Origin of the sequence: Solidesulfovibrio fructosivorans JJ] (assembly GCF_000179555.1) — a bacterium.
Classification (GTDB): domain Bacteria; phylum Desulfobacterota; class Desulfovibrionia; order Desulfovibrionales; family Desulfovibrionaceae; genus Solidesulfovibrio; species Solidesulfovibrio fructosivorans.
Genome location: NZ_AECZ01000018.1, coordinates 1 through 94541 on the forward strand (window position 1 = coordinate 1; position 94541 = coordinate 94541).

The window sequence follows — 94541 nt, forward strand, 5'->3', positions numbered from 1 at the left end:
GCGCCTCGATGCGGCCGAGGGCGGCCTTGAGGCCCCGCTCCTCGTCTTCCGTCACATCGACGAAGACCTCGGCGGCGTAACGCCGCACCAGCGGCACGAGGTTTTGCACCAGCGCCTCGCCGGCCGGGGTCAGAAAAATGCGCTGGCTGCGGCGGTCCCGGCTGTCGCGGCGGCGCACGAGCAGCTTTTTCGCCTCCAGGCGGTCCAGGATGCGGGTGATGGTGGTCTTGTCCTTGACCGAGCGTTCGCCCAGGCCGCACTGGGTCAGCCCCTGGGTCTCGAACAGGCGGTAGAGCACCACCCACTGCTCCGGGGTCACGTCGCAGCCGGCGGCCACAAACCGCCGCCGAAGCCCCATCTTGAGCCTGGCGGCGGCATGGCCGATGGCGTAGCCCACGGCGTTGTCCATATCGAAATAAAACGCGTCATCCATGGCGGCGGTCCATAAAGTTGTCGTGCGGACGATATTCATAGCAACCATTCCCGTCAAGAAAAAGGCGAACCCTTTCTTGCCCCGGCCGCACGGTTCTGACAGAGTGTGCCGTGGATTTTTTCCATGAAAGGAGCGGGCAAATGCATCCGTTGCAGCGCTTGACCCGGGCCATCGGCGACATGGCCCATTTCCGCGACCGGGTACGCCCGAGGCTCACCGCCCTCGAGATTTTCAAATACGTGGGCCCGGGGCTTCTCGTCACGGTCGGCTTCATCGACCCGGGCAACTGGGCCTCCAACGTGGCCGCCGGCTCGGACTTCGGCTACCATCTGCTGTGGATGGTGACGCTGTCCACCATCATGCTCATCGTGCTCCAGCACAACGCCGCCCATCTCGGCATCGCGACGGGACTGTGCCTGTCCGAGGCGGCGGTCAAGCACATGCCGCGCCCGGTCGCGTTCTCGGCCCTGGGCACGGCCGTGGCCGCCGCCGTGTCCACGGCCCTGGCCGAACTTTTGGGCGGGGCCATCGCGTTGCGCATGCTCTTCGGCCTGCCGCTGGCCCTCGGCACGCTGCTGACCCTCGTCGTCGTGCTGTGGATGCTTTTCTCCAAATCCTACCGCCACCTCGAACGCTACATCATCGGCTTCGTGTCGCTGATCGGGCTGTCGTTTATTTTCGAGTTGTCGCTCGTGCATCTCGACTGGGGCGCGGCGGTGACCGGCTGGCTGGCGCCCACCCTGCCGAACGGGTCCCTGCCCATCGTCATGAGCGTGCTCGGCGCGGTGGTCATGCCCCACAACCTCTTTTTGCACTCGGAAGTCATCCAGAGCCGGCAGTGGAACCTGGACAAGCCGGAAATGATCCGCCGCCAGCTCAAATACGAGTACCTGGACACGCTTTTTTCCATGCTGGTCGGGTTTTGCATCAACAGCGCCATGATCCTGCTCGCGGCGGCGGTGTTTTTCACCCATGGCACTTCGGTCGGCGAACTGGAGCAGGCCCAGTCCCTGCTCAAGCCGCTTCTAGGCCCGTCGGCCGGGATCATCTTCGCCATAAGCCTGCTGCTGGCCGGCGTGGCCTCGTCGGTGACGGCCGGCATGGCCGGTGGCAGCATCTTCGCCGGCATCTTCGGCGAGCCCTACGACATCCGCGACAGCCACTCGCGCCTGGGCGTGGTCATCACCCTGGTCGGCGCGGCCGTGGCCATCCTGTTCGTGGGCGACCCGTTAAAGGGGCTCATCTGGTCCCAGATCGCCCTGTCCATCCAGTTGCCCATCACCATCCTGCTGCAAATCGGCCTGACCTCGCGGCGTTCGGTCATGGGCGAATACGCCAACCGGCCCTTCACCAACGCCGTCCTGATCCTGGTGGCGGCGGTGGTCATCGCCCTCAACATCATGCTGCTCGTCGAGACCCTGGGCTGATCCCATCCCCCGCCATGAGGCGGCCCGCCAATACAAAACGCCGCCGTCCGGACACGTCTGGCGTATCCGGGCGGCGGCGCTTTCCCCTCGCAAAAAGCGACAGCCGTTACTTCTTGGCTTTCTTGGCCTTCTTGTGGCTCTTTTTGACCTTGACCGGGGCGGCCTTGTCCGGGCCGGGATAGTTGACGACCATGCCGCCGAGCTTCATGCACTCATTGACCGAGGCCGTCATCGCGGTCTGACCGCCCACGTTGCACTCCCACTTGGGAGCGGCGGCCTTCTTGTGGACCTTGCCCTTTTTGGCGAAAGCCGGAGCGGCGGACAGAGCCAGGGTAAGCGCGGCAGCCAAAACAATGATCTTTTTCATGGGGACCCTCCTCGAACGGATCTTTTTTCACGTAACTATAACGGCCCGTGTGGGAGTGCAAGCAAGGCGGCGCGCTTTGGCAAACACCATCCGCCGTTTCCGGAAAAAGCGGCCCCAAGAAGACGCACGGTACGCAAGCAGCATAAAGGCGCATCGCCTTTTACAGAAAAAATACCGCGAGAAATCCAAACAACCTTTGCGACAACCCCAAACAACAATCAGGCTTGACGCAAAATATCGCAGAGGACATACGGAGACAGATGCAATCTTCGCCGTTCACCCCGAAACTTCTACGCCCTTTTTCCGTTCCCGCCCAAAATACTGTGGCGGCGGATCGAAATAAAGGGCGGCATTGCCGCAATCGAAAGGATCATGGAAAAAAATCGCGGTTCGCGGGGCAAAAATGCCGCCGCCTCTGGTCCAATCGCGCGCTGGAGCCACGCCGGCCCCTTGCCCTTCGCCTAAAAATCCGTAAACGAAGCGGGCCGCGTCGGCGAAATGACTTTCAAGCCAGTGGTCCGTCGTGGACGCGCTCCGCCAAGCGCGCCCGCGGCGCCGTTGCCTGTCGGAATGTCGCCCGAACGTCACGGTCACGCCCCCGCAAAACACCGCATCTGTCGTTTTCGTGGCGGTGCGGCGCGGTTTTTTATAAGAAGTCGTAAAATTACGGCGGGGTCTGCCCGCCTCCATCCACCCCAACCAAGGAATGCGCCATGCCCGTCACCGTCGTCGATCATCCCCTGGTGCGCCACAAACTTGGGCTGCTGCGGGAAAACGGCATCAGCACCAAGGATTTCCGCGACTTGGCCGGAGAAATCGCCAGACTCCTCACCTACGAGGCCACCAAGTCCCTGCCCACCGAAAAAGTCACCATCAACGGCTGGGCCGGCCCGGTCGAGGTGGACCGCATCGCCGGCAAGAAAATCACCGTGGTGCCCGTGCTGCGGGCCGGCGTCGGCATGATGGACGGGGTGCTCGACATGATCCCCGGGGCCAAGGTCAGCGTGGTCGGCATGTACCGCAACGAGGACACCCTGGAGCCCGTGCGCTACTACGTCAAACTGGCCAAGAAGATCCACAAGCGCCGGGCCATGATCCTCGACCCCATGCTGGCCACCGGCGGCACGCTCATCGCCACCATCAACCTGCTCAAGGAAGCCGGCTGCCGCAGCATCCTGGGCCTGTTTCTGGTCTGCGCCCCGGAGGGCCTGGCCAAACTCGAACGCGAGCACCCGGACGTGGCCGTCTACACCGCCGCCATCGACGAGCGCCTAAACGAAAACGGCTACATCCTGCCCGGCCTCGGCGACGCCGGGGACAAGATCTTCGGCACCAAATAACGGTCCCGCACGCAACCAAAAGGAGAAGGCAATGGCCCCGATTCGGGTGGGTAGTGATTACAACTTGCGGGCCCGGGACATTCCCGTGGGCGCGCAGATGCTGTTCGTGGCCTTTGGCGCGCTGGTGCTGGTGCCGCTTTTGACCGGCCTCGACCCCAATGTGGCCCTTTTTTGCGCCGGCGTCGGCACGCTCATCTACCAGGTCCTGACCAAGGGCCGCATCCCCATCTTCCTGGGCTCCTCCTTCGCCTTCATCGCGCCCATCATGTTTTGCGTCAAAACCTACGGCGTGCCGGCGACGCTCGGGGCGCTCGCCGCCGTGGGCACGGTCTACGCCGTGGCGGCGGTGCTCATCCGCCTGCGCGGCGTGGGCATCCTGTCGCGCCTTCTGCCGACCATCGTCACCGGCCCGGTCATCATGGTCATCGGACTGATCCTGGCCCCGGTCGGCGTCAACATGGCCATGGGCAAAACCGGCGACGGCGCGGCCATGCTCGTGCCCGAGCCGACCGCCATGACCGTGTCCTTCTTCTCCCTGGCCGTCACCGTCCTCGTGGCCATCTACGGCCGGGGGCTGGCGCGGCTGGTACCGATTTTGTGCGGCATCGCCGCCGGCTACGCGCTGAGCCTCTTCCTCGGGCTGGTGGACTTCACCCCGGTCGTCAAAGCCCCCTGGTTCGCCCTGCCCCACTTCGTCAGCCCGGCCTTCAGCCTCGACGCCATGGTCATCATCGTTCCCGTGGCCATCGCCCCCATCATCGAACACTTCGGCGGCATCCTGGCCATCGGCCAGGTGACGGGCCGCAACTACCTGGAAAACCCGGGCGTGCACCGTTCGCTCATGGGCGACGGCGTGGCCACGGCCCTGGCCGGGTTTCTCGGCGGGCCGCCGCTGACCACCTACGCCGAGGTCACCGGGGCCGTGGCCCTGACCAAGATCTACAACCCGGCGCTTATGACCTGGGCCGCCCTGACCGCCATCTGCCTGGCCTTTGTCGGCAAGCTCGGCGCGCTGCTCCAGACCATCCCCACCCCGGTCATGGGCGGCATCATGCTGCTTTTGTTCGGCACCATCATGGTGGTCGGGCTCAACTCCCTGGTGCGCGAGGGCGCCGATCTGATGGAGCCCCGCAACATGGTCATCGTGGCGCTCATCATCGTGCTCGGCATGGGCAAGATGACCTTTTCGCTCGGCGGCATGCGCCTGGAAGGCATCGGCCTGGCCGGCGTCGCCGGCGTGCTGCTCAATTTCGCGCTGCCCCATCCCAAGCGCCGGGAGGCCCAAAGCCGGGACGAGGCCTGACCGGCCCTGGCACGGCGGATGCAATACATACGGGCAATCGGAGGTTACCCGTATGTTCATCGATAAGATTATCCTTGCCGCGACCGTGGTTGCCTGCTGTATGGCCCTTTCCTGGCTGGCCGACGCGTTCATGAATAACAAACACGCCGATTAACGGATTTATACGCTCCCTCCCCCCGCCGTGACCGGACGGACAGGACCCCCGTCCGGTCGCGGCCACCCGGCCCCGCCCCCCGTTCCTGTTGCCGCAATCCGCCGGCCGCCACCGCGCCGTGGCGGCGCGTGCGCCCCTTCCCCGGTTTCTTCCGATCCGCCCGGAGCCTCCCGCTTCGAAGGCAGGACTGGCCCCGGTATTGCAATTCTCTAGCGAAAAAGTTTCCCGCGGCCCGCCGCCGAAACGGCAACGCCCCGGGCAACGCCCAGGGCCGGCGGCGACAAGACGTCGCTCCAGCGTATAACCGACAAGCATCCAAAACGATTTTCTCCGGCCCGCAAGGCCCGGAAGCGGAAGGCGCAAAGAAGTGGGGCAAAAGCGGCAACGCTCGCGGCGGCGCAAGCGCGCATGACAGATTAAAAAAGTGAAACGCCGGGCCGGCCCGCCCGGCGAAAACGGCCGACAGCCCGGCATCGTCCCCAGGGAGTGAGCACATGTCGCAAGCGGAAGTATTTCCTCGAGAAAACCCGGACAGACGCTTTTTGCCGGACATCCCCTCCAAGAGCGCTTCCCGGCGAAACGCCGACGCCCGCTATTTCTCCGAGGGAAAGGTCGACGTCTACTCCAGCAACGGCAAATACCGCTACTGTTCGGGCCGTATCGTCAACCTGTCCAAAAGCGGCATGCTCATCGAGCCCGACCGCAAGCTGCGCGTGGGCGACAAGGTGGTGCTGCGCTTTTTCCTGGCCGCCGGCACCATGCCCGAAGGCTACGAATCGTTCGTCAGGCTGCCGGCCCGGGTGGTGCGACTCGACGCCTCCACGGGAAACGCCGCCTTCGCCTTCGAAAAAAGCATCACCGAGTACCTGCACCGCCGCCGCTGGCGCTACTTCGAAGCCGCCTCCCTGCTCGGCATCATGCTCACTCTGATCGGGGTGTGGTTCATCAAAAAGGAAAGTATCTTCTACTTCTGGTTCGACGTGCCGATTTTCCTCTACGGCCTGTGCGCGCTTTTCTATCTGCTCTCCAGGTTCTTCTTCGCCGCCTTGTACCGGCCCTATCCCGTGGACCCGCAGTTCACCCCCTCGGTCACCATCGTCGTGCCCTGCTTCAACGAGGAGGAGTGGATCGAAAAGACCGTGCGCGGCTGCCTCAACCAGCAGTATCCCGAGGAGCATTTGCAGCTGATCGTGGTCGACGACGGCAGCTCCGACAACACCCTGGCCGTGCTGAAAGAGGTCCGGGCCAAGATCTACGACGAGGTCGGCGAACGCTTCCTCATCCACGCCTTTCCCAAAAACCGGGGCAAGCGCCACGCCATGGCCGCCGGCGCGCGCATGGCCACCGGCGACGTGGTGGTCTTCGTCGACTCCGACAGCTTCCTGCAGCCCCTGTCCATCCTGAACGTGGTCCAGCCCCTCAAGGACCCCAAGGTCGGGGCCTCCACCGGCCGCTGCGAAGTGGAAAACAAGTGGACCAACCTGCTGACCAAGATGCAGGCCGTGCGCTACTTCGTGGGCTTTCGCATCTTCAAGGCCGCCGAGAGCATCTTCGACACCGTCACCTGCCTGTCCGGCCCCCTGGCCTGCTACCGCCGCGACGTGCTCATGCGGCACCTCGACGCCTGGGAGCACCAGACCTACCTCGGCCAACCAGCCACCTTCGGCGACGACCGCAGCCTCACCAATTTCGTGCTCACCGGCCATTACGCCGTCTACCAGCACTCGGCCGTGACCCACACCATCGTGCCCTCCACCTACGGCAAGTTCTACACCCAGCAGATGCGCTGGAAACGCTCCTGGCTGCGCGAGAGCCTCAAGGCCTGCCTGTTCATGTGGCGCAAGGAGCCGTTCATGGCCATCTCCTTCTACCTGGGCCTGCTGTTGCCGGTGCTGGCCCCGTTCGTGGTGCTGCGGGCCTTCGTGTTCATGCCGGCCGCCTACGGCATATGGCCGATCATGTACATCGCCGGGGTCTTCTTCATGAGCATGCTCATGTGCACCTCGTACCTTTTCCTCAAGCGCTCGAATCTGTGGCTTTACGGCGTGCCGTTCTGCTTTTTCTACCTCACGGTGCTCTTGTGGCAGATCCTGTGGGCGTTGCTCACCTTCTGGCAATCGAACTGGGGCACCCGGCCATCCAGCCATGACACCCATGAAGCGGGGCCGACAGCATGAAAAAATTCCTGCGCTACCTCTTCCAGTACGCCATTTTGGCCGTGGCCGGTTTTTTCGTCTATCAGACGGCGTTCAAACGGGAAGCCCCGCCGGCCTTCCACCGCGACCAATGGACCCAGCGCGAGGGCTTCATGGCCATCTCCTACGGGGGCTTGAGCCTCGATGAGGGGCCCGGAACGCTCACCAGCAAAAACCGGCTGCGCGAGCAGCTTTCCGCCCTGGCCGCCGCCGGCTACCGCACCATCACCACAAAGGACGTGAAGAATTTCTACGACGCCAATGGTCCGCTGCCCGACAAGGCCCTCTACCTGATGTTCGAGGGCGGCCGCAAAGACAGCGTCCTTTTCAGCCAGCCCATCCTGGTCCACACGGGATATAACGCCTCGCTCTACCTCTACGGCGACAGGCTCACGGGCTGGAGCCGCTTTTTCGTGCGCTCGGACGAACTGCGCAAGGTGGCGGCCAACCCCTTCTGGGACGTGGGCTCCATGGGATTCCATTCGAAGCTCATCAACGAAACGCCCAAGGGCGGCTACGCCTACTACCTGACAGCCCGCCTCGCGGCCGGGGACGGCAAACCCGAGGAGACGCCGGAAGGCTTCGACGCCCGGGTGGCCGCCGATTACAAGCGGGCCTACGCCTCCATCGCCGACGAGACGGGCAAGCCGCCGCTCGGCTATGTCTTCATGCCGGCCAACACCCTCGGCGTGAGCCTGCCGCCGGCCATCGCCAAGCCCAATGACGCGGGCCTCGCCCGTTTCTTTCCGGTCGCCTTCACCCGGGTGGGCGAATCGTACAATTCCCGGCAAGCCGATTCCCGCCGGTTGACCCGATTGCAGGTCGATCCGACCTGGAGCCCGGACCGCTTGCTGCTCGAGATCGAATCGCGCCTGCCCCAAAGCAGCTTTCTGGATTTTTCCAACTCGGTCCTGCACGGCCTGTGGCAGGTGGGCGCGGGCGCCATTACGGCGAACGGCCAGGCGCTGACGCTCGCCGCCCCCGCCGGCAAGGACGGCTTCGCCCTGCTGCGCGGCACCGAAGGGTTCGAAAACTTCCTGTGCCGGGTCAAGGTCGTTCCCGCCCGGGGCGGCGCGGCGCTCATCTACCTGCGCTACCGGGACAGCGGCTCCTACGTCCGCATCCAGGTCACCGCCGACCAGGTGATCGTGCGCGAAAAAAACGGCCATGCCTTAAACACCCTCGTCAACTACGTCCTGCCCGTGGACCAGACCGGCCCGGTGGCCCTCGACTGCTGCGTGAAAAACAACCGCCTGCTCATGCGCGTCGGCGGCAAGGAGATAAGCCCCTACCCCATCCCCCTGACCGCCGGCACCGAGCGGGGCAGCTTCGCTCTGGGCGCGCTGGGCGATACGGGCGGGCACAAGGCCGCCTTCAGCGATCTGCGCCTGACCGCTTTTCCGCCGCGCTGGCTTGCGGCCCCGGCCCTGGCCGACGCCTCCCTGGACAACCTGCGCACCCTGACCGCCATGGTGCTGCCGGCAAAGTCCCTGACCGACGACCCGGTGGCCAATGCCGCCGCCCTGGTGACCGTGGCCGCAAGCGGCGTGGTCCCGTTTCTGAACCTGTCCGAAACCGACCCGGCCAAGGTCGAAGCCATGGCCGACTCCGTGGCCTCGGCCCCGGCCTCGTTGATCATCGCCAAGCTGCTCGGCGGGTTCGTATTGTCCCTGGAGGATTTTCCGGATGACGCCGTGCTGGCGCGCCTGGAAAAGCGGCTGCGCAAAAAGGGCTTCGCCGTGGCTCTGCGCGTGACGCCCGCCTCCAAGAACCGCCTGCTCGCCGCCGAGAAGTTGCCGCGGCCGGACTGGCTGCTCTTCGACATGCCGCCGCTTTCCGACGCCGGGGACATGACCAGGCTCGCCAACCGCTTCGACAAATCGCGGATGCTGTTTCGAACCCCCGGTCCGGATCCGGAAGGGGCCATCTATTACGACGTGAAGGGATAAGGCCATGCGTATCCGGTTTCTCCTCCTCCTGACGCTGCTGCTCGCCGCCCCGACCCTGTCCCTGGCCGCCGACGCCTCGGTGGTGACGCTGCTGCAACAATCCCAGCAGGCCCAGGCCCGGGGACAACTCGACCAGGCCTTGGAACTCGTGGAAAAGGCCTTGTCCCAGGATCCGGCCTATCCGCCCCTGTGGACCCAGAAAGCTTCCTTGCAGATCGCCAAGAAAGACTACGCCGGCGCCGTCGACACCCTGGCCGTGGCCCGTAAGGTGGAACCGGACAACGTCGCCGCCAACACCCTGACGCTGACGGCGCTTTTGCGCCTGGACGAGCGCTCCGGGGGCAAGGACGGGGACCTGGTCCGCTATCTGGCCGGAGTCAGCGAAAAGATCAGCGGCGCGCTCATCCTCGACCTGCTGTCCAGGCCCGATGCCAAGGCCGACCTGACGCGGTTTCTCGCCGCCTGGAAACCGGCCGCGGACCAGGACAGGCTGGTGGCGCGCCTCGCCGCCGGCTATGCCGCCGGGGACGCGGCGGTGATGGACGAACTGGCCGAGGCCGACGACGCGGGGCCGCGAAAGGACGTCCTGGCCGCGCTCCAGTTTTACGCCGGGAAGCGGATGCTCGGGGAAAACAACCTCGCCCTGGCCCAAACCCTGCTCGAAAAGGCCCTGGCCGGCGGCTACGACCAGGTGGCCGTTACCGGCGAACTCGGCTGGGTGTTCCTCAACCGGGGTGAACCGGCCAAGGCCGCCGACCTGTGGGAAAAGGACTGGCGCAACGCCCCGGATGTGGGCCGATGGGCCAGCTGGATCGCCGACGCCCGGCTGGCGGCCAAGGAGTACAAGAAAGCCAGCGGATTCCTGGCCACAAGCCTGCAGTTCGACCCCAAAAATCCCGTGCTCCAGGGCCGCTACATCATGGCCCTGCGCGCCTCGGACCAGGATGACGCCGCCGCCGCCTTCGAGGATAAGCTGCGAAACGGGCCCGACCAAGACGGGCTCCATTTCGGCCTGGCCCTGACCGCCTGGAACAAGGGCGATTTTTCCGTCGCTTCTGGGCAGATGCGCCGGATCAAGAATCGCCGGCCCTTCCGCGGCCAGTTCATCGATCTGGCCGACGCCATGACCGCCACCATCGGCAAGACCGGCGCCCCGGAAAAGACCGTCAAGGAGGTCGAGGCCTTGACCGAAGGGCTCGACACCCGCGCCTCCATCCTGCGCGACGTGGGCTGGCGGCTGTGGGCCGCCAAACGTCCCGACGCGGCCCTCGGCATCTGGAAAGTGGCCCTGAAGGAAGGGCTGCCCGCCGACGATCCGCTCCTGGCCCGGGTGGTGCCGCTGCTGCTCGAGATCGGCAAGCAGGACGCCGCCATGGCGCTGCTTGGGACCTATGCGCCCGAGGTTTCGCCCCTGGGCCTGGCCTGGACGCTCGGCGCGGTCAACCGCTGGGATCTGGTCGGCAACGTGCTCAAGGACAAGAACTACGGTCCGTACGGCGAGTTGCTCGCGGCCCTCGCCGCCCTGCGCAACGGCCAGGGGGACCTGGCCCTGCAAAAGCTGCACGCCCTGGCCGTCCTGCCGGCGGACGGGCTCGGCCAGGCGACCGTGACCGGGTTCAATGCCGACGGCAAGCTCGTGCGCGTGGCGCTCTCCCCCCAGCTTGCCGGCAAACTCTATCTGCGCATCGGCCGCGCCCTGGTCGACGCCCAGCTTGGGGACGGCTTTTTCTTCCTGACGCCCCCGGCCTGGGCAAAAAACCTGCCGCCAAAGGCCATGGGCGCGATTCTGGCCGACGCCGGCAAGGTGCTGTGGGACGTGGGCCGCATCGAGGAGGCCGCCACCTTCCTGGAAGCCGCTCTGGCCGACGATCCGGACCGGAACGAGGCCCGGCTCTACCTGGCCCTGGCCCGCAAGCGCCAGGGCCGCTCCGACGACGCCGAGCGCCTCCTGGCCGAGGCCATCGCCAAGGCCTCGCCCTTCGACCGGGAATACGCCCTGGGCGAATTCGCCGCCCTCGACGGCAAGGAAAACGAGGCCCTGGCCCATTTCCGCAAGGCCCTGACCCTGGCTCCCAACGACGACCGCATGCGCCAGCGCGTCATCTCCCTGCTCGTCGCCGGGAACGATTTCACCACTGCCCGGGAGTATGCCGACTGGTACGAGGCCAGGCTGGCCAAGGACGACCGCGCCGTTTTCGGCACGGCGGCCGTGGTGCGCCTGGAGATGGGCGATCCGGCCGGGTCAGAATCGCTGTATCGCGATCTGCTCGCCCGCGAGCCGAATGCCTCGGACTATCTGGCCGGCCTCGGCCGGGCGCTGAACCGTCAGACGCGCTACCAGGAAACCGTGGACGCCCTGGGCAAGGCCTACGCCGCCAAGAAGTCCCCGGTGCTCGGGGCCATCGTGTGCGAGGCGCTCATGGGCCTTGGCCGCTACGAAGACGTGGTGACCGAAGCGGCCCGGGGCCTTGCCGCCCATCCCAAGGACCGGGAGCTTCTGCGCTATGCCGCCGAGGCCACGGAATTCACCCGGGACCTGCCGGCCTGCGAGGACTACGCCCGCCGCGGCCTGGCCATCGACCCGGATTCCCTGAACCTGCAAAACCTGCTCGGCCGGGCGCTGCTCGACCAGGAGAAATTCCCCGAGGCCAAGGAACAGTTCGAGGCCATGCTGGCCAAGAACCCCGACCACCTCTCGTCGCTTCGCGGTCTTCTCAGCGTCTACCAGCTCACCGGAAAGGAAGCCGAGGCCTACACGGTGGCCAAGAGGCTCCACGCCGCCGCGCCGGACGACGCCGCCGCCAGCATGAAGTTCGCCATCGCCGCCGCCGCCGACCACCGCTTTCGCCCGGCCTACCCCACGCTGGAAAAGCTGCGCGCGTTCGGCCCGGGCAGCGGCGTGTTGTGTCTCTATTACAGCGACGTGCGCGACGCCGACGTTCCGGGCAAGGTGCGCCTGTCCCAGATGGCCGCGCACCTGCGCGCCCTGGCCGACCGGAAGGGCCGGTTCCTGAGCCTTGCGGAGCTGGCCGAGCGTCCGACGGGACAGGCCGCCCGCGAACACAAGGACACGGACACCGCGCCCCAGATGCTCCTTCTCGTCGACCGCACCGACGCGGCCGTGCTGGACAAGATCGACATCCTGCTGGCCGAGGTCGGCGGCAAGGCCGTGCTCGTGATCGGCGGAGAATCCCTGGTGCCCGGCACGCCCTACCTGCCGGACGCGGCCGAGGTGGCCAGGCTCGTTGGCACCGGCCGCTGGTCCCTGGCCCTGACCGACCACAATCCGCCCTATGTCACCGGCCCCGGCGGCTACGCCGTTCCGCTTTGGAGCGTGGGCGGCGCGGCCAGGGGCGTGACGGACAAGGCGGCCATGGAAGCGCGGCTGACCGAACGCCTGCATGCCCTGGACCCCTCCGGCAGGCTCCTCGGGCAAACGCGGCCCGTCTTCTTCTACCCCGGAGGCAACGCCCCGGACGAACTGCTCGTGGCCGATGCCGCCGCCCGCGACGCCTACACGGCCGTGGTCGACCAGCACTTTCCCCGGGCCTTCAACCTCGCGCCCGAAGGCTTCTGGACGCCCATGGCCAATCCCCGGCTGACCGCCGCCAAGGCCGTCTCGCCGCGCCTCGATGTGGCCGGCCTCGAAGACTACCTCAACCAGGCCGACCCCATGCACCAGGTTTCCCTGGAGCTGGCCAAGGTCTATTCCTGGCAGGAACAGCTCGGCCAGGCCGACAACTATTTCCAGGAAGCCAAGGACCTCAAGGCCAAGCCCGAGGATCTGGCCTACAACCACGCCGTCAACGCCTACTACGAGCACGACGACCCCGTGGCCGTGCGGCTGGCCGAAAAGGCCGTGGATTTAAGCCCCGATTCCGAGCGCGCCGCGACCCAGCTCTTCCGGGCCGAACTGCGCACCCGGCCGAGGGCCGAAGCTTCCATGGACACCTGGTGGGACAGCGACAACCGCCGCTACTGGTGGTACGGCCTGACCGGCGAGGTCCACCCCCGCGACGACCTCATGGTGTACGTGCGCGCCGGCCGCATCGAATGGTCCATCGACAGCTACCAGCGCCACGGACAGATGATCAAAGCCGTCAGCAATACCCTCGACAACGGCTACCTCGATCCCCAGGACGCCTACAACGTCTTCAACTCGCGCCATACCCAGTACCTCAACGGCGAGGACCTCACCCTGGGCGCGCGCTGGTTCTTCCATCCCGAATACTGGATCGAGGCCCAGGGCCAGCTCACCCAGACCGACGACGACGGCCCCGGCACGCTCCCGGGCGGCCAGATCACCCTCCACGGCCCCATCGCGCCCAAAGGCGCCAAGCTCGACGGCATCTGGGAGCTGCAAGGCGCCCACGAACGCATCGACACCGTGGAAGCCATCTACGCCCAGATCATGGCCAACCGCCTAAGCTGCATCACCCATACCCGCATCCTCGACTTCTGGGACCTCTTCGTCAGCGGCCACGCCATCTCCCGCACCGACGGCAACAAGACCGGGTCAGTGGACGGCCGCCTGCTGCGCCGCCTGTTCGAATACCCGATGTTCTCCGTGGGCTACGCCTTCCAGTTCGCCAACAGCGACCGCAATCCCATCGAATACTGGGCGCCCCTCGATCTGGCCACCCATCTGGCCTACGCCAGCTTCGGCTACTCCCCCACCCGCTGGTACAACCTCAACGGCAGCTTGGGCTACGGCCCCTCGCGCGACCGCGACAACGACTGGCGCAACATCTGGCGCGTCAACGCCGGCATGGACATCACCATGAAAGAGCGGTTAAAGCTCTCACTCAAGTACTCCTACTTCAGCACCCCCACCTATAACCTCAATGAAGCATGGGCCAGCATAAGCTATATATTCTAAGGGGAACTTCCTCCGAAAACCGGAGAGCCCTCCTTGCATCGGCCTTTTTTGCCGCGTTGGCCCTGGCCTTTGTCCTCCTGGCCGGACCAATCCGGCCGGCCATGGGGCAGGCCGGGCCAACCGACAGGCTCACGGCCTGGATCGCCTACTGGGATCTGCCCCGGGGCATGGCCGAATGGCGGGCGCACCCCGGCCTTTTCGACACGGTGCGGGTGTTCGCCGCATCGTTTGACGACAAGGACCGGCCGTACCTGGCCCCGGAATGGGATGCCCTCTTTCACGGCGACGTGAGCCGCGCCTTCGGCCGCACCCCGGCCTTTTTGACCGTGGTCAACGACGTGGTCGCCGCGCCCTCGGGCAAAAACGCCAGGCTCAAGGACCCGGAGCTGGTCAAACGGCTGGTCTCCACCCCGGCCGCCCGCACGGCCCATATCGGCGCCCTGGTCGCCCTGGCCAAACGTTCCCGCTTTTCCGGCCTCGAAATCGATTACGAGAACATCGCCGCCGATGACTGGCCGGCCTTTCTGGACTTCGTCCGGGAGCTTTACCAGCGCACCAGCCGGGAAGGACTCGCCCTGTCCGTGCTGCTCCAGCCCCAGGCCCGCTACCTCGGCAAGCCGCTGCCCGTCGGCCCGCAATACCTGCTCATGGGCTACAACCTCTTCGGCTCCCATTCCGGCCCCGGTCCCAAGGCCACCCCGGCCTTCCTGGCCAACCAGGCAAGCGCGCTTCGCGCCATCGGGGCGCTTTCCGCCACGGGACTGGCGCTGTCCACCGGCGGCTTCGACTGGACCGAAGGCAAATCCGCCGTCCAACTCGACGAAACCGCCGCCGCGACCCTGGTGGCCCGCAAGAAAGTCCCCTCCACACGCTCCGCCCCCGACGGCTACCTCGTCAGCCAATACCGCGACGCCGAGGGCAAATCCCACGAAATCTGGCACGCCGACGCCCAAACCCTGTCCACCCTGTGGCAGGCCGCCCGCACCGCTGGATTTTCCCGACTGGCCATCTGGCGTCTCGGCGGCAACGCCCCGGGACTGTTCGACTGGCTGCAAAGCTTGAAGTGAAAAGAAGAGAAGAGAATGCGAGAGGGGAAACCCTTTGAAAAGGGTAGTAGCCCCTCTCGCGCTCTCCCCTTCCTAAACTTTTCAACAGGTTACGGGAGACAAAGCTTTTTTAAAAGGCTTTCTTCCGGCTTGTTTTTTGAAAAACAGCCCCTATAAATTAGTTTCAAGGATACCCAGAACCGGAGGATATACCCATGCGACCGCGCATTCCCGCCGCCCTTGGCGGCTTTTTCCTTATAGCGTCCATCCTGTTGGCCGCCTGCCCGCCCCAGGCCGCCGCCCAGGGCCTCACCAGCGCCACCAAGGGCGTGCCCCTGCCCGGCAAGGGCCCCCGAGCCTACCTCGCCATCGTCATCGACGACCTGCCCAACCTGGCCCTCTGGTCGAAACTCGCCAGCGACAGCGACGCCTACGGCATCAAAACCACCCTGGCCGTCAATACCGCCAAGGCCACGGCCGACGACTACGCCGTCATGGCCAAACACGTGGCCAACGGCCACGAGATCGCCGACCATACCCGCGACCACGTCCCCGTGGCCCCCGGCGACGTCATCCGGCTGCGCTACTACAACCCCGCAGCCAAATCCGCCTATGCCGCCGTCGACCCGGCCGCCGCCAAACTGCGCATCTTCGTCAACGACAAGCCCGAACCCGTGGCCGAATACGACCTGTCCGAAAACGGCCCCACCCCCAACCTCAAAAAGCTCGTCGAAGCCCTCAACAATACCCGCGGCGTCGCCGCCGAACTCGGCGACACCTACTACGCCAATATCCACGCCGCCTTCCTGTCCAAAACCGACAAGCTAGACATCTTCTTCAAAAACGGCCTGGTGCCGCTCTACGTCGATATCGCCCAAAACGCCCGCTACGAGATGGAAAACGGGAAAAAGGACATCGAAACCGGACTCCCCGGCTACGCCTGCACCTCCATGGTCTACCCCTTCCTGGTCACCGACGCCGTCTCCCGCAAGATCACCAGCGAACTGGGCATGAACATCGGCCGCGTCGGCCCGGCCGGCAACGTCGCCCTGGGCTCCCCCGACGGCTACAACCTCTACCGCGTCTTCGCCGAGAAACCCCGCGACCTCTTCGGCACGAACCCCGCCAGCCCCGAATTCAAAACGAAGCTCGAAGCCTTTCTCAAAAAGCTCGACGAAGTGGGCGGCATCGGCTGCCTCTACTCCCACGGCCCCGGCGAATTCACCAACGAACAATGGGAAACCCTGCTGCCCATGCTGGCCAAACACAAGGAAATCGCCTTCGTCACACTGCGCGACCTGGCCAAATACGTCACCACCACCGCGACCCTCAAGGACGGCCGGTACTACCTGGCCCAAGGCGGCAGCGGGAAGTAAGGCGAAGAAGGCGGGGGCTCCGCCCCCGCACCCCCGGCAGGGCGCTGCCCTGCACCCGCCGAGGGGCCACGGGCCCCCGGTCCCCCCTTCCGGTGTGCTTTGGCTGGGCGGAGGCTTTGCGGGTTGGCGAGAGGGCGAGAGTGGAGAAGATGGGGGCGGAATTTGTCGGGACGGTGCCGCCGCTTCGCGGCAGGCTCGTCCCAAGCAAATTCCGCCCCCACCACGCCGGTCGCCCCAAGGGGGCGACATTCAGAGAAAATGTCTTTTCTTGAAATGCGGCGCTTCGCCGCTGGCGCGGTTGTTGCCGCAATCGTGTCCGGCGTCGAGGCGCTTTTGCGCCTCGTGTCGCCGGGCCGATTGCGGCAACAAACACACGGCGTCCCATCCGCCAAAGACACCACTCCACCAGCCTTTCCCACACCCCACCAGTCCAATCCGGTAAAAGGGGGTCCGGGGGACATCAAGTCCCCCGGCGGGGCCAGGGGCAGAGCCCCTGTCCTGTCCTGTCCTGTCCAGCCCTGTCCCGCTCGCTCGCCCGCTCGCCCGCTACGGCCTGACGTAGACGCGAACCTGGTTGCGGCCGGAGGATTTGGCCAGATAAAGGGCTTTGTCGGCGGCGTCGACAAGGTGGGCCACGCCGCATCCGGGGCAATCCACGAGCAGTTCGGCCACGCCGATGCTGACGTTGATCTTGATGCCCGAGGCCAGGATCTGACCGTCGGGGTCCCGGATGACGAAGTTGTAGCGTTCGATTTTGCGTCGGATGATTTCGGCCAGTTCCTCGGCCTCCTCCTTGCCGATATTGAAAAGCGTCACGGCGAATTCCTCGCCGCCGTAGCGGGCGGGGAAGATATCGCGATCTTCAAGCTGTTTCATTTCCTCGGCAAAGCCTTTGAGAATGGATCCGACCACGACCAGGGCCTGGTCGCCGATGCGGTGGCCGTGCTGGTCGTTGAAGTTCTTGAAGTGGTCGATGTCGCACATGAAAAGGGCCAGCGGGCGTTGTTCGGCCTCGGCCCTGACCACGGCTTTTTCGATATGGGTGTCGAAGGCCCGGCGGTTATGGATGCCGGTGAGGGAATCGGTCAGGCTCATGGCCACCATTTTTTCGGCATCTTCCTCGATGAGGGTGGCCATTTCCTTGAATCCGCGACGGATGGTGCCGAGCATGCGTTCCACGTCGCCGCCGGATTCCACGGCTTCGATGGTGACTTTTTCGAGTTTTTGCACGCCGCCCTTATGCTTGAGCAGCGTGCCCTGGAATTCCTGGACCAGGGACGCGGTTTCCTGGAGCGTGCGGGTGAGGGCCAGATTCCAGGGGGCGCTCAGGATGCGTTCGTTGGCCTTGATGATCTCCTGGAATTTCGCCTCGGAAAAATCCCGGGCCTTGAGCACTTCCATGCCAAGGGCCTGCAACTGCTCCTTTTGTTCGTTGTCCAGGAAGTCGTAGTTCTTGATGCTGCGCATATAGAGGATGAGCCCCCGCCATTTGGAATCCCGGGGCACGCCGACCCGGTCGAGCATGGCGCAAACCGAGTCGGAACAAGCCTCGGGAGGGGGGACTCCCTTGAATTGACCGGGATCCTTGTTCATGGTGTGCGTTGCACCTCCGGCCGCCCTCGTGACTTCCAGGCGGCGCGATCCATCCTTTTGAACGGCTCTTCTATAGTACACACAAGCGTCGCCGTTCGGAAGGAAAATATTCGACAACCCTTGCCGGGTTGCCCCATCCCTGGCCCCATGGTAAACGCCAAGCGTCGCCATTTTAGCGTATCGGAGGCTCCATGGATTTGATCGCCACCAAACACGGCCCGGTCACGCTGGTGTCCGGACTGCCCAAAACTTTCGACTACACCGTGTGCCCGGATTTCCAGCGTTGTCTGGCCCCGCATATTGAGACGGCGCCCAGGACGCTGGTCATCGACCTTTCCGGCGTGGAGTTTCTGGACTCCAGCGCCATTGGCTCCCTTATCACGGTGCGCAACAGGCTGTTGCCCGAAGGCGGCAGCGTGGCGCTGTGCTCCATCGCCGACGGCGTGGCCAAGGTGCTGCGCATTACCGACCTCGGCAAGGTGTTCGCCATTTTCGACGACGCCGACGCCGCGTTGGCCGCCCTGAACGCCTGATCGCCGTTTTTCCCGTGAGGCCGATTCCCCGGGCGCGGCCGCGACGCTTTTCCGCCGTTTCGTCACGACGCCTGATGACAGGAGGCGGGACGCGGCGTATGATCCCGCAATGACCGTTCCTGCCGACCAGCTCACCCTGCGCTTCGTCCACTCCATGGGAGAGGCCGAGCAGCTTGAATGGGACGCGTTGGCCGCGCCCCTGGATACGCCGTTTTTCGAGTGGGCCTGGCTCAAGCTCCTGGAGGATTCCGGCAGCGCCTCGCCGGCCAAGGGCTGGTATCCCAACCATCTGCTCGCCCATACCTCGGGCAAGCTGGTGGGAGCCGTTCCGCTCTACCTCAAATGGCACTCCGACGGGGAATTCGTTTTCGACCAGCTCTGGGGCGAAGCGGCCAGCCGGCTCGGCTTGCCCTATTATCCGCGTCTGGTCGGGGCCAGCCCGTTCACCCCGGCCACGGGGCTCAGGTTCCTCATGGACCCGCAGTGCAACCAGACGCGGTTGTCGCGGCGGCTTTTCGAGAGCATCGAGCAGTTTTGCCTGGGCAACGCCGTAAAGGGCGCGGCGTTTCTCTTCACCGAGCCGGATTTCGCCGCCGCGTCCGAGGATTACGGCTTCACGGCCTGGCGGCACCAGGGCTATTTGTGGCGCAACCGTCAGTACGGCGGTTTCGACGACTTTCTGGCCACGCTCAACACCAACCGGCGCAAGGCGATCCGGCACGAGCGCCGGGCTCTGGCCGAGGCGGGCATCGAGGTGACGGTCGTCTCCGGCTCGGATATCCCGGACACGTTTTTCCCGATCATGCGCGAGCTCTACGACAAGACCAACGCCAAGTTCGGTCCCTGGGGCTGCCGCTACCTGACGCCGGAATTTTTCGAGGGACTGCCCGCCGCCTTCCGCCACCGTCTGGCCTTTGCCGCCGCCTTCAAGGCCGGCCGGCGCGATCCGGTGGCGCTGGCCCTGCTGGCGCACAAAAACGACCTGCTTTTCGGCCGCTACTGGGGCGCGTTCGAGGACATCCCCTTTCTCCATTTCGAGCTGTGCTACTACGCGCCCATCGCCTGGGGCATCGCCAACGGCATCACGCGCTACGACCCGGGCATGGGCGGCGCGCACAAGGCCCGGCGCGGCTTCGTCTCGGTCTCGAGCTACAGCAGCCACCGCTTCTTCGACCCGCGCATGGACATGATTTTCCGCACCCATATCGACCGGGTCAACCAGCTGGAAAAACACTACATCGACGAGCTCAACGAACTGTTGCCCACCAAGCGCTCCGGCTAGCGATAGCAGTGGTAAACAGGGGAAAAGCCTCCGGCGGCCAAAGGGCTCCCGCCCTTTGGAATCCCATGCGGAATGCGGCTTCTTCTCTTCATATCTCTCCCCAGCGTTACGCCCCGTCCCAACCATCTCCCCTTATAAAAGTTTTTGAGGGTGGGGGTCCGGGGGAGGGAGTTTTTTTTCAAAAAAACCCCTCCCCCGGAAGCTCTTCGCCCTTCCCCCCTTCTCCCCTGCCCCCTCTCAAAACCGCCTATCGAGCAGCTGGCGCAGGACGGCCTCGTCGTCGGTGGTGTCCAGACTCTCGAGTTCGCGCCGAAGGGCGGTGATGACCTGGCGCTCGGCCGCGATGTGGGACCTGAGCTTCTCGCGTCGTTCCCGTATGGCGGTGAAAAGCTCGGCCTTGCGGGCATTGGCCGATCCCAGGCGCTGGGCCACGACCTCGGCCAGACGCCGGAAGATGCGGATGAGAAAATCCTCGCGCTCCGGGCTTTCCAGAAAATCCACGTAGCCCATGTCCACGACCAGGCAGTCGGTCGGGGCATCGGCCAGGACCGTGGCCGTGCGTCCCTTGCCGAGCACGAAGCTCATTTCCCCGATGACCGTGCCGGGTTCGGCCAGAACGGCGACTTCCCGATTGTCGCGCAGCACGCGCGCGCGGCCTGAGAGAAGCAGGAAAAACGTCTTCTCGTAATTGCCCTGCTCCACCACGACCTCGCCCTGGCCAAACTTACGCCGCCGCACCGCGCCGCTCGTCACAAGCCGGGCAAGGTCATCCTCCGAAAAATCGCTCCACAACGGCGATGACCGCATCAGGGCGATCAGCCGCGCCGTATCGGCGTCCTCACGCTGCATCACGTTCCTCTCCGATGCCGGCCATGGCGCACGAATGCCTCCGCGTTGGTTCCGGCGGGCTTTCCGACGCTTCGCGGCCTGCCGGGCGAAGGATGATCGCATATCCGCCCTGGTCCTGAAAGTCCGCCCTGAGGAGGTGTTTTCACGACTCGCGCGGCCATCGCACACAAGCAAGGGCGGCCCTGCGGACCGCCCTTGCTTGCGTCCAGCCGAGGTCAATATCCCGCTGCCAATCCGTCGCCCCGAGGGTCGGTCGCGCCGTACAGCACGCCGGTTTTCCGGTCGATCAGGATCGCGCCGGCATGGCCCATGGTATCCGTGTAGGCATCCACGACCTTGACCGGATGGCCGCGCTGGCGCAGCTCTTCCGCGACCGTCTCGCCCACCCGGCTTTCCAGCTTGAGATCGTTGGAAGACGCGCCCCAGGTGCGGCCATGAAGCCAGCGCGGGGCGTTTATGGCATCCTGGGGCATCATGCCGAAATCCACGACCCGGGTCACGATGGCGGCCTGGGTTTGCGGCTGCCCTTCCCCGCCCATGGTGCCATAGACGAGGTAGGGCTTGCCGTCCTTGAGGAGCATGGCAGGGTTCAGCGTATGGAAGGTGCGCTTTCGCGGCTCGAGATGGTTGACGTGCTTGGGGTCCAGGGAGAAGAAACTGCCCCGGTTTTGCAGCAGCACCCCCGTATCGCCGGCCACGATGCCCGAACCGAAGTCGTGGTAGATGCTCTGGATCAGGGAAACGGCGTTGCCGTCCTTGTCGACCACGCCGAGCCAGACGGTGTCGCCCTTGGGATCGAGCGGCGTGACGTCCTTGGCCGCTTTTTTCAGGTCGATGCGCGCGGCCTGTTCCTTGCCGTGCTTAGCGGAAAGCAGGTAGTCCAGGGGAATGGGCGAGAAGTCCTGATCGGTCAGGTAGCGGTCGCGGTCGGCAAAGGCCTGCTTGGTCGCCTCCACGAGCAGATGGTAGTAGTCGGCCGAGCCTTCCCCGAGCTTTTGCACATCGAACTTGTTCATGATGTTGAGGATCTCAAGCGATGCCATGCCCTGGGTGTTCGGCGGGAAATTGCAGGCGACGAGGTCCCTGTACGGCACATGGATCGGCTTGACCCAATCCGCCGTATGTCTGGCGAAATCCTCACGAGTCAACACGCCGCCGTTGGCGTGCAGATAGGCCACGATCCGGTCCGCGATGGGCCCTTTGTAAAAGGCGTCCGCCCCGTCCCTGGCAATGGTTTCCAGCGTCGCCGCCAGCTGGGGGAGCTTCATGACTTCGCCCGTGGCGTAGGCCTTGCCTCCGGCTTTCAGGTACATGCGGGCGAAATTGTCAAAACGCTGGAAGTCCCGGAATTCCTGGTCCTTGGGATCGACGTTGATCGCCTCCCAGCGGGCCAGGCTGGGGCTCACGGGAAAGCCGTCCCGGGCGTAGCCGATGGCGGACTCGAGCAGGCGCGCCCAGGGCAGGTTGCCGCCCATCGCGCCTTTCGCATAGCTGTAGGCGGCATCCCAACCGGAAACCACCCCGGGCACCGTGTTGGCGGCCAGGAATCCGCGCGCGGGAATCTTGGACAACCCCCTGGACGTATAAAAGGCGATGGTGGCTTTTTCCCCGGAGCGGCCGCTGGCGTTGAGCGCCCGCAATTCGCCTGTCTTGGCGTTGTAGACCAGCCAGAAGTTGTCGCCGCCGAGCGTGCACATCTGGGGATAGACCACGGCCAGGGTGGAGGCCACGGCTATCGCCGCATCGACCGCGTTGCCGCCGGCCCGCAGGATATCCACGCCGGCCTGGGTCGCCAGATAATTGGGCGAAGTGACCATGCCCCGCATGGTCATGGGGTCGACCATCCGCGACGGCGTTTCGCTGTATTTGCCGGATTGCGCCCAAAGCGCGCCAGGAGCCAGAACTAGCGCCATAGCAAGCACCCCTGTCGGGTACCGTTTTTATCGGGACCCGTTTTTCATTCGCGCCAACCGAACCCGTCCATACGATCCCGTTGAAAAATGGGATATTCCCGACATAGTCAAGCAACATGCCCCGTATCGGAATACCTGGGCCTTCCCCGCAGCCTCGGCCCACGGTCGCGCCGGAGCATAAAAAAAGGGGAGGCCCCGTGTGGGGCCTCCCTTTCCATACCGGCCGGGGCCGGATTCTACCACTTGTCGGTAGCGAAGGCGTCGGAGCCGAAACCGAAGTCGGAAGACGGCTCGCCGCCGACCTCCGGTTCGCCGGAACCGGAAGAGGCCTCGCCACCCGCGGCGGCGCCGCCGCCGGCCACGGTGACCACACCGTGCTTTTTGACATCCTCGATCATTTTCAGCAGCTCGTCGACCTTGCCGATGTACTCGGTGACCTTGGCCTCGGAAGCCACGATGACCTTCTCGCCCTCGTCCTTCATGGAGGCTTCGAGCTTGCCGGCCTTGTCTTCGGCGGCCTTGCAGCGGACTTCGACATCCTTCAGGATGGCGGTCTTCTCGGCCAGTTCCGCCTCGACCTTTTCGAGCTTGGCGGCCAGCTCTTCATTGGCCTTTTTCGTCTCGGTCAGCTTGGCGAAGATGGCGTTGACCTCGGCCACGACATCCGGGGGCATGACGGAGACGGAGACGTTCTGGGCGCTGGAGGACAGCTCGCCGCTGCTCATACGCACCAGTTCGGGATGCTGTTCGTATATCCAGGCCTTGGCCAGGGCGGCGGCGAAGGGAGCGAGCTCCGCATCGATTTCCATGCCGGCCATGTAACCGACCATATCGGCCACGGCTTTCTTGTTGCCTTCCTTGTCGACGCCTTTGAGGTAAGACACGAACGCGTTCATCGGGAAGACCTTGCGCGCTTCAGCCATGGTATCCTCCTTCATTAGACCATGAAAATCTTTTCTTCTTCACGTTTGAGGGGAAGCCGCCCAGCCTGATGGGCGTAAACCAATGCCGTCGTTCTGTAGACCAAGTGCCCGAGCTTGGACCAGGGCAGGTAGGCAAACAGCATGAAGACCGCGATGAGGTGCAGGTAATAGGTCGGGTAGGCCAGGGCGGCCACGCCGGCCAGACGGAACAGCTCCGAGCCGATGCCGGTCAGGGCCACCGCCCAGATCACGCCGAGCAGATACCAGTCGTAGTACGACGAGGTGGCCTTGCCGGGATCGGTCGCCAGGCGGCGGCGGGTCAGCATGGTCAGGCCGTAAAGCAGCGCCAGGGCGCCGATGTTGGCCAGCAGCTTGACCGGGCTCCAAAGCGGCATGGGCGTATGCCCGATGGGCGCGATGAATTCCACGATCTTGCCGCCCCAGTGGGCCACGGCCACGATGCCGGTGACAATGGCCAGGGCCACGAAGCCGTAGAACAGCGACAAATGGCCCTTGTACCGCTCGGTGTTATCGTTACCGCACTCGTTCCACTTCACGTGGGTGGCGATCTCGTCCAAAACGACGGCCTTGATCGATTCGATGATGGTCGGCTTTTTGGTCGGCGCCCCGATATGCAGGGTGGTGGGGATGGTTTTATCGAAACTCTTCCACAACTTGGTCACACCCTTATAAAAGGTGAAGACCACGAACAGGGCGACCAGACCGAAGATGGGGTCGATCGTAAAATCGCCGGGGAAGAGTTTTCCGTAGACGATTTCACCCTTGGGCAGGCTCCAGCCGGTGCTCAGCAGCCAAATGAACAGGTACAGCACGGCCGGGATGGCGATGAGCTTCGGCAGATGTTTGGCCGAACTCATCCATTTGCCGATGGCTTTCGGCTCGACCAGATCCCTGTAGGTGAGGTTGCGGATGGCGGCGATCAGATCGCCCGGCCGGGCCCCGCGGGGGCACAGCTCGGAACAGGTCTGGCAGTTGTGGCACAGCCAGATGTCGATGTCGCCCTCGAAACGGTCCTTGAGACCCCATTGGGCCCAGACCATCTCCTTGCGGGGGAAGGGATTCTCGGGCGGGGCCAAGGGACAGGCCACGCTGCAGGTGGCGCACTGGTAGCACTTCTTGCAGGCATCGCCGCCAGCCGCCTGCAGGTCTTTGACGAACTGCAGATCGGGTTTGATACGCTCGGCGTATGACATGGACCCTTCCTCCTAATAGCCTTTGAACGGGTTCGGACCGATCTTGAGGACCATATTCATGAACTGGTCGATCATCTCGGGGATCTTGTCGTATTCGTCAATGGCCACCTGATACTGCTCGACGCGCTCGGGTTCGACGCCAAGGCGCTTGAGGGACTCGGCGATGTTCTCCTTGCGGCGGTTGCAGATCTCGGACCCCTTGACGAAGTGACACTGGTAGTCGTCGCCGTATTTGCAGCCGAGCAGCATGACGCCGTCGACGCCCTTGCTCATGGCGTCGGCCACCCAGATGGCGTTGACCGAACCCAGGCAGCGCACCGGGATGATGCGCACGTAGGGGCTCCATTTCTTGCCGCGAAGGGCCGCCATGTCGAGCGCCGGGTAGGCGTCGTTCTCGCAGGCCAGGATGAACACGCGCGGGCCGCCCTCTTCGATCTTGGGCGGAATCTCGCACTCGCGGATCATGGAGCCGATCATGTCGATGTTGTAGTTGTCGAAGGAGATGACGCGCTCGGGGCAGGCGCCCATGCAGGTGCCGCAGCGGCGGCAGCGCGTGGGGTTGGGCTTCGGCGTGCCTTTCTCGTCGTCGTCCAGGGCGCCGAACGGGCATTCCTCGGTGCAGCGCTTGCACTGGGTGCAGCGCACGAAGTTGAACACCGGGTAGGACAGGTCGCCCGAGCGGGGATGCACGGCCACGCCGTGGCCGGCGGACTCGATGCACTGGATGGCCTTGAGCGCCGCGCCGGCCGCGTCTTCCCTGGCCTGGGCCATGGTCATGGGCTGGCGCACGCAACCGGCGGCGTAGATGCCGGTGCGCCGGGTCTCGTACGGGAAGCAGATGTAGTTGGAATCCGCGAACCCGTCGAAGAGCTCCAGGTCGGGGAAGGCCGGGCCCTGCCGGTAGACCAGGTTGATGGTCGGATCGAGGGCCGTGGCCGGCACCATGCCCGTGGGCAGGACGACCAGGTCGGCGGCCAGGGTGATCTCGCCGCCAAGGAGCGTGTCCTTGGCCGAAACGACGAGGTTCGCCCCTTCCTCGGTCACGCCGGTCACCGTGCCCTTGGTGAGCATGATGCCGGGGTTGTCCTGGGCGGCGCGGTAGTAGCGCTCGTTGATGCCGGGGACCATCATGGAGTCGTAGACGATCATGGCCACGGCGTCGGGGAGCTTTTCCCGGACGTAGTTGGCCTGCTTGAGCGCCACGAGGCTCGTGAGCTCGGAGGCGTAGACGAGGTGCTTGGGCGTCTTGATCGGCTCGAAGACCGCGACGGCCTCTTCCTCCTCGCCCGCCTTCTTGTCGGCGGGCTTGGCCTCCTCGGCCGGGGCGTCCTCGACCGGAGCGGCGGCGGCCATGGCGTCGTCGAGCAGCTTTTTCACGTCCACGACGAAGGCCACCGAAGTCGGCGCCTTGCCGTCGGAAGGCCGCTTGATCTCGCCGGCCTTGACCATGGCCTCGAACTCGGCCGAGGTCACGACGTTTTTGAGCGTGCCGTAGCCGAAAGGAGCCAGGGCGTCGCCCGCCATGGGCGACCAGCCCGCGGCCAGGACCACGGCGCCGACGGGAAGCGTTTCTTCCTTGCCGCCGGAGGCCAGGGTGGCCGTGTACATGGCCGGCGCGCCAGCGAGTTCCTTCAGCGTGGTGGAAAGGCGCACCGAAATCTTCGGGCTGCCGTTCACCTTGGCGATAAGCGTCTCGATGCCGGTGTCCGTGGCCTCGAGATACGGGTAGTTCATGGGGAAGGTCTTGTAGAGCCCGGCCGCCTTGCCGCCGAGCTTGCCTTCCTTTTCGACCACCACCACTTCCGCGCCGGCGGCGGCGGCGGACAGGGCGGCGTTCAGGCCAGCGAAACCGCCGCCGAGGACCAGCACGGTCTTGGTGGTCTCGGGCAGTTCCGGATGGGGCCGGTTCATTTTCTGGAGCTTCACCACGCCCATGCGCAGGTAGTCATGGACGATGGAGGCGAGCTCCTCGGGCACGGGCCCGCCGGCGACCGGAGCGGAGCCGTCGGGGTTCTTGTAGGACAGCACCACGAATTCGCGCAGGTTGACGCGCTCGACGAGGACCTTGTCCCCGAAGGCGAACACGTCCCAGTCCACGCGGGGCGAGGTGCCGCAAATAAGCACCGCGTCGATCTCGCCGCCGTCGACGTCGGCCTTGATCATGGCCACGCCGCTCTCGCTCGACAGCCGCTTGTGGGATTTGACGATGGGGCAGGCCCCGCCGCATTTTTCCTTGACAAACGCGACCAACTCCTCGGCGTTAAGAAGCGGGGCGACGCTAGCTTCGTCGATATACACACCGATTTTTTCGGCCATCGCCGCTACCTCCCTCTCACCAGAGCAATTGCTTTCATGGCCGCGCCGGTCGCGGACTGGGCCGACTTCATGACGTCAAGCGGCGTGGCGGCGCATCCGGCGGCGAATATGCCCTTTTCCTCGCCGCCCATGATAAAGCCCATCTCGTCGACGGGCACGTCCACCGGCAGGCGCTCGCCGGCGATGCTCGGCTGCATGCCCGTGGCCAGCACCACCAGTTCGAAACGGTTGTCGGACTTGATACCGGAGACGGCGTCTTCGACGGTGAGGATCACGTCGCCCGTGCCGGCGTCCTCGGCCACGGCGGCAACCTTGCCCTTGACGGCATTGATACGGTCATCGGCCAGGATGCGCTTGGCGAAGTTGTCGTAACGGCCCGGGGTGCGCAGATCGATGTAGTAGATGGTGACGCGGGCGTCGGGGAAGGCTTCGCGCACGTAGGCCGCCTGCTTGAGCGAAGCCATGCAGCAGATGTACGAGCAGTAGTTGAGGTGGTTTTCGTCGCGCGAACCGGCGCACTGGACGAAGGCCACGGAGCGCGGGGCCTTGCCGTCCGAGGGGCGCACGATCTTGCCGTGGGTCGGTCCGCTCGGGGCAGCCAGGCGTTCCAGCTGCATGTTGGTGACGCAGTTGGCGATCTCGCCCGCGCCGAGGTTGGTGAGCCGGGTCACGTCGTAGGGCTTCCAACCGGTGGCGTAGACGATGGAGCCGACCTTGAGCACGATTTCCTTGGGGGCGTCGTCGAGGTTCACGACGTCCGCGCCGGACAGGGTCTCCAGGTCTTCCTTGGTGCAACGTTCCTTTTCCAGGACGTAGCGGTTGGGGAAGGCGAAGGGGACATCCATGTACAGGGCCTTGCGCTGGCCAAGCCCGAATTCGAAGTCGCTTTTGACGTCCTTGGAGAGCTTTGCCACCGTCTCGGAAAGATCGACGCTGCCGGGCTCGACGTAGCGAGGCTTGATGGACACGGTGACTTCGTAATCGCCGGCGGTTCCGGAGACCTTGGTCACTTCGGCCAGGGTGAAGAATTTGACGTTCTTATTGTTCTTAATGCGCTGGAACTGAATTTCCAGGCCGCAGGACGGGGGGCACAGCTTGGGGAAATATTTGTTGAGCTGCATCACCCGGCCGCCGAGAAAGGGATTTTTCTCGACGATGTAGACTTCGTGGCCGACTTCCGCGGCTTCGAGCGCGGCGGTGATGCCGCTGAAGCCGCCGCCGACGACCAGTATCGCGTTGCTTCCCATCGCAACCTCCCGGCAATGGTTAAGGCCAGCAAGAAAACGGCCTGATCCGCGAGGATAGACCGCCCCGCCGCAGGCGCTTGAGTACGGTCCATCCGCCCGGGTAAGACCGTTAAAAAGCGGCCGCGGGCTCAACGCCCGCGGCCGCCCTGGTCATTCCTACTCGGGAATGATCTGGTAGTAGTTCTTCTTGAAGACCTTGGTTTCCTTGGTGGCCGGATCGTACTTGGAGTTGACGAAGCACTTCCATTTGCTGTCGTCCAGGCCCAGGAAGTCGCCGCGATAGTAGAAGCCCGGGTAACGGGTCTCTTCGCGGAACATGATGTGGGTCATGTGCAGGCGCACCGTCCACAGGCGGTGATACTGCTCCCAGCAACGCATAAGCTCGTGCAGGTCGCGGGCGGCCAGCTTCTTGCTGTCCTCTTCGAGGTACTGCAGCAGCTGGAAGCCGGTGTCGAGCAGGGACTTGGAGGTGGTGTACATGGTCATGCAACCTCCGCCGTACTCGTCCGTGCACTTCACCAGGCGCATCATGAAGTTATGCGGGCTGATGTAGTTGGGGTTGACGATCGGGTCGGTGGAAGCGCCGACGCCGGCCTTGAAGGTTTCCCAGGGCTGGTAGATCTCTTTGGCGAGATCGGCGCCCTTTTCAGCCAGGGTGGGCTTGAAGTCCTTGTGGTCGACGACCCAGCGCACCATCTGCTTGCCGGCGATGCGGCCCTCGGCGTGGGAGCCGGAGGAGAACTTGTGGCCGGAAGCGCCGACGCCGTCAGCGCAGGTGAACAGACCGTTGACCGTGGTCATGCGGTTGTAGACCTTGCCGTTGTCGGCCTTGACTTTGTACTCGTCGGGCACCCAGGCTTCGTCCGGGCCGGAGACCCAGATGCCGCAGCAGCCGGAGTGGGAACCGAGCAGGTACGGCTCGGTCGGCATGATCTCGGAACCCTTCTTCTCGGGCTCGATGTCCTGACAGGCCCACAGGTTGGCCTGGCCGACGCACATGTCGAGGAAGTCTTCCCAGGCTTCGCTCTCGAGGTGCTTCTGCTGCTCGGCGTTCAGGTTGGCGAAGGTGCTCTGCAGGGCGGTCTTGGTGTCCATGTAGATGGGACCGCGGCCTTCGCGCATTTCGCGGAGCATCATGTGGTTACGCAGGCAGGTCGGGATGATGTTGCCCTTGGCGTAACCGCGATCCTCGTAAGGCTTCAGCATGGCCTTGTTGGTCGCGCAGTAGTCCTCGCCCTTGGCGTTGGTGGCCTTGGCCTTAAACAGCAGGAACCAGGCGCCGACCGGGCCGTAACCGTCCTTGAAGCGGGCGGGGACGAACCGGTTTTCCATCATGGTCATCTCGGCGCCGACCTGGGCGCACATGGTGTAGGTGGAACCAGCGTTCCAGACCGGGTACCAGGCGCGGCCCATGCCCTCACCGGTGGAGCGGGGACGGTACACGTTGACCGCGCCGCCGCAGGCCACCAGGATGGCGTTGGCCTTGAAGACATACACTTTGTTTTCGCGGGTGGAGAAACCGACCGCACCGGCGATGCGGTTGGGCTCCTTGGCGTCCAGGAGCAGCTTCACGATGAAGACGCGCTCCATGTAGCGATCCTGGCCCAGGGCGTTTTTGGCGGCCTCGGCCACGATGCACTTGTAGGACTCGCCGTTGATCATGATCTGCCAGCGGCCGGAGCGGACGGGCTTGGCGCCGGTGCGCAGGGACACGCCCTTGGCCTTGGACTGGGCGCCGTCCAGGTTATGGCCGTCGGCATCCTTGGTCCAGCAGGGCAGGCCCCACTCTTCGAACAGGTGGACGGAGTCGTCGACGTGACGGCCGACGTCGAAGATCAGGTCTTCGCGCACGAGGCCCATGAGGTCGGTGCGGACCATCTTGACGTAGTCGTCGGCAACGTTCTCGCCTATGTAGGTGTTGATGGCGGACAGGCCCTGGGCAACGGCGCCGGAGCGCTCGAGAGCGGCCTTGTCGAGCAGCATGATGCTGATCCCGCCGATCTTGTCAGCCCAGCGGCAGGCTTCGAAGGCGGCGCCGCAGCAGCCCATGCCGCCGCCGACCATCAGGATGTCAACGTCTTTTTCAATCAGTTCCGGCTCGGCGAGGGCAACGCCTTTGGGCTCGTCCTTCACGGGAATCGTCGGCATAATATGGTTCCTCCGTAGGTGGATGGATAACTAGCGAGGTTGGTTCCGGACTATTGGCAGAAGCCGTCGAGCCAGCACTGGACGGTGTCCATGCCGGTGACGTCGAACTTCTTGCCCAGGGCTTCCTTCGGAGCGGCCAGGGCGGTCTCGGTGAACAGCAGCTCGCTGTCCAGGTCGGCGCCTTCGGGCTTGCCCTCGTAGGGCTTGATGGAACCTTCAGGGGTGGTGCGGATGGGGAACTTGAACCGCTTGATGTTGCCGTTACGGAATTTCACCGTCCACATGATGGAGTCGGCCGAACGCATGGGGATCGAGGTGCCGCCCATGGGAGCGAAGTCGGCGTACGGACGGGCGGAGATTGCGCCCTGGGGGCAGATCTTCACGCAGGAGTAGCATTCCCAGCAAGCGGACGGCTCCTGGTTGAAGGCGCGCATTTCCTGAGGATCCAGAATCATCAGGTCATTGGGGCAAATGTACATGCACGCGGTCTTCTCACCGCCTTTGCATCCGTCACACTTGCTCGGATCCACAAAGGTAGGCATAGTTAGTCCTCCAAACGTTTAGTTGTTGTACACCCAGCGCCCAAATACATTGAGAGCTACACGCCGTTGCGCGACAGGACATCCGCGAGCCGGACCGGCCACGCCGCTTTCGCGTCGCCGCATCCCGGCCTGCCCTCGCGCCGGCGTCGCTTGGTGCCGACACCGAGAACAAGTCGCCAGGGTCCTTGGAGCGAAAAAACGCCCCGCCCGCACGGTCTGGCGGGCAATTCCCCGGTATCGCTACCGTTTTGACCTGCCAGCGGATAGCTTGTGCACGATTTAACAAGCGGAGCAAGGCACGTCAAGGGGAAAGTTCTTTTTTTCACGTCCACCCCCGGTGCCGTGCACTCCTCCCCTCTCGGCGCGAAACCGCAAGAGGAATAACGGCACCTCGGAAAGCCTGGAGGCAACCGCTTCACTATCAGGCCGACCCGCCTCCCGCAAGACCTTTTCCCCGTTTCAGCCGGCTTCTCGCACAACCCCTTGACGCATGTTACTTTTTAGACACACCCCCTTTTCCCCCTGGAAAAGGGGGATTTTCCTCCCCGCGCCGCACCCCCGGAAAAAACGCTTGACAACTTCCAGCGGCCCCGCGTAGCTCTCTTGGCCATGCAATCCCTCACCAACCTGACCGCCGGTTTTTATTTTTGGTTCTGGTTTAGCCACGCCCGTGGTCAGGGAGGGGTGCGGTCGAACTAACGAAACCGCAACGAGCCACTCCAGGGCCGCGGGCATCACGCCGGCGGCCCTTTTTTGTTTCCTGTCGTCGGCGTTCCCCCCTCGGGAGGCCAAACCGCAAGGAGACCATCATGCTGCTGGGTAAAGCCGTCCGCCTCGAACGCATTTTCAATCGCAACACGCACCGCGCCATCATCGTCCCCATGGACCACGGCGTCACCGTCGGCCCCATCTCCGGGCTCATCGACATGCGCGACGCCGTCAACCAGGTGGCCGAGGGCGGCGCCAACGCCGTGCTCATGCACAAGGGCCTGCCCCGCTGCTCCCATCGCGGCCGGGGTCGCGACGTGGGGCTGATCATCCACCTGTCCGCCTCCACCTCGCTTTCCCCCTTCCCCAACGCCAAGGCCCTGGTGGCCACGGTCGAGGACGCCATCAAGCTCGGCGCGGACGGCGTGTCGCTGCACATCAACCTCGGCGACGAGACCGAGCGCGACATGCTCGGGCATCTCGGCGAAGCCACCTCCCGCGCCGCCGAATGGGGCATGCCGGTTCTGGCCATGGTCTACGCCCGCGGCCCCAAGGTGAAAAACGAGTACGACCCCGAGGTGGTGGCCCACTGCGCCCGGGTCGGCACCGAACTCGGCGCGGACGTGGTCAAGGTCCCCTACACCGGCGACATCAAATCCTTCACCCGCGTCACCGACGCCTGCTGCATCCCGGTGGTCATCGCCGGCGGCCCCAAGATGGACAACGACCGCGACCTGCTCCAGATGGCCCACGACTCCATCCAGGCCGGCGGCTCCGGACTGTCCATCGGCCGCAACATCTTCCAGCACAAGCAGCCGGCCCGCATCGTCCAGGCGCTTCACGGCATCGTGCACCTCGACTGGGAAGTCGATCAGGCCCTCGAACTGCTCAAGGACTAATCATGACCAAGGAAATCTGGCTCAAAGCCATCCCGTTCGACAAAACGCTCGTCACCCTCGGCCTCGAATCCGGCGTGGACGGGTTCGTGGCCGAGGCGGCGGACGCCGAAAAGATCCTGGCGCTCGGGCGCACCAGGGTCATGACGCCCGAGGAGATGGACCTGATCCCCATCGACTGCAAGGACGACGAAGGCACGGCCGTCGAGGCGCTCAGGGCCTGCCGGCCGGTCTTTCTGGCCAAAGGCTGGGAGATCATCCCGGTGGAGAACATCCTGGCCTGCACCGAAGGGCTCGGGCTCGAGTGCGAGAGCCTGGATCGGGCCAGACTCGCGGCCGGGGTGCTGGAACGCGGCGCGGACAAGCTCTTGATCGCCCCCGAGGCCATCTGCGACCTGAAGACCATCGTCAACGAACTGAAGCTTTCCCAGGGCACCATGGAGCTTTCGCCGGCCACCATCACCAAGATCGAACACGCCGGCCTCGGGCACCGGGTCTGCGTGGACACGACCAGCATCCTCAAAACCGGCGAAGGCATGCTCGTCGGCAACTCCTCGGCGTTCACCTTCCTGGTCAACGCCGAAACCGAGTCCAACCCCTACGTGGCGGCGCGGCCCTTTCGCATAAACGCCGGCGCGGTCCATGCCTACTGCCAGATGCCCGGGGACAAGACCCGCTACCTGGAGGAGCTGGCCGCCGGCTCGGAAGTGCTGGTCGTCTCCCACGCCGGGGCCACCAAGACGGCGGTGGTCGGCCGGATCAAGACCGAGATCCGCCCCATGCTGCTCATCACGGCGGAAGCGGACGGCAAGGAAGGCAAGGTGTTTATGCAAAACGCCGAGACCATCCGGCTGGTGACGCCCGAGGGCAGGCCCGTCAGCGTCGTGAACCTGAAGGAAGGCGATGCGGTGCTCGTGCGCACCGACGTGGCCGGCCGCCATTTCGGCATGCGCATCGCCGAAGACATCAAGGAAGGTTAGGATGGCCCCCGAGACGCCAGAAAACGCCGCCAGCGCTCAGGGGACCCTGGAAGAGGCCCTGCTCGAACTGCGAAACGGCATCGACGCCGTGGACGGGCAGATACTCACCCTGCTCAACAAGCGGGCGGGCCTGAGCCTCGAGGTCGGACGCAGGAAGGCCGGCCGCCAGAGCGCCGTGTTCAAGCCTTTCCGCGAGCAGGAAGTGATGGAAAGGCTGGCCGCGAAAAACCCCGGCCCCCTGCCCGTGCCCCACCTGCTCGCCATCTACCGGGAGATCCTCTCCTCCTCGCGCCGGCTCCAGCGCCCCGAGCGCGTGGCCTACCTCGGCCCAGAAGGCACCTTCTCCCACTTCGCGGCCATGGCCGCCCTGGGCCATTCCCCGGACTTCCTGCCCCAGACCACCATCGGCGACGTCTTCGAAGCGGTCGCCGACAGACGGGCGGACCTCGGCGTCGTGCCGCTCGAAAACTCGCTGCAAGGCACCGTCGGCCAAAGCCTCGACCACTTCCAGCGCCACGAGGTCTTCATCCAGGCCGAGATCTCCTGCCGCGTGAGCCACGCCCTGCTCTCAACGGCCGGCGACATCGAGCGGATCGAGACCGTCTACTCCCATCCCCAGCCCCTGGCCCAGTGCGCCGCCTGGCTCAAGACGCATCTGCCGGGGGCGCGGATCATCCCCACCGACTCCACGGCGGCCGCCGCCCTGCGCCTGGCCGGGGAACCGACCGCCGCCTCCATCGGGCACGTCAGGCTCGCCGCCATGCACGGGCTCAACATCCTGGCCAGTCCCATCGAGGACATGCCGGACAACTGGACCCGCTTTTTCATCATCGGCCCCGAGGACACCAAGCAGCAGACCAGGGACAAGACCTCGGTCCTTTTCACCGTGCCCAACAAGCCCGGATCGCTCTACCAGGTGCTCTCGCATCTGGCCGGCGAGGGCATCAACCTGACCAAACTCGAATCGCGGCCCATACGCGGCGAAAAATGGCAGTACGTCTTTTTCGCCGACCTCCAGTGCGACCTCACCCGGGAAGAGTACAAAAAACTCCTGGCCACGCTGCGGGAACAGACGCTGAGCCTGCGCATTCTCGGCTGTTACCCGGTCGGCAGGCAGGTGAACCTCGCCGACGGCGACATGGAACAGACCGGAGATTAAGGTATACGGGGGTGGGAAACCGCTATCCCGCCCCCGGGCTTTAACCCCAAGAAGAAAGGATACGACATGCCAACCGTCGCCGCGCCACCCTCGAAGTCCGTCTCGCACCGGGCCGTCATCGCCGCCAGCCTCGCCGCCGGCACAAGCCGCGTCAGCGGCCTGCTCGACAGCCAGGACATCACCCGTACCCGGGACTGCATGGCCGCCATGGGCGCGGACTTTCATCCGCAGTCCGACGGCTCGGTCATCGTCTCCGGCACCGCCGGCCATCCCCAAGGCGGCGACGTCGAACACGACGAGCCGCAAATCCTCGACGTGGGCGAATCCGGCACCACCTGCCGCCTGCTCACCGCCGTGGCCGCCGCCGGCCGGGGCGTCTTCGAGATCCGCGGCGAGGGCCGCATGCACGACCGCCCCATCGGCGAGCTGGTCAACGCCCTGCTGCCGCTCGGCGTCGAAATCCTCTACCTCGAGAAGTCCGGCTGCCCGCCCCTGCACATGGCCTCAAACGGCCTCTCGGGCGGCACCGCCTCCATCAGCCTGGAGGACAGCTCCCAATACCTTTCCGGCCTGCTGCTGGCCGCGCCCCTGGCCGCCGCGCCGCTGACCGTCGAAATCACCGGCAACAAAACCGTGTCCTGGCCCTACGTCGCCATCACCCTGTCCACCCTGGCCGACTTCAGCGTGCCCTTCGCCGTGGAGACCCGCGACGGCGACGCCTGGGAACGCGTCGACTGGCGCACGCTCACCGACGTCATCCCCGGACAGGTGCGCTTCGCCATGCGCCCCGCCCTCTACAAGCCACGCGACTATGCCGTGGAAGGCGACTGGTCGAGCGCGTCCTACTTCCTGGCCGCCGGCGCCGTGGGCAAGGCCCCGGTCACCGTCACCGGCCTGCGCCCGGACTCGCTCCAGGGCGACCGCGCCATCTGCGACATCCTCGCCCGCATGGGCGCGCGCATCGAGGCGGGACCCGACGGCATCACCGTGCTGCCAGGCAGCCTCACCGGCCAGGACCTCGACATGGGCCGCTGCCCGGACCTCGTTCCGACCGTGGCCACGGCCGCCTGCTTCGCCAAGGGAGAAACGACCATCCGAAACGTCGCCCACCTGCGCCTCAAGGAGTCCGACCGCATCGAAGCCGTGGCCGAAAACTGCACCCAGGCCGGCGCGGTCGTCACCACCACCCCCGACGGCATGCGCATCAAGCCCCGGCCGCTGCCCACAGGGGAACGCGTCGAATTTTCCGCCTTCGGCGACCATAGGCTGGCCATGTCCGCCGCCATCTTCGAAATGGCCGGCATCGAGGTGGCCCTGGACAACCCCGCCTGCGTGGCCAAGTCGTTCCCGACGTTCTGGGAGAAATGGCGCACGTTACGGCCGTAGGGAGCGCTGGGGCGCATGCCTCCGGCGGCCAGGAGGGGCGTTGCCCCTCCTGGAACCTCCCCACCGGGAGGCCACGGGCCCCCCGGACCCCCCGATTCGGCTCTGGTCGGGCGGAAGGCCTGGCTGGCTGGCGGTCAGGCGGAGGGAGAAGATGGGGGCGGAATTTGTCGGGACGGTGCATGCCGCTTCGCGGCAAGCTCGTCCCAAGCAAATTCCGCCCCCACCACGCCGTCGCCCCTGCGGGGCGAAAGTGAAGCATAAAAGGTTGTTATGTCGAATATGAACAAAGATACGAACACCCCCACCCCGCCAAGAGTTTTTGGGGAGGGTGGGGGTCCGGGGGAGGGGACCCCTTTTTGCAAAAAGGGGTCCCCTCCCCCGGAGTCTTCCCTCCTCTCCATCGGCTCCCTCGCCCTGGTCGGGGCGCGGGGGGGGATGGGGAAGCTGATTGTCGGGAGGTGCCGGGAAGCCGGACTTACGGTTCGGGAGCTGGACCGGCCGCTGACGGACGAGAAGATCGCGGAGGGCGTTGCGGGCGCGGACATGGTGCTGGTGTCCGTGCCGGTCTACGCCACGGGCGAAGTGGCCGAAAAGGTCGCCGCGCGCATGGGGGGCAGGCAGATTCTGGCCGACGTGGGTTCGGTCAAGACGCAGCCCATCAACGACATGGTCGCGCAGTATCATGGTCCGGTGGTCGGCACGCATCCGCTTTTCGGGCCGGCTCCGGGGCCTGACGACGCGCTCCGGGTGGCGGTCATGGACGGCCGGCCGGGGGAAGATGTCTGGGCCACGCGGGCGGTTGCCGACTGGTGCCGGCGCATCGGGTTTACGCCCTTCGCCTCGGACGCCGAGGAGCACGACCGGGCGGCGGCCTATGTGCAGGGGCTCAATTTCGTCACCACCCTGGCCTATCTGGCGGCCCAGGGGGCCGGCGGCGCGGTGCAAAAGTACCTGACGCCGTCGTTTACCCGACGCCTGGTCGCGGCCGAAAAACTCATCACCAAGGACGCGGGGCTTTTCACCGCGCTTTACGAAGCCAATCCGTACAGCCATGAGGCCGTGCGCAATTTTCGCAGCTTTCTCAACCTCGCCGCCGGCGGCGACGTGGACCTGCTCGTTCGCCGCGCCGAGGCGTGGTGGACCGCCGAAACGGCAAAAAAGGACAATCCATGAGTGCGATTACGCTGAGGCAGGAAGGGACGTGGCTGCCGGCCGACGTGCAGACGCCCATAAGCCTTTTTCTCGGGCTTGTGGGGGAGAGGCCGGGCATACTGCTCGAAAGCGCCGAGGTGGACGGCCGGCTGGGCCGTTACAGCGTCATCGCCTGGGATTTCCGGCTGCGGCTGCGGCTCAAAGACGGCAAGCTCGACGTCAACGCCACGGACGACCGGCTGAAGGCCCTGGAGGGGTACAACGGCCAGGGCTTCCTGGAAGGCATGCGCGGCCTCATGGCCGACCTGCGCGTGCTGCCGCCGGAAGGCTTCAAGGACGTGCCGCCCATCACGCGGTCCCTGACCGGCTATTTCGGCTACGGCATCGCCGGCATTCTCGAGCCCAAGCTGGCCAAGGTCCTGCCGCCCGAGGAGGCGGAGTTCTGCCTGGTGCTGCCCGGCCGGGTGGTGCTGTTCGACCACGTCAAGCACCGCTGCCTGCATCTTTCCCTGGACCCCGGCAAGAAGGCCCGCATCGACTATTCCAACATCTTCGCGCCCATGAACCGGCCGGTCATCGGCAAGGTGGTCAACCGCCCCGAAGCCGAAGGCTATATGGAGGCCGTGACCAAGTGCAAGGAGATGATCCGGGCCGGGGAGTGCATCCAGACGGTGCTTTCCACGCAGTTTTCCGCGCCGTTTTCCGGCGATCCCTTCGTGGTCTACCGTCGGCTGCGCCAGGTGAACCCCTCGCCGTACATGTTCTTCATGCGCCTGCCGCGGGTGACGCTACTCGGCTCCTCGCCGGAGCTGCTCATCCGCTGCCGCGACGGCGAGCTGACCACCTGCCCCATCGCCGGGACCAGACCGCGCGGCAAGACGCCCGAGCAGGACGACAGGCTGGCCGAGGAGCTGATGGCCGACCCCAAGGAACGCGCCGAGCACGTCATGCTGGTGGACCTCGGCCGCAACGACCTGGGGCGCATGGCCGGACCGGGCACGGTCAAAGTCGAGAAGTTCATGGCCGTGGAACGCTTTTCCCACGTCATGCACATCGTGTCCTACGTGACGGCCAGGCTCAAGGACGGTCTCGACGCCCTGGACGTGCTCAAGTGCGCCTTTCCGGCCGGAACCCTTTCCGGCGCGCCCAAGGTGCGGGCCATGGAGATGATCGCCGAGCTGGAGCACAGCCTGCCGCGCGGGCCGTACGCCGGCTGCATCGGCTGGATCGGCCTGGACGAGGGACGCGTGAACCTGGACACGGGCATCACCATCCGCAGCATGTGGATACGCGACGGCATGCTGACCTGGCAGGCCGGGGCCGGCATCGTTTTCGATTCCGATCCGGCCAAGGAATGGACGGAGTGCCAGAACAAGGCCCGGGTGATCACCGAGGTGCTGGCGGCCAAGGAGGATGGCGATGTTTTTACTTATTGATAACTTCGACTCGTTCACCTTCAACGTGGTCCAGGCTTTTCAGCAACTGGGCCGCGACCCGGTGGTCAAAAAGAACGACGACCCGGAAATCCTGGAGCTGGCCTCCTCCGGCAAGCTCGACATGGTCTGCATCTCGCCCGGACCCAGCAACCCGACCAATGCCGGGTTGTGCTTGCAGTTTCTCGCGCAACTGCCAAAACAGACCCCTGTGTTCGGCGTTTGCCTGGGGCACCAGATCCTCGGGCACTTCGCCGGCGCGCCGGTCGTCGTGGCCGACCGCATCATGCACGGCAAGACGTCGGACGTGTACCACCGCGAAACGGGGCTGTTCGAAGGGCTGCCCAATCCCTTCGAGTGCTGCCGCTACCATTCGCTGGTGGTGCTCGCGGGCAAGGCTCCGGAGAAGCTGGAGATCACGGCCTGGACCGACCGAAACGAGGTGATGGGACTGCGGTATCGCGACCGGCCCTGGGTAGGGGTGCAGTTTCATCCGGAATCGGTGTTCACTCCCGACGGGATGAAGCTGATCGGGAACTTTCCGGACAAGATTCTATAAGGACGCTTGCTTGTGAACACCGTCTCCGTTCTGCTCGACAAAGCCAAGGACAGCCTGCACGCCGCGCGTCTGCTCGCCGCCGAGGGGCTCTTCGACTGCGCCATGAGCCGGACCTATTTCAGCATGCACTACGTGGCCGAAGCGTTTTTGCTGACCGTCAGGCTCGACGTGAACGACCCGCGCGACGTCATCGACGCCTTCGGCCAGCGCTTCGCCTACTCGAGCGAACTGCCGCCCATCTTCCACCGCTGGCTGGTCGAGGCCGAGCACCTGCGCAACCGCGCCGATTTCGAAACCAACCTCTGCCTGACCCCCGACGCCGTCGCCGAACAGCTCGATCGGGCCAGGGCGTTCTTCAACATGGCCCGCGAGGAAATGGAACCGTCCCTCGCCTCGCGCTAACCGCCCACGCGCCAAAGGAGCCTCATCATGGAAAAACATGTCGAATGCCTGGAACTTCTCGCCATCGGCAAGGACCTGCCCAAGGATCTGGCCACCTACGCCTTCCGGGCCATGTACACCGGCGAGATGCCGGCCTCGTGCGTGGGCGCGTTCCTGATGGGGCTCAAGACCAAGGGCGAATCCGCCGTGGAGATCGCGGCCGGCGTCACCACGGCCCTGGAAGAGGCGCGCATCGTCGGGGGGCTCACCGGAGCGCGCATCGACACCTGCGGCACCGGCGGCGACAACACATGTTCGTTTAACTGCTCCACCGCCGTGGCGCTCTACCTCGCCGCCCTGGGCCACAAGGTGGTCAAGCACGGCAACCGCGCCGTCTCCAGCTCCTGCGGCAGCGCCGACGCCGTGGAATCCCTGGGATTCACCCTGGTGGTCGAACCCGAACTGGTGGCGGCCGAGCTCGACAAGCACAACTTCGTCTTTCTCTTCGCCCCCAACTACCACCCGGCCTTCAAGCGCATCGGCCCCATCCGCAAGGAACTCGGCGTGCGCTCGCTGTTCAATCTCATGGGCCCCCTGCTCAACCCCGCCCGCCCCACCCACCAGCTCCTCGGCGTGCCCACCTCCCGCCACGTGCGGCTCATGGGCGAAGTGCTGGCCCTGACCGGCCTGTCCTGCGGCGCGGTGGTCCACGGGGCCGGCGGCTTCGACGAGCTGACGCCCTTCGGCCCGGCCGACGTGTGCTGGCTGCGCGACGGCTGGATCAAAAGCGACCGCATCGACCCGGCCGATTTCGGCATCCCGCCCCACAAGCCGTCCGACGTGGTCGTCTCCGGCCGCGACGAGGCCGTGGCCGTCCTGCGCGAGATCCTGGCCGGCAAGGGCAACGCGGCCATGCGCGACATGGTGGCGCTTAACCTCGGCTGCTCCCTGCACCTACTCGAGGATGGCCTTTCCCTCAAACAGGGCGTGGACAAGGCCCGCGACGCCGTCGCTTCCGGCATCGCCGCCAGGTTCTTCGAGGATGTGCTCCATGCTTGAGAAGTTCCGGGCCGCCCAGGCCACGGCCATAAAACGCCTCAAGGACCTCGAGGCGGCCCAGCGCCTGCCCGCGCCCTATGACGGCAAACGGCCGCCCTTTTCCGACGCCTTGCTCGCCGCCGGCCCCGTCGCCGTCATCGCCGAGTACAAACGGGCCTCGCCGTCGGCGGGCGACATCAACCTGGGGCTCGCCCCGGGCGAAGTCGCGGCCATGTACGCCGCCTCCGGGGCCGCCGCCATCTCGGTCCTGACCGAGGAGACGTACTTCAAGGGCTCCGTCGATTATCTGGAACCCATCAGCGCCGCCGGGCTCCCCATGCTGCGCAAGGACTTCCTGCTCCACCCGCTCCAGGTGGTGGAGACCGCCGCCACCAAGGCCTCGGCCCTGCTTTTGATCGTGCGCATGCTGACCGACGCGGAGCTGGCCGAGATGCTGCGCCTGACCTACGACGCCGGCCTCGAGGCCGTGGTCGAGGTCTTCGACGAGGCCGACCTGGCCCGGGCCGAGTCCGCCGGGGCGCACATCATCCAGGTCAACAGCCGCGACCTGAACACGCTGACGACCGACCTGGCCGTGGCCCGGCGCATGGCCGCCCTGAAACGTCCGGGACGCATCTGGATCGCCGCCAGCGGCATCGCCAGCCGCGCCGACGTGCTCGCCATGGCCGCCATCGGCTACAACGCCGTGCTCGTCGGCACCTCCATCATGAGCGAACCCGATCCCGGCCAGGCCCTGGCCCGGCTCACCGGAAAGGCGGACTGACATGGCCGACATCCTTGTCAAAATCTGCGGCATGACCCGCCCCGAGGACGTCCTCGGCTGCGCCGAGGCCGGAGCCGACCTGCTCGGATTCATCTTCGCCGCCAAAAGCCCGCGTTGCCTGACGGCCGCGCAGGCCGCCGCCCTGCCCCGCACCAGGGCAAAGCGCGTCGGCGTGTTCGTCGAACAGACCCTCGACGAGGTCCTGCGCATCATGGACCAAGCCGAACTCGACTTCGCCCAGCTCCACGGCGGGCAGGACGAAGCGTTCTGCCGCGCCATAGGCCCGGAGCGCGTCATCCGCGCCTTCTGGCCGAAAAGACACCCGGACACGGCCGCCCTCGTCGCCGCCATGGAACCCTTCGCGGGCGCGATTCGCTACGCGCTCCTCGACGCCGGCACCTCCGGCGGCGGCCACGGCGTGTCCCTCGACTTCGCCTCCCTGGCCCAATTTTCCCCGCCCATGCCCTGGCTCCTGGCCGGCGGCCTGGGACCCGACAACATCACCGAGGCCCTGGCCCAAGCCAACCCCCACGGGCTGGACCTCAACTCCGGCGTGGAATCCTCCCCGGGGCTCAAGGACCTCGCAAAAGTCCGGAGGTCCCTTTGGTCCGTGAAAGGGAGAGGATAAGAACCGGGGCTCTGCCCCGGACCCCGCCGGGGGGCCATGGGCCCCCCGGTCCCCCCTTCCCGCCGGCTGGCGCTTTTCCTGGCGGCATGCCGCCAGGAAAAGCGCCAGCCGGGAATAAGGGATGACCAGAGGAACCGCGTACACCTGCGGAGTCCGTTAAAAGTTTTTGAAGGGGGTCCAGGGGGAAACTTTTTAAAAAAAGTTTCCCCCTGGCCGCCGGAGGCATAACAATGCGTAAAGCGTACTTTGGAGACTTCGGGGGACAGTTTGTCCCCGAACTGCTCATGCCGCCGCTTCTGGAGCTGGAAGAGGCCATGAAGACCATCGTGCCGAGCGAGAAGTTCCAGAAGGAACTGAACGCGCTGCTGACTGATTATGTGGGCCGGCCCTCGCCGCTGTACCGCTGCCCCAACCTGTCCAAGGAGCTGGGGTTCGATCTGTGGCTCAAAAGGGAAGACCTGAACCATACCGGCGCGCACAAGATCAACAACACCATGGGCCAGGGGCTGCTGACGAAATACATGGGCAAGCAGGTGCTTCTGGCCGAGACCGGGGCCGGCCAGCACGGCGTGGCCACGGCCACGGCCGCCGCCATGTTGGGCCTTGGCTGCATCGTCTACATGGGAGCCGAGGACGTTTCCCGCCAGTCCCACAACGTCAAACGGATGAAGCTCCTTGGCGCGGAGGTCGTGCCCATCGAATCCGGCACCAAGACCCTCAAGGACGCCATCAACGCGGCGCTACGCTACTGGATCGCCGAGCAGCGCACCACGCACTACTGTTTCGGCACGGCGGCCGGGCCCCATCCCTTTCCCACGCTGGTGCGCGACTTCCAGGCCGTGATTTCCAAGGAAGCCCGGGCCCAGTGTCTGGAGAAGATGGGCCGACTGCCGGACTACGTGGTCGCCTGCGTGGGCGGCGGTTCCAACGCCATCGGCATGTTCCACCACTTCGAACCGGACGCGTCGGTCAAGCTCATCGGCGTGGAAGCCGCCGGCACGGGCGAACCGGGCTGCTATAACTCCGCGCCCATAAACCTCGGCACGCCGGGGGTGCTCCACGGCATGCACTCCATGCTCCTGCAAACCAAGGAAGGGCAGATCCAGCCTTCCCATTCCGTGTCCGCCGGCCTGGACTATCCCGGCGTCGGGCCCGAGCACGCCCATCTGGCCGCCACAGGCCGGGTGCACTACGGCATGGCCGTGGATGCCGAGGCGCTCAAGGCCTTCGAGGTCCTGTGCCACCGGGAGGGCATCATCCCGGCCCTTGAAAGCTCCCATGCCGTGGGCTGGGTGCTGACCCACGCCGCAGAGATTCCGAAAGGGTCGCAGGTGGTGGTGTGTCTGTCCGGCCGGGGCGACAAGGACCTCGGCATCATCGAAGCCTGCGAAAAAAAGGCGGGAGGCCGCGCATGAGCCAGTCCATTCTCACCACACGCATCATGGAGGCGCTGGCGGCCGGCCGCAAGGCGCTCATTCCGTTTCTGCCCGGAGGCTTTCCGGACAAGGAACGCTTTTTCGACGAACTCGACGCGCTGGATGCCGGCGGCGCGGATATCATCGAGATCGGCGTGCCCTTTTCCGACCCCGTGGCCGACGGCCCGGTGGTGGAAAAAGCCTCCCTCGATTGCCTTTTAAACGGCACCTGCCTGTCCTGGCTGCTCCACGAGCTCGAACGCCGCAAGGGCCGCTACAAGGCCGGCCTCGTGCTCATGGGCTACTACAATCCCTTTCTCCAGTACGGCCTGGAGAATCTTGCCGAGGATGCGGCGGCGGCCGGGGTGTCGGGCTTCATCGTCCCGGACCTGCCCCTGGAGGAAGCCGGCCCCATGGCCGAGACCCTGGGGAAACACGACCTGGACCTGATCCCGCTGGTCGGGCTCAACACCTCCGAGGAGCGCCTCGCCGCCTACGCGGCCCATGCCCGGGGATTCGTCTACTTCGTCTCCGTGCTCGGCACCACGGGCATGCGCGAGACGCTGCCGGCCGAAATCGCCGAGCACCTCGCCTCGGTGCGCCGCATCTTCGACGTGCCCGTGGCCCTCGGGTTCGGCATCAAATCCCCGGAACAGCTCATCCCCTTCGGCGACAGCATCGACGCCGTGGTCTTCGGCTCGGCGCTGATCGCCCACATCGAGACCGGCGGCACGGCCGCCGAATTCATGCAGCGCTGGCGCAGCTGACCGCGAATGATACGGGCGGCCGGTCTCCCGGGGAGACCGGCCCAAGGTCCCCGGCCGGTATGCGACCCGGCCGGGCGGCCGAATCCGTCGCGGGAAGCCGCCATGCACCTTCAAAACTACACCGCCTATCTCACCGCCCTGACCGCCAGTATGCTCACCCCCGGCCCGGCCATGTTGCAGGCGCTGACCCTCGGCGTGCGCCACGGCTGCCGGCCCGTCGTTTTCGTGGCCCTGGGCAACGTCTGCGCGACGCTCGTCCAGATCGTCGTCACCCTGTACGGGCTTTCGCTGCTCGGGCGCGAGCCGTGGCTGCTTCGCGCGGCAAGCCTTGCCGGCGCGGTCTACATCGCCTGGCTGGGGTTCGTCCTGTGGCGGACCGGGGCCAGACGCATCGCCCCGGACGCCGCCGGCGACCGGCCGCCGCTTGTTTCCCTCGCCCTGCAAGGCGCGGGCGTGGCCGCGGTCAACCCCAAGGCCTGGGGTTTTCTCGGCGCGCTCATGCCGCCCTTTGCCGCCGCCGGAATGCCGGCCGTGCCCGACATCGCGCTTCTGGCCGCGCCCATCTGCCTGCTCGCCTTCGGCGGCATGCTGGCCTATGCCCGGTTCGGGGCCTTCCTGGCCACGGCGCTGGCCTCGCCGCGCGCGGCAAGGCGCTTTTTCCGCACCGTGGCCGCGACGCTTTGGGCCTGCGCCGGCTACTTCGCTTTCGGATAAGGCTGGTTCCCGCCCAGGGATTGGGCTATAGCGGGGAAAACGCCAAGGATGTCCCATGCCCCAATGCGCCAAGGTGCTTTTCGTCGACGACGATCAGGCCGTGCTCGACGGCGTGCGGCGGGGGCTTTGCCGCGCCTACGACGTGGCCACGGCCCTGGGGCCTCTGGAAGGGCTGCGGGTCCTTAGCGAGAACGGCCCCTTCGCCGTGGTCGTCTCGGATCTGCGCATGCCGGGCATGGACGGGGTGACCTTCCTGCGAAAAGCCAAGGAGATCGCCCCGGAGGCCGTCCCCATCATGCTCACCGGCCACGGCGACCTGACCACGGCCATGGCCGCGGTCAACGAAGGCCATATCTTCCGCTTTCTGACCAAACCCTGCCCGACCCCCAACCTGTCGCGCGCCCTGGACGCGGCCCTTGCCCATTACCGGCTGGCGGCCACGGAAAAGGAACTCCTGCGGGTGACCCTGGAAAACGCCCGGCTCAAAGAGGATGTGGAACGCATCATGCGCCACGACCTCAAAACGCCGCTGTCCGCCATCATCAGCCTGCCCCAGGTCCTCCGCATGGCCGACAACCTCGACGACGAGCAGCGCGACATGCTCGCCCTCATCGAGGAGTCCGGCTACCTGATCCTGTCCATGGTCAACCTGTCCACGGCGCTCTACAAGATGGAACGGGACCAGTACGCGCTCGAGCCGACGGACGTGAACCTGGTCCCCATCATCGAAAAAAATTTCGGCTTCTTCGCCGACACGGCCCAAAACCGCGACCTGACCCTCGCCCTGACCGCGGACGGCGCGCCGATCCCGCCGGGGGGCGGCTTCACGGTGCGCGGGGAGGAGCTTTTATGCTTCTCCATGCTGGCCAACCTCATCACCAACGCGGTGGAGGCCTCGCCGAGGGGCGGCACGGTGTCCGTGGACCTCGGCCGCGAAGGCGGCATGGCCCGCATCGCCATCGCCAACGCCGGCCCGGTGCCCGAGTGCGTGCGCGACTGCTTTTTCGACAAGTACGCCACCGCCGGAAAGCCCAAGGGCACGGGGCTCGGCACCTACTCGGCCAAGCGCATCGCCATGGCCCACGGCGGCGACATCGCCATGGAAACCGACGGCGCGGGCACGCGCGTCACGGTGCGCCTCCCGGTCGCCTGACATTGGGCGAGCCCCAGGCTTCCCGGATCTTGCGCGCCAGCACGTCCGGGGAAAACGGCTTGACCACGTAATTGGTCACCCCGGCGCCGATGGCCGTCATGACGTGTTCCTCGTTGGCTTCGGCCGTGATCATGACCACGGGCACCTTGGCGAAACGCTCGCTTTTGCGGATGCGCTCAAGGAGCGTGAGCCCCGACATGCGCGGCATGTTCCAGTCGAGCAGCACGAGGTCCACCGGATCGCGGTTGATGATCTCCCAGGCCATTTCCCCGTCCTCGGCGTAATTGAGGTTCTTGAAGCCGAGCTGGCGCAGGATGTAGGCGATGGTCTTGCGCATGGGCTGCTGATCGTCGACAATGAGGATGGCGATGGCGGAAGGGATGTCCACGAGGCGGCTCCTTCGGGCGCGCACGCGCCACGGTGCCCCCATTCTAGGACAAAGCCGCCGCAAAAACCAAGGGGAAGAAAGGCTAGTCGCAACGGTGGCGGCTGCACGCGCCCTCGCGGATAAAAACCACCGATTCCGCGATGTTGGTGCACTGGTCGCACACGCGCTTGAGCCCGTGGGCGATGAAGCACAGCTGCACGGCCCGCTCCACCGGCCGGGCCACGTCGCGCATGTACTGCGTCATTTCCTTGAGGATGGCCACGTTGAGGTCCAGGATCTCCTCGGATTCCTCGCACAGCCGGCGGGAGACGTCCAGGTCGAGTTCGGAGAAGCACACGGCCGTGCGGGCCAGAAATTCCCGCGTGGCCTCGGCCAGTTCCTCCAGCCGCACGGGGGGGGCGATGGGCTCCTGGCCGGCCAGCAGCAGCCCGCGCTTGGCGAGGCCCACGGCCTGGTCGCCGATGCGTTCCGCGTCGCCGACGATGCGCATGCAGGCGACGATGTAGCGCAAGTCCCTGGCCACGGGCTGGTGCAGGGCGAGCAGGCGCAGGATTTCCGCGTCCAAGGAGCACTCCCGGGCGTCGATGGCCGCGTCGCCCTCGATGACGGCCCGGGCCGGTTCGGGGTCGCGGTCGAACACCGCATGCAGGGCCTTTTCAACGGCGGCCTGGGCCATGTGGAAAATCGTAAGCGTATCTGTCTTCAACTTCTCCAGATCTGCCTCGATAATCCGTTCCACGACATCCCTCCCGGATCTGCCTCGTCGAGAATGCGAGCCGAAAGCGTATACCGCCGCAACAAGACTGGCAAGAGCTTCGCCGAATTGTCACAGAACACGGCCGTTTTTCGCGCTCGGGGCGAAGGATACCCGCAGGGTACTTGCCGTCTTTTTGGTTACCTCTTGTTTTTTTGTCCGTACCGGCCGAAATTCACGCCGAGGCCTTTCTTCGAAAACCCCGCCCGACCGCGTTGCAAAGGATACCCGCATGACGTCCCCGAAAGCCGGCTCCCCGGCCATGGTCCTTGTCACTGTCTGCATCGCCCAGTTCATGGCCCCGTTCATGCTCACGGCCGTGGGCGTGGCCCTGCCTTCCCTCGGCCGCGACCTCGGCGCCACGGCCATGCAGCTCGGGCTCATCGAACAGCTCTACGTCGTGTCCCTGGCCATGGGCATGCTCGCCTTCGGGCGCTGGGGCGACATCATCGGCCAGCGCCGGGTGCTTTTGCCGGGCCTGGCCCTGTTCACCGCCCTGACCTGCTCCCTGGGATTTACCGAATCCGTGCACATGATCATGTTCCAGCGCTTTTTCCAGGGACTCGGGGCCTGCATGGTGCTGTCCGGGTCCCTGGCCCTGGTGGCGGCGGCCTATCCGCCGGAGATGCGCGGCCGCAAGATCGGCATCGTCTCGGCCTGCACCTACGCCGGGCTGTCGCTTGGCCCGGTGCTCGGCGGCTACGTCACCGGCCACTTCGGCTGGCGCTACGTGTTCCTCATGCCCGTGCCCATCGGACTGGCCGCCACGGGCATGTGCCTTTTCGGCATGAAGGAAGCGCCGAAAAACGCCTTTGGCGAGCGTATGGACTGGCGCGGCGGCATCTTCTACGCCGTCAGCGTGGCATTTCTCATGCTCGGCGCGGCCCATGCCAAGGAAATCCCCCTCGGCCCGGCCATGATCGCGGTCGGCGTGCTGGGGCTGGCCGTGTTCCTACGCCTGCAAGCCCACACCAAAAGCGCGCTGCTCGACATCAATCTCCTGACCAGAAACCGCTTTTTCACGCTGAGCTGCCTGGCCGCCCTCGGCAACTACGCCGCCACCTTCGGCATCACCTTCATGATGAGCCTGTACCTGCAGTACGCCAAGGGCCTGCCGCCGCGCCTGGCCGGGCTGGTGCTGCTGTCCCAGCCGGTGCTCCAGGTGATCGCCTCGCCCGTCGCCGGCCGGCTGACCGAGCGTTTCGCCGCGGCGACGCTTGCCACCGTGGGCATGCTGGTCAGTTCCGCCGGCCTGCTGGTCGCGGCCGCGACCATCGGCATGGACACGCCGCTGTGGCTGCTCATCACGGAACTGGCGGTCATCGGCGCGGGCTTCGGCATCTTCATCACCCCCAACTCCACGGCCATCATGGGCAGCGTGCAAAAGCGCCAGTTCGGGCTGGCCTCGGGCATGATCGCCGCCATGCGCACTTTCGGCATGGCCGTGTCCATGACCAGCGTGACGCTCATCTTCTCGCTGCTCATGGGCGACGCCATCATCACCGCCGACACGCTGCCGGCCTTTCTGTCCAGCATGCGGGTGGGGCTGGTCGCCTTTGCCGTGTTCTCGTGCCTGGGGGTGATCCTGTCGTTTTGGCGGGGGAAAAAGAGCCTGCGCTAGCGGCCGCCCCGCCACTGCCCGCAAGGGCGGAGAGGGGAGCGGCCCCCCGGGCCGGGGCCGTTGACAAGGCCGCCGTCCCCGGGCATTTGTACGCTTGAGGTCTCTTCCGATATCCAAGCGAATTCCGTAACTATGTTGTCGGCCGGGAAGCTTCGGAAACAACCGTTTCATCCTGTACTGCCCGAGGGCGTCCTTGCTGTCTTCAGGGCGATGCCGAGGAACCATGCGGCCAGCAGAGCCGGACGCCCATACGACGAAATCCAGCGCGTCGATCCTCTGGCCGGGGGTCCTGCTGTCTCTCGCCCTGAGTCTCGGCTGCGCCGTCGGGTTGTACGCCCTGCGCCTTGGCGAGCTGCGTGAAGTGCACAAGGACCTGGCCCGCCTGTCCCTCGTCCTGGCGGGCCAAACCGGGTTGGCCTTTCAGGAAATCGACTTCGTCCTGACGGATACGCGAACGCTCCTGACGCCCGAACGGCTGGCCTCGCCGCCGACGGACGAGGCCCTGCACCGGCTGCTGCACGACCGCTTCCGCGGCCTGCTGCAGGGGCAGGCGCTGCTGCTGTTCGGTGCGGACGGCACGATGCTCGCCCACTCGCGCGTCTTTCCCACTCCCCCTGTCCACGTCGGAGACCGGGACTATTTCCGCGCCCAAAAGCACGCCACAACGGATGCCCTGTTCATTTCCGCGCCGCTGCGAAACCGGGTCAACCACAACTGGATGATCAGCCTTTCCCGGCGTCTGACCACCCCGGACGGCGGTTTCGCCGGCGTCCTCATGGCCGCCGTGGAAATGCGGTACTTCACGCGTCTCTACCATGCCCTCGAATTGCCGCCCAGCGCCCGCATCGCCTTGCAACGGGCCGACGGCACCCTGCTTGCCACCTATCCCTTCGACGACACCCTGCTCGGCCGCGTCGAACCGCCCTGTCGCGACGGTTCCGGACGCATCAGCGCCGGCAGCCCCGTTCCCGGCCTGCCCATGTCGGTATGCCTGTCGCTGCCCCTGTCCACGGTACTGCGGCGATGGCACGGGCTGGCCTGGATGATCGGCCTGGGGACCCTGGCGGCGGTGGTCGGCATCGGCGTCCTGACCGGGGCGCTGGCCATCCGGGTCCGTCGCGACCGGCTGGCGGCGAAGCGGCAGCAACGCCGGCTCGAAGAGCTGGTCGCCCTGCGCACGGCCGACCTCCAGCAATTGCTGGCATTCAACGAAACCATCCTGGAGACATCCCCGGTCGGCATCGGGGTCTATCACCAAGACGGGCAGTGCATCTCGGTCAACGACAGCTTCTGCCGGATTATCGGCGGCGACAAGGAAGCCCTCCAGAGCCTCAACTTCCGCCATCTGGACTCCTGGCGGGAGGCCGGGATGCTGGATCACGCCGTCGCGACCCTCGAAACCGGCGCGCCATCGCACCTGGAATGCCGGACGGTCACGTCGTTTCACAAGGACATCTGGATCGAATGCCACTTCGTCCGGTTCGTGCGCGACGGAATCGACCATCTGCTGTTGCTGCTCGCCGACATCACGGAGCGCAAGCAGGTCGAGGCCGCGCTGCGCAATGCCAAGCGCGTGGCCGAAACCGCCAATGTCGCCAAGTCGGAATTCCTGGCCAACATGAGCCATGAGATCCGCACGCCCTTAAACGGCGTCCTGGGCATGCTCCAGCTGATGCGCACGACCTCCCTCGACGCGGAGCAGCGCGAATACCTCGCAGCCGCCATCCTCTCCACCCAGCGCCTGACGGGCCTGCTTTCCGACATCCTCGACCTTTCCCGGATCGAGGCGGGCAAGCTGACGCTCCAGGAAGCGGATTTCAAGGTGGCCGACCTCAAGGCCTCCATCCTGGAAGTGTTTTCCCTGGTGGCCAGAAACAAGGGCCTGCGCCTGGAGTTTTCCACCGACGCCGCCATGCCGGCGCGACTGGCCGGCGACGAGACGCGCATCCGGCAGATCCTGTTCAATCTGGTCGGCAACGCCCTGAAGTTCACCACGACGGGCGGCGTCGACGTTGCGGCCTTCGCCCTGCCGCCCCGCGCCGACGGACGGCTGCCCGTGGTCTTTTCCGTGCGGGATACGGGCGTCGGCATCCCCGACGCGCGGCTGGCGGACATCGTCGAACCCTTTGTCCAGGGACTGGGCGCGCCCTATGCCCCGCGGGAGGGCGCCGGGCTCGGGCTTTCCATCGTGCGCCGGCTGGTGCGGATGATGGGCGGCGAACTGGCCATCGACAACCGGGAAGGCGGCGGCACGACGATCTATTGCGCCCTGCCCTTGCGCGCGGCGCAAAAGGACGCGCCGGACGAAACGCCGCCGGCCCGCGCGGCAGCGGACTCCACGGATCGTTTCCGGATACTGCTGGCTGAGGATGAGGCCATAAACCGCCTTGCCGCCCAAAAGATGCTGGAAAAGGCAGGCTATGCGGTGACGCCGGCCGGAAGCGGGGAGGAAATCCTGCGGCTCTTGGCCGAACGACCTTTCGACTGCATCCTGATGGACATCCGCATGCCCGGAAAAAACGGCCTGGAAGTCACCCGGGAGATCCGGCATTCCCCCCGGCTCGGCCCCATGGCCGCCATCCCCATCATCGCGGTGACCGCCTACGCCATGAGCGGCGACCGGGAGAAATTCCTGGCCGCGGGCATGGACGGCTACGTCTCCAAGCCCATCGACATCGCCCATCTCATGGAGGAGCTCAAGCGAATCATGTCCGACCGGAAGAGGCCGGAGGGGAACTGACGCCGCCCCCGGCACAGGGCCCCGCCGCAAGCGGGAACCCTGCACGGGCGGACGCCGGACCATCCCGAGACGGCCCGGGGGGGCTACTTGTAGTAGATCTTGATCTCGTTGGTGCCGGGCATATCGTTGCCGGGCGTGGGACGGCCGGCGGTGATCACCACCGGATCGCCGGGCTTGATGTCCGGACAGTTCTGCACGAAGGCCTCCACCCGGGCCATGTGGTCGCCGCTGGTCGCCTCCAGCAGGCGCGGGTGCACCCCCCAGGCGAAATTGAGAAAATGCATCACCCGGGAATCCGGCGTCACGCCGTAGATGGACTGGCGCGGCCGGCGGCTCGAAGTCAGGCGGACGTTGGTGCCGCTGACCGAATGGCAGACGATGGCGTCGGCCTCCATGTTGTCCGCGATCAGGCAGGCCGAATAGGCCACGAACTTGCCGGGATTTTTCTCCCGCTTCGGCGCGTAGGGCGAAGGGATGCGCTCCAGGTAGTATTTGAGGGCGTTGTCCGAAATCTGGCGCATCACCTTGACCGTTTCCACCACATGGTCGCCCACGGCCGTCTCTTCCGAGAGCATCACGCAATCGGCCCCGTCCAGGATGGCGTTGGCCACGTCCGTGGACTCGGCCCGGGTCGGGATGGGATTTTTGACCATGGAAAGGAGCATCTGGGTGGCCACGATGACCGGCCGCTGGGCATGGCGGCAGGCCCGGATGATCTTTTTCTGCAGGATCGGCAGTTCCGGGATGGGGCATTCGAGGCCGAGGTCGCCGCGCGCCACCATGACCGCGTCGGTGAGCTTCAAAATCGCGTCCAGGTTTTCCACCGCGTTCTGGCGCTCGAGCTTGGACACCACAGGCACCCATACGCCGTGCTTTTTTATCTCCTCCTTGGTCATGGCCACATCTTCGGCGTTTTGCACGAAGGAGATGGCCAGCGCGTCGACGCCCACGTCGATGCCCTCGTGGAGGTCCTTGACGTCCTTGGCGGTCAGGGCCGGCAAGGCGTGGTGCTTGCCCGGAAAGGCGATGCCCTTGTTGGAGGAGAGAAGTCCGGCGTTTTGCGCCTCCATGGCGTAGAGCCGGTCGGCCTTGACCTCCCGGGTGACGCGGAACTGGAGCAGCCCGTCGCTCAGGTTGACCGGCATGCCGACCCGCAGGCCGGCGAGCAATTCGGGCATGTCGAGGGAGACGAACACCCGGTCGTCATGGGCCGGATCGGGCCGTTCGTCGGGAAGTCCGAGCAGCAGGCTTTCGCCCTTGTTGACGCTTCGCGGCGAATCCGCCACCTCGCCGATGCGGGTCTTGGGGCCGCACAGGTCGCCGAGGGCTGTCAGCGGGATGCCGAATTCGCTTTCCAGGCTACGGATATTTTTGATGATCGGTTCGAAATAGGCGGCATCGGCATGAGAGAAGTTGAGACGGAAAATGCGGACCCCGTGACGTACCATCTCGCGCATGGTGTCGAGCGCGATGGACGCGGGGCCGAGCGTGGCCACGATCTTGGTATGCATGCTTGCCTCCAGGCATGTCCGGCCCGCCTCCCCCCGCGATAGACGGGAAAAAGCGGATGCATGCCGGACGGGTTTGGGATAAGACTACCCCCGGCTGGTTGCCGTTTCACGACGTATCCTTATCTACTGGGAATGGTTGTCAAGGACAAGGCCGAAGCCACGTTCAAGGAGGGAAGCCCCCATGGGCAGCGACGCGCAAAAAAAGGAAAGCCCCTGCGGCTGCAATAACGCTCACTCGGACCGGGAATCCTGTTTTCCGCCCGTGTCCTTCATCACCTTCGTCCTGTCCCTGGCCCAGTCGGCCATGGTGCTCATGGGCGAAGCCCCGGACCCGGACACCGGCGAATACATGCAGAACCTCCCCCAGGCCAAGCACACCATCGACATCCTGGCCATGCTCGCCTGCAAGACGCGCGGCAACCTCACCGGCGAGGAGCACAAGGTGCTCGACAACATCCTGTGCGAACTGCGCATGGCCTTCGTGAAAAAACAGTAAACGCCCCGGGAGACCCCATGGAAACGATTCCCGTCGGCCTGGTCGGCGTCACCGGCTACACCGGCATGGAACTGGCCCGCATTCTGGCCGTGCACCCCATCCTGCGGCTTACCCGGGCCACGTCCCGGGCCGAAGCCGGCAAGCCGCTTCGTTCCCTGTATCCCTTTCTCCAGGGATTTCGCGCCGGGGACGTGGGCATAACCGAGCCGGACGCCGCCGATCTGGCCGCGTCGTGCAAGCTGGTCTTTCTGGCCGTCCCCCACGGCGCGGCCATGGACTACGCCGCCGAACTGCTCACCGCGGGGTTGTCCGTGGTGGACCTCTCGGCCGATTTCCGCCTGGCCGACGCCGACGTCTACGCCTCCTGGTACGGTCTGGCCCACCGCCATCCGGACCTCTTGCCGGACGCGGTCTACGGCCTGCCGGAACTCTACGCGCCGCGCATCAAGAAGGCCAAACTCGTGGCCAATCCGGGCTGCTACCCCACGTCCGTCATCCTGGGGCTGGCCCCGGCCCTTTCCGCCGGCCTGATAGAAACCGACGGCATCGTGGCCGACAGCAAATCCGGCGCGTCCGGAGCCGGGCGCAAGGCCGCCGTGGGCACGCTTTTTTGCGAGGTCCACGACAGCTTCCGGGCCTACAACCTGGGCAAGCACCGCCACACCCCGGAAATCGAGCAGGAACTGGGAAAGCTCGCCGGCGCGGACATCACCGTGTCCTTCAATCCGCACCTGCTCCCCATCGACCGGGGCATCCTCTCCACCATCTACACGCGGCTGGTTACGCCCGCCACGCTGGAGGAGATCCACGCCCGCTACGACAACTTCTACGCCGACAAGCCCTGGGTGCGCGTGCTGCCCCTGGGGAAACTGCCGGAAACGCGCTACGTGCGCGGCACCATGTTTTGCGACATCGGCCTCGTGCTCGACCCCCGCACCAACCGCCTGATCGTGGTCTCGGCCATCGACAACCTGTGCCGGGGCGCCTCCGGCCAGGCCGTGGCCTGCGCCAACCTGATGTCCGGCCTGCCTTCCGACGCCGGCCTGCACTTCGCGCCGATGATGCCGTAGAGGGACTGGGGGAGAGAAAGGCGAAAGGATGCGGGGAGGGGACCCCTTTTTGAAAAAAGGGGTCCCCTCCCCGCGCCCCTCCCTCCCGAAAAACTTTTACAGGGGGCGAAAAGGGTCAGGGAGCGGGCGCCCCGGGGCACGGCGGCACGCCCTGATTATGGCATGCGTTACCAGGGCCGGCGGCGGGCTGTGGCGGAGGCGAAGGCGTATTCTTCGAATATGCGCCGCGCGCGTCCGCCACAGCCCGCCGCCGGCCAGCCAACGGAAAACAAGGAAACCATAATGACGCTCGACAATGTCCGCCGGCTGTTTGCCTGCTACAAGACCGACAAGGAGCTTCGGGCCAAGCTCTACAAGGCCGAGGGCCGAGAGGGCCGCGAAGCCGTGCTGCGCGAAGCCGGCCTGTATTTTACCGACGCCGAATTCGCGGAAATGGACGGCGTGCTCCACGTCAAATGCCAGACCCATGACGAGGCCGAGGAATTTTTCGCGTTCCGCAACTGGTGGAACATGCTGCAAGGCTCATAACGACAAGGAGACGATCCCCATGGCCGATGCCCCCCTGCCCCAATGCGCGCTGTGTCCCTACGACTGGTCCGAAAGGTACTGCCGCACGGGCAAGGGCAAAGCGCCCAAGGACTGCCCCTCGATCAAGATGCGTGGGCTGATCGAGCCGGCCGTGGCGAAAACCACCTCCGCCGCCTGCGGCGTCTTCGCCAAGGAGGCCTCGCTTCAGGAAGCCACCTGCTACGGCGGCCGCGAGGAAGGCTACGGCGCGGTCAAGCCGCTCAAGCCCCGCATCGTCGAGATCGTGGAATTCGCCCGCCGCATGGGCTATACACGCCTGGGACTGGTCTTCTGCATCGGCCTGCGCAAGGAAGCCGCCGTGGTCCACGAAATCCTGGCCGTAAACGGCTTCGAGGTGGCCTCCGTCTCCTGCAAGGTCGGCGGCGTGTCCAAGGAAGCGCTCGGCATCACCCCGGCAGAGCAGGTCGATCCCGGTGCGGCCCACGAGACCATGTGCAACCCGGTGCTCCAGGCCATGGTGGTCAACGAGGCCCACACCGACTTCAACGTGCTGCTCGGGCTGTGCGTCGGCCACGATTCGCTTTTCTTCAAGCACGCCGAGGCCATGGGCACGGTGCTGGCCGTCAAGGACCGGCTTCTCGGCCACAATCCCATCGCCGCCATCAACCAGTACGACAGCTACTACCGCTACCTCAAAAAGCCGTTGCCCTGATCCGCGTCCCTCGATTTCTTCCCGGTGATGGTTTCCCCGCAGGGTGTTAGGTTACTTTTTGGTGCGTGGTTGACAAAAAGAGCCTAATGTCCACTATACACCCTGTCTCCTGTCCTTTGGAGACTGGGAAGGGCCGTCCCCACGTCATACTTCCCAAGGACGCACAACCGGCCCGGAGCCTTTACCATTATGTCCGCATCGCCTTCCGGCCAGGAGGACGCCGCCGCGCGTCCCGATATGGCCGTCTCTGAACCGTCCGCGCCCGCCGGCCGCCCCCGCAAGAGGCGCCCGCGCCTTGTCGTGCTCATCGTCTTTCTCCTGTGCTGCGGCGTGGGGGGAGCGCTCTATTGGCGTCATGCCCGCCACTTCGAATCCACGGACGACGCCTTCGTCGCCGGCCATGTGACCAGCGTCGCGCCCCGCGTGCCCGGCCGGGTCAAAGAGGTGCTCGTCACCGACAACCAGCAGGTGCGCCAGGGCGACGTGCTGTTGCGCATCGATCCGGTCAATTACCAGACGCGCCTGGAAGCCGCCCAGGCGGCCCTGGACACGGCCAAACGCAACCTGGAGGAAGCGGTTTCCCAGGAAGGCGCCGCCTTGGCCACGGCCGATGCGGCCGAGGCCCAGGTGGCCTCGGCCAAGGCCACGGCCGACAATGCGGTCAAGGAACGCGTCCGCTACGACAAGCTGCTTAGCGAGCGCGTGGTGTCCCAGGAGTCCAAGGACAATGCCGACACCACGGCCCGCACCGCCGTGGCCGCCCTGGATGTCGCCCGCAAAAAGCACATAGCCGACGTGGCCCAGGTCGCCCTGGCCGCCGCCGCCATCGAGACGGCCCGCTCCAAGGTGAACGAGGCCCAGGCCGATCGGGATCAGGCCGACCTTGATCTGACCCACACCGTGGTGCACGCCCGGGTTTCCGGCCGCGTGACCAACAAGGCCGTGGAGCCCGGGGATTACCTGCAGGCCGGCCAGGCCGTCATGAGCCTGGTCCAGCCCGACGTCTGGGTGGTGGCCAATTTCAAGGAAACGCAACTCACCCACATGCGGCCGGGCCAGCCGGTGTCGATGGTCGTGGACGCCTTTCCCGACAAGGAACTGCGGGGACGCGTGGACAGCATCCAGCGCGGCACCGGCGCGGCGTTCAGTCTTTTGCCCCCGGAAAACGCCACCGGCAACTACGTCAAGGTGGTGCAGCGCGTGCCCGTCAAGATCGTCTTTGACGGCATACGCCCCGAAACCCTGTCCCGCCTCGCGCCGGGCATGTCCGTCGAACCCACGGTGCGCGTGCGCTAAGGCAGGGCCCAATATGGCTGCATCTTCCGCGCCGGCCGCCCCCTGGACGCCGCTTGCCAATCCCTGGCTGATCGCCGCGGCGGTCATGCTGGCCACCTTCATGGAGGTCCTCGACACCTCCGTGGCCAACGTGGCCCTGCCCCACATGGCCGGGAGCCTGGCCGCCACCCAGGACGAATCGACCTGGGTGCTGACGAGCTATCTCGTCAGCAACGCCATCGTGCTGCCCATGACCGGCTGGCTTGCCACCACCTTCGGCCGCAAGCGCTTCCTGCTCGTGTGCGTCACGGGCTTCACCCTGGCCTCGGCGGCCTGCGGCACGGCCCCGACCATGGCGCTGCTGGTGCTGGCCCGGGTGCTCCAGGGCGCGGCCGGCGGCGCGCTCCAGCCGTTGTCCCAGGCCATCCTCATGGAGAGCTTTCCGCCGCACAAGCGCGGCATGGCCATGGCCGTCTTCGGCATGGGCGTGGTGGTGGCCCCCATCATCGGGCCACTTTTAGGCGGCTGGATCACGGACAACATGTCCTGGCGCTGGATCTTTTTCATCAACCTGCCGGTGGGGATCGCCGCCCTGCTCATGTGCCAGACGTTCCTGGAGGACCCGCCGTATCTGCTGGAGGCCAAGTCCCGCCGGGCCGGCAAGATCGATTACGTGGGCTTCCTTTTCATGGTGGCCTGGCTGTCCACGCTCCAGATCGTGCTCGACCGGGGCCAGGAGGTGGACTGGTTCGCCGCCGTGTGGATCCGCTGGTTTTCCGGGGTGAGCCTCGCCTCCATGCTGGCTTTCATCTGGTGGGAGCTGCGCACCGCCCATCCGCTGGTCGACCTGCGCGTGCTGCGCGACCGCGATTTCGCCGCCTGCACCGCCATGATCGCCGTGGTCGGCGTGGTGCTCTACAGCGCCATCACCCTGCTGCCGCTTTTCATGCAAAACCTCATGGGCTACTCCGCCTTCGACAGCGGCATGGCCCTCAGTCCCCGGGGCATCGGGGCCATCATCGCCATGATCTTCGTGGGCCGGATCATCGGCAAGGTGGACAACCGGGTGCTCATCGGCGGCGGCTTCGTGCTCATGGCCTATTCGTCGTACCGGTTCGCGGAGATCAACCTCGACATCTCGATCGCGGCCATCATCTGGCCGAGCGTGCTGCTCGGGCTGTCCATGGCCTTGGTCTTCGTGCCCCTGACCACCCAGGCCATGTCCAACCTGGCCAACGAACAGATGGGCAACGCGGCCGGCATCTTCAACCTCATGCGCAATATCGGGGGCAGCGTCGGCATCGCGGCGCTGATCGCCGTGGTGGACCGGGGAGCCCAGGCGCACCAGATGCTTCTTGGCGGCCATCTCCGGGCCGACAGCCCGCGCTTCCAGGCCTACCTGCAAGCCTTGCAGACCTACCTCGCGCGCCACGCCGACGCGGTGACGGCCAAGCTCAAGGCCATGGGCCTCGCCTACGACCTGCTCGTGCAACAGGCCACCCTGCTCGCCTACATGGACAGCTTCCGGGTGATGGCCTACCTGTGCCTGCTGTGCATTCCGGGAGTGCTGCTCCTGCGCCGCTCGCGCAAAGGCGCCAAGCCGGTCATGGGGCATTGAAAGAGCCGGGGGGAAACTTTGTCTTACGAAAAGTTTCCCCCCAACCCCTCCTTCCAAAGACTTTTACCGGTTACGGTATACTTGCGCTACTCATCTGTAATTGTTGAAAGTTTTTTGGAGGGGAGAGCGCGAGAGGGGGACCTTTTTTTCAAAAAAGGTCCCCCTCTCGCATCTTCTTCTTTTCCCCTCTTCTCCTCTAATCTATCCCATTCCTGTCGTCGTGGACGCGCTTGGTCTTGCCGCAGCTGCGGGGCAGGCTGCCGGGGGCGAGGATTTCCACCCAGATGCGCACGAACAGGTGCTTGCGCAACGAGGTGGAGATGGCTTCGGACAGATTCTGGTCCAGGTCGCTCCCGGCCGAGGGTTTGCGCTCGACCTTGAGCACCATCTGGTCGCGGCCGTCGCGGCGGATGAGTCGGATCTGGAACTCGCTGTCCACGTCCTTGAAATCTTCCAGGACGCTGGCGATCTGGCCGGGGTAGATGTTGACCCCGCGAAAGACGAACATGTCGTCGGAACGGCCGAGAATGCGGTCGTGGCGCGGCAGGGACAGGCCGCAGGGACAGGGCTCGGGCAAAAGGCGCGTCAGGTCCCGGGTGCGGTAGCGAATCAGCGGCGCGGCCTCCTTGCAAAGGCTCGTCACCACCATCTCGCCCACCTCGCCGGGAGCGACGGGCCGCAGGGTGTTGGGATCGAGCACTTCCAGGATGAACTTGTCGGCCCAGTAGTGGATGCCGTCGTGGGCGGAGCATTCGAGCCCAGCGCCCGGGCCGTACAGCTCGGTCATGCCGGTGATGTCGAAGCTCTCCTCGAGGCCCAGCCACTTTTCGAACCGGCGGCGCATCTTGTCGGTGTGCGTCTCGGCCCCGAAAATGACTTTCTTGAGCTTGAGCCGCTTTTTCATGTCGCGCTTTTGCACTTCCTCGGCCATGAGCAGGGCCATGGAAGCCGTGGAGCACAGGCAGGTCGTGCCCATGTCCTCGAGAAGCTGCAGATGGATTTCCATATTGCCCGGCCCGACCGGCAGGGCCATGGCCCCGAACCGCTCGCAGCCGAGCTGGAAGCCCGCGCCGGCCGTCCACAGGCCGTAGCCCACGGCGATCTGCACCCGGTCGAGGGTGGTCAGCCCGGCCAGCTCGTAGCAGCGGGCGAACATGTCCTTCCAGGTGTCGATGTCGCCCTGGGTGTAGGCCAGGATCTTGCGTTTGCCGGTGGTGCCGGAAGAGGCGTGGATGCGCACGACCTGCTCCTCGGGCACGCAGAGAAGCGGCAGGGGATAGCCCTGGCGCAGGTCCTCGACCGTGGTCACGGGCAGACTGGTCAGGTCGTCCAGGGTCAGTTCCCGGCCGGGCTCATAGCCGCCCCCGGAGAGCCGCTCCCGGTAGACGGGGCTGCCGTCGAAGGCGTGACGGCAGGTCCAGTTGAGGCCTTTGGTCTGGATATCGGTCAGGGCTTCGGGAGAAAGTTCGGGAATAAAGCGATAACGGCTCATGCGGGGGCTCCAGAAAACAAGATCGGTCGGCCCTATTATCCGAAAACCGCAATAAAGAAAACGCCCGCGACCATCAAAAGAGCGCCCGGCAGACGATGGGCCAGATCGGGTTCGCGCAGGACAAACGCGCCGAGGAGCACGCCAAAAACGATGCTCAAGCGCTTGACCGCGATGACGTAGGACACCTGGGTGAGCGGCAGGGCCTGCATCTGACAAAAAAGTCCCACCGCCTCGAGGAACCCAGCTGTCAAAAGCGCCCACGGCGCGCGGGCGAGCTGGCGGCGGATATGCGGCACCCCGGCGGCGACGCCCGGGAAAAGGGCCAACGCCGTGGCCGTATAGACCGCCGCGCCCCAGACCGGCGGCGAGGAAGCGGTGAGCCCCAGCTTGTCCACATTGGCCCCCACACTCCAGATGAGCGCCACCAGAAGCATCAGCCGGGAGCCCTTGTTGACGAGAAGCGCCCGCACCGGCCCGAGCAGACCGTGACGGCTCTCGCGCAAATTAAGGACATACGCGCCAGAGACCACGAGCAGGATGCCGCCCACGCCGGCCGGCTCGGGAAATTCGCCCACGGTCACGGGCGAGGTGAAAAGGAGAAACAGCGGCGTGAAGGCCAGCATGGGGAGCGTCAGGGACAGATCGCCCGCGGCCAGGGCCCGGCCGTAGAGCCAGTAGGTCACGCCGCCAAGCGTCCCGCCGACAAGCAGCAGCGGCCAGAAGCTGTCGCCGATGACCGGCCCGGGGGATGCGGCGGCGAACGACCACAAAAAGACCGATGCCGCCACGCAATAGGCGAACATGACCAGGGCGGGGTCGATGCCGCCGAGCGCCCGCTTGAGAAAGGTGTCCTTGACCGCCTGGGTCAGGGCCGTGACGCAGGCCAGGAAAAACCAGATCATGGGCCGCCGTTTCCGTTTCGTGTCGGCCGGGTTGGCCGCCGCCGGACCTTACAGTCCCAGGCGTACGGCGGCAAGCGGCCCCTCGCCGGGACGTGACGCGCGCCGCCGGGCCGTGCTACGTCTCCCCGGCCCGGGCGTCGCTATCGGGACATCGCAGCAAGGAGCGCGCATGGAACTCGGTCACGTCTTCCCCATGGCCGCAGGCGCCGTCAAGACGGGGTGGCTGACGGCCCTTTTCGGGGGCATGCTGGTGTTGTGGGTGGGCCTGTTTTTCTTCCTGACCTACATGATAAACGGCGCGGCCCGGGCGGAAATAGCCCTTCGCGGCGACAAGCTGGTGGTGCGCGGCGGACTCTACGGCCGCGACATCCCGCTTGCCGCCGTAAACGCCGGGGAGGCCAAGCGGGTGGACCTCGGCCGGAAGGGTCCCAAAAGCCTCAAATGGCGCCGCAACGGCGTGGGCCTGCCCGGTCTTTCGGCCGGCTGGTTCCGCCTGGACGACGGCGAAAATGCGCTGGTCTTCGTCACGGACAAGGCCCGGGCCGTCTACGTGCCCACGACCCTCGGCTACGGCGTGGTGGTGAGCCCCGGCGATCCCGATCGGTTTCTGGAGGAGCTGCGCCGGGCGGCCGCTCCTGGCGTGGCCGCGCCGTAGATTTTCATGACACGCGCCGGCGGCGCAGCCCGGCCGACGACAAACGGCCGGAACCTTTCGGTCCCGGCCGCCGTCGTGGGGTTTGAGGGTTGTGGAGGTTTTGTGGGATGCGCTCTATGGACAGCCCCGGGGACAGTCGGGGCTTCCTTTTTTCGGGCCGCCCGCCGAGCCAAAGCCGGCGGCGATCGCCTCCGTCTGTCGGGATATCCCGGTCGACGTGGGTTCATCTCTAATCAAGTTGAAAATAATAATCAAGATCAAAATCATCACGACACCCAAAAAAAACCGCGACGCCGGAACGACCCGACGCCGCGGCAATCAAGAGGGGGCGGGAGAAAATCAGGTTCGAACAGCCCCTTTCCGGCCGGCCCGGCGACGCAGCAGCGCCGCGACGAGGGCCACATTGCCCAGCACACTGAGGCCCAGGGCAATTTCCCGCCAACCGGGACCGATCGCCCCGCTCCCAGCCTGGACTACCGGCGGCGCGGGCTTGGCGGACGCGGCCTGCGCCGCAACCGTGACCATATGCACGGCCCGGTGCCCCTGGCCATCGGAAGCGGCCACGCTCCAGACCCCAGGCCCGGACGGGACAAAGGCGAAGCGACCCCGGGCATCGGCATGGGCGCTTTGATAAAGCGTCCCCTCCTTTCCCGGGGCCGTCACCTTGACCTGGGCGAAGGCCATGGGTTCCCCGTCGGCGTAGAGGAATTCCATGGCCCTGGCCGCGCCCGGGTCCATTTCCCGCGAGCCGACGCCGTGCGCGGAAACGATGACGGGGTGCCCGACCATCACCGCCCACACGGCGACCGCCGCGAAAAGAGAACCGATCTTGCGCATCGTTACCGCACGCAAAACGTCAGCGTGGAGCGCAAGGCTTCCCGGTCGATGGTCTTGTCCGCCGACGGGCCCTTCATCTCGGTGCGCACCATCCACAGCCCCGGATGCGTGATCCGCACCTTGGCCACGCCGTCATCGCCGGTTTCGGTGTAATAGGCGTAACTGTTGGGATTTTTTGTGAAACCATCATACGTCGCCAGCACCACGGCCGGCGTGGGCTTGCCGTCCAAAAGCACCTTCACGTCCATGTCCTGGCCGACCTTCACCTTGGCCGGATCGGTCAGCGGCACAAGCTCCAGCTTCTGCCCGACCACGGCGTCGAAACCGGCGTCGCTGCCGCCGACAGACACAATGGCCTTGGCGAACTTTTCATAGCTGTTGCTCTTGGTCGCTCCGGGCAGATCCTTTTTCGTGCCCTTCTTCATGCCCTCGGGCGTCAGGCTCCAGACCTGCGGCAGCCGGTGCACCAAAATCAGCCCCGCCCCCGGCTTGGCGAACGTCGCCTGCCCGTTGAACACAAAGGTCTTCGCATCCGGGGTCAGCTTCACTTCCACAGGCTTGCCGTCGGTCACGGCAAACGCCTTGACGTCCGCCGGCGTCTCCAGCTCCTCGCTGACAATGAAGACATGGGCGGAATGCACGCCAAACGGCACGGCCTTGCCCACCGTCGCCGCGCACGTTCCCGGCTTGATGGCGATCTCGTGCGCCACCGCCGGACACGCCGCGCCCATTCCCAGCACCAACCCCAGGACCAACAGCAGCTTTCTCACGGCACAGAGATCCTCTTATGTATGTAATTAAACTTCATTATCAATATTTGTTACTAATCTATTATTCGTGCTACCGTCAACCCCACAAGTTCCCTTTCCACCCCTTGGCCCCTCCCCGAAACACAGGTACCTATCCCGCCAAGAGGTGCACCATGCCCGAGATTCCCGAAATCCAGCCCGTCACCGCCCCGGACGCCATCGAAGCGCGCTCGCTGGCCATCATCGACGCCGAAACCCCCGAACCGCGTCCCTTCGCCGGCCACCAGTGGACCATCGTGCGCCGGCTCATCCACACCACCGCCGACTTCGAAATGCTCGACCTCGTGCGCTTCTCCCCGGACGCCGTCCAGGCGGGACTCACCGCCCTGGCCGGCGGCGCGACCATCGTCACCGACACCGAAATGGCCCGCTGCGCCATCCCGACCAGACGCCTCACCCCGCTTCACTGCTCCGTGCGCTGCCTGCTCAACGACCCGGCCGTCGTCGCCGCCGCCAAAGCCGCCAACGGCACCCGCGCCGCCGCCGCCATGGACGCCGCCCTCGATACCCTCCAAGGCCCCATCATTTTCGCCATCGGCAACGCCCCCACCGCTCTGCTGCGCCTCGTCAAACGCCTGGACGCCGGAGCCCCGGCCCCCAGCCTCGTCATCGGCATGCCCGTCGGCTTCGTCAACGCCGCCGAATCCAAAGCGCTGCTCATGACCCGCTCCGACGTGCCCTGGATCAGCATCTCCGGCCGCAAAGGCGGCTCGGCCCTGGCCGGCGCGACCGTCAACGCGCTGGCGATTCTGGCGGGAGAGAGGAAAGGCTAGGACTGGCGGGGCGCTGCCCCGGACCCCGGCAGAGGCTCCGCCTCTGCACTCCGCCGGAGGGCTTGATGCCCTCCGGACCTCCCTTTACCGGGTTGGGATGATGGGAGGTGATGGAGATGGACGGTGGGACGACGAATATTTGTTGCCGCAATCGGCCCGGCGACACGAGGCGCTTCGCGCCTCGACGCCGGACGCGATTGCGGCAACAACCACGCCAGCGGCGAAGCGCCGCATTTTAAGAACAAGCAATATTTCTGAATGTCGCCCCTTTGGGGCGACCGGCGTGGTGGAGGCGGAATTTGCTTGGGACGAGCTTGTCGCGCAGCGACATGCACCGTCCCGACAAATTCCGCCTCCATCTTTACCCAACCGACTCCCCGACAACCAATGCCATTCCCGACAAGCCAGAGCCGAGAAGGGGGGTCCGGGGGGCGCGCTCGCCTCCCGGCGGGGTCCGGGGCAGAGCCCCGCTTCCGCCTCCTCGCCGCCCCGCGCTTCTACGCCTACGCCTGGGCGCAGTCGCTGGGGTCGCCGCGCAGCTTGTCGAGGCCGTGGGGGATGGCGGGCAGGATGGCGGCGAGGGTCTCGCGCACGGCTTTGGGCGATCCGGGCACGTTGACGATGATGGCTTGGCCGAGGGTGCCGGCGATGGCGCGGGAGAGCATGGCGTGGGGCGTTTTGGCCAGGGAGGCGGTGAGCATGGCCGTTTCGAATCCGGGCAGGCGTTTTTCGATGACGGCGAGGGTCGATTCGGGGGTGGTGTCGCGGGGAGACAGGCCGGTGCCGCCGGTGGTGACGATGAGGTCGTAGCCCTGGGTGAGGGCGAGGTCGACGAGCAGCGCCTTGAGCATGGCGGGTTCGTCGGGGATGATGTGTCCTTTGGCCAGGGCGACGGGCAGGGCGGCGGCGCAGGCCGTGGCGATGGCCGGGCCGGCGGTATCGGCGCGAAGTCCCTGGCTGCCCTTGTCGCTGAGGGTGATCCAGGCCAGGGAAAGGCCGGATTTTTCGGTGGTGAAGGCGGTTTCGCCGGCGGGCAGGTCCCCGGGGGTGAGGACGGCGGCGACGTGGACGCGGCTGGCGGGGATATCGTCGTCGCCGGGCCGGGAAAAAGCGCCTTCGATCCGCAGGCTCGGGCCGGCGGCGGACGTAAGGACCGTGCCGGGGGCAAGGCGCGGCCGCCGGCCGGCGGCGACGGTCAGACGCGGGGCGTATTCCGGAGCGGACGTCTCGACGAGGTGCAGGCGGTCGGCGACGGCCAGGGCAAGCGGGGCATCGGCGAGGAGGCGCAGGGGCTCGGGCATGGCGGCTTCCTTTGCGGACCTTGCGGTTTTTTGCGGGTTGGGTCAAAAGCGTGCCAACGATACGTCCGGGACAGGCGGATAATCAAGCGAAGCGAGGAGCACGGATGAAAGGCATCATACTGGCTGGCGGTTCGGGAACGCGGCTTTATCCGATTACGCGGGTGGTGAGCAAGCAGCTCCTGCCCATTTATGACAAGCCGATGATCTACTATCCGCTGTCCGTGTTGATGCTGGCCGGCATTCGGGACATCCTCATCATTTCCACGCCCTCGGACCTGCCCCGGTTCCGGGAGATGCTCGGCGATGGCACGAGCCTCGGCATGTCGCTCTCCTACAAGGTGCAGCCCAAGCCCGAGGGCCTGGCCCAGGCGTTTTTGCTCGGCAAGGAATTCATCGGCAACGACACGGTGAGCCTGGTGCTCGGGGACAACATCTTTTACGGCCAGGGGCTGGCCACGGTGTTGCAGCGCTGCGCCAAGCTGACGGACGGCGGCATCGTGTTCGGCTACAAGGTGCGCGATCCGCACCGCTATGGCGTGGTGGAGTTCGATGCGCAAAAAAACGTCATCAGCATCGAAGAGAAGCCCAAGGAGCCCAAGTCCAAGTTCGCTGTGACGGGGCTGTATTTTTACGACAACGAGGTGGTGTCGATCGCCGAGGGGCTCAAGCCTTCGGCCCGGGGCGAGCTCGAGATCACGGATCTCAACAACGTGTATTTGAAGCGCGGCAAGCTGCGGGTGGAATTTCTGGGGCGCGGCTACGCCTGGCTCGACACGGGCACCCATGAATCGCTGTTGCAGGCGTCGAGCTTCGTGCAGGCCATGCAGGAGCGGCAAGGGGTTTTGGTGGCCTGTCCCGAGGAGATCGCCTTCCGCATGGGCTACATCACGGCCGGCGATGTGGAGAAGCTGGCCAGCGACATGCTCAAGAACGCCTATGGCCAATATCTGATGGAGATGATCCGGGAGGGATAGCGCCCGCCCGGCCATGCAAAAAAACAAGAACGCCCCGGGCGCACGGTGGAACTCCCGCGCCCGGGGCGTTTTGTTTCGGTATGGCTCCCGTCCGGACCGGACGGGATGCCGCCCCGCCTTGCGGCGGCCCCTGTTCAGGGACGGCGGTCTAGTGATGGTCCTTTTTCAGGGACTGGCGAATGCGCACGAAGGCCGTGACGACGATAATGGCCATGTAAACGTAAATGGCCGTCACCCCGAAGAAGCCCTGCTCGGTGGAATGGCCCATATTCGTGACAAGTTCCGTTACGATGCTCATAGCCTTCACTCCTTCGGATCGTTTGGCGCATTGGCGCAACAACTTTTTTTACGCCAGCCGGCCCCCGCGCGTCAAGGCTCCACGCGTTTTCCCCGACTGGGGCCCCCTCGCAAAAGAGAGCGCGGGCACGCAAGCCGCTTCCGTTTTTTCCCGACACGGGGTAATCGTAAACACTGGAGAGAAACCACGTGACCCGACGGCCCAATCAGCAACATGCGCCCGATGCCGGCGTCGCCCTGCCCCTGGCGGCGGGCCTGGGCACGGCCCTGGCCCTGGCCGTGGTGCTGGCGATCACCGCTTCGTGGTATCGTGAGCATCTCTGGCTGACGTGGGATGTGTGGGGCTTGCGTTTTTTCTATATCGCCGTCGTGCTGCTGGCGTTGGTGCCGGGGCTTCTGGTGGGGCTTCTGGTCGACAGGCAGGCCAGGCTGAAGCGTACGCTGCGGCGGCGCGGCCTGGAAATCGATGCCGCCCAGGCCGAGCTTGTCCGGACCAACCAGGCGCTTACGGCGCTCGGCGCGGTCAATCATGAGCTTGTCCGGGCCAGGGACCCGCAATCCTTCCTGGACAGCGTGTGCCGGGTGCTGGTCGAGAAATCCGGCTATGACCTGGTCTGGGTGGGCATGGCCGAACCGGGGCCGGACAAGCGGGTGCGGATCGCGGCCCGGGCCGGAGCGGAAGCGCTCTGGCTCGAGGCCCTGGACGTCCGCTACGACGCGGGGCCACGGGGACGCGGTCCGGCGGCCACGGCCATCCGAAGCGGGCGCATGAGCGTGGTGCCCGACATCCGGGAAGAAGCGTTTTTCAAGGAATGGCCCAACCGGCCGGCGGCCATGGAGCATTACGTCTCGGCTCTGGCCTTCCCGCTCGTCGTGGACGGCCGGGTGGTGGGCGCGTTGTCCATTTATGATCTGCAACCGCGCGAGTTCCGCCAAGAAGAAATCGAACTGCTCGACCAGATGGCCGCCGACGTCTCCCACGGCTTGCATTTTCTCCATGTTTCGGCGGCGCGCGAACGCACGGCGGGGCTCCTGCGCCAGGCCCTGCGCGTCAGCGCGGCCATGGCCGATACGGCCAAGGGGCTGGTGGCCGGGGACCTCGACCAGCCCGCCATGGGCGCCCTGATCCTCGAACGGGCGATGACCCTTACCGACAGCCCGGCCGGGAGCATCGGCCTTGCGGATCAGCGCACCGGGCGTGTGGACTGGCTGGCGACGGCGGGTCCCAACGGCCGAGGGACGCCCCAACCGCTCGCGGACTGCGAATTCTACCCGGACAACCTCGGCCGCTATTCCGGGCCCTTTGCCGCAACGCTCAACGAGGGAACCGTCATCCGGCAAAACGAGCCTGTCTCGTTGGACGCGTACACTCCTTGTCTTTCCCGACAGGGGCTGGGCGGCCGGTTTCTGGCCATGCCGCTACGCCACGCCCGATACGGCCCAAGGGGGCTCATCCTGCTGACCGGGGCCAAACGCCCCTATGCCGAACGCGACACCCGGGCGGTGCAGCGGCTGGCCACGCTTTTCGACGTGGGCGCGGCGCGGCTGGAAGTGGAAGAGGAACTCGTATCCGCCAGACGCCGGGCCGAGGCGGCCAACGAGGCCAAGACCCAGTTCCTGGCCAACATCAGCCACGAACTGCGCACCCCCATCAACGGCATCCTGGGCATGGCCCAGCTGGCGATCCTCGAGGGAGCCACCGGGCGCGAGGCCGAATACTGGCAGACCGTGCGCGATTCCACCGACAAGTTGGTGGAGATCGTCGACAACCTGCTGGAGCTGGCCAGCGTCGAATCCGGATCGCTTTCGCCCATGTTGCGTGAATTTTCCCTGCACCGGCTGCTGACTTCGCTTCGCGACGCGTTTTCGGTACGGGCCGGGCTGGCCGGGCTGACCCTTTCCCTGGAGATCGATCCCGCCATCCCGGACAAGCTGCTCGGCGACCCGTTCCGCCTGCGCCAGATCATCGCCAATCTGCTCGGCAACGCCATTCGCTTCACGCCGACCGGCGGCGTGTCCATGGTCGTCGGGCCCTACGACCACCGACAACCGGGAGCCGTCTCGCGGGTCCACGTGTCCAAGGACTTTTCCGGCGTATGCCTGGCCGTTACCGTCACCGACACCGGGGTCGGCATCGCCAAGGAGAAGCAGACCGCCATTTTCGAGAGTTTCACCCTGGGCGAAGAATGCCTGACCAAGCGTTTCGGCGGCACGGGCATGGGGCTGTCCATCGCCAACCGCATCGCGGAACTTTTGGGCGGCAGCATCGAAGTGGAAAGCCAGCCGGGATTCGGCAGCAGCTTCACCGTGACCCTGCCCATGTGGCCCGTGGCCACGCCGCCGACCAAAGCGGAAACGGCGCCGCCGGCCGTGCTGCCGCCGCTCAAATTCCTGGTGGTGGAAGACGAGGCGGTCAACCGGCTGGCCCTGGCCCGCAGCTTGCGCAAGCTCGGGCATACGGTGATCGAGGCCGGCAACGGCGAGGAGGCGTTGCGCCAGCTGGCCCTGGAACGGGTGGACGTGGTGATCATGGACGTGCAGATGCCGGTGATGGACGGGTTGGCGGCGGTTGCCCACATCCGCAACGGCGAGGTGCCGGGCACGAGCCGACGGCTGCCGGTGGTGGCGCTGACGGCCTACGCGCTGGAGGGGGACCGCAAGCGGTTCCTGGCGGCCGGCATGGACGAATTCGTGACCAAACCCTGCGAGATGGGGCAACTCCTGCGGGCCGTGGCCAAGGTGGTGGAAACGTAGCCCAAACAAGCCAACGCCCGCCTCTGGATTGTCAATTGCATCTCCATTGGCGGCGTGCTAGGCGTCGTGACCGCTTCGACCAGGCAAAAGGAGGAAGCGTCCGTGGCGCCGCAACATCGTCGGAATTTTTGCATCAATCCGCTGTTATCCATCCTTGCAGTCGGCCCCTTCCTTTATTTCACACTCACGCGTTATATCAATCTCGATTTCTGGTACGATGAACTAACGACCTTTCTCCTCTACGCCTGCGTACCGCTCAAAAAAACAGTCACGGACTACAGCTTCCCCAATAATCATATTTTTTTAAACATACTCAACAACATCTATCTTTCCTGCATCGGCCTGCATGACTTGCAACTGCTTATCCTGCATCCCTGGGCCATTCGCCTCCTCATGTTGATGTATGCGCTGCTGTTTCTCTTTTTCCTGTTCCTGATCGGGCGCAAGCTCTACGGCACGCGGACAGGAATATTGTGCGTCGCCGTCGCCGCGACATCCATTCCCTTCTATAATTTCGCCACCCAGGTACGCGGCTACGTCTTGAGCATGGCGCTGCTGGCGGCAGGCCTGTACTTCGCCATCGACTACGCACAACGCCAAAAAACACGTTCCCTCGTGTGGATGACCCTTCTCTTCTCACTCCTTCTCTATACGATACCACTCAATCTTTACGTTCTTTTCGCAATCGGCGTATATTTTACACTCGTGCTGCTGGTTGCCGTCCTCCGAAAACAAGCTGATTGGAAATATTCCCGTAACATCGTCATCGGCCTCTGCTGCTCCGTGGGCATCGCCAGCCTGCTCTATGCCCCTGTTTTGGGGGAAGTGATCCACAACAGGTTCGTCACCTCACTGGGCTTGTTCTCACTACCCATATTGACCGATGTCACGCCGACAATGTTCCTGTTTTTTTTATCAAACCGTTTTTATCTGATCGTCATTCTTGCGCTCGGCCTCACCCTTGCCCTCTGGAAAAAGGCCTATCGTTCCCCTTTTCTCCTGCTTTTTCTCACCATATATGCAATCCCCTTTCTTGCCAGCTTCGTACGTGGGGATAATTACATCTATCGGCTCTACGTCAATCTCGTCGGCGTGTTCTCCTTGCTCGTCGTGGCCTGCTTTGACGCCATTTTTCGCATCCCAAAGCTGCAACGCTACAAGACGCCGGTCATCGCATTGCTGATTCTCGGCATGGGCGGCACGTTCGTCATGACCGTCCACAGGCTGGAGCGATCCTGGACCACGGATATCGCCACCGGCCAACGGCTATTGAACACCTACAGCAACTGGCACCAGTATTTTTACGATGTCCGGGGGATCGTCGATCTGACCCGACAAGCCGAAAAAGGCCGGGATATCCCGGTCAATGTCATGAAGAAGGACGTGGATGAACTCTCCATGCCCTGGTACCTGAAGCGGTTCGGGGTGGCGCATTCGGTGTGCGCCAGCGACGATGCCCTGCGGTTCGGGCCGGGCGGCGAAGCGCTCGTGATCACCGGGTTCCCCGACGTGGTCGCGGCCCGGCTGGAAAAAACCTATCCCGGCCTCGCCTGCCGCCGGCTCAATGCGGACCTTCGCTTTCACAACCTGCTGGAATGCAGGCTGCCCGGGAAAGGCGGAACGGAAAAATAACGGCCGAAAAAAACGCCCCCCCCCTGCCTGTCTGCCGGTGACGCCTGCGGCGCTTCCGAGGGGGCGTCCGCCCCGCCGCCGGTCATCCGGCGACGGGGCGAAGCGTTTCTTACGCCGCCGTCACCAGCAGCGGGCCGTCCTTGGTCACGACCAGGGTGTGTTCGTAATGCGCGGAAAGGCTGCGGTCCCGCGTACGAATGGTCCACTTGTCCGGGAGCACCCGCACCCGCCCCTTGCCGGCGGCGATGATGGGCTCGATGGTGATGACCAGCCCCTCGGTCAGCTTATCCTGGGACCTCGGATCGCAATAATTCGGCACGCAAGGCTCCTCGTGGATGGAACTCCCCACGCCGTGGCCGCACAATTCCCGGATCACATCGAAGCCCCAACGGCGCACTTCCGCCTCCACCGCCTTGCCGATGTCCCGGACGTAATTGCCGGGTCGCGCCGCCTGCATCCCCTGGCGAAAAGCGCTCTGGGCGCAGCGCACCAGGGCGTCGGCCTTGCGGTCCACCTTGCCCACGCGCACGGTGATGGCGGAATCGGCCACGTAGCCGTCCTTTTCCGCCGTGACGTCGCACTTGACAAGGTCCCCTTCGGCCAGCTTGCGCGGCCCGGGAATGCCGTGCACGGCCTCGTCGTTGACGCTGATGCAGGCCGTGCCCGGAAAACCGTAGACCTTGGCCGGCGAGCCTTCGGCCCCATGGGCGGCCAGCACGGAGGCGCAGACGGCGTCCAGTTCGGCCGTGGTCATGCCGGGCTTCGCCGCCTCGGCCATGGCCTCGAGACTCATGCGCACGATGGCCCCGATGGCCCGCAACTTTTCCAAATCCTCGCTTGAACGCAATGTCATGATTACCCTCTTTGCAAATAAGGGAATCGCCCCGGTCAGAGGGGCGGGATTCCCGAAAAGCTTCAAACAATCCGCTGCCGGTCCAGATTGCGCAGGTTCACGGCCTCGGCCAGATGCTCGACGCGCAGGTCCGCGTCGCCGTCCAGGTCGGCGATGGTGCGGGCAATGCGCAAAATCCGGGTGTGCGCCCGGGCCGAAAGCCCCAGCCGCCGCACCGCGCCTTCCAAAAACGCGTGTCCTTCGGCCGAGAGCCGGCAAAAACGCGCCAGCGAACTCCCGGACAGACGGCTGTTGACCGCGAAGGGAAGCCCGGCGTAACGCGCCGCCTGGACAGCCCGCGCCGTTGCCACGCGCTCCCGCATGACCGCCGAGGTGATGGGCGAGGCGTCTTCCCGAAGCGCCTTGTACGGCACGGCCGGTACCTCCACCTGCAAGTCGATGCGGTCGAGCAGCGGCCCGGATAGCCGCGACCGGTAGCGCCGCACCTCGGCCTCGCCGCAGGTGCAGGCATGCCGCTCGTCGCCCATGTAGCCGCACGGACAGGGATTCATGGCCGCAACCAGCATCACGTCGGCCGGGTAGGACAACGACACCGCCGCCCGGGCGATGGTGACCTTCCCGTCCTCCAGCGGCTGGCGCAGCACTTCCAGGACGGATTTCTTGAATTCCGGCAACTCGTCAAGAAAAAGCACCCCCCGGTGGGCCATGGACACCTCGCCGGGACGCGGGTAGGAGCCGCCGCCGATGAGCCCGGCGTCGGAAATGGTGTGGTGCGGGCTGCGAAAGGGCCGGGCCGCGAGCAGCCCGGAACCGGGCTCCAGCCGGCCGGACACGGAATGGATGGTCGTGACTTCGAGCGCTTCGTCGAAGCGCAGCGGCGGCAACACCGTGGGGATGCGCTTGGCCAGCATGGTCTTGCCCGAACCCGGCGGGCCGATGAAAAGCAGGTTGTGCGCGCCCGCGGCCGCGATCTCCACCGCCCGCTTGGCGTGCTCCTGACCCTTGACCTCGGCGAAGTCCTCGGCAAAGCCATTTCCGTCCCCGACAGCGGCAAAAGGCGGCGCGACCGCCGGGGCGATGTCCTCCTCGGCCTTGAAAAAGCGCAGCACCTGGGCCAAATCGGCCGCCGGATACACGGAGAGCCCCTCGACCACTGCCGCTTCGGCGGCGTTGGCCAGGGGAACCACGAGCCCCTTGGCGCCGTCGCGCCGGGCGCGGGCGGCCAGGGGCAGGATGCCGGGCACGGGTTTGAGTTCGCCGGTAAGGGACAATTCGCCGGCCAGAAAATACCCGGACGCGGCGTCCGGCGCAATCGCCTCCACGGCCGCGAGCAGGGCCAGGGCCAGGGGCAGATCGTAGCCCGAGCCCTCCTTGCGCATGTCGGCCGGGGCCAGGTTGACGGTGATGCGCGCCGGCGGAAGCCGCAGCCCCGCGTTTTTAAGCGCCGCGAACACCCGCTCCTTGCTCTCGCGCACCGCCCCCTCGGCCAGCCCGACCATGGTGAAAGACGGCATGCCCTGCCGCGCCAGATCGACTTCCAGGGTCACGGGATAGGCGTCGACGCCCAAAAGCGCGGCGGTACGGATTGTGGAAAGACTCATACGCGTTGGTCAACCGATATCCCCGCCTTGCGGTGGGCGCAAGGATTTTACCCTACCCGCGCTTTCCATTTGCCGGAGGCGATGGTAGCGTTTAACCGCCTTCATAAATGACGGCGTGGCTTGGCCGCGAGGCGCGCGCCCCCCAACTCCACCGGGAATCCCGACGGCATGACCTCCGCCCGCTTCTCTCTGACGCGCTCTGTTGGCGGCGCGGTGTTGCTCACGGTCGTATGCGTCAACACGCTGCTTTTGGCCGCGTTCGGTTCGCTGGACTATCTCAGCGAAAAGCAGCGGCTGGAGGCGGAGCTGCGCTACGACCTCTCGGCCATAGCCGACCAGCTCGCCGACAACCTGGCCATGCCGCTGTGGTATCTGGAAAAGGACCATGCCGCCCGTCTCATCGACGGCGTCATGCGCAACGAACGCATCGCCGCGGTCGTGGTGACCGAACACGGAAACAAGGGCGTCGCCATCGGCCGCACCCGGGACCGGGCCTGGAACCCCTCGGTCGCGACCGAACGGCCGGCCCTCTCCGACGTCATCGGGGAACGGCGCGAAATCCGCTACGAAAACAAGCCGCTCGGCACCCTCGATCTGTTCGCCACCCGCCGCTTCGTCGAGGAGGACCTGCGCCAATCGCTTGCGCGCATCATCCTGCGCATCCTGGGACTCAATGCCGCCCTGGCCCTGGTCCTGGCCGGGGTCCTGCGCTGGCGGATCATCCAGCCGCTGTCCCGCCTGGAGCGCTACGCCGCCCGGGTCAGCCTGGGGGACGACCCGGGCGATCCGGCGGAACTGGCCGGCCTGCGTTTCGAACTCCAAAGCCTCGGGCGCACCATGCGCTCCACGGTCAAGCGCCTCTCGGCCGCCCAGCGCAACTACCGCGACATTTTCGAGAACGCCACCGAGGGCATTTTCCAGACCACCTTCGACGGCCGCATCCTCTCGGCCAACGCCGCCATGGCCGACATCCTCGGCTACGACTCGCCCCAGGCGCTCATGGACGGCGTCGTCGACGTCGGCCGGCAGCTTTTCCACAATCCCGAGGAGCGCCGCGACATGCTGCGCCGCCTGGTGGACGAGGGGAGCGTCGCCGGCCTGGTGGTGCGTTTCGTGCGCCGCGACGGCCAGACCATCTGGGTGCGCCTCAACATCCGGCTGGTGCGCGACGCGACCGGCACCCCGCTTTACACCGAAGGCACCATGTCCGACGTCACGGCCCGGCTGCGGGCCGAGCGGCGGCTGGAAATCCTAAACCGCCACCTGCGCGAGGCCGTCAAGGAACGCACCGGCCGGCTGGCCGAAAAGGCGGCGGAGCTGGAAGCGGCCAATACGCGCCTGACCGAACTCGACCGGCTCAAATCGGGCTTCCTGGCCACGGTCTCCCACGACCTGCGCACGCCGCTGACCTCCATCATGGGCTTCGCCAAGCTCATCGCCCGCGACTTCAACCGGTTTTTCGCCCCATTCGCCCAAGGGAGCGGTCCAGGCGACCGCCTGCGCCGCCAGGCCAAGCGCATAACGGACAACCTGGGCATCATCGAAAGCGAGGGCGAACGGCTCACCCGGCTGATAAACGACTTTCTCGACCTGTCCAAAATCGAGGCCGGCCGGGCCGAGTGGCGCGACGCCAACGTGGTGCCGGCCGCCATCATCACCCGGGCCGCCGACGCCGTCAGCGCCGACTTCGAGGCCAAGCCGGAAGTCGCCTTTTCCATGGACCTGACCCCGGACCTGCCAGAGCTGTGGATCGACCCGGACCGCTTGAGCCAGGTGCTGGTCAACCTGCTCGGCAACGCCGCCAAGTTCACGGACGAGGGCCATGTGCGGCTGCGGGCCTTCAGGCGCGACGGCATGCTGCGCGTGGAGGTGGCCGACACCGGCCAGGGCGTGCCCCGGGAGTCCCTGGAAAAGATCTTCGACAAGTTCCACCAGGCCCAGGCCGGCGACACGGTGGAGGAAGGCCGCCGCCGCAAGGGCACGGGCCTGGGCCTGGCCATCTGCCGGCAGATCGTCGAGCATTACAACGGCCGCATCTGGGCCGAATCCGAACTCGGCCGGGGCAGCACCTTCATCATGGAACTGCCCCTGCCCGTAACCGCCGACCCGGCCGCGCCCCCGGAGGAGACATCATGACGACCACCCGCCTTTTTTGCACCACGCCCCGCATCCAATTCGGCCCCCGCGCCCTGGAACACGTCGGGCGGGAGGCCGCGCGCCTGGGCAAAACCGCCCTTATCGTGACCGGACGCTCCTCCTCGACCAAAAACGGCTCCCTGGAGCGGACCCGGGCCCTGCTCGCCGCGGCGGGCGTCGCGGCCGTGCCCTTTGCCCGGGTGGAATCCGACCCGAGCCTCGACACGGTGACGGAGGGCGCGGGACTCTCCAAGGAAAACAACTGCGACGTGCTGGTGGCCCTCGGCGGCGGCAGCGCCATGGACGCGGCCAAGGCCATAAGCTGCCTGCTGGCCAACCCGGGGCCGCTTGCGAGCCTCGAAGGCGTCACCGGCCTCAAACAGGGACCGCCGGTCATCGCCATTCCCACCACGGCCGGCACGGGCAGCGAGGTGACGCGGGTCGCCGTCCTCACCGACACGGCCCGCAAGTACAAGCTGCTCCTGGTCGGCGAAACGCTCATGCCGGCGGCGGCCATCCTCGACCCGGAACTGACCGCCTCCATGCCGCCCAAGGTGGCCGCGGCCACGGGCATGGACGCGCTGACCCACGCCATCGAGGCCTACGTCTCCAAGCTGGCCACCCCGCTCTCCGACACCCTGGCCCTGGCCGCCATCGAAACCATCGGCGCCAACCTGGCCATGGCCGTGGCCGCCCCGGACAACCTCCACGCCCGCGCGGCCATGCTCTATGCCCAGATGCAGGCGGGGCAGGCCTTTTCCAACGCCTCGGTCGGCCTCGTCCACGCCATGTCCCGGCCCATGGGCGCGCGCTACGGCGTGCCCCACGGCGCGGCCAACGCCATGCTGCTGCCCCATGTCACAGCCTACAACCGGCCGGCCTGCCCCCAGCGCATGGCCCGCATCGCCGTGGCCCTCGGACGGTGCATCGACGGCATGGACCTGGGCGAAGCCTCGCGCCAGGCCGCCATCGCCCTGACGGAACTGGCCGCCGAATTGCCCCTGCCCCGCACCCTGGGCGACGTGGGCGTGCCGACGGGCGATCTGGCCGACATGGCCCGGGAAGCGGCGGAAAACGGCAGCAGCCGGGTCAACCCCCGCCGCCCGAGCCCGGAGGAAATCGCTTCGATTTACCACGAACTGGCGTAGGGAAGGCGAAGAGAAAAAGATGCGAGAGGGGGACCCTTTTTGAAAAAAGGGTCCCCCTCTCGCGCTCTCCCCTCCCAAAAACTTTCAACGATTACGAATGCGGTGACGATGATGCGCTGTAACCATTAAAAGTCCTTAGGATGGGGGTCCGGGGGAAACCCTTTCTTCAGAAAGGGTTTCCCCCGCTTCCTCCATGCGAATGCCGCTCGGCCCGGCTGGCGAGGAAACGGGCCATGGGCGGGGCGAGGAACGTCACCAGGAAGAAGCGGACCGTCTGGAGCGTCATGACGAAGGACAGGTCAACGGGGCTCGTGGCCGCGATGATGGCCACGGTGTCCATGCCGCCGGGGCAGGTGGCGAGGTAGGCGGTCAGGGCGTCGACCCCGGCCAGGCGCACGATGACCCAGGCCAGCACGCCGCAAAAGCTCATGAGCGCGACGATGGAGCCCAGGATGGCCGGCAGGGAACGCGCGGCGTGCAGCGCCACCCGGCGGGTGAAGCCGAGCCCGATGCGCCAGCCGATGGCGGCGTAGGTGGCGGCGAGAAGCCAGGCCGGCACCTCGGCGATGGCCACGCCCGAAAGATGTAGCGCCCCGCCCACGGCCATGGGCGCGAGCATGGCCCCGGAGGGAACGCGCGTGCCGAACCCGACCAGCGCCCCCAGGACGAAAAGCCCGATCAGCGGCAAAAGGCTCGGCCACTGCGGGGCCGGGAACCAGACCACGTCGAGCCAGACCGAGCCCCCCCTCCCCTGCCAGAAATGCGCCACCAGCGAAGCGGCCAGGGCCACGCAGATCACGCGCGAATACTGCATGAAGGCCACCAGCCGCGCGTCCGCGCCGTTGGCCTCGGCCATGACCACCATGGCCGTGGCCCCGCCCGGGGACGTGCCCCAGATGCCGGTGGTTTCGGGCATGACGTAGCGGCGATAAAGCAGCCAGCCGAGCAGGCCGCTGGCGGCGATGGTGGCCAGGACCACGGCCAGAAAAAGCGGCCAACGGCTTAAAAACGAGGGCAGAAGGTCCGGGGTGGCGGCCCGGGAGATAAACGCCCCGACAACGGTCTGGGCCAAGATGTAGGGAGCGCGGGGAAGCGCGATATCGCCGCCGCAAAGGGCCAGGACGATGCCGGCCAGCATGGGGCCGATGAGAAGCGCGGCCGGCAGGTGCATGCGCCACAGGGCCGCCGTGGCCGCCACTGTCATCACCGTCAGCAGCAGCCACTTTTTCGCTTGCATGCGCGCGCTCCCTGGCGGGCGGGGCTCCGCCCCGGACCCCGGCAGAGGCTCCGCCTCTGCACTCCGCCGGGGGGCTTGATGCCCCCCGGTCCCCCCTTAACGCTTTGCCGGGCTTCCCTTCGCGGGTTGATGGGAATCGTGTCTTTGTTGCCGCAATCAGCCCGGTGGCACGAGGCGCTTCGCGCTGCGACACCGGGCCGATTGCGGCAACAACCGCGCCAGCGGCGAAGCGTCGCATTTCCAGATAAAATATGGAACGCGCTGCCTTCACCCTTCCCCGGCTTCAGGCCAAGCCTGCGGCCAATCAAAGCCGAGTCGGGGGGACCGGGGGGCCCGTGGCCCCCCGGCGGGGTCCGGGGCAGAGCCCCGTTCCTCTCCCGGTCGCCTACCGCACAAGGCGGCCGATGCGGCTCCAGCGAATGTCGGACGGGCCGTCCCAGGACCAGTAGATGACCCAGGCCTTGCCCCGGATCTTGTCCTTGTCCACGAAGCCCCAGAAGCGGGAATCATAGGATTCGTCACGGTTGTCGCCCATGACGAAGTATTTTCCGGGCGGCACGGTGATGGGGCCGAAATTGTCGCGCCGGGCCTGGATGCCCGGGTCGGTGTGCTTGACGTAGGGCTCGTCGAGCTTCTGGCCGTTTCTGTAGACGACCTTGTCCTTCATCTCCAGCACGTCGCCGGGCACGCCGATGATGCGCTTGATGAAGTCCTTGGAGGTGTCCTCGGGGAACTCGAAGACGATGACGTCCTCGTGCTGGGGATCCTCGATGGGGAAGATGACCTTGTCGGTGAAGGGAATGTGGGTGCCGTAGAGGAATTTATTGACCAGCAGGTGGTCGCCGATAAGCAGTGTATCGAGCATGGAGCCGGAGGGTATCTTGAAGGCCTGGACCACGAAGGTGCGGATGACGAGGGCTAGGACCAGGGCGACGGCCAGGGCTTCAAGATATTCCAACAGCAGTTTTTGCCATCTCGGGTTCATTGCGGGATTCCTTATTTTCGGGGGCGGCGGGACGGGCAAGCCCGCGCGAGCCGCGCGCGGACGCCCCGGCCGTGTCGGAGTTGGGAAAGCGGGCCGGTCTAGTCGTCTCCGGCCTTGAGCGCCGCAAGGAAGGCTTCCTGGGGCAACTCCACGTTGCCCATGCGCTTCATGCGCTTTTTGCCTTCCTTCTGCTTTTCCAGAAGCTTGCGCTTTCGCGTGATGTCACCGCCGTAGCATTTGGCCGTGACGTTTTTCCCCATGGGCGCGTTGCGCTCCCTGGCGATGATCTTGGTGCCGATGGCCGCCTGGATGACGACCTCGAAAAGCTGGCGCGGGATGACGCGCTTGAGTTTTAAGGCCAGGGCCCGGCCGTAGTGGTAGGCGTTGTCGCGGTGCACGATGACGGCCAGCGCGTCGACCGGGTCGCCGTTGATCATGATGTCGAGCTTGACCAGGTCGGAAGCCCGGTAGTCGATGATCTCGTAGTCCAGCGAGGCATAGCCGCGCGTGGCGGACTTGAGCCGGTCGAAAAAGTCGTAGACGATCTCGGCGAACGGCAGCTCGTAGGTGATGATGACGCGGGTGGCGGTCAGGTAGCGCACGTCCTTCTGGATGCCGCGCTTTTCCTCGCACAGTTTGAACACCCCGCCCACATACTCGTTGGGGGTGTGGATCTCGAGCCGGGCGTAGGGCTCGTAGAGAGCGGCTATTTCCTGTGTTTTCGGCAGCTTGCTCGGGTTCTCGATGGAGATGGTCTCGCCGGAGAGCTTCTCCACCTTATAGATGACCGAGGGGGCGGTGGCAATGAGGTTGGCCCCGAACTCGCGCTCCAGCCGCTCCTGGATGATCTCCATGTGGAGCAGGCCCAAAAAGCCGCAGCGGAAGCCGAAGCCCAGCGCCTGGGACGTCTCCGGCTCGTAGGTGAAGGCGGCGTCGTTTAAGCGCAGCTTTTCCAGGGCGGTTTTTAAGACCTCGTACTCGGCCGCGTCCACCGGGTACAGGCCGCAAAACACCATGGGCTTGACTTCCTTGAAGCCCGGCAGGGGGACGACGGCCCCTTCTTCGGCCGTGGTGACGGTGTCGCCCACGCGGGCGTCGGTCAGGGTCTTGATGTTGGCGCACAAAAAGCCGGCCTCGCCCGGCCCGAAGCTCGGAATGTCGATGGGGCCCGGGGAAAACGCGCCCAGGCGGATGACTTCGAAGGTCGCGCCCGTGGACATCATCTTGATGCGCTGTCCGAGCTTCACCGTACCGTCTATGACCCGGAACAAGACCACGACGCCCTGGTAGGAGTCGTACCAGGAGTCGACGACCAGGGCTTTGAGCGGCGCGGCGGGGTCGCCCTTGGGCGGCGGAATCTTGGTGATGATCTGTTCGAGGACCGCGCCCACGTTGACGCCGGTCTTGGCCGAAACGGCCACGGCGTCGGCGCAGGGAAGCCCGATGGCCTCCTCGATCTCGGCCTTGACCGCCTCGGGGTCGGCGCTCGGCAGGTCGATCTTGTTGAGGACCGGGATGATCTCCAGGTCGTTGTCCAGGGCCAGAAACACGTTGGCCAGGGTCTGGGCCTCCACGCCCTGCGTCGCGTCGACCACGAGCAAAGCGCCCTCGCAGGCGGCCAGGCTGCGCGAGACCTCGTAGGAGAAGTCCACGTGGCCGGGAGTGTCGATGAGGTTCAGGATGTATTCGGTCCCGTCGGCGGCCTTATAAGGAATGCGCACCGTCTGGGCCTTGATGGTGATGCCGCGCTCGCGCTCGAGGTCCATGCGGTCGAGATATTGCTCACGCATCTCCCGGGCGGTGATCACACCGGTGAGTTCGAGTATGCGATCGGCAAGAGTCGACTTGCCGTGGTCGATGTGGGCGATGATGCTGAAATTTCGGATGCGCGAGATGTCCATGGGTGGAAAAGCCTTTGGCGAAGCGACGCCGGGAGTCGGCTAGGCACATAATGGAAGGCGCTGTCGAGGTCAATGCGGGCGAAGGACGCGCGGGGGGGAGGAAGCGAAAACCGCCCGTTGCGTCAAGGTCCCGAGACATTTTCGTGGTGTTTGACACATTTTTCACTTTCTATTCCCCTGGCCCTGGTGTATACGAAGCGCACTCATGGGTACGGCCGGCTCCGGGACAACATCCGGCCACCCACGAATAACGCGGAAACGTTAACCAAACATCACCGGTAAGGAGGCGCTACATGTCCAAATTGGTTCCGCCGCATGGAGGCAAAGGTCTGGTCATTCGCCTGCTCGAGGGCGCTGCCAAGGAAGCCGAGCTGAAGAAGGCCGCTGGCCTGAAGAAAGTCGAGATCACCGCCCAGGAAAAGGGCGACCTGATCATGATCGGCATCGGCGGCTTCTCGCCCCTGGAAGGCTTCATGACCAAGGCCGATTGGAAGAGCGTCGTCGAGAAGATGACCCTGGCCGATGGCACCTTCTGGCCGGTTCCCGTCATGCTGGCGGTGACCAAGGAAGACGCCGCCGGGATCAAGGAAGGCGAGGAGATCACCCTCGAGCGCAACGGCGAGATCTACGCCACCATGAAGGTCACCGAAAAGTTCGAGATGACCGAGGCCGACAAGAAGTGGGAATCCGAGCTGGTCTACAAGGGCCATGGCGACGACTCCGCTGACGACAAGTTCTGGAAGGTCGCCCTTGAGGATCACCCGGGCGTCAAGATGGTCATGGCCCGCAAGGACATCTGCCTTGCCGGTCCGGTCAACGTCCTGTCCGAGGGCGAGTACCCGACCAAGTACAAGGGCGTCTACCTGCGCCCGGCCGAGACCCGCGCCATCTTCGACGAGCGTGGTTGGGCCAACGTCGCCGCTCTGCAGCTGCGCAACCCCATGCACCGCTCCCACGAGTACCTGTGCAAGATCGCCATCGAAGTTTGCGACGGCGTCATCATCCACTCCCTGATCGGCAACCTGAAGCCCGGCGACATCCCGGCCGAAGTGCGCGTCGACTGCATCGACACCCTGGTCAAGCACTACTTCGTCGAGAAGAACGTCGTCCAGGGCGGTTACCCCCTCGACATGCGTTACGCCGGTCCCCGCGAAGGCCTGCTCCACGCCACCTTCCGCCAGAACTACGGCGTCAACAAGATGATCATCGGCCGTGACCACGCCGGCGTCGGCGACTTCTACGGCATGTTCGAGGCTCAGGAGATCTTCGACCGCATCCCCTACGCCAACGAAGCCTGCCCGGTTCCCGGCAAGGCCCTGCTGTGCCAGCCGCTGAAGATCGACTGGACCTTCTACTGCTACAAGTGCGACGGCATGGCTTCCCTGCGCACCTGCCCGCACACCAAGGAAGACCGCGTCATCCTCTCCGGCACCAAGCTGCGCAAGATGCTGTCCGAGGGCGGCGAGATTCCGGATCACTTTGGCCGCGAAGAAGTCCTGGTCAAGCTGCGCAAGTACTACGAAGGCTTGACCGAAAAGGTCGAGATCAAGATGCACGGCGCTGCTTCCGGCGACTCCGCCAAATAAGCTGCCGCGCAATCATACGATTGCACGAAGGGAGGACGCGAAAGCGTCCTCCCTTTTTTGCTGCGCTCCGCTGCGCATTGTCCCCGGTGCCGTGCGCCGACTCAATTTCATAGTATTCTAGTCCATTAAAAGTACATTTTGCATACACCCCTGCATGAAAAATATGCAAGAACCTGTTTCTTTCCTGAACGGCACTGCGAGAAAATCCAGAGAATTGCACTGGTCCGGTTATTGCTCTATACAATGGGCTTGTATGGGCAGAATGTCGGCGCACCATACAGTCACGCCGTGATCGCCATCCGGCATGCGGTGGCATCCAGACACCCCGGAGAACACGATATGATCCGTAAAGCAACATCCCTCGTCGCGCTACTGGCATTTATCCTGACCATCCTCACCAGTCTCATCCTCTACATCGCCCCCCAGGGACGGGTCGCCTACTGGTCGGACTGGACATTGTGGGGTCTGGACAAGACGCAATGGGGCAACCTGCACGTCAACCTGGGAACATTGTTCCTGGCCGCCCTGGCGCTGCATGCCTATTACAATTGGAAAGCCGTCACGGCCTACCTGAGCCGTGCCCACAAGCTCGTGATCGTCACTCCCGCGTCCGTCACCGCCCTGGCCATCGTGCTGATCGTGGGCCTGGGGACCTTGGCCATGTTGCCGCCCTTCTCGACCTTCCTGGCCGGAAGCGACTATTTCAAGGAACGCGCGGCGAACCTGTACGGCGAACCGCCTTACGGCCATGCCGAACTCTCCCCCCTGGCCTCGCTGGCGCCGAAAATCGGCCTGACGCCCCAGGCCGTCGTTACGGGGCTCAAAAAGGCCGGCTACGACGCGGCCGCGCCGGACGCCACGCTGCTTTCCCTGTCGCGGCGCTACGGCGTCTCGCCGCAAAAGCTCTACCAGGCCTTCGCGCCCGAAACGGGCCAGGAACTGCCGGAGCTGCCGCCGCCCGGCACCGGCAACCGCAGCCTGTCCGACCTGTGCAAGACCTACGGCCTCGACACGGCGCGCATCGTGGCCGGGCTTAAGGAACGCGGCATCGCGGCCACGCCTGACGCCACCATCAGGGCCATCGCCGAGAAAAACGGCCAGGGTCCGCTCGAGGTCTACGCCGCCATCCGGCAGGCCGCCGTCGCAACCCGGCCGTAGCGCATGACGCGCCCGGGCCGGAGCGCGTGGAGAATACGCGTGTCCGGCCCGGGACATCTCCCTCGACCGTCGGTTGCGGCCCTTGCCGACGTCACGCCTTGCTTCTATGAACTTGCCTGGGCCATACCGGCAAAGGCGACAGGATACGGCGGCAAACACGCGGCCGGACAGTGCGCCGACACTGTATCCGCCCATCGCCGCTCACCCAGGAAGCGAAGCGAGCGCGGCATGATAAAGTTTTTTGTCCCGATTTTTGCTTTTGTCGTCATCATCCTTTTCTGTATCCGGCTTTTCCGCCCGAGCTTCGGCACAAAAAAAAGCGTCATCTTTCTCCTGGCTGGTGCCGGCGTCGCCTATATCCTTTCCTATGTCGCGGTATTCCTCATGTTCGTTTACATTGGCCTGTTGCATGTGGAGGCCTACAGCCCGGACGCCGCCCACTTCGACGACTCCCTCGCACGCGATACGCAGGCCTATTTTTCGGAGAGGCAAGGACGACCGGTCACGGTCCGATACGAGTATCTCCGCCAAGGCCCCACACAGTCCGGAATAGGCTCCCCGAGGTATTACATCTGGGTGAAAATCTTCGCCGACGGCCGCGAGATCGATGCAGGCGCGGTGAAAGTCGCCGGCGTCGGCAAGGATCGATTCGAGATAACGGATTTTCTGAGCCGGGGCATGATCCTGGACGTTCCGGGACGCCTGAACGCCGTGTTCCCCAAGGCGGTATGCGAGACGATCAAGAGCCGATTGCGACTGTAGCGCGCCGGGCGCGCGGCATCGCGGCGTCGCGCCGCAGACGCCCCCACGGCGCTTGCCGCAGTTGGCCAATCCCTGTATGCCAAAGCCCATGGAGCAGTACCTCGCCGATTTGCATATCCATTCCCGGTATTCCAGAGCCACCAGCAAGGGGCTGACCCCGTACAACCTGGCCGCCTGGGGCGAAATCAAGGGACTTACCGTGGTGGCCACCGGGGACTTCACCCACCCGGGCTGGCTCGACGAGCTCAAGGAAGCCCTGACCCCGGACGGGACCGGGCTTTTGCGCCTCAATGATCCCAAGGGACTGGCCGGACAAATACCCTGGCTGCCCGACGCGCATCCGGCCGGCCGGGTGCGCTTTTTGCTTTCGGCGGAAATAAGCTCCATCTACAAACGCGGCGGCAAGGTCCGCAAGGTCCACAACCTCGTCTACATGCCTTCCTTCGAGGCGGCCGAAAAGCTCAACGCCAAGCTGGCCAAGGTCGGCAACCTGGCTTCCGACGGCCGCCCGATCCTGGGCCTCGACAGCCGCCATCTGCTGGAGATGACCCTGGAGACCGACCCGCTGGCCTTTCTCGTGCCGGCCCATATCTGGACGCCGTGGTTTTCGCTTTTCGGCTCCAAGTCGGGCTTCGATTCGGTGGAGGAGTGCTACGGCTCCCTGGCCAAGGAAATCTTCGCCATGGAGACCGGGCTGTCCTCGGACCCGGAGATGAACTGGACGCTCTCCGCCCTGGACCGCTTCCGGATGATCTCCAATTCCGACGCCCACTCCGGCGAAAAGCTCGGCCGCGAATGCAACATCTTTTCCGGCGACCCGTCCTACGAGGGCATCTACCGGGCGCTACGCGGCCAGGGGCTGGGACCGAAATTTTGCGGTACTGTGGAATTCTTCCCGGAAGAGGGAAAATACCACCTCGACGGCCACCGGGAATGCGGCGTGGTCATGGAGCCGGCCGAGGCCAAGGCGCGCGGCGGCCTGTGCCCGGTGTGCGGCAAGCCCATGACGCTCGGGGTGCTGCACCGGGTGCTCGATCTGGCCGACCGCACCGAGCCCGTGCGGCCGGAGGGCATGCCCGGGTTCACGTCCCTCGTTCCCTTGGACGAGCTGGCCGGCGAGGTCATGGGCGTCGGGCCCAAGACGGCCAAGGCCCATGGGCTGGTGGCCCGGATGCTGGCCCGCTTCGGTTCGGAACTGACCGTGCTGCGCGAGGCCCCGGCCGAGGAGATCGGCCGGGTGAGCACCGCCCTGGCCGAGGCCGTCAGCCGCATGCGCCGGGGCCGGGTTCTGCGCACGCCCGGGTTCGACGGCCAATACGGCCGCATCGCGGTATTCACCCCCGAGGAGCGCCGCGAACTCAAGGTCGGCCGGTTTCTGGCCGTGCCGCCGACGCCCGACGCGGCCAAGGCCGCCCGTGAACCGGCCGCCGAGGACGATCCGCCCGCGGAACCGCCGCCCGCGCCGGGAAGCGCCGCCGCCCCGGCCCCGCCCAAGCCCTTTGACCGGGGCCTCAACCCCGCCCAGCGCGCGGCCGTGGATTCGCAGGCCCGCCATCTGCTCGTGGTCGCCGGTCCGGGCACGGGCAAAACCCATACGCTTTTGGCCAAAATCCGGGCCTTGCTCGATACCGGCGCGCCGCCGGGCGACATCCTGGCCGTGACCTTCACCCGCCGGGCGGCCGGGGAACTTCGGGAACGGCTGGCCCGCGACGCCGGGATGGCGGAAGACGCCGCGACAGAGGCCTCGCAGGACGCCCCCGCCCTGCCCTGGGCCGACACCCTGCACGCCCTGGCCCTTGCCGCCTGGACCGCTTCCGGCGGCCAGGAACCGGTGCTGCTCTCCGAGGACGCGTCCAGACGCCTTTTCGCCACGGTCAACCCGGAGCTGTCCGGGGCCAGGCTGCGGGCCGCCTGGCGCGAGCTGTCCCTGGCCCGGGAACGGCTCACGCCCCTTCCCCCGGCCGACACCGCCGGCCTGGGACTCTACGCCGCCCGCTACGCCCGTCAGAAATCCGACTGGAACCTGCTCGATTTTACCGATCTGCTGGAATTCTGGCTGGAAAAGCTGGTCGCCGGCAGTGAACAGCCGACCTGCGCCCATGTGCTGGTGGACGAGGTCCAGGACCTGACCCCGCTGCAACTGGCCGTGATCGCCGCCCTGGTCGGCCGCGACCGGGCCTCACTTTTCGCCATCGGCGACCCGGACCAGTCCATCTATGGATTTCGGGGCGCGGCCCCGGGCGTGCGGGCCGAGCTGCTCGCGGCCTGGCCGGATCTGGAAGTCGCTGCCCTGGCCGAGAACTACCGCTCCACCCAGCCGGTCCTGAACCTGGCCGCCGGGCTTTTCCCGGGCCGCGCGCCGCTGGTTTCGCGCTTAAGCTCCGAAACGCCCGTGGCCAGCGAGATACAACTTTTCGAGGCGCCGACCGCCGCCGGCGAGGCCGGCTGGATGGGCGAACGCATCCAGGCGCTTTTAGGCGGCACCTCGCTGACCCTGGCCCGCGATCTTTCCGCCGAGACCCTGGCCCCGGGCGACCTGGCCGTGCTGGTGCGCTTTTCCGGGCTCATCGGCCCCATCCGCAAAAGCCTCGAGCGCTTCGGCATCCCCTGCGCCGCGCCCGAGGCCGACGCCTTCTGGAACGAGCCCAGGGTACGGCTGCTTCTGGCCGCGGCCGGACGCCTCATGGGCCTGCCCGCGCCGGCGGACGTGGAAAAGCCGCCCACCTTGCCCGACCGGGTGCTGGCCAAGGGGCCGCTCGGGCTTTCGGCCTATCTCGGCGACATCGCGCCCTTCGACCGCCTGTTCTGGCAGGGACCGGAATTCCGCGACCTGTGCCGGGCCTTCGACGCCCATGGCGGCTGGGCCGGCCTGCTCAACCACGTGGCCACCCAGACCGAACTCGAGCTGGTGGGCAAGCGCGCCCAGAAGGTGCGCATCATGTCCCTGCACGCGGCCAAGGGTCTGGAATTCGCGGCCGTGTTTCTGCCGGCCCTGGAAGACGGCATCCTGCCCTTTGCCGGCTCGGATTTTTTAAGCGGAAAGCCCGGACATCTGGCCGGACAGATGGACGAGGAGGAAGAGCGGCGGCTTTTCTACGTCGGGCTCACCCGGGCCAAAAGCCGGCTCTTCCTGTCCCACGCCTTGCGCCGCGACCTTTTCGGCCGCAGGCTCATGCTCAAGCGCTCACGATTTTTGGAGAATCTTGATCTCGGCGGGGTGCGGCGCCGGGCGCTTCGGGCGCGCACGGTCAGCCAGGTCAAGCAGTTGGGCCTTTTCGACGCGGACGCGCCTACCAGATGAACCGCCACAAATAGCGTTCATAGGCCCGGGACATCCGTTGGGCCGTCGGCGCATTGACGCCGAGGTCCTGCAACCGGCAATACACGTGCAGCGGATTGAAAAAATGCTGCATGAAATTACGAATCTGTCGCATAATACCATCACCTTGAAACATCGACGGAACAGACCCGCCACTGCATACGCGGCCAATCGACCAGCCGCTCACAACAACAACCGGCACTTCATACGCCCGAACTTTCGGACGCTCAAGCTTTCGCAACCTATTTTTATTATCAACCTTTCCGCCATGATACAAAATTACAAGAGTCCTTTTCCCTGGCGTCTGGCGGCCCCGAGCTGCGTGTGGCCGGAAACCGCCCTGGTCAATTGCCGACGTCTGGCCCGCACCGTGCCCGAAGTCGGCCTGTATTTGTTGGAACTCGACAGCTGCCTGGCCTACGGACCGGACGACCTGCCCCAAAAAACCTACGGTCTGGCCTACCATCTCCACCTCCCCTTCGACCTGCCCTGGGAGCGCGGCGGCACGGGCGCCTTTACGGCCATGGAGGGGCTGCTCACCAAAACAGCCCACCTCTCGCCCTGGGCCATGGTGCTCCATCCGCCCGGCAGCCTGACCGAACTCGAGGATTTCCTGGCCGCCCTGGCCGTCACCGGCCGCGACCCCGCCTCGCTACTGCTGGAAAATACCGAGCAGTCCTCGCCCGAGGAGGTGCTGGACATGGCCGAGGCCGCCGGCTGCGGCGTGTGCCTCGATCTCGGCCACATGCTGGCCCTGGGCCAGACCTTGCCCACCGCCCGGGAGGAACTCGTCGCCCGCACGCGCATGCTCCACGTCTACTCGCCCTTCGGGGCCGAAGGCCCGCCCCCGGGCCGCAGCCACGCCCACCGCACGCTGACCTGCCTGTCGCCCGAAGGCCGCGATGTCCTCGTCTGGATGCTCGCCAACCTGCGCCCGCGCACGGTGGTGCTGGAGGTCTTCGCACCGTTTCACCTCGTGGAGAGCATGGCCGTGCTCGAAGCCCTGGCCGACGGCAAAACGCCCGATCCCGCCTGTGGGGACAAGGCGTGATCCGGCTCCTGCTCGGCGGCGTCAAATCCGGCAAATCGGCCCTCGGCGACCGGCTGCTGCTTGCCGGCGCGACGCCCCACCGGGTGCTCGCCACCGGCCGGGCCTTGGATTTCGATTTCCGGGAGCGCATCGCCGCCCATAAAAGAGCCCGGCCAGCCTCCGTGGCCGTCATCGAGGCCGGCGAGGGAGCCATGAACGCGCTGGCCCGCGAGGCGGCGCGCGGCGGCACCGTGCTTTTGGACAGCCTGGACTTTTGGCTGTTCGCCTGCCATGACATAACTGTAATGCAACCGCTGCACGCTGCCCTTAGCCTCGGCCTGACGCCTTATACCGATCCCGCCGGGCCGGAACTCATCGTGGTGAGCACGGAAACCGGACTCGGCGGCATCGCCGCCGACGCCGCGACGCGTCGTTTCGCGGACGTCCTCGGCGCGCTCAATCAAGCCGTGGCCGCCATGGCGGCCGACGTGCGCCTCATCGTGGCCGGCTGCGCCATAACGCTCAAGGGAAACGCCGCATGAGCTATTTCCGCAAATTGACCAACGAAGTGAACCGACTGACGCAGATGTTCGGGCGCGACGACAAGTGGCTCATCGTCATAAACGCCGATCCCGACGCCATGGGCTCCGCCCTGGCCCTGCGGCGCATCATGGCGCGCCGCGTGGCCGACGTCGGCATCGCCCGGGTCAACGAGATCAAACGCCCGGACAACCTGGCCATGATGCGCTTTCTGCGCATCCCCAACGTCATGCTCACCCCGGCGGTCAAGGCGCAATACGACCATTTCGCCATGGTCGACTCCCAGCCCACCCACCATCCGGATTTCAAGATCTGCGACTTCAGCGTCATCATCGACCACCACCCGGTCAAGCCCGAGTTTCCGGTCAAGGCCGCCTTCGCCGACATCCGGCCCGATTACGGCGCGACCAGCAGCATCATGACCGAGTATCTCTACAACATGCGCATCCGGCCGGGAAAACTGCTGGCCACGGCCCTGGTCTACGGCATCAAGACCGATACCCAAAGCTTCGAACGCCATTTCATCGAAGCCGACGTCAAGGCCTTCAGCTACCTGGCCAAGTGCGCCGACATGCAGGTCGTGCGCAAGATCATCTCCAGCGAGTACCACCGCCACTGGCTCAAGTATTTCTCCAAGGCCTTCCGCAAGATGCGCTTCGTCGGCCAGCGCGGACTCTTCGTCTACATGGACAACCTGGAAAGCCCGGACATCCTTGTCATGCTGGCGGACTTCTTCACCCGGGTGCACGGGCTCTCCTGGAACGTGCTGTGCGGAGTGATCAAAAAGCAGGTGGTGGTGATCTTCCGGGGCGACGGCATCGGGCGCAACATGGGACACGTGGCGTCCAAGGTGTTCGGCGACATCGGCTCGGCCGGCGGACACAGAGGCGCGGCCCGGGCCGAAATCGAACTGGAAAAACTCGGCGGCAAACCCGTGGAGGAATTCCTCTACAAACGCCTGACCGGAAAAAAACTCCCGACCAAGGAAAAATGCCCGATATGAAGGGAAAGAGCCGGGGGAAACCCTTTCTGAAGAAAGGGTTTCCCCCGGACCCCCATCCCAAAGACTTTTAATAGTTACAAAGGATTACCGTTACTCCATCCGTAACCGTTAGAAGTTTTTGGGAGGGGAGAGCGCGAGAGGGGAACCCTTTTTTCAAAAAGGGTTCCCCTCTCGCACCTTCTTCACGCTTCCCTCTCTCCCCCTCAGCGCACAGCGCGGACCGATATGGGGCAGCAGAAATCGGCCCGGGCCACGTAGCCGAGTTCCACGTCCGCCGCGTAGGCGCTGGCGTAATTGGCCCGGTCCGCGCTCCACACCCGGCGCACCGGCTGGCTGAAGGCCGCCGGCAGGCAGTAGCCCTCGCCCGTGGGTTCGGGGCGCAACAGCGTCATCAGTTCCGGCACGGTGGGCAAGCGCCAGTCGGCATGGCCGCCGGCGCTTCCGGCGTTGAGTCCGTCCACGAAGATAGCCGCTTCCTGCCAGGAGAGCCCGTAGGGCGCGGCCCGGCGCATCCAGGACAGGCCGCTTGCCGGGTCGCGCAACACGCCCTCCCCGTCCGGCTCGAAATTTCCCGGCCACCAGCCGCGCGGCCGCCACAGCACGTCCAGCCCGAAGGCTTCCCGCGCCTTGTGCACCGACACCATGACCGGCTCGCGGCGCAAGGACGCGGGATTGGGAAGCGCGCCGGACGCGGCAAGAAGCGCCCCGCCTCCGGCGCACACGCCCTCCATGCGCCGCGACCAGCCCGCCGCGCAGGCTTCAAGCGCCTCGGCCATCTCGCCGGCATCGGCAAAGCGGTCCCGGGGACGCTCGGCCAGGGACCGGGCGAAAAGCCCGTCGAACTCGTCCCCGGCGTCGACTTCCCCATCCGCCACGCCGCCGGTGCCGGGCTCGGGCAGCCGGCCGGTCAGCATCCGGAAAAACGTCACCCCCACGGCATAGAGATCGGACCTGACATCCGCCGCGTCCGGATCGTCCTCCTGCTCCGGCGCGGCGTAATAGGGCGAACCGACCTTCATGTTGTCCGGGCCGCGAAACGTCTCGCCACGCACTTTGGATAGGCCCAGGTCCGTGATCTTGACCACGTCGTCATCGGTGACGAGCAGGTTGAAGGGCTTCACGTCGCGGTGGACGATGCCGGCGAAATGAAGCCTGGCCAGTCCCGCAAGAAGCTGCCTGGCGTAGCCCACGGCCCGAAGGACCGGAAGCCTCCGGCTCGGGTCCTCCACCCGGTAGGTCTCGCCCATGATCGCGCCGAGCGACTCGCCGTAATACTCCATGGCGAAATAGGGCCACTCCCCGGCCTGGCCGTAATCGAACACGCCGACCACGTTCTTGTGGCGGATCGAGCCCAGGCGCGCGGCCTCGTCGCGGAAGGTCGTCAGCACCCGCTCGCGGCCCCACAAAGCCAGGGTCATCTCGTTGGGGCGCAGGAGCTTTACGGCCACGATACGGTCCACGACCGGCACCCGGGCCCGAAACACCGCGCCCATGCCGCCACGGCCAAGCACGCCGAGAATGGGATATTTGTCGATGCTGCGCATGATAAAAAGAATGCCTCCGGCGGCCCGGGGGAAACTTTTTGAAAAAAGTTTCCCCCGGGACCCCTTTCAAAAACTTTCAACGGGGGTCAGGGGATGCCCGGTCCTTCCAATGATCGGGATGCCGACGCAGGTGCATGACCGCAACGACGAGAATACAGTCTGTGCGCTTTTGATAGATGAGGCCATAGGGGAAGCGGGCGACGCGGCAGCGACGGGTTCTTGCGGACAACATCTGCCATGCGTCAGGGTTGGCCAGAATACGGGCCAACGTCTCTTTTACGGCCGCGGCGAATTCAAACCCCAGCCCCGGGCATTCGTCATTGTAATAGGCAACGGCCGCTTCAAGCTCCCGGGCGGCCGGATCGAGAAAAAGCGCCCTCATGCCGCGCTAACGGGAAAGGTCCTCAAAGACATCCCGCGCGCTTCGGGCGCGCACCTGACCGGCCTCGTAGGCGTCGATCCTGGATTCGGCCTCGCGCGCCCAGGCCGCATCGATGGCCTGGGCGCCGGCGGCGTCGAAACTCGCCAGCGCGGCATCGATCAACTCCGCCCGCGACACGGGATCGAGCTCAAGCACCTGCTGTAGAAGTTGCGTTTGCGCCTTCATGGAGCCTCCTGCCTCCCCACCTAACCGTCCGATCACCACTTGGCAACCGGAGACCCAGGGGAAACTTTTTGAAAAAAGTTTTCCCCGACCCCCCTTTCAAAAACTTCTAATGGACCGCGCCCCGCGTCACCGCAGCCGGTCGGCGTAGCGGCGGGGCAAGCCCCGGGCGATAATCTTTTGCGCCACAGCCTCGATATCGTAGGGCACGGCCCGGATCGTCAACACGTCCTTCGCATCGTCGTAGAGGCCGTACTTGGCCCGGTTGTCGCCGTCGCGCGGCTGTCCCACCGCGCCGACATTGACGATATGGCGCTGGGAAGCCGCCAGCGGATTGTCGCCAAGGGACAGTTCGTAGCGCTCAACCTCCCGTCCGGTCAGGCTCGCCGCCTCCAGCATATGCGTATGGCCGACGAAGGAAACGCGTTCGGGCGTGCGGGCGAAGACCCGGCGCAAGGTCGTGTCGCCGGCCTCGAACAGGTAGGTCGTGGTGTCGTTCGGGGGCAGGCCGTGGACGAAACGGCAGCCGTAGAGGACCAGCGAAGTGGGCAGCGCGGCGATGCGGGCGATCAGTTCCGGCGGCAGCAACTCCCGGGTGCGCACGAGCGCCTCCAGGGACTGGGGGTTGAACAGGCGTTCGCGGGACGGATCGGCCACGGCCCATTCGTGGTTGCCACGAACGCTGGGGATGCCGCGCCGGGCCAAAAGCCGCAGCACCGCGACCGGATCGGGTCCGTAACCGATGTTGTCGCCGAGGCTCACAATCGCATCCGGAGCATGGCGGTCGATGTCGGCCAAAACCGCTTCGAAGGCCTCCAGATTGGCGTGGATATCGGAGACGACAGCCAGGAGCATGGGTACAGTGTGGCAGCTTCGCCCGGACCGGGCAAGTCCCGTCCATACAAAGAAGGACGCGACCTCGGGGCCTATCCTCCCGGGGTCGCGTCGAGGCGTGAGGGGTATGGTGCGGGGGTTTCGAAGAAGGTTTGCGGAAATATCGACCGAAATTTTAATTGAAGTGGGTGCGTTGCAGCCACTCCTTGATGGCTTCATTGGGGGCGTAGACGCCCTTGTTGCCGCCCTGTTCCTCCATGAAATCCCGGGCCAGATCCTCGGGAAGGTCGAAGGAGGCCAGTTCCACGCAGTCCTCGGAATTGCGCCGCACAAGGCTCAACTCGGGCTTGCCGGACCAGGTGTTGACCACGAAATAGGTGGAGAAGTCGTGCTTTCCCGTGACCGGCTTATGCTCGGCATACCAGGAGTTGTTGCCCCACTCCAGATACAGGGTCACGGCGTCTTCCGGGGTCATATCCCAATCGATGACCAGATTGGACAGATCGGTCTGGGTCTGCATGGCATTCCTCCTCGGTACGGTTGTGGCCAACCGGAAACAGACGCGGTTTCGATATGGGATAAAAATAATCCTTTTTATCCTTCGGTCAAGAAAAAAAAGTGTTTTTCCTCCCTTCTTCCAAGGCAATGATACTATCCAACCGTAATATAAAAGAAACAGGAGAAATTGCGGGGAAATGACAAAGGCCCGCGCAAGGGAGTCCCCTGGCGCGGCCAATGCGGGATGCCGTTTGCGTTGTTCTATTGGCTGGGTATTGGTCGCTGCCTGTTGGTCGCCTTGAGGGGGCGTGGCGACGTGCGGCGTATATTTGAAAAATACGCCTTCGCCCCGCGCAACCCAAAGGCGGCCCTGGTCAGCCGGCGCCTATGCGGCAGGCACGGGCGCGCGAGGCAGAGCCCCTCTGCGGCCATGTGCCCTGTCGCGAAAGCAAGGCATGCACTGCCCTCCGCTAAAAGTTTT

Annotated in this window: 78 protein-coding genes; 47 read left to right on the forward strand and 31 right to left on the reverse strand. The window is 65.4% G+C overall.

Annotated features, from left to right (window positions below):
* Nucleotides 1-433, reverse strand: a 433-nt coding sequence (locus DESFRDRAFT_RS13025; RefSeq protein WP_043794919.1) for a MarR family winged helix-turn-helix transcriptional regulator, incomplete at its 3' end; no start/stop codon positions are given.
* Between the two features lie 140 nt (nt 434-573).
* Between DESFRDRAFT_RS13025 and DESFRDRAFT_RS13030 the strand changes: the two genes are divergently transcribed.
* Nucleotides 574-1860: an Nramp family divalent metal transporter gene (locus tag DESFRDRAFT_RS13030; RefSeq protein WP_005994598.1), complete on the forward strand. Its 1287-nt coding sequence runs from the start codon at nt 574-576 to the stop codon at nt 1858-1860.
* Nucleotides 1861-1966: 106 nt separating this feature from the next.
* Here the strand turns inward: DESFRDRAFT_RS13030 and DESFRDRAFT_RS13035 are convergent, their stop codons facing one another.
* Complete coding sequence (locus DESFRDRAFT_RS13035) at nt 1967-2227, reverse strand: hypothetical protein (protein WP_005994601.1); 261 nt, start codon at nt 2225-2227, stop codon at nt 1967-1969.
* A 713-nt stretch (nt 2228-2940) separates the two neighbouring features.
* On the opposite strand from DESFRDRAFT_RS13035, the gene upp reads away from it, so the two are divergent.
* From upp to DESFRDRAFT_RS13070, 7 genes are all read left to right on the forward strand, one after another.
* Nucleotides 2941-3567 (forward strand): uracil phosphoribosyltransferase, encoded by a 627-nt coding sequence (upp, locus tag DESFRDRAFT_RS13040; RefSeq protein ID WP_005994602.1) that lies wholly within the window; start codon nt 2941-2943, stop codon nt 3565-3567.
* 31 nt (nt 3568-3598) lie between these two features.
* Nucleotides 3599-4870 carry a uracil-xanthine permease family protein gene (locus tag DESFRDRAFT_RS13045; protein ID WP_005994604.1) on the forward strand — a complete coding sequence of 424 codons (1272 nt, stop codon included), beginning with the start codon at nt 3599-3601 and terminating at the stop codon, nt 4868-4870.
* 648 nt (nt 4871-5518) lie between these two features.
* Nucleotides 5519-7201, forward strand: coding sequence for a glycosyltransferase (locus tag DESFRDRAFT_RS13050; protein ID WP_005994608.1), 1683 nt, complete (start codon nt 5519-5521; stop codon nt 7199-7201).
* The gene (locus tag DESFRDRAFT_RS13055; protein ID WP_005994610.1) at nt 7198-9168 is read left to right on the forward strand and encodes a polysaccharide deacetylase family protein; all 1971 of its coding nucleotides are present in this window, start codon (nt 7198-7200) and stop codon (nt 9166-9168) included. Before DESFRDRAFT_RS13050 ends, DESFRDRAFT_RS13055 begins: the two co-directional genes overlap by 4 nt.
* Nucleotides 9169-9172: 4 nt before the next feature.
* A complete protein-coding gene (locus tag DESFRDRAFT_RS13060; protein ID WP_005994612.1) occupies nt 9173-14047 on the forward strand; it encodes a tetratricopeptide repeat protein in 4875 nt (1624 codons plus the stop codon).
* A 101-nt stretch (nt 14048-14148) separates the two neighbouring features.
* Nucleotides 14149-15114, forward strand: coding sequence for a glycoside hydrolase family 18 protein (locus tag DESFRDRAFT_RS13065; RefSeq protein WP_233489611.1), 966 nt, complete (start codon nt 14149-14151; stop codon nt 15112-15114).
* 194 nt (nt 15115-15308) lie between these two features.
* Nucleotides 15309-16469, forward strand: coding sequence for a polysaccharide deacetylase family protein (locus DESFRDRAFT_RS13070; protein WP_005994616.1), 1161 nt, complete (start codon nt 15309-15311; stop codon nt 16467-16469).
* 546 nt (nt 16470-17015) lie between these two features.
* Here the strand turns inward: DESFRDRAFT_RS13070 and DESFRDRAFT_RS13075 are convergent.
* Nucleotides 17016-18062 carry a GGDEF domain-containing protein gene (locus DESFRDRAFT_RS13075; RefSeq protein ID WP_005994618.1) on the reverse strand — a complete coding sequence of 349 codons (1047 nt, stop codon included), beginning with the start codon at nt 18060-18062 and terminating at the stop codon, nt 17016-17018.
* A 191-nt stretch (nt 18063-18253) separates the two neighbouring features.
* On the opposite strand from DESFRDRAFT_RS13075, the gene DESFRDRAFT_RS13080 reads away from it, so the two are divergent.
* Both DESFRDRAFT_RS13080 and DESFRDRAFT_RS13085 read left to right on the forward strand, forming a co-directional pair.
* On the forward strand, nt 18254-18595 hold the full coding sequence (locus tag DESFRDRAFT_RS13080; protein WP_005994620.1) for an STAS domain-containing protein: 342 nt from the start codon (nt 18254-18256) through the stop codon (nt 18593-18595).
* A gap of 109 nt (nt 18596-18704) precedes the next feature.
* On the forward strand, nt 18705-19877 hold the full coding sequence (locus DESFRDRAFT_RS13085; protein ID WP_005994621.1) for a GNAT family N-acetyltransferase: 1173 nt from the start codon (nt 18705-18707) through the stop codon (nt 19875-19877).
* A 237-nt stretch (nt 19878-20114) separates the two neighbouring features.
* Here the strand turns inward: DESFRDRAFT_RS13085 and DESFRDRAFT_RS13090 are convergent, their stop codons facing one another.
* From DESFRDRAFT_RS13090 to aprB, 8 genes are all read right to left on the reverse strand, one after another.
* Nucleotides 20115-20726, reverse strand: a complete 612-nt coding sequence (locus tag DESFRDRAFT_RS13090) for a Crp/Fnr family transcriptional regulator (RefSeq protein ID WP_005994622.1) — start codon at nt 20724-20726, stop codon at nt 20115-20117.
* A 215-nt stretch (nt 20727-20941) separates the two neighbouring features.
* Nucleotides 20942-22639, reverse strand: a complete 1698-nt coding sequence (gene ggt / locus DESFRDRAFT_RS13095) for a gamma-glutamyltransferase (protein ID WP_005994623.1) — start codon at nt 22637-22639, stop codon at nt 20942-20944.
* Nucleotides 22640-22875: 236 nt separating this feature from the next.
* Nucleotides 22876-23562: a hypothetical protein gene (locus DESFRDRAFT_RS13100; RefSeq protein ID WP_005994624.1), complete on the reverse strand. Its 687-nt coding sequence runs from the start codon at nt 23560-23562 to the stop codon at nt 22876-22878.
* A 14-nt stretch (nt 23563-23576) separates the two neighbouring features.
* Nucleotides 23577-24776: a quinone-interacting membrane-bound oxidoreductase complex subunit QmoC gene (qmoC, locus tag DESFRDRAFT_RS13105; protein ID WP_005994625.1), complete on the reverse strand. Its 1200-nt coding sequence runs from the start codon at nt 24774-24776 to the stop codon at nt 23577-23579.
* 12 nt (nt 24777-24788) lie between these two features.
* Nucleotides 24789-27092 carry a hydrogenase iron-sulfur subunit gene (locus tag DESFRDRAFT_RS13110; RefSeq protein ID WP_005994626.1) on the reverse strand — a complete coding sequence of 768 codons (2304 nt, stop codon included), beginning with the start codon at nt 27090-27092 and terminating at the stop codon, nt 24789-24791.
* Nucleotides 27093-27097: 5 nt separating this feature from the next.
* A complete protein-coding gene (locus DESFRDRAFT_RS13115) occupies nt 27098-28339 on the reverse strand; it encodes a CoB--CoM heterodisulfide reductase iron-sulfur subunit A family protein (RefSeq protein ID WP_005994627.1) in 1242 nt (413 codons plus the stop codon).
* Between the two features lie 156 nt (nt 28340-28495).
* Nucleotides 28496-30487, reverse strand: a complete 1992-nt coding sequence (gene aprA, locus DESFRDRAFT_RS13120) for an adenylyl-sulfate reductase subunit alpha (protein ID WP_005994628.1) — start codon at nt 30485-30487, stop codon at nt 28496-28498.
* Nucleotides 30488-30537: 50 nt separating this feature from the next.
* Complete coding sequence (gene aprB / locus DESFRDRAFT_RS13125) at nt 30538-31029, reverse strand: adenylyl-sulfate reductase subunit beta (RefSeq protein WP_005994630.1); 492 nt, start codon at nt 31027-31029, stop codon at nt 30538-30540.
* 809 nt (nt 31030-31838) lie between these two features.
* Here aprB and DESFRDRAFT_RS13130 point away from each other — a divergent pair.
* The 15 genes from DESFRDRAFT_RS13130 to DESFRDRAFT_RS13200 all read left to right on the forward strand — a co-directional run bounded on the left by DESFRDRAFT_RS13130 (nt 31839) and on the right by DESFRDRAFT_RS13200 (nt 46182).
* Nucleotides 31839-32636 (forward strand): 2-amino-3,7-dideoxy-D-threo-hept-6-ulosonate synthase, encoded by a 798-nt coding sequence (locus DESFRDRAFT_RS13130; protein WP_005994632.1) that lies wholly within the window; start codon nt 31839-31841, stop codon nt 32634-32636.
* Between the two features lie 2 nt (nt 32637-32638).
* Complete coding sequence (locus DESFRDRAFT_RS13135) at nt 32639-33613, forward strand: 3-dehydroquinate synthase II family protein (RefSeq protein ID WP_005994634.1); 975 nt, start codon at nt 32639-32641, stop codon at nt 33611-33613.
* A gap of 1 nt (nt 33614) precedes the next feature.
* Nucleotides 33615-34772: a prephenate dehydratase gene (gene pheA / locus DESFRDRAFT_RS13140; RefSeq protein ID WP_005994636.1), complete on the forward strand. Its 1158-nt coding sequence runs from the start codon at nt 33615-33617 to the stop codon at nt 34770-34772.
* 66 nt (nt 34773-34838) lie between these two features.
* Complete coding sequence (gene aroA, locus DESFRDRAFT_RS13145; protein ID WP_005994638.1) at nt 34839-36158, forward strand: 3-phosphoshikimate 1-carboxyvinyltransferase; 1320 nt, start codon at nt 34839-34841, stop codon at nt 36156-36158.
* A gap of 270 nt (nt 36159-36428) precedes the next feature.
* Nucleotides 36429-37331 carry a prephenate dehydrogenase gene (locus tag DESFRDRAFT_RS13150; protein ID WP_005994640.1) on the forward strand — a complete coding sequence of 301 codons (903 nt, stop codon included), beginning with the start codon at nt 36429-36431 and terminating at the stop codon, nt 37329-37331.
* Nucleotides 37328-38746, forward strand: coding sequence for an anthranilate synthase component I family protein (locus DESFRDRAFT_RS13155; RefSeq protein ID WP_005994642.1), 1419 nt, complete (start codon nt 37328-37330; stop codon nt 38744-38746). Before DESFRDRAFT_RS13150 ends, DESFRDRAFT_RS13155 begins: the two co-directional genes overlap by 4 nt.
* Complete coding sequence (locus tag DESFRDRAFT_RS13160) at nt 38730-39302, forward strand: anthranilate synthase component II (RefSeq protein ID WP_005994644.1); 573 nt, start codon at nt 38730-38732, stop codon at nt 39300-39302. Before DESFRDRAFT_RS13155 ends, DESFRDRAFT_RS13160 begins: the two co-directional genes overlap by 17 nt.
* Nucleotides 39303-39314: 12 nt before the next feature.
* Nucleotides 39315-39704, forward strand: coding sequence for a HEPN domain-containing protein (locus DESFRDRAFT_RS13165; protein WP_005994646.1), 390 nt, complete (start codon nt 39315-39317; stop codon nt 39702-39704).
* 27 nt (nt 39705-39731) lie between these two features.
* The gene (gene trpD / locus DESFRDRAFT_RS13170; protein WP_005994647.1) at nt 39732-40742 is read left to right on the forward strand and encodes an anthranilate phosphoribosyltransferase; all 1011 of its coding nucleotides are present in this window, start codon (nt 39732-39734) and stop codon (nt 40740-40742) included.
* Nucleotides 40735-41505 carry an indole-3-glycerol-phosphate synthase gene (locus DESFRDRAFT_RS13175; RefSeq protein WP_005994648.1) on the forward strand — a complete coding sequence of 257 codons (771 nt, stop codon included), beginning with the start codon at nt 40735-40737 and terminating at the stop codon, nt 41503-41505. Before trpD ends, DESFRDRAFT_RS13175 begins: the two co-directional genes overlap by 8 nt.
* Before the next feature lies 1 nt (nt 41506).
* The gene (locus DESFRDRAFT_RS13180) at nt 41507-42133 is read left to right on the forward strand and encodes a phosphoribosylanthranilate isomerase (protein WP_005994649.1); all 627 of its coding nucleotides are present in this window, start codon (nt 41507-41509) and stop codon (nt 42131-42133) included.
* A 230-nt stretch (nt 42134-42363) separates the two neighbouring features.
* Nucleotides 42364-43548 carry a tryptophan synthase subunit beta gene (gene trpB / locus DESFRDRAFT_RS13185; RefSeq protein ID WP_005994650.1) on the forward strand — a complete coding sequence of 395 codons (1185 nt, stop codon included), beginning with the start codon at nt 42364-42366 and terminating at the stop codon, nt 43546-43548.
* On the forward strand, nt 43545-44315 hold the full coding sequence (gene trpA / locus DESFRDRAFT_RS13190) for a tryptophan synthase subunit alpha (protein WP_005994651.1): 771 nt from the start codon (nt 43545-43547) through the stop codon (nt 44313-44315). The genes trpB and trpA overlap by 4 nt, the downstream gene beginning before the upstream one ends.
* A 102-nt stretch (nt 44316-44417) precedes the next feature.
* On the forward strand, nt 44418-45029 hold the full coding sequence (locus DESFRDRAFT_RS13195; protein WP_005994652.1) for a LysE family translocator: 612 nt from the start codon (nt 44418-44420) through the stop codon (nt 45027-45029).
* A 55-nt stretch (nt 45030-45084) separates the two neighbouring features.
* Nucleotides 45085-46182 carry a hybrid sensor histidine kinase/response regulator gene (locus tag DESFRDRAFT_RS13200; RefSeq protein WP_005994653.1) on the forward strand — a complete coding sequence of 366 codons (1098 nt, stop codon included), beginning with the start codon at nt 45085-45087 and terminating at the stop codon, nt 46180-46182.
* On the opposite strand, the gene DESFRDRAFT_RS13205 is transcribed toward DESFRDRAFT_RS13200, so the two are convergent.
* Nucleotides 46157-46570 carry a response regulator gene (locus DESFRDRAFT_RS13205; protein WP_005994654.1) on the reverse strand — a complete coding sequence of 138 codons (414 nt, stop codon included), beginning with the start codon at nt 46568-46570 and terminating at the stop codon, nt 46157-46159. The genes DESFRDRAFT_RS13200 and DESFRDRAFT_RS13205 overlap by 26 nt on opposite strands.
* Nucleotides 46571-46652: 82 nt before the next feature.
* A complete protein-coding gene (phoU, locus tag DESFRDRAFT_RS13210) occupies nt 46653-47309 on the reverse strand; it encodes a phosphate signaling complex protein PhoU (RefSeq protein ID WP_005994656.1) in 657 nt (218 codons plus the stop codon).
* A gap of 247 nt (nt 47310-47556) precedes the next feature.
* Here phoU and DESFRDRAFT_RS13215 point away from each other — a divergent pair, with 247 nt between their 5' ends.
* Both DESFRDRAFT_RS13215 and DESFRDRAFT_RS13220 read left to right on the forward strand, forming a co-directional pair.
* Nucleotides 47557-48945: an MFS transporter gene (locus DESFRDRAFT_RS13215; RefSeq protein WP_005994657.1), complete on the forward strand. Its 1389-nt coding sequence runs from the start codon at nt 47557-47559 to the stop codon at nt 48943-48945.
* A gap of 223 nt (nt 48946-49168) precedes the next feature.
* Nucleotides 49169-51685, forward strand: a complete 2517-nt coding sequence (locus DESFRDRAFT_RS13220; RefSeq protein WP_005994658.1) for a response regulator — start codon at nt 49169-49171, stop codon at nt 51683-51685.
* An 83-nt stretch (nt 51686-51768) separates the two neighbouring features.
* Here the strand turns inward: DESFRDRAFT_RS13220 and pyk are convergent, their stop codons facing one another.
* The gene (gene pyk, locus DESFRDRAFT_RS13225) at nt 51769-53196 is read right to left on the reverse strand and encodes a pyruvate kinase (RefSeq protein ID WP_005994659.1); all 1428 of its coding nucleotides are present in this window, start codon (nt 53194-53196) and stop codon (nt 51769-51771) included.
* A 181-nt stretch (nt 53197-53377) separates the two neighbouring features.
* Here pyk and DESFRDRAFT_RS13230 point away from each other — a divergent pair, with 181 nt between their 5' ends.
* From DESFRDRAFT_RS13230 to DESFRDRAFT_RS13255, 6 genes are all read left to right on the forward strand, one after another.
* Nucleotides 53378-53692, forward strand: a complete 315-nt coding sequence (locus DESFRDRAFT_RS13230; protein WP_005994660.1) for a DUF1844 domain-containing protein — start codon at nt 53378-53380, stop codon at nt 53690-53692.
* A gap of 17 nt (nt 53693-53709) precedes the next feature.
* Entirely contained in the window at nt 53710-54762 is a 1053-nt protein-coding gene (argC, locus tag DESFRDRAFT_RS13235; protein WP_005994661.1) for an N-acetyl-gamma-glutamyl-phosphate reductase, read from the forward strand.
* A 282-nt stretch (nt 54763-55044) separates the two neighbouring features.
* Nucleotides 55045-55290 carry a Nif11-like leader peptide family natural product precursor gene (locus DESFRDRAFT_RS13240; RefSeq protein WP_005994662.1) on the forward strand — a complete coding sequence of 82 codons (246 nt, stop codon included), beginning with the start codon at nt 55045-55047 and terminating at the stop codon, nt 55288-55290.
* Nucleotides 55291-55309: 19 nt separating this feature from the next.
* On the forward strand, nt 55310-56002 hold the full coding sequence (locus DESFRDRAFT_RS13245; RefSeq protein WP_005994663.1) for a DUF1847 domain-containing protein: 693 nt from the start codon (nt 55310-55312) through the stop codon (nt 56000-56002).
* Between the two features lie 189 nt (nt 56003-56191).
* A complete protein-coding gene (locus DESFRDRAFT_RS13250) occupies nt 56192-57298 on the forward strand; it encodes an HlyD family secretion protein (RefSeq protein ID WP_005994665.1) in 1107 nt (368 codons plus the stop codon).
* Between the two features lie 13 nt (nt 57299-57311).
* Nucleotides 57312-58895: a DHA2 family efflux MFS transporter permease subunit gene (locus DESFRDRAFT_RS13255; RefSeq protein ID WP_005994667.1), complete on the forward strand. Its 1584-nt coding sequence runs from the start codon at nt 57312-57314 to the stop codon at nt 58893-58895.
* Nucleotides 58896-59091: 196 nt separating this feature from the next.
* Here DESFRDRAFT_RS13255 and DESFRDRAFT_RS13260 read toward each other — a convergent pair whose 3' ends face one another.
* The gene (locus DESFRDRAFT_RS13260; RefSeq protein ID WP_005994669.1) at nt 59092-60387 is read right to left on the reverse strand and encodes a phenylacetate--CoA ligase family protein; all 1296 of its coding nucleotides are present in this window, start codon (nt 60385-60387) and stop codon (nt 59092-59094) included.
* A 35-nt stretch (nt 60388-60422) separates the two neighbouring features.
* Nucleotides 60423-61289, reverse strand: a complete 867-nt coding sequence (locus tag DESFRDRAFT_RS13265; RefSeq protein WP_005994671.1) for an EamA family transporter — start codon at nt 61287-61289, stop codon at nt 60423-60425.
* A gap of 169 nt (nt 61290-61458) precedes the next feature.
* Between DESFRDRAFT_RS13265 and DESFRDRAFT_RS13270 the strand changes: the two genes are divergently transcribed.
* Nucleotides 61459-61944 carry a PH domain-containing protein gene (locus tag DESFRDRAFT_RS13270; RefSeq protein ID WP_005994673.1) on the forward strand — a complete coding sequence of 162 codons (486 nt, stop codon included), beginning with the start codon at nt 61459-61461 and terminating at the stop codon, nt 61942-61944.
* Nucleotides 61945-62283: 339 nt separating this feature from the next.
* Here DESFRDRAFT_RS13270 and DESFRDRAFT_RS13275 read toward each other — a convergent pair whose 3' ends face one another.
* Both DESFRDRAFT_RS13275 and DESFRDRAFT_RS13280 read right to left on the reverse strand, forming a co-directional pair.
* Nucleotides 62284-62781 (reverse strand): hypothetical protein, encoded by a 498-nt coding sequence (locus DESFRDRAFT_RS13275; protein ID WP_005994674.1) that lies wholly within the window; start codon nt 62779-62781, stop codon nt 62284-62286.
* A 2-nt stretch (nt 62782-62783) separates the two neighbouring features.
* Entirely contained in the window at nt 62784-63551 is a 768-nt protein-coding gene (locus DESFRDRAFT_RS13280; RefSeq protein ID WP_005994676.1) for a DUF4198 domain-containing protein, read from the reverse strand.
* A 152-nt stretch (nt 63552-63703) separates the two neighbouring features.
* Between DESFRDRAFT_RS13280 and DESFRDRAFT_RS13285 the strand changes: the two genes are divergently transcribed.
* Nucleotides 63704-64363 carry a precorrin-8X methylmutase gene (locus tag DESFRDRAFT_RS13285; RefSeq protein WP_005994677.1) on the forward strand — a complete coding sequence of 220 codons (660 nt, stop codon included), beginning with the start codon at nt 63704-63706 and terminating at the stop codon, nt 64361-64363.
* 503 nt (nt 64364-64866) lie between these two features.
* Here DESFRDRAFT_RS13285 and DESFRDRAFT_RS13290 read toward each other — a convergent pair.
* A complete protein-coding gene (locus DESFRDRAFT_RS13290; protein WP_005994679.1) occupies nt 64867-65664 on the reverse strand; it encodes a MogA/MoaB family molybdenum cofactor biosynthesis protein in 798 nt (265 codons plus the stop codon).
* 104 nt (nt 65665-65768) lie between these two features.
* Here DESFRDRAFT_RS13290 and rfbA point away from each other — a divergent pair, with 104 nt between their 5' ends.
* The gene (gene rfbA, locus DESFRDRAFT_RS13295) at nt 65769-66638 is read left to right on the forward strand and encodes a glucose-1-phosphate thymidylyltransferase RfbA (RefSeq protein WP_005994681.1); all 870 of its coding nucleotides are present in this window, start codon (nt 65769-65771) and stop codon (nt 66636-66638) included.
* Nucleotides 66639-66786: 148 nt separating this feature from the next.
* On the opposite strand, the gene DESFRDRAFT_RS22735 is transcribed toward rfbA, so the two are convergent.
* Entirely contained in the window at nt 66787-66936 is a 150-nt protein-coding gene (locus DESFRDRAFT_RS22735) for a hypothetical protein (RefSeq protein WP_005994683.1), read from the reverse strand.
* 188 nt (nt 66937-67124) lie between these two features.
* On the opposite strand from DESFRDRAFT_RS22735, the gene DESFRDRAFT_RS13300 reads away from it, so the two are divergent.
* Both DESFRDRAFT_RS13300 and DESFRDRAFT_RS13305 read left to right on the forward strand, forming a co-directional pair.
* Nucleotides 67125-69689 carry a GAF domain-containing protein gene (locus tag DESFRDRAFT_RS13300; RefSeq protein ID WP_005994685.1) on the forward strand — a complete coding sequence of 855 codons (2565 nt, stop codon included), beginning with the start codon at nt 67125-67127 and terminating at the stop codon, nt 69687-69689.
* A 102-nt stretch (nt 69690-69791) separates the two neighbouring features.
* A complete protein-coding gene (locus DESFRDRAFT_RS13305; protein ID WP_005994687.1) occupies nt 69792-71321 on the forward strand; it encodes a glycosyltransferase family protein in 1530 nt (509 codons plus the stop codon).
* A 109-nt stretch (nt 71322-71430) separates the two neighbouring features.
* On the opposite strand, the gene map is transcribed toward DESFRDRAFT_RS13305, so the two are convergent.
* Together map and DESFRDRAFT_RS13315 are read right to left on the reverse strand one after the other, a co-directional pair.
* The gene (gene map, locus DESFRDRAFT_RS13310) at nt 71431-72174 is read right to left on the reverse strand and encodes a type I methionyl aminopeptidase (protein WP_005994689.1); all 744 of its coding nucleotides are present in this window, start codon (nt 72172-72174) and stop codon (nt 71431-71433) included.
* Between the two features lie 62 nt (nt 72175-72236).
* On the reverse strand, nt 72237-73775 hold the full coding sequence (locus tag DESFRDRAFT_RS13315) for a YifB family Mg chelatase-like AAA ATPase (RefSeq protein WP_005994691.1): 1539 nt from the start codon (nt 73773-73775) through the stop codon (nt 72237-72239).
* 168 nt (nt 73776-73943) lie between these two features.
* On the opposite strand from DESFRDRAFT_RS13315, the gene DESFRDRAFT_RS13320 reads away from it, so the two are divergent.
* On the forward strand, nt 73944-75911 hold the full coding sequence (locus tag DESFRDRAFT_RS13320; RefSeq protein WP_005994693.1) for a PAS domain-containing sensor histidine kinase: 1968 nt from the start codon (nt 73944-73946) through the stop codon (nt 75909-75911).
* Nucleotides 75908-77059: an iron-containing alcohol dehydrogenase gene (locus DESFRDRAFT_RS13325; protein ID WP_005994695.1), complete on the forward strand. Its 1152-nt coding sequence runs from the start codon at nt 75908-75910 to the stop codon at nt 77057-77059. The genes DESFRDRAFT_RS13320 and DESFRDRAFT_RS13325 overlap by 4 nt, the downstream gene beginning before the upstream one ends.
* A 166-nt stretch (nt 77060-77225) precedes the next feature.
* On the opposite strand, the gene DESFRDRAFT_RS13330 is transcribed toward DESFRDRAFT_RS13325, so the two are convergent.
* The 3 genes from DESFRDRAFT_RS13330 to lepA all read right to left on the reverse strand — a co-directional run bounded on the left by DESFRDRAFT_RS13330 (nt 77226) and on the right by lepA (nt 81182).
* Complete coding sequence (locus DESFRDRAFT_RS13330; protein ID WP_005994697.1) at nt 77226-78296, reverse strand: AbrB family transcriptional regulator; 1071 nt, start codon at nt 78294-78296, stop codon at nt 77226-77228.
* 385 nt (nt 78297-78681) lie between these two features.
* Nucleotides 78682-79281 (reverse strand): signal peptidase I, encoded by a 600-nt coding sequence (gene lepB, locus DESFRDRAFT_RS13335; RefSeq protein WP_005994699.1) that lies wholly within the window; start codon nt 79279-79281, stop codon nt 78682-78684.
* A gap of 98 nt (nt 79282-79379) precedes the next feature.
* Nucleotides 79380-81182, reverse strand: a complete 1803-nt coding sequence (gene lepA / locus DESFRDRAFT_RS13340) for a translation elongation factor 4 (protein WP_005994701.1) — start codon at nt 81180-81182, stop codon at nt 79380-79382.
* A gap of 293 nt (nt 81183-81475) precedes the next feature.
* On the opposite strand from lepA, the gene sat reads away from it, so the two are divergent.
* The 4 genes from sat (at nt 81476) to DESFRDRAFT_RS13360 (ending at nt 87989) form a co-directional block, all read left to right on the forward strand.
* Nucleotides 81476-82768 (forward strand): sulfate adenylyltransferase, encoded by a 1293-nt coding sequence (sat, locus tag DESFRDRAFT_RS13345; RefSeq protein WP_005994703.1) that lies wholly within the window; start codon nt 81476-81478, stop codon nt 82766-82768.
* A gap of 339 nt (nt 82769-83107) precedes the next feature.
* Entirely contained in the window at nt 83108-83926 is an 819-nt protein-coding gene (locus DESFRDRAFT_RS13350) for a DUF4405 domain-containing protein (RefSeq protein ID WP_005994705.1), read from the forward strand.
* Between the two features lie 39 nt (nt 83927-83965).
* On the forward strand, nt 83966-84688 hold the full coding sequence (locus DESFRDRAFT_RS13355) for a hypothetical protein (protein ID WP_144005040.1): 723 nt from the start codon (nt 83966-83968) through the stop codon (nt 84686-84688).
* An 88-nt stretch (nt 84689-84776) separates the two neighbouring features.
* The gene (locus DESFRDRAFT_RS13360) at nt 84777-87989 is read left to right on the forward strand and encodes a UvrD-helicase domain-containing protein (RefSeq protein WP_005994709.1); all 3213 of its coding nucleotides are present in this window, start codon (nt 84777-84779) and stop codon (nt 87987-87989) included.
* Here the strand turns inward: DESFRDRAFT_RS13360 and DESFRDRAFT_RS22740 are convergent.
* Complete coding sequence (locus tag DESFRDRAFT_RS22740) at nt 87979-88122, reverse strand: hypothetical protein (protein WP_005994711.1); 144 nt, start codon at nt 88120-88122, stop codon at nt 87979-87981. The two genes, DESFRDRAFT_RS13360 and DESFRDRAFT_RS22740, sit on opposite strands and share 11 nt — an antisense overlap.
* A 153-nt stretch (nt 88123-88275) precedes the next feature.
* On the opposite strand from DESFRDRAFT_RS22740, the gene cbiR reads away from it, so the two are divergent.
* The 3 genes from cbiR to DESFRDRAFT_RS13375 are packed head-to-tail and all read left to right on the forward strand — an operon-like array spanning nt 88276 to nt 90580.
* Nucleotides 88276-89058, forward strand: coding sequence for a cobamide remodeling phosphodiesterase CbiR (gene cbiR, locus DESFRDRAFT_RS13365; protein WP_005994713.1), 783 nt, complete (start codon nt 88276-88278; stop codon nt 89056-89058).
* Entirely contained in the window at nt 89055-89579 is a 525-nt protein-coding gene (locus DESFRDRAFT_RS13370; RefSeq protein WP_005994716.1) for a bifunctional adenosylcobinamide kinase/adenosylcobinamide-phosphate guanylyltransferase, read from the forward strand. Before cbiR ends, DESFRDRAFT_RS13370 begins: the two co-directional genes overlap by 4 nt.
* Nucleotides 89576-90580, forward strand: a complete 1005-nt coding sequence (locus DESFRDRAFT_RS13375; RefSeq protein WP_005994718.1) for a DHH family phosphoesterase — start codon at nt 89576-89578, stop codon at nt 90578-90580. Before DESFRDRAFT_RS13370 ends, DESFRDRAFT_RS13375 begins: the two co-directional genes overlap by 4 nt.
* A gap of 203 nt (nt 90581-90783) precedes the next feature.
* On the opposite strand, the gene DESFRDRAFT_RS13380 is transcribed toward DESFRDRAFT_RS13375, so the two are convergent.
* From DESFRDRAFT_RS13380 to DESFRDRAFT_RS13400, 5 genes are all read right to left on the reverse strand, one after another.
* Nucleotides 90784-92124, reverse strand: a complete 1341-nt coding sequence (locus DESFRDRAFT_RS13380; RefSeq protein WP_005994720.1) for a protein kinase domain-containing protein — start codon at nt 92122-92124, stop codon at nt 90784-90786.
* A 76-nt stretch (nt 92125-92200) separates the two neighbouring features.
* Complete coding sequence (locus DESFRDRAFT_RS13385; protein WP_005994723.1) at nt 92201-92506, reverse strand: type II toxin-antitoxin system RelE/ParE family toxin; 306 nt, start codon at nt 92504-92506, stop codon at nt 92201-92203.
* A 6-nt stretch (nt 92507-92512) separates the two neighbouring features.
* Complete coding sequence (locus DESFRDRAFT_RS13390) at nt 92513-92731, reverse strand: addiction module protein (protein WP_005994725.1); 219 nt, start codon at nt 92729-92731, stop codon at nt 92513-92515.
* 126 nt (nt 92732-92857) lie between these two features.
* Nucleotides 92858-93583 carry a metallophosphoesterase family protein gene (locus DESFRDRAFT_RS13395; RefSeq protein WP_005994727.1) on the reverse strand — a complete coding sequence of 242 codons (726 nt, stop codon included), beginning with the start codon at nt 93581-93583 and terminating at the stop codon, nt 92858-92860.
* A 154-nt stretch (nt 93584-93737) separates the two neighbouring features.
* Nucleotides 93738-94082: a DVU0772 family protein gene (locus tag DESFRDRAFT_RS13400; protein WP_005994729.1), complete on the reverse strand. Its 345-nt coding sequence runs from the start codon at nt 94080-94082 to the stop codon at nt 93738-93740.
* Nucleotides 94083-94541 lie beyond the last annotated feature (459 nt).

Excerpts from the sequence above, each read along its gene's own strand:
- DESFRDRAFT_RS13030 (WP_005994598.1), top strand. The coding sequence starts at position 574 with ATGCATCCGTTGCAGCGCTTGACCCGGGCCATCGGCGACATGGCCCAT.
- DESFRDRAFT_RS13035 (WP_005994601.1), bottom strand. The coding sequence starts at position 2,227 with ATGAAAAAGATCATTGTTTTGGCTGCCGCGCTTACCCTGGCTCTGTCC.
- upp (WP_005994602.1), top strand. The coding sequence starts at position 2,941 with ATGCCCGTCACCGTCGTCGATCATCCCCTGGTGCGCCACAAACTTGGG.
- DESFRDRAFT_RS13045 (WP_005994604.1), top strand. The coding sequence starts at position 3,599 with ATGGCCCCGATTCGGGTGGGTAGTGATTACAACTTGCGGGCCCGGGAC.
- DESFRDRAFT_RS13050 (WP_005994608.1), top strand. The coding sequence starts at position 5,519 with ATGTCGCAAGCGGAAGTATTTCCTCGAGAAAACCCGGACAGACGCTTT.
- DESFRDRAFT_RS13055 (WP_005994610.1), top strand. The coding sequence starts at position 7,198 with ATGAAAAAATTCCTGCGCTACCTCTTCCAGTACGCCATTTTGGCCGTG.
- DESFRDRAFT_RS13060 (WP_005994612.1), top strand. The coding sequence starts at position 9,173 with ATGCGTATCCGGTTTCTCCTCCTCCTGACGCTGCTGCTCGCCGCCCCG.
- DESFRDRAFT_RS13065 (WP_233489611.1), top strand. The coding sequence starts at position 14,149 with ATGGGGCAGGCCGGGCCAACCGACAGGCTCACGGCCTGGATCGCCTAC.
- DESFRDRAFT_RS13070 (WP_005994616.1), top strand. The coding sequence starts at position 15,309 with ATGCGACCGCGCATTCCCGCCGCCCTTGGCGGCTTTTTCCTTATAGCG.
- DESFRDRAFT_RS13075 (WP_005994618.1), bottom strand. The coding sequence starts at position 18,062 with ATGAACAAGGATCCCGGTCAATTCAAGGGAGTCCCCCCTCCCGAGGCT.
- DESFRDRAFT_RS13080 (WP_005994620.1), top strand. The coding sequence starts at position 18,254 with ATGGATTTGATCGCCACCAAACACGGCCCGGTCACGCTGGTGTCCGGA.
- DESFRDRAFT_RS13085 (WP_005994621.1), top strand. The coding sequence starts at position 18,705 with ATGACCGTTCCTGCCGACCAGCTCACCCTGCGCTTCGTCCACTCCATG.
- DESFRDRAFT_RS13090 (WP_005994622.1), bottom strand. The coding sequence starts at position 20,726 with ATGCAGCGTGAGGACGCCGATACGGCGCGGCTGATCGCCCTGATGCGG.
- ggt (WP_005994623.1), bottom strand. The coding sequence starts at position 22,639 with ATGGCGCTAGTTCTGGCTCCTGGCGCGCTTTGGGCGCAATCCGGCAAA.
- DESFRDRAFT_RS13100 (WP_005994624.1), bottom strand. The coding sequence starts at position 23,562 with ATGGCTGAAGCGCGCAAGGTCTTCCCGATGAACGCGTTCGTGTCTTAC.
- qmoC (WP_005994625.1), bottom strand. The coding sequence starts at position 24,776 with ATGTCATACGCCGAGCGTATCAAACCCGATCTGCAGTTCGTCAAAGAC.
- DESFRDRAFT_RS13110 (WP_005994626.1), bottom strand. The coding sequence starts at position 27,092 with ATGGCCGAAAAAATCGGTGTGTATATCGACGAAGCTAGCGTCGCCCCG.
- DESFRDRAFT_RS13115 (WP_005994627.1), bottom strand. The coding sequence starts at position 28,339 with ATGGGAAGCAACGCGATACTGGTCGTCGGCGGCGGCTTCAGCGGCATC.
- aprA (WP_005994628.1), bottom strand. The coding sequence starts at position 30,487 with ATGCCGACGATTCCCGTGAAGGACGAGCCCAAAGGCGTTGCCCTCGCC.
- aprB (WP_005994630.1), bottom strand. The coding sequence starts at position 31,029 with ATGCCTACCTTTGTGGATCCGAGCAAGTGTGACGGATGCAAAGGCGGT.
- DESFRDRAFT_RS13130 (WP_005994632.1), top strand. The coding sequence starts at position 31,839 with ATGCTGCTGGGTAAAGCCGTCCGCCTCGAACGCATTTTCAATCGCAAC.
- DESFRDRAFT_RS13135 (WP_005994634.1), top strand. The coding sequence starts at position 32,639 with ATGACCAAGGAAATCTGGCTCAAAGCCATCCCGTTCGACAAAACGCTC.
- pheA (WP_005994636.1), top strand. The coding sequence starts at position 33,615 with ATGGCCCCCGAGACGCCAGAAAACGCCGCCAGCGCTCAGGGGACCCTG.
- aroA (WP_005994638.1), top strand. The coding sequence starts at position 34,839 with ATGCCAACCGTCGCCGCGCCACCCTCGAAGTCCGTCTCGCACCGGGCC.
- DESFRDRAFT_RS13150 (WP_005994640.1), top strand. The coding sequence starts at position 36,429 with ATGTCGAATATGAACAAAGATACGAACACCCCCACCCCGCCAAGAGTT.
- DESFRDRAFT_RS13155 (WP_005994642.1), top strand. The coding sequence starts at position 37,328 with ATGAGTGCGATTACGCTGAGGCAGGAAGGGACGTGGCTGCCGGCCGAC.
- DESFRDRAFT_RS13160 (WP_005994644.1), top strand. The coding sequence starts at position 38,730 with ATGTTTTTACTTATTGATAACTTCGACTCGTTCACCTTCAACGTGGTC.
- trpD (WP_005994647.1), top strand. The coding sequence starts at position 39,732 with ATGGAAAAACATGTCGAATGCCTGGAACTTCTCGCCATCGGCAAGGAC.
- DESFRDRAFT_RS13175 (WP_005994648.1), top strand. The coding sequence starts at position 40,735 with ATGCTTGAGAAGTTCCGGGCCGCCCAGGCCACGGCCATAAAACGCCTC.
- DESFRDRAFT_RS13180 (WP_005994649.1), top strand. The coding sequence starts at position 41,507 with ATGGCCGACATCCTTGTCAAAATCTGCGGCATGACCCGCCCCGAGGAC.
- trpB (WP_005994650.1), top strand. The coding sequence starts at position 42,364 with ATGCGTAAAGCGTACTTTGGAGACTTCGGGGGACAGTTTGTCCCCGAA.
- trpA (WP_005994651.1), top strand. The coding sequence starts at position 43,545 with ATGAGCCAGTCCATTCTCACCACACGCATCATGGAGGCGCTGGCGGCC.
- DESFRDRAFT_RS13195 (WP_005994652.1), top strand. The coding sequence starts at position 44,418 with ATGCACCTTCAAAACTACACCGCCTATCTCACCGCCCTGACCGCCAGT.
- DESFRDRAFT_RS13200 (WP_005994653.1), top strand. The coding sequence starts at position 45,085 with ATGCCCCAATGCGCCAAGGTGCTTTTCGTCGACGACGATCAGGCCGTG.
- DESFRDRAFT_RS13215 (WP_005994657.1), top strand. The coding sequence starts at position 47,557 with ATGACGTCCCCGAAAGCCGGCTCCCCGGCCATGGTCCTTGTCACTGTC.
- DESFRDRAFT_RS13220 (WP_005994658.1), top strand. The coding sequence starts at position 49,169 with ATGCGGCCAGCAGAGCCGGACGCCCATACGACGAAATCCAGCGCGTCG.
- pyk (WP_005994659.1), bottom strand. The coding sequence starts at position 53,196 with ATGCATACCAAGATCGTGGCCACGCTCGGCCCCGCGTCCATCGCGCTC.
- DESFRDRAFT_RS13230 (WP_005994660.1), top strand. The coding sequence starts at position 53,378 with ATGGGCAGCGACGCGCAAAAAAAGGAAAGCCCCTGCGGCTGCAATAAC.
- argC (WP_005994661.1), top strand. The coding sequence starts at position 53,710 with ATGGAAACGATTCCCGTCGGCCTGGTCGGCGTCACCGGCTACACCGGC.
- DESFRDRAFT_RS13240 (WP_005994662.1), top strand. The coding sequence starts at position 55,045 with ATGACGCTCGACAATGTCCGCCGGCTGTTTGCCTGCTACAAGACCGAC.
- DESFRDRAFT_RS13245 (WP_005994663.1), top strand. The coding sequence starts at position 55,310 with ATGGCCGATGCCCCCCTGCCCCAATGCGCGCTGTGTCCCTACGACTGG.
- DESFRDRAFT_RS13250 (WP_005994665.1), top strand. The coding sequence starts at position 56,192 with ATGTCCGCATCGCCTTCCGGCCAGGAGGACGCCGCCGCGCGTCCCGAT.
- DESFRDRAFT_RS13255 (WP_005994667.1), top strand. The coding sequence starts at position 57,312 with ATGGCTGCATCTTCCGCGCCGGCCGCCCCCTGGACGCCGCTTGCCAAT.
- DESFRDRAFT_RS13260 (WP_005994669.1), bottom strand. The coding sequence starts at position 60,387 with ATGAGCCGTTATCGCTTTATTCCCGAACTTTCTCCCGAAGCCCTGACC.
- DESFRDRAFT_RS13265 (WP_005994671.1), bottom strand. The coding sequence starts at position 61,289 with ATGATCTGGTTTTTCCTGGCCTGCGTCACGGCCCTGACCCAGGCGGTC.
- DESFRDRAFT_RS13270 (WP_005994673.1), top strand. The coding sequence starts at position 61,459 with ATGGAACTCGGTCACGTCTTCCCCATGGCCGCAGGCGCCGTCAAGACG.
- DESFRDRAFT_RS13275 (WP_005994674.1), bottom strand. The coding sequence starts at position 62,781 with ATGCGCAAGATCGGTTCTCTTTTCGCGGCGGTCGCCGTGTGGGCGGTG.
- DESFRDRAFT_RS13285 (WP_005994677.1), top strand. The coding sequence starts at position 63,704 with ATGCCCGAGATTCCCGAAATCCAGCCCGTCACCGCCCCGGACGCCATC.
- DESFRDRAFT_RS13290 (WP_005994679.1), bottom strand. The coding sequence starts at position 65,664 with ATGCCCGAGCCCCTGCGCCTCCTCGCCGATGCCCCGCTTGCCCTGGCC.
- rfbA (WP_005994681.1), top strand. The coding sequence starts at position 65,769 with ATGAAAGGCATCATACTGGCTGGCGGTTCGGGAACGCGGCTTTATCCG.
- DESFRDRAFT_RS22735 (WP_005994683.1), bottom strand. The coding sequence starts at position 66,936 with ATGAGCATCGTAACGGAACTTGTCACGAATATGGGCCATTCCACCGAG.
- map (WP_005994689.1), bottom strand. The coding sequence starts at position 72,174 with ATGACATTGCGTTCAAGCGAGGATTTGGAAAAGTTGCGGGCCATCGGG.
- DESFRDRAFT_RS13315 (WP_005994691.1), bottom strand. The coding sequence starts at position 73,775 with ATGAGTCTTTCCACAATCCGTACCGCCGCGCTTTTGGGCGTCGACGCC.
- DESFRDRAFT_RS13320 (WP_005994693.1), top strand. The coding sequence starts at position 73,944 with ATGACCTCCGCCCGCTTCTCTCTGACGCGCTCTGTTGGCGGCGCGGTG.
- DESFRDRAFT_RS13325 (WP_005994695.1), top strand. The coding sequence starts at position 75,908 with ATGACGACCACCCGCCTTTTTTGCACCACGCCCCGCATCCAATTCGGC.
- DESFRDRAFT_RS13330 (WP_005994697.1), bottom strand. The coding sequence starts at position 78,296 with ATGCAAGCGAAAAAGTGGCTGCTGCTGACGGTGATGACAGTGGCGGCC.
- lepB (WP_005994699.1), bottom strand. The coding sequence starts at position 79,281 with ATGAACCCGAGATGGCAAAAACTGCTGTTGGAATATCTTGAAGCCCTG.
- lepA (WP_005994701.1), bottom strand. The coding sequence starts at position 81,182 with ATGGACATCTCGCGCATCCGAAATTTCAGCATCATCGCCCACATCGAC.
- sat (WP_005994703.1), top strand. The coding sequence starts at position 81,476 with ATGTCCAAATTGGTTCCGCCGCATGGAGGCAAAGGTCTGGTCATTCGC.
- DESFRDRAFT_RS13350 (WP_005994705.1), top strand. The coding sequence starts at position 83,108 with ATGATCCGTAAAGCAACATCCCTCGTCGCGCTACTGGCATTTATCCTG.
- DESFRDRAFT_RS13360 (WP_005994709.1), top strand. The coding sequence starts at position 84,777 with ATGGAGCAGTACCTCGCCGATTTGCATATCCATTCCCGGTATTCCAGA.
- DESFRDRAFT_RS22740 (WP_005994711.1), bottom strand. The coding sequence starts at position 88,122 with ATGCGACAGATTCGTAATTTCATGCAGCATTTTTTCAATCCGCTGCAC.
- cbiR (WP_005994713.1), top strand. The coding sequence starts at position 88,276 with ATGATACAAAATTACAAGAGTCCTTTTCCCTGGCGTCTGGCGGCCCCG.
- DESFRDRAFT_RS13375 (WP_005994718.1), top strand. The coding sequence starts at position 89,576 with ATGAGCTATTTCCGCAAATTGACCAACGAAGTGAACCGACTGACGCAG.
- DESFRDRAFT_RS13380 (WP_005994720.1), bottom strand. The coding sequence starts at position 92,124 with ATGCGCAGCATCGACAAATATCCCATTCTCGGCGTGCTTGGCCGTGGC.
- DESFRDRAFT_RS13385 (WP_005994723.1), bottom strand. The coding sequence starts at position 92,506 with ATGAGGGCGCTTTTTCTCGATCCGGCCGCCCGGGAGCTTGAAGCGGCC.
- DESFRDRAFT_RS13390 (WP_005994725.1), bottom strand. The coding sequence starts at position 92,731 with ATGAAGGCGCAAACGCAACTTCTACAGCAGGTGCTTGAGCTCGATCCC.
- DESFRDRAFT_RS13395 (WP_005994727.1), bottom strand. The coding sequence starts at position 93,583 with ATGCTCCTGGCTGTCGTCTCCGATATCCACGCCAATCTGGAGGCCTTC.
- DESFRDRAFT_RS13400 (WP_005994729.1), bottom strand. The coding sequence starts at position 94,082 with ATGCAGACCCAGACCGATCTGTCCAATCTGGTCATCGATTGGGATATG.